The organism is Campylobacter sp. TTU_617 (assembly GCF_016599045.1).
GTDB lineage: Bacteria > Campylobacterota > Campylobacteria > Campylobacterales > Campylobacteraceae > Campylobacter_D.
In genome coordinates this window covers 1-115343 of sequence record NZ_JAENKV010000003.1, presented here as the reverse complement: position 1 = coordinate 115343, position 115343 = coordinate 1, and the positions used below count along the sequence as shown (strand labels likewise).

Annotated in this window: 110 protein-coding genes, 6 tRNA genes, 1 other RNA gene and 4 pseudogenes (1 of these 121 running past the window's edge); 41 read left to right on the top strand and 80 right to left on the bottom strand. The window is 27.6% G+C overall.

Annotated elements, in window-relative coordinates; all coding sequences use genetic code 11:
* Positions 1-903 carry the 3' portion of a hypothetical protein gene (locus GQV94_RS02675; protein WP_200169420.1) on the top strand. The gene continues 42 nt to the left of window position 1, outside the view, so 903 of the gene's 945 nt are visible here — the last part of the coding sequence; its start codon lies beyond the left edge, outside the window; it ends in the stop codon at positions 901-903.
* Here the strand turns inward: GQV94_RS02675 and GQV94_RS02670 are convergent.
* Positions 892-1341 carry a methylated-DNA--[protein]-cysteine S-methyltransferase gene (locus tag GQV94_RS02670; protein ID WP_200169419.1) on the bottom strand — a complete coding sequence of 150 codons (450 nt, stop codon included), beginning with the start codon at positions 1339-1341 and terminating at the stop codon, positions 892-894. The two genes, GQV94_RS02675 and GQV94_RS02670, sit on opposite strands and share 12 nt — an antisense overlap.
* A 116-nt stretch (positions 1342-1457) precedes the next feature.
* On the opposite strand from GQV94_RS02670, the gene GQV94_RS02665 reads away from it, so the two are divergent.
* From GQV94_RS02665 to trmA, 4 genes are read left to right on the top strand one after another with little or no spacing between them, the layout of a single operon-like run.
* Positions 1458-2678, top strand: a complete 1221-nt coding sequence (locus GQV94_RS02665; protein ID WP_200169418.1) for an ankyrin repeat domain-containing protein — start codon at positions 1458-1460, stop codon at positions 2676-2678.
* Positions 2675-3424 carry an SDR family NAD(P)-dependent oxidoreductase gene (locus GQV94_RS02660; RefSeq protein ID WP_200169417.1) on the top strand — a complete coding sequence of 250 codons (750 nt, stop codon included), beginning with the start codon at positions 2675-2677 and terminating at the stop codon, positions 3422-3424. Before GQV94_RS02665 ends, GQV94_RS02660 begins: the two co-directional genes overlap by 4 nt.
* Positions 3421-5142: a Na+/H+ antiporter NhaC family protein gene (locus GQV94_RS02655; protein ID WP_200169416.1), complete on the top strand. Its 1722-nt coding sequence runs from the start codon at positions 3421-3423 to the stop codon at positions 5140-5142. Before GQV94_RS02660 ends, GQV94_RS02655 begins: the two co-directional genes overlap by 4 nt.
* Positions 5139-6215, top strand: a complete 1077-nt coding sequence (gene trmA / locus GQV94_RS02650; protein WP_200169415.1) for a tRNA (uridine(54)-C5)-methyltransferase TrmA — start codon at positions 5139-5141, stop codon at positions 6213-6215. The genes GQV94_RS02655 and trmA overlap by 4 nt, the downstream gene beginning before the upstream one ends.
* Here trmA and GQV94_RS02645 read toward each other — a convergent pair.
* From GQV94_RS02645 to glmU, 8 genes are all read right to left on the bottom strand, one after another.
* Complete coding sequence (locus GQV94_RS02645) at positions 6202-6618, bottom strand: copper resistance protein CopD (protein WP_200169414.1); 417 nt, start codon at positions 6616-6618, stop codon at positions 6202-6204. The two genes, trmA and GQV94_RS02645, sit on opposite strands and share 14 nt — an antisense overlap.
* A 62-nt stretch (positions 6619-6680) precedes the next feature.
* Positions 6681-7403 carry a tRNA pseudouridine(38-40) synthase TruA gene (gene truA, locus GQV94_RS02640; protein ID WP_200169413.1) on the bottom strand — a complete coding sequence of 241 codons (723 nt, stop codon included), beginning with the start codon at positions 7401-7403 and terminating at the stop codon, positions 6681-6683.
* Complete coding sequence (locus tag GQV94_RS02635) at positions 7403-8428, bottom strand: LptF/LptG family permease (RefSeq protein WP_200169412.1); 1026 nt, start codon at positions 8426-8428, stop codon at positions 7403-7405. Before GQV94_RS02635 ends, truA begins: the two co-directional genes overlap by 1 nt.
* Positions 8412-9185, bottom strand: a complete 774-nt coding sequence (locus tag GQV94_RS02630) for a prepilin peptidase (RefSeq protein ID WP_200169411.1) — start codon at positions 9183-9185, stop codon at positions 8412-8414. The genes GQV94_RS02635 and GQV94_RS02630 overlap by 17 nt, the downstream gene beginning before the upstream one ends.
* Entirely contained in the window at positions 9182-9850 is a 669-nt protein-coding gene (uppS, locus tag GQV94_RS02625) for a polyprenyl diphosphate synthase (protein WP_200169410.1), read from the bottom strand. The genes GQV94_RS02630 and uppS overlap by 4 nt, the downstream gene beginning before the upstream one ends.
* Before the next feature lie 2 nt (positions 9851-9852).
* Positions 9853-10467: a hypothetical protein gene (locus tag GQV94_RS02620; RefSeq protein ID WP_200169409.1), complete on the bottom strand. Its 615-nt coding sequence runs from the start codon at positions 10465-10467 to the stop codon at positions 9853-9855.
* Entirely contained in the window at positions 10464-11618 is a 1155-nt protein-coding gene (coaBC, locus tag GQV94_RS02615) for a bifunctional phosphopantothenoylcysteine decarboxylase/phosphopantothenate--cysteine ligase CoaBC (RefSeq protein WP_200169408.1), read from the bottom strand. The genes GQV94_RS02620 and coaBC overlap by 4 nt, the downstream gene beginning before the upstream one ends.
* Positions 11615-12901, bottom strand: a complete 1287-nt coding sequence (gene glmU / locus GQV94_RS02610; protein WP_200169407.1) for a bifunctional UDP-N-acetylglucosamine diphosphorylase/glucosamine-1-phosphate N-acetyltransferase GlmU — start codon at positions 12899-12901, stop codon at positions 11615-11617. The genes coaBC and glmU overlap by 4 nt, the downstream gene beginning before the upstream one ends.
* 154 nt (positions 12902-13055) lie before the next feature.
* On the opposite strand from glmU, the gene fliP reads away from it, so the two are divergent.
* A complete protein-coding gene (gene fliP / locus GQV94_RS02605) occupies positions 13056-13793 on the top strand; it encodes a flagellar type III secretion system pore protein FliP (protein WP_200169406.1) in 738 nt (245 codons plus the stop codon).
* A gap of 280 nt (positions 13794-14073) precedes the next feature.
* On the opposite strand, the gene GQV94_RS02600 is transcribed toward fliP, so the two are convergent.
* The 7 genes from GQV94_RS02600 to omp50 all read right to left on the bottom strand — a co-directional run bounded on the left by GQV94_RS02600 (position 14074) and on the right by omp50 (position 20047).
* Positions 14074-14150, bottom strand: a tRNA-Arg gene (locus GQV94_RS02600).
* Positions 14151-14192: 42 nt separating this feature from the next.
* Complete coding sequence (gene fusA, locus GQV94_RS02595; protein ID WP_200169405.1) at positions 14193-16268, bottom strand: elongation factor G; 2076 nt, start codon at positions 16266-16268, stop codon at positions 14193-14195.
* Between the two features lie 12 nt (positions 16269-16280).
* A complete protein-coding gene (rpsG, locus tag GQV94_RS02590; protein WP_200169404.1) occupies positions 16281-16751 on the bottom strand; it encodes a 30S ribosomal protein S7 in 471 nt (156 codons plus the stop codon).
* Between the two features lie 68 nt (positions 16752-16819).
* On the bottom strand, positions 16820-17206 hold the full coding sequence (gene rpsL / locus GQV94_RS02585; protein WP_002782934.1) for a 30S ribosomal protein S12: 387 nt from the start codon (positions 17204-17206) through the stop codon (positions 16820-16822).
* 429 nt (positions 17207-17635) lie between these two features.
* On the bottom strand, positions 17636-18259 hold the full coding sequence (locus GQV94_RS02580; RefSeq protein WP_200169403.1) for a DedA family protein: 624 nt from the start codon (positions 18257-18259) through the stop codon (positions 17636-17638).
* A 94-nt stretch (positions 18260-18353) separates the two neighbouring features.
* Positions 18354-18590 (bottom strand): hypothetical protein, encoded by a 237-nt coding sequence (locus tag GQV94_RS02575; RefSeq protein ID WP_200169444.1) that lies wholly within the window; start codon positions 18588-18590, stop codon positions 18354-18356.
* A gap of 11 nt (positions 18591-18601) precedes the next feature.
* On the bottom strand, positions 18602-20047 hold the full coding sequence (omp50, locus tag GQV94_RS02570; RefSeq protein ID WP_200169402.1) for an outer membrane tyrosine kinase: 1446 nt from the start codon (positions 20045-20047) through the stop codon (positions 18602-18604).
* Between the two features lie 218 nt (positions 20048-20265).
* Here omp50 and GQV94_RS02565 point away from each other — a divergent pair, with 218 nt between their 5' ends.
* Together GQV94_RS02565 and GQV94_RS02560 are read left to right on the top strand one after the other, a co-directional pair.
* On the top strand, positions 20266-21042 hold the full coding sequence (locus GQV94_RS02565; RefSeq protein ID WP_200169401.1) for a threonine/serine ThrE exporter family protein: 777 nt from the start codon (positions 20266-20268) through the stop codon (positions 21040-21042).
* Positions 21039-21548 (top strand): threonine/serine exporter family protein, encoded by a 510-nt coding sequence (locus GQV94_RS02560; protein ID WP_200169400.1) that lies wholly within the window; start codon positions 21039-21041, stop codon positions 21546-21548. Before GQV94_RS02565 ends, GQV94_RS02560 begins: the two co-directional genes overlap by 4 nt.
* Here GQV94_RS02560 and GQV94_RS02555 read toward each other — a convergent pair whose 3' ends face one another.
* Both GQV94_RS02555 and GQV94_RS02550 read right to left on the bottom strand, forming a co-directional pair.
* Positions 21549-22208 (bottom strand): bacteriohemerythrin, encoded by a 660-nt coding sequence (locus GQV94_RS02555; RefSeq protein WP_200169399.1) that lies wholly within the window; start codon positions 22206-22208, stop codon positions 21549-21551.
* A 36-nt stretch (positions 22209-22244) separates the two neighbouring features.
* A complete protein-coding gene (locus GQV94_RS02550; RefSeq protein ID WP_200169398.1) occupies positions 22245-22829 on the bottom strand; it encodes a bacteriohemerythrin in 585 nt (194 codons plus the stop codon).
* A 187-nt stretch (positions 22830-23016) separates the two neighbouring features.
* On the opposite strand from GQV94_RS02550, the pseudogene GQV94_RS07765 reads away from it, so the two are divergent.
* Positions 23017-23202: pseudogene (locus GQV94_RS07765) on the top strand (zf-TFIIB domain-containing protein).
* A gap of 25 nt (positions 23203-23227) precedes the next feature.
* On the opposite strand, the gene argS reads toward GQV94_RS07765, so the two are convergent.
* The 27 genes from argS to GQV94_RS02415 all read right to left on the bottom strand — a co-directional run bounded on the left by argS (position 23228) and on the right by GQV94_RS02415 (position 48834).
* Positions 23228-24817 (bottom strand): arginine--tRNA ligase, encoded by a 1590-nt coding sequence (gene argS, locus GQV94_RS02545; protein WP_200169397.1) that lies wholly within the window; start codon positions 24815-24817, stop codon positions 23228-23230.
* Between the two features lie 8 nt (positions 24818-24825).
* Positions 24826-25059, bottom strand: a complete 234-nt coding sequence (locus GQV94_RS02540) for a Sec-independent protein translocase subunit TatA/TatB (RefSeq protein ID WP_200169396.1) — start codon at positions 25057-25059, stop codon at positions 24826-24828.
* A 2-nt stretch (positions 25060-25061) separates the two neighbouring features.
* Positions 25062-25679 carry a guanylate kinase gene (gene gmk, locus GQV94_RS02535; RefSeq protein WP_200169395.1) on the bottom strand — a complete coding sequence of 206 codons (618 nt, stop codon included), beginning with the start codon at positions 25677-25679 and terminating at the stop codon, positions 25062-25064.
* Positions 25676-27346, bottom strand: a complete 1671-nt coding sequence (locus tag GQV94_RS02530) for a hypothetical protein (RefSeq protein WP_200169394.1) — start codon at positions 27344-27346, stop codon at positions 25676-25678. Before GQV94_RS02530 ends, gmk begins: the two co-directional genes overlap by 4 nt.
* 55 nt (positions 27347-27401) lie before the next feature.
* Positions 27402-28169, bottom strand: a complete 768-nt coding sequence (fliR, locus tag GQV94_RS02525) for a flagellar biosynthetic protein FliR (RefSeq protein WP_200169393.1) — start codon at positions 28167-28169, stop codon at positions 27402-27404.
* Positions 28156-28791, bottom strand: a complete 636-nt coding sequence (locus GQV94_RS02520; RefSeq protein WP_200169392.1) for an ABC transporter ATP-binding protein — start codon at positions 28789-28791, stop codon at positions 28156-28158. Before GQV94_RS02520 ends, fliR begins: the two co-directional genes overlap by 14 nt.
* Position 28792: 1 nt before the next feature.
* The gene (tsf, locus tag GQV94_RS02515; protein WP_200169391.1) at positions 28793-29872 is read right to left on the bottom strand and encodes a translation elongation factor Ts; all 1080 of its coding nucleotides are present in this window, start codon (positions 29870-29872) and stop codon (positions 28793-28795) included.
* Entirely contained in the window at positions 29872-30660 is a 789-nt protein-coding gene (gene rpsB / locus GQV94_RS02510; protein WP_200169390.1) for a 30S ribosomal protein S2, read from the bottom strand. Before rpsB ends, tsf begins: the two co-directional genes overlap by 1 nt.
* A gap of 116 nt (positions 30661-30776) precedes the next feature.
* On the bottom strand, positions 30777-31937 hold the full coding sequence (locus GQV94_RS02505) for an SAM-dependent methyltransferase (protein WP_200169389.1): 1161 nt from the start codon (positions 31935-31937) through the stop codon (positions 30777-30779).
* Between the two features lie 118 nt (positions 31938-32055).
* A complete protein-coding gene (locus GQV94_RS02500; RefSeq protein ID WP_200169388.1) occupies positions 32056-33180 on the bottom strand; it encodes a c-type cytochrome in 1125 nt (374 codons plus the stop codon).
* The gene (locus GQV94_RS02495) at positions 33180-34427 is read right to left on the bottom strand and encodes a cytochrome b (protein ID WP_200169387.1); all 1248 of its coding nucleotides are present in this window, start codon (positions 34425-34427) and stop codon (positions 33180-33182) included. Before GQV94_RS02495 ends, GQV94_RS02500 begins: the two co-directional genes overlap by 1 nt.
* A 1-nt stretch (position 34428) precedes the next feature.
* Complete coding sequence (petA, locus tag GQV94_RS02490) at positions 34429-34932, bottom strand: ubiquinol-cytochrome c reductase iron-sulfur subunit (RefSeq protein WP_200169386.1); 504 nt, start codon at positions 34930-34932, stop codon at positions 34429-34431.
* A 126-nt stretch (positions 34933-35058) separates the two neighbouring features.
* Positions 35059-39615, bottom strand: coding sequence for a DNA-directed RNA polymerase subunit beta' (rpoC, locus tag GQV94_RS02485; protein WP_200169385.1), 4557 nt, complete (start codon positions 39613-39615; stop codon positions 35059-35061).
* Positions 39608-43735, bottom strand: coding sequence for a DNA-directed RNA polymerase subunit beta (gene rpoB / locus GQV94_RS02480; protein WP_200169384.1), 4128 nt, complete (start codon positions 43733-43735; stop codon positions 39608-39610). The genes rpoC and rpoB overlap by 8 nt, the downstream gene beginning before the upstream one ends.
* A 99-nt stretch (positions 43736-43834) precedes the next feature.
* Positions 43835-44215 carry a 50S ribosomal protein L7/L12 gene (gene rplL / locus GQV94_RS02475; protein WP_200169383.1) on the bottom strand — a complete coding sequence of 127 codons (381 nt, stop codon included), beginning with the start codon at positions 44213-44215 and terminating at the stop codon, positions 43835-43837.
* 10 nt (positions 44216-44225) lie between these two features.
* Entirely contained in the window at positions 44226-44705 is a 480-nt protein-coding gene (rplJ, locus tag GQV94_RS02470; RefSeq protein WP_200169382.1) for a 50S ribosomal protein L10, read from the bottom strand.
* A gap of 151 nt (positions 44706-44856) precedes the next feature.
* Positions 44857-45558: a 50S ribosomal protein L1 gene (gene rplA / locus GQV94_RS02465; protein WP_200169381.1), complete on the bottom strand. Its 702-nt coding sequence runs from the start codon at positions 45556-45558 to the stop codon at positions 44857-44859.
* Between the two features lie 55 nt (positions 45559-45613).
* The gene (gene rplK / locus GQV94_RS02460) at positions 45614-46039 is read right to left on the bottom strand and encodes a 50S ribosomal protein L11 (protein WP_200169380.1); all 426 of its coding nucleotides are present in this window, start codon (positions 46037-46039) and stop codon (positions 45614-45616) included.
* Between the two features lie 35 nt (positions 46040-46074).
* On the bottom strand, positions 46075-46608 hold the full coding sequence (gene nusG / locus GQV94_RS02455; protein WP_200169379.1) for a transcription termination/antitermination protein NusG: 534 nt from the start codon (positions 46606-46608) through the stop codon (positions 46075-46077).
* 9 nt (positions 46609-46617) lie between these two features.
* A complete protein-coding gene (secE, locus tag GQV94_RS02450; protein ID WP_131163603.1) occupies positions 46618-46800 on the bottom strand; it encodes a preprotein translocase subunit SecE in 183 nt (60 codons plus the stop codon).
* Positions 46801-46818: 18 nt separating this feature from the next.
* Positions 46819-46894: transfer RNA gene (locus GQV94_RS02445), tRNA-Trp, on the bottom strand.
* Between the two features lie 16 nt (positions 46895-46910).
* A complete protein-coding gene (gene rpmG / locus GQV94_RS02440) occupies positions 46911-47069 on the bottom strand; it encodes a 50S ribosomal protein L33 (RefSeq protein WP_027306288.1) in 159 nt (52 codons plus the stop codon).
* A gap of 56 nt (positions 47070-47125) precedes the next feature.
* A complete protein-coding gene (tuf, locus tag GQV94_RS02435; RefSeq protein WP_131163605.1) occupies positions 47126-48325 on the bottom strand; it encodes an elongation factor Tu in 1200 nt (399 codons plus the stop codon).
* A gap of 68 nt (positions 48326-48393) precedes the next feature.
* A tRNA-Thr gene (locus GQV94_RS02430) sits at positions 48394-48468 on the bottom strand.
* An 87-nt stretch (positions 48469-48555) separates the two neighbouring features.
* Positions 48556-48632 (bottom strand) — tRNA-Gly (locus tag GQV94_RS02425).
* A gap of 9 nt (positions 48633-48641) precedes the next feature.
* A tRNA-Tyr gene (locus tag GQV94_RS02420) sits at positions 48642-48727 on the bottom strand.
* Between the two features lie 31 nt (positions 48728-48758).
* Positions 48759-48834 (bottom strand) — tRNA-Thr (locus GQV94_RS02415).
* A gap of 1248 nt (positions 48835-50082) precedes the next feature.
* Here GQV94_RS02415 and GQV94_RS07880 point away from each other — a divergent pair.
* The 3 genes from GQV94_RS07880 to GQV94_RS07755 all read left to right on the top strand — a co-directional run bounded on the left by GQV94_RS07880 (position 50083) and on the right by GQV94_RS07755 (position 51157).
* Positions 50083-50211, top strand: a complete 129-nt coding sequence (locus GQV94_RS07880) for a hypothetical protein (protein ID WP_267904822.1) — start codon at positions 50083-50085, stop codon at positions 50209-50211.
* 290 nt (positions 50212-50501) lie between these two features.
* Positions 50502-50801, top strand: a complete 300-nt coding sequence (gene ccsA / locus GQV94_RS07760) for a cytochrome c biogenesis protein CcsA (RefSeq protein ID WP_234126320.1) — start codon at positions 50502-50504, stop codon at positions 50799-50801.
* Positions 50802-50935: 134 nt separating this feature from the next.
* Positions 50936-51157 (top strand): hypothetical protein, encoded by a 222-nt coding sequence (locus tag GQV94_RS07755; RefSeq protein ID WP_325099641.1) that lies wholly within the window; start codon positions 50936-50938, stop codon positions 51155-51157.
* 401 nt (positions 51158-51558) lie between these two features.
* On the opposite strand, the gene GQV94_RS02400 is transcribed toward GQV94_RS07755, so the two are convergent.
* The 4 genes from GQV94_RS02400 to GQV94_RS02385 are packed head-to-tail and all read right to left on the bottom strand — an operon-like array spanning position 51559 to position 54262.
* On the bottom strand, positions 51559-52296 hold the full coding sequence (locus tag GQV94_RS02400) for an amino acid ABC transporter ATP-binding protein (protein WP_200169378.1): 738 nt from the start codon (positions 52294-52296) through the stop codon (positions 51559-51561).
* 1 nt (position 52297) lies between these two features.
* A complete protein-coding gene (locus GQV94_RS02395) occupies positions 52298-52954 on the bottom strand; it encodes an amino acid ABC transporter permease (RefSeq protein ID WP_200169377.1) in 657 nt (218 codons plus the stop codon).
* Positions 52947-53648 carry an amino acid ABC transporter permease gene (locus GQV94_RS02390; RefSeq protein ID WP_200169376.1) on the bottom strand — a complete coding sequence of 234 codons (702 nt, stop codon included), beginning with the start codon at positions 53646-53648 and terminating at the stop codon, positions 52947-52949. Before GQV94_RS02390 ends, GQV94_RS02395 begins: the two co-directional genes overlap by 8 nt.
* Before the next feature lie 11 nt (positions 53649-53659).
* On the bottom strand, positions 53660-54262 hold the full coding sequence (locus GQV94_RS02385; protein ID WP_200169375.1) for a Crp/Fnr family transcriptional regulator: 603 nt from the start codon (positions 54260-54262) through the stop codon (positions 53660-53662).
* An 82-nt stretch (positions 54263-54344) separates the two neighbouring features.
* On the opposite strand from GQV94_RS02385, the gene GQV94_RS02380 reads away from it, so the two are divergent.
* Positions 54345-54719, top strand: a complete 375-nt coding sequence (locus GQV94_RS02380) for a group III truncated hemoglobin (RefSeq protein ID WP_200169374.1) — start codon at positions 54345-54347, stop codon at positions 54717-54719.
* A gap of 49 nt (positions 54720-54768) precedes the next feature.
* On the opposite strand, the gene recG is transcribed toward GQV94_RS02380, so the two are convergent.
* The 3 genes from recG to GQV94_RS02365 are packed head-to-tail and all read right to left on the bottom strand — an operon-like array spanning position 54769 to position 58851.
* Positions 54769-56586: an ATP-dependent DNA helicase RecG gene (recG, locus tag GQV94_RS02375; RefSeq protein WP_200169373.1), complete on the bottom strand. Its 1818-nt coding sequence runs from the start codon at positions 56584-56586 to the stop codon at positions 54769-54771.
* Positions 56576-57802 (bottom strand): M16 family metallopeptidase, encoded by a 1227-nt coding sequence (locus tag GQV94_RS02370; protein WP_200169372.1) that lies wholly within the window; start codon positions 57800-57802, stop codon positions 56576-56578. The genes recG and GQV94_RS02370 overlap by 11 nt, the downstream gene beginning before the upstream one ends.
* Positions 57802-58851: a dehypoxanthine futalosine cyclase gene (locus GQV94_RS02365; protein WP_200169371.1), complete on the bottom strand. Its 1050-nt coding sequence runs from the start codon at positions 58849-58851 to the stop codon at positions 57802-57804. Before GQV94_RS02365 ends, GQV94_RS02370 begins: the two co-directional genes overlap by 1 nt.
* Before the next feature lie 77 nt (positions 58852-58928).
* Here GQV94_RS02365 and GQV94_RS02360 point away from each other — a divergent pair, with 77 nt between their 5' ends.
* Entirely contained in the window at positions 58929-60128 is a 1200-nt protein-coding gene (locus GQV94_RS02360) for an MFS transporter (RefSeq protein ID WP_200169370.1), read from the top strand.
* Here GQV94_RS02360 and GQV94_RS02355 read toward each other — a convergent pair.
* The 3 genes from GQV94_RS02355 to htrA are packed head-to-tail and all read right to left on the bottom strand — an operon-like array spanning position 60125 to position 63509.
* A complete protein-coding gene (locus GQV94_RS02355) occupies positions 60125-61369 on the bottom strand; it encodes an ArsS family sensor histidine kinase (protein WP_200169369.1) in 1245 nt (414 codons plus the stop codon). The genes GQV94_RS02360 and GQV94_RS02355 overlap by 4 nt on opposite strands.
* Positions 61366-62040: a response regulator transcription factor gene (locus GQV94_RS02350; RefSeq protein ID WP_200169368.1), complete on the bottom strand. Its 675-nt coding sequence runs from the start codon at positions 62038-62040 to the stop codon at positions 61366-61368. The genes GQV94_RS02355 and GQV94_RS02350 overlap by 4 nt, the downstream gene beginning before the upstream one ends.
* A 50-nt stretch (positions 62041-62090) precedes the next feature.
* Positions 62091-63509: a serine protease HtrA gene (htrA, locus tag GQV94_RS02345; protein WP_200169367.1), complete on the bottom strand. Its 1419-nt coding sequence runs from the start codon at positions 63507-63509 to the stop codon at positions 62091-62093.
* Between the two features lie 189 nt (positions 63510-63698).
* Here htrA and GQV94_RS02340 point away from each other — a divergent pair, with 189 nt between their 5' ends.
* From GQV94_RS02340 to GQV94_RS02285, 12 genes are read left to right on the top strand one after another with little or no spacing between them, the layout of a single operon-like run.
* Entirely contained in the window at positions 63699-64568 is an 870-nt protein-coding gene (locus GQV94_RS02340) for a DnaJ C-terminal domain-containing protein (protein WP_200169366.1), read from the top strand.
* 1 nt (position 64569) lies between these two features.
* Entirely contained in the window at positions 64570-64941 is a 372-nt protein-coding gene (locus tag GQV94_RS02335) for a heat shock protein transcriptional repressor HspR (protein ID WP_200169365.1), read from the top strand.
* Entirely contained in the window at positions 64941-66566 is a 1626-nt protein-coding gene (locus GQV94_RS02330; protein ID WP_200169364.1) for a cation:proton antiporter domain-containing protein, read from the top strand. The genes GQV94_RS02335 and GQV94_RS02330 overlap by 1 nt, the downstream gene beginning before the upstream one ends.
* A 9-nt stretch (positions 66567-66575) precedes the next feature.
* Positions 66576-66911: a hypothetical protein gene (locus GQV94_RS02325; RefSeq protein ID WP_200169363.1), complete on the top strand. Its 336-nt coding sequence runs from the start codon at positions 66576-66578 to the stop codon at positions 66909-66911.
* A complete protein-coding gene (locus GQV94_RS02320; RefSeq protein WP_200169362.1) occupies positions 66908-67528 on the top strand; it encodes an HAD family hydrolase in 621 nt (206 codons plus the stop codon). Before GQV94_RS02325 ends, GQV94_RS02320 begins: the two co-directional genes overlap by 4 nt.
* 53 nt (positions 67529-67581) lie before the next feature.
* Positions 67582-69579 (top strand): glycine--tRNA ligase subunit beta, encoded by a 1998-nt coding sequence (glyS, locus tag GQV94_RS02315; RefSeq protein WP_200169361.1) that lies wholly within the window; start codon positions 67582-67584, stop codon positions 69577-69579.
* Entirely contained in the window at positions 69576-70409 is an 834-nt protein-coding gene (locus tag GQV94_RS02310; RefSeq protein WP_200169360.1) for a M23 family metallopeptidase, read from the top strand. The genes glyS and GQV94_RS02310 overlap by 4 nt, the downstream gene beginning before the upstream one ends.
* Positions 70396-71349: an SAM-dependent methyltransferase gene (locus GQV94_RS02305; protein ID WP_200169359.1), complete on the top strand. Its 954-nt coding sequence runs from the start codon at positions 70396-70398 to the stop codon at positions 71347-71349. The genes GQV94_RS02310 and GQV94_RS02305 overlap by 14 nt, the downstream gene beginning before the upstream one ends.
* Before the next feature lie 32 nt (positions 71350-71381).
* Complete coding sequence (locus GQV94_RS02300) at positions 71382-72155, top strand: pyridoxine 5'-phosphate synthase (RefSeq protein ID WP_200169358.1); 774 nt, start codon at positions 71382-71384, stop codon at positions 72153-72155.
* Entirely contained in the window at positions 72148-73305 is a 1158-nt protein-coding gene (pdxA, locus tag GQV94_RS02295; RefSeq protein WP_200169357.1) for a 4-hydroxythreonine-4-phosphate dehydrogenase, read from the top strand. The genes GQV94_RS02300 and pdxA overlap by 8 nt, the downstream gene beginning before the upstream one ends.
* Positions 73292-74479 (top strand): MFS transporter, encoded by a 1188-nt coding sequence (locus GQV94_RS02290; protein WP_200169356.1) that lies wholly within the window; start codon positions 73292-73294, stop codon positions 74477-74479. Before pdxA ends, GQV94_RS02290 begins: the two co-directional genes overlap by 14 nt.
* Before the next feature lie 49 nt (positions 74480-74528).
* Positions 74529-74822 (top strand): hypothetical protein, encoded by a 294-nt coding sequence (locus tag GQV94_RS02285; RefSeq protein WP_200169355.1) that lies wholly within the window; start codon positions 74529-74531, stop codon positions 74820-74822.
* An 8-nt stretch (positions 74823-74830) separates the two neighbouring features.
* Here GQV94_RS02285 and nusA read toward each other — a convergent pair whose 3' ends face one another.
* Positions 74831-75913, bottom strand: a complete 1083-nt coding sequence (gene nusA, locus GQV94_RS02280; RefSeq protein ID WP_200169354.1) for a transcription termination factor NusA — start codon at positions 75911-75913, stop codon at positions 74831-74833.
* Positions 75914-76041: 128 nt separating this feature from the next.
* On the opposite strand from nusA, the gene GQV94_RS02275 reads away from it, so the two are divergent.
* Genes GQV94_RS02275 through GQV94_RS02250 form a run of 6 tightly spaced genes read left to right on the top strand, consistent with a single transcriptional unit; the run spans position 76042 to position 80176 of the window.
* Entirely contained in the window at positions 76042-76284 is a 243-nt protein-coding gene (locus GQV94_RS02275; RefSeq protein WP_200169353.1) for an HP0268 family nuclease, read from the top strand.
* Complete coding sequence (gene miaB / locus GQV94_RS02270; RefSeq protein ID WP_200169352.1) at positions 76281-77582, top strand: tRNA (N6-isopentenyl adenosine(37)-C2)-methylthiotransferase MiaB; 1302 nt, start codon at positions 76281-76283, stop codon at positions 77580-77582. Before GQV94_RS02275 ends, miaB begins: the two co-directional genes overlap by 4 nt.
* A complete protein-coding gene (locus GQV94_RS02265; protein WP_200169351.1) occupies positions 77566-78198 on the top strand; it encodes a lysophospholipid acyltransferase family protein in 633 nt (210 codons plus the stop codon). The genes miaB and GQV94_RS02265 overlap by 17 nt, the downstream gene beginning before the upstream one ends.
* Positions 78198-79142 carry a clan AA aspartic protease gene (locus GQV94_RS02260; protein WP_200169350.1) on the top strand — a complete coding sequence of 315 codons (945 nt, stop codon included), beginning with the start codon at positions 78198-78200 and terminating at the stop codon, positions 79140-79142. Before GQV94_RS02265 ends, GQV94_RS02260 begins: the two co-directional genes overlap by 1 nt.
* A complete protein-coding gene (locus tag GQV94_RS02255) occupies positions 79132-79656 on the top strand; it encodes a hypothetical protein (RefSeq protein ID WP_200169349.1) in 525 nt (174 codons plus the stop codon). The genes GQV94_RS02260 and GQV94_RS02255 overlap by 11 nt, the downstream gene beginning before the upstream one ends.
* Positions 79646-80176, top strand: a complete 531-nt coding sequence (locus GQV94_RS02250) for a hypothetical protein (protein WP_200169348.1) — start codon at positions 79646-79648, stop codon at positions 80174-80176. The genes GQV94_RS02255 and GQV94_RS02250 overlap by 11 nt, the downstream gene beginning before the upstream one ends.
* Positions 80177-80444: 268 nt before the next feature.
* On the opposite strand, the gene GQV94_RS02245 is transcribed toward GQV94_RS02250, so the two are convergent.
* Together GQV94_RS02245 and rpe are read right to left on the bottom strand one after the other, a co-directional pair.
* Positions 80445-81233 carry a 3'-5' exonuclease gene (locus GQV94_RS02245; protein WP_200169347.1) on the bottom strand — a complete coding sequence of 263 codons (789 nt, stop codon included), beginning with the start codon at positions 81231-81233 and terminating at the stop codon, positions 80445-80447.
* A complete protein-coding gene (gene rpe / locus GQV94_RS02240) occupies positions 81230-81877 on the bottom strand; it encodes a ribulose-phosphate 3-epimerase (RefSeq protein ID WP_200169346.1) in 648 nt (215 codons plus the stop codon). The genes GQV94_RS02245 and rpe overlap by 4 nt, the downstream gene beginning before the upstream one ends.
* A gap of 167 nt (positions 81878-82044) precedes the next feature.
* On the opposite strand from rpe, the gene rpmB reads away from it, so the two are divergent.
* The 4 genes and pseudogenes from rpmB to GQV94_RS07930 all read left to right on the top strand — a co-directional run bounded on the left by rpmB (position 82045) and on the right by GQV94_RS07930 (position 83703).
* A complete protein-coding gene (gene rpmB, locus GQV94_RS02235; protein WP_200169345.1) occupies positions 82045-82239 on the top strand; it encodes a 50S ribosomal protein L28 in 195 nt (64 codons plus the stop codon).
* Positions 82240-82369: 130 nt separating this feature from the next.
* Positions 82370-82591 (top strand): YdcH family protein, encoded by a 222-nt coding sequence (locus GQV94_RS02230; protein ID WP_200169344.1) that lies wholly within the window; start codon positions 82370-82372, stop codon positions 82589-82591.
* 410 nt (positions 82592-83001) lie between these two features.
* Positions 83002-83268: pseudogene (locus GQV94_RS07935) on the top strand (methyl-accepting chemotaxis protein); the annotation flags it as partial.
* The gene (locus tag GQV94_RS07930; protein ID WP_373563784.1) at positions 83251-83703 is read left to right on the top strand and encodes a CZB domain-containing protein; all 453 of its coding nucleotides are present in this window, start codon (positions 83251-83253) and stop codon (positions 83701-83703) included. The pseudogene GQV94_RS07935 and the gene GQV94_RS07930, both read left to right, overlap by 18 nt.
* A 14-nt stretch (positions 83704-83717) precedes the next feature.
* Here the strand turns inward: GQV94_RS07930 and GQV94_RS02220 are convergent, their stop codons facing one another.
* The 8 genes and pseudogenes from GQV94_RS02220 to gpmI all read right to left on the bottom strand — a co-directional run bounded on the left by GQV94_RS02220 (position 83718) and on the right by gpmI (position 93019).
* Entirely contained in the window at positions 83718-84314 is a 597-nt protein-coding gene (locus GQV94_RS02220; RefSeq protein WP_200169342.1) for an NUDIX hydrolase, read from the bottom strand.
* 81 nt (positions 84315-84395) lie between these two features.
* The gene (locus GQV94_RS02215; protein ID WP_200169341.1) at positions 84396-86474 is read right to left on the bottom strand and encodes a TonB-dependent receptor domain-containing protein; all 2079 of its coding nucleotides are present in this window, start codon (positions 86472-86474) and stop codon (positions 84396-84398) included.
* Between the two features lie 515 nt (positions 86475-86989).
* A complete protein-coding gene (locus GQV94_RS02210) occupies positions 86990-87937 on the bottom strand; it encodes an acetyl-CoA carboxylase carboxyltransferase subunit alpha (protein WP_200169340.1) in 948 nt (315 codons plus the stop codon).
* Between the two features lie 2 nt (positions 87938-87939).
* Complete coding sequence (locus GQV94_RS02205; RefSeq protein ID WP_200169339.1) at positions 87940-89157, bottom strand: beta-ketoacyl-ACP synthase II; 1218 nt, start codon at positions 89155-89157, stop codon at positions 87940-87942.
* Between the two features lie 30 nt (positions 89158-89187).
* Positions 89188-89421 (bottom strand): acyl carrier protein, encoded by a 234-nt coding sequence (acpP, locus tag GQV94_RS02200; RefSeq protein ID WP_131163651.1) that lies wholly within the window; start codon positions 89419-89421, stop codon positions 89188-89190.
* 62 nt (positions 89422-89483) lie between these two features.
* Positions 89484-90732, bottom strand: a pseudogene (locus GQV94_RS02195) (DUF2920 family protein).
* Positions 90732-91475, bottom strand: a complete 744-nt coding sequence (fabG, locus tag GQV94_RS02190; protein ID WP_200169338.1) for a 3-oxoacyl-ACP reductase FabG — start codon at positions 91473-91475, stop codon at positions 90732-90734. The pseudogene GQV94_RS02195 and the gene fabG overlap by 1 nt, the downstream one beginning before the upstream one ends.
* A 65-nt stretch (positions 91476-91540) precedes the next feature.
* The gene (gene gpmI / locus GQV94_RS02185; RefSeq protein ID WP_200169337.1) at positions 91541-93019 is read right to left on the bottom strand and encodes a 2,3-bisphosphoglycerate-independent phosphoglycerate mutase; all 1479 of its coding nucleotides are present in this window, start codon (positions 93017-93019) and stop codon (positions 91541-91543) included.
* Positions 93020-93098: 79 nt separating this feature from the next.
* Between gpmI and mraY the strand changes: the two genes are divergently transcribed.
* A complete protein-coding gene (gene mraY, locus GQV94_RS02180; protein ID WP_200169336.1) occupies positions 93099-94157 on the top strand; it encodes a phospho-N-acetylmuramoyl-pentapeptide-transferase in 1059 nt (352 codons plus the stop codon).
* Positions 94154-95356: a UDP-N-acetylmuramoyl-L-alanine--D-glutamate ligase gene (murD, locus tag GQV94_RS02175; RefSeq protein WP_200169335.1), complete on the top strand. Its 1203-nt coding sequence runs from the start codon at positions 94154-94156 to the stop codon at positions 95354-95356. The genes mraY and murD overlap by 4 nt, the downstream gene beginning before the upstream one ends.
* A 43-nt stretch (positions 95357-95399) precedes the next feature.
* Here the strand turns inward: murD and GQV94_RS02170 are convergent, their stop codons facing one another.
* Both GQV94_RS02170 and ruvB read right to left on the bottom strand, forming a co-directional pair.
* Positions 95400-96443, bottom strand: a complete 1044-nt coding sequence (locus GQV94_RS02170) for an AI-2E family transporter (protein WP_200169334.1) — start codon at positions 96441-96443, stop codon at positions 95400-95402.
* Positions 96444-96449: 6 nt separating this feature from the next.
* The gene (gene ruvB / locus GQV94_RS02165; RefSeq protein WP_200169333.1) at positions 96450-97457 is read right to left on the bottom strand and encodes a Holliday junction branch migration DNA helicase RuvB; all 1008 of its coding nucleotides are present in this window, start codon (positions 97455-97457) and stop codon (positions 96450-96452) included.
* 210 nt (positions 97458-97667) lie between these two features.
* Between ruvB and GQV94_RS02160 the strand changes: the two genes are divergently transcribed.
* Together GQV94_RS02160 and ssrA are read left to right on the top strand one after the other, a co-directional pair.
* Positions 97668-98078 carry a histidine phosphotransferase gene (locus tag GQV94_RS02160; RefSeq protein ID WP_200169332.1) on the top strand — a complete coding sequence of 137 codons (411 nt, stop codon included), beginning with the start codon at positions 97668-97670 and terminating at the stop codon, positions 98076-98078.
* A 1-nt stretch (position 98079) separates the two neighbouring features.
* Positions 98080-98439, top strand: a transfer-messenger RNA (tmRNA) gene (ssrA, locus tag GQV94_RS02155).
* A gap of 149 nt (positions 98440-98588) precedes the next feature.
* Here the strand turns inward: ssrA and GQV94_RS02150 are convergent.
* From GQV94_RS02150 to GQV94_RS02100, 11 genes and pseudogenes are all read right to left on the bottom strand, one after another.
* Positions 98589-100343, bottom strand: a complete 1755-nt coding sequence (locus tag GQV94_RS02150; RefSeq protein WP_200169331.1) for a hypothetical protein — start codon at positions 100341-100343, stop codon at positions 98589-98591.
* A gap of 181 nt (positions 100344-100524) precedes the next feature.
* Positions 100525-102354 (bottom strand): annotated as a pseudogene (locus tag GQV94_RS02145) (autotransporter outer membrane beta-barrel domain-containing protein); the annotation flags it as partial.
* A 1600-nt stretch (positions 102355-103954) separates the two neighbouring features.
* Entirely contained in the window at positions 103955-104125 is a 171-nt protein-coding gene (locus GQV94_RS02140) for a hypothetical protein (RefSeq protein ID WP_200169330.1), read from the bottom strand.
* Between the two features lies 1 nt (position 104126).
* Positions 104127-104462: a chaperone NapD gene (locus GQV94_RS02135; RefSeq protein WP_200169329.1), complete on the bottom strand. Its 336-nt coding sequence runs from the start codon at positions 104460-104462 to the stop codon at positions 104127-104129.
* Positions 104459-105376 (bottom strand): WD40 repeat domain-containing protein, encoded by a 918-nt coding sequence (locus tag GQV94_RS02130; RefSeq protein ID WP_200169328.1) that lies wholly within the window; start codon positions 105374-105376, stop codon positions 104459-104461. Before GQV94_RS02130 ends, GQV94_RS02135 begins: the two co-directional genes overlap by 4 nt.
* Positions 105377-105379: 3 nt before the next feature.
* Complete coding sequence (locus GQV94_RS02125; RefSeq protein ID WP_200169327.1) at positions 105380-105901, bottom strand: nitrate reductase cytochrome c-type subunit; 522 nt, start codon at positions 105899-105901, stop codon at positions 105380-105382.
* Positions 105901-106683: a quinol dehydrogenase ferredoxin subunit NapH gene (gene napH / locus GQV94_RS02120; RefSeq protein WP_200169326.1), complete on the bottom strand. Its 783-nt coding sequence runs from the start codon at positions 106681-106683 to the stop codon at positions 105901-105903. The genes GQV94_RS02125 and napH overlap by 1 nt, the downstream gene beginning before the upstream one ends.
* Positions 106680-107426 carry a ferredoxin-type protein NapG gene (gene napG, locus GQV94_RS02115; RefSeq protein WP_200169325.1) on the bottom strand — a complete coding sequence of 249 codons (747 nt, stop codon included), beginning with the start codon at positions 107424-107426 and terminating at the stop codon, positions 106680-106682. Before napG ends, napH begins: the two co-directional genes overlap by 4 nt.
* Before the next feature lie 5 nt (positions 107427-107431).
* Complete coding sequence (gene napA, locus GQV94_RS02110; RefSeq protein WP_200169324.1) at positions 107432-110200, bottom strand: periplasmic nitrate reductase subunit alpha; 2769 nt, start codon at positions 110198-110200, stop codon at positions 107432-107434.
* Between the two features lie 205 nt (positions 110201-110405).
* Complete coding sequence (gene flgG / locus GQV94_RS02105; RefSeq protein WP_131186330.1) at positions 110406-111197, bottom strand: flagellar basal-body rod protein FlgG; 792 nt, start codon at positions 111195-111197, stop codon at positions 110406-110408.
* Between the two features lie 16 nt (positions 111198-111213).
* Complete coding sequence (locus GQV94_RS02100) at positions 111214-112026, bottom strand: flagellar hook-basal body protein (protein ID WP_200169442.1); 813 nt, start codon at positions 112024-112026, stop codon at positions 111214-111216.
* A gap of 143 nt (positions 112027-112169) precedes the next feature.
* Here GQV94_RS02100 and rpoD point away from each other — a divergent pair, with 143 nt between their 5' ends.
* Entirely contained in the window at positions 112170-114041 is a 1872-nt protein-coding gene (gene rpoD, locus GQV94_RS02095) for an RNA polymerase sigma factor RpoD (RefSeq protein WP_325099554.1), read from the top strand.
* A gap of 80 nt (positions 114042-114121) precedes the next feature.
* On the opposite strand, the gene GQV94_RS02090 is transcribed toward rpoD, so the two are convergent.
* The coding region (locus GQV94_RS02090; RefSeq protein WP_200169322.1) for a DUF2972 domain-containing protein at positions 114122-115343 on the bottom strand (1222 nt) is incomplete at its 5' end.

Here is a 115343-nt window from a genome sequence, read left to right as displayed (position 1 = left end):
ATCAATGAAGGCAAAGTCTTAAGTGTTGAAGGCTTTAGCCTTAGTTTAAATGAAGTAAAATATGCTTATGCTTTTTTTTCAAATGATGAAAATGCAATAGAAGAAGCTATTAAAAAAGGTGCTTTTGTTATTATCTATGAAAAAGAAATTCCTATTCTTGATAAAGAAATTTTCTATTTACAAAGTTCAAATTTAGAAACATCTATTTTTAGACTTTTACGTTTTGTATGTGAAGAAAAAGAATGTGAATTTTTATTATGCAATCCTAATGAAATTCATTTTTCAAAAATATTTCATTTAAAAAATTTACAAGAAAATATCTTTTTAGATTTTAATTCTTTAATCAAAGCTGATAAAAATGAAATTTTTTGTTGTGGTAATGAAAATTATATTTTAAAGCTTTGTGCTAATTTTATAAAACTTCATAAAGCTGATTTTCAATTATTAGAAAGTTCAAGCCCTTTTTATAGCAATTTAATTTGCGAAAATATATATTTTAAAAATTTAAAGCTTCCTTTTATCTATGCACAAACTTTTGCTGATTTTATACTTTTTTTACAGGAAAAAAAACATAATATTCGCTTTAATTTAAATAAACTCGATTTTTTTCAGATTTATTTTATATATCATAATTTTACAATTGCTGAATTTGGAAAAAGTGATAAAGCTCTTATTTTTGTTTTTAATGAAAATGATTTTGAATTTTTTAGAGAAAATTTTAAAAATATTAAAGGTTTTAAATGTGCTTTAAAAAATTCTTTATTTTGTGATTTTTCTTATTCTCATATTTTTGATTTAAAAAATAAAGATTTTAAATATTGTCTTATTTTAGATAAAGATAGAAGGTATATTAAAGATCTTTATTTACAAGATCAAATAGAAGAATCAAATTTATTTAACTGATTTTTCAAGCTCAATTAAAAATTTTTTAATTTCTAAACCACCATTATATCCACCAATCCCATTGCTTGCTACAACTCTATGGCAAGGGATAAAAATAGGAATATCATTTTTAGAATTAGCATTACCCACAGCACGAAAAGCTTTAGGATGAGATATTTTCAAAGCTACATCTTTATAAGTAAGTAAAGTTCCATAAGGAATTTGAAGCAAAGCTTTATAAACCTTTTGCTCAAATTCGCTTCCCGTAAATTTTAAAGGTGTTTTAAAATTTTTTAATTTTCCTAAAAAATAAAGATTTAATTCTTCTTTTGCTTGTTCTAATATCTTACAACTTTTATCTTCAAAATAGTTTTCATAAAAATTAACTTTGGTTAAAAAATTTCCATCACTATGTAGAGATAAGTAACAAAAAGGGGATTTAAAACAAATTTTAAACATTATTTATCCTTAAATAAAGAAAAATATATTATCCTGCTTCACATAATTATTTTAAGTAAAAATTACAAATCAAATGTCGATTTTAAACCTAAATTTTAACACAAAGAAGGACTAAATTGAAATTTTTATTTTTCATTATCTTATCTTTTTCATATATATTGGCTTTTAATTGTAATGATATTTTAAATCAAAAAATTGACTTATCTGATCAAAGTATTGTAGATAAAATTGATAATTGCAAAGAGTCTCTAAAAAATGTAATCTTTACAAAAGATCTTTATAAAATTTCTAATGAAATAAGAGGAAGCAATAGTTCTTGTTCAGGCATATCTTATTTACCTAAACTTACAGAATTTAATCTTTTATTGTTAAAAATTTCACTTGATCCTTTAAACTATCAAAAAGAACTTCAAAAGAAAATAGATCTTGATAAAAAATATCAAGCATTAAATATTTACTTTAAATATTGGGCTTATCAAAGTATAGGAAATTTTAGACTTTATCAATCTTTTTGGCAAAAATATAATGATGGTTTAAAACCTTTAGAAGATTATTATCAAAAAACATTTAATCTAAACAAAGAAATGGCAAATTTTTTAGCAAAACAAGCTCTAAATGAATTTTTAAATTGGGCGGTTGGTGAAACAAGAATTATAAAAAAGATTTCTAAGATATCGCAAATACTTGAAAATAAAAATTGTGATGAAATCTGTTTAAAAGATTTTATTTATGCAAATAACCCTACTAAATCGGAGCTTACTATAGCATTAAGATCTGCATTATTAAATCAAAGAGATATAACAATTATTCAAACTCTTTTAAATTTTGGCGCTGATCTTAATGAGGGATATGAAAGTGCTATTTTCTATGCTTTAGAAAATTATCAAAATACAAAATTTCTAATTGAACAAGGGGCAAATGTAAATCAAGGAAATGCTTTTGGTAAAACTCCTCTTTTTTATGCTATAGAATTCCAAAAAAAAGATATAATTGAACTTTTACTTAATAATAAAGCAGATGTAAATCATAAATATATTAACAATAACGAAAAACTGGCATTAAGTGCTAATATAGAAAGCAATACACCCTATTTTATAACCTTTTGTGCACTTGATCATACTTCTAAAAATGTTTTAATGCACGCTGCAGCATATGCAAATGTAGAAATTTTAAAACTTTTAGTTCAAAAAGGTGCAAAACTTTTTGAGAAAGATGATCTAGGTTTTAATGCTTTAGATTTTGCTCTAGCTGCTAAAAAAGAAGAAAATGCTAAATACTTGCAATCTTTAGGTCTTAAGCCTAATGAAAATTTATTTTATGGGGGCTCTTTAGAATGAAAACAGCTTTAATTACAGGTGCTAGTTCTGGTTTCGGAGAAGCTTGCGTAAAAGCTTTAATTCAAGAAGGTTTTAAAGTTATAGCTATAGCAAGACGCAAAGAAAGACTAGCTCTTTTAAAAGAAGAATTTAAAGACAAACTTTATACCATTGTGCTAGATGTGCGTAATAAAGAGCAAATAAATATAGAACTTAAAAATCTACCTAGAGAATTTAAAAATATTGATGTTTTAATCAATAACGCAGGACTTGCTCTTAATCAAGATAAATTTGATAGTTTAAGTTTAGAAGATATAGATACTATGGTTGATACAAATATTAAAGGTTTTTTATATATTGCAAGAGCAATCATTCCTATACTTAGAAAACAAAAAAATGCTTATATTTTTAACATAGGTTCAGTAGCAGCAACAAATCCTTATTTTGGTGGTAATGTATATTGTGGCACAAAAGCTTTTGTAAGACAATTTTCTTTTGCATTGAGAAATGATTTAAGATCAAGCAATATTAAAGTTACCAATATAGCTCCAGGACTTTGTAAAACAGAATTCTCAGAAATTCGTTTTAAAGGGGATAAAAAAAAGGCAGAACAAATTTATGAAAATACCAAATTTATCAGTGCAAATGATATAGCAAAAGTTATTGTTTCTATTATTAATCTTCCAGAACACATTAATATTAATGAAATAGAACTTATGCCAATTACACAAACTTGGAATGGTTTTCATATAGAGAGGTTCTCATGAGAATTGTATTAATTTTTTTAATGCCCCTTGTATTGTTTGGAAATGCTGATGTTAATGCTAATTTATATGGTTTTTTTACCCTCGTTCCACCTATTATAGCAATTGCTTTAGCTTTTATTACAAAGGATGTTATTTTATCTTTGTTTGCTGGAGTTTTAAGCGGGACTTTTCTTTTAAGTTTATCTTCCAATATTTTTTTAAGCCAAAAAATACAATTTTTAAATATTTACAATGCTCTTTTAGAATCATTTACAAAAATGATTTCTTATATTTTACACTCAACTTCAGATCCTTTAAATGCTGGAATTATTTTACAAATTTTATGTATAGGAGGATTAGTAGCCCTTGTTACCAAAATGGGTGGAGCCAAAGCTATAGCTTTAAATTTTGCAAAAAAAGCTAAATCTACTATAAGTGCTCAAGTAAATACTTGGTTTATAGGTCTTTTAATATTTTTTGATGATTATGCAAACTTATTAATTGTTGGTCCTATTATGCGTCCTTTAGCAGATAAATTTAAAATTTCAAGAGAAAAATTTGCTTTTATTATAGACTCAACTGCTGCTCCAGTTGCTGGGATAGCTATTATTTCTACTTGGATAGGTCTTGAAGTTTCTTTAATTAAAAATGCTTATAAACATATAGGTATAGAAGATATTAGTGCTTTTGGAATTTTTTTAGAAACTATTCCTTATAGATTTTATAATATTTTTATGCTTTTCTTTGTTTTAATGACAGCACTAATGAAAAGAGAATTTGGACCAATGTATCACGCAGAAATAAGAGCTAGAACTACAGGAGAGGTAGCACCAAAAATAAAATCTCAAGCGTTAAATACAGCTGAATTAGAAGATCAATTTTTAGCACCAAAAGAACATATTAATATCAAGGCTTCAAGTGCTATTGTTCCTATTTTTGTTCTAATTTTTCTTTGTATTGTTGGTTTTTATTTTAATGGACTTAGCGTATTAGAAGCAGATGAATTAAAACAAGTTAAAGAAAATCCTTTGTCTTTTTATGCTTTTAGAACAACCTTTGGAAATGCAGATTCTTCCATAGTTTTATTTCAATCAGCTTTATTTTCTGCTATTGTTGCTATTTTTATGGGAGTTAAAAGAAAAATTTTTGATTTAAAAGAAGCAATAGAAACTTGGATTTATGGTTGGAAAACTATGATTTTTACCATAGTTTTACTTTTACTTGCGTGGTCTCTTTCTAGTATAGTTAAAGATCTTGGAACTTCAAAATATATAGTTTCTCTTCTTGTTGGAGAATTACCATCTTTTGTTCTTCCTTCGATTATATTTTTATTTGCTTCTGGAATTTCTTTTGCCATAGGAACTAGCTATGGAACAATGAGTATTTTAATGCCTTTAGCTGTTCCTTTAGCATATGCTATTGCACAACTAAATCAATTTGATCCAAATTCTTTACATCATTATATGGTTATTAATATAAGTTGTGTTTTAACAGGAGCTATTTTTGGAAATCATTGCTCACCTATTTCAGATAATGTTATACTTTCTTCAATGAGTGCTAAATGTGATCATATGGAACACGTTAGAACTCAAATTCCTTATGCTTTATTTATTTGCGCAATCTCTTTAATCACTGGTTACTTGCCTATTTCTTTAGGGCTTAGTGTATGGATTGTCTTACCTTTAAATTTGATACTTATTGTATTTTTACTAAGAATGATTGGAAAAAAAGTTGAATGAAAGATTTTTCTAAATTATGTATTGACAATACCCTAGAAGAAAAAATCAAACAAATTAAAGAACTTTTTAAAGAAAACTATAAAGAAGAATTTCAAATTTTTCCATCTTCTTTTAAGCATTATAGAACAAGAGCTGAACTTTCCTTTTATCACGAAAATAATGATATATTTTATGCTATGTTTGATGAAAAAACTAAGAAAAAATATATTGTTAATACTCTAGATTTTTGCGATAAAAAAATCTGCGATATTATGCCTTTATTGCTCAATTATATAAAAAAAAAATATTTATTAAAAGAAAAACTTTTTGGAGTAGAATTTCTAGCAAGTAAAAAAGAATTAAGTACCACATTACTTTATCATAAAGATATAAATTTAATAGAAAATGAACTTTCTAGTTTAAGTAAAGAATTACAATTAAATCTTATTGCAAGAAGTAAAAAGAAAAAACTAGTTTTTCAAAAAGAAATTCTTACCCAAAATTTAAATATTTTTGATAAAGAATTTATTTATGAATTCGACAATGATTGTTTTATACAACCAAACACCCTAATAAATGAAAAAATGATAGAATGGGTATTAACAATACTCAAACAAGAAAAAACAAAAGATTTATTAGAACTTTATTGTGGTTATGGAAATTTTACAATAGCTTTAGCTTCTTGTTTTAACAAAGTATTAGCTACAGAACTTTCTAAAAAAAATATACAATTTGCATTAAAAAATTGCACATTAAATCAAATTTCTAATATTGATTTTATAAGACTTTCAAGCGAAGAACTTAGCAAAGCCTTTAAAAAAGAGAGGGAATTTAATCGTTTAAAACATATCAATCTTGATGATTTTAACTTTTCTCACGTTTTAGTTGATCCACCAAGATCTGGACTTGATAAAGAAGTTATAAATTTAATAAAAAATTATGACAGTATTATTTATATTTCTTGCAATCCTTTAAGCTTAAAAGAAAATCTAAATTTTCTTTTAAAAACTCATCAAATTATAAAATTTGCACTTTTTGATCAATTCGTTCATACCAAACATTTAGAATGCGGGGTTTTACTCAAAAAGATATAAAAAAATAATTCATCAATTTTGCTAAAATTACAATCATTATAGCTAAGATAAAAACAATAGGATGTATCATCTTACCCAAAGGATTTGATTTTTTAAATATAAAACGACAAGATAAAGAAAATAACACTAAAACAAAAATAACTAAAGCTAAAAAAATTTTTAAAGCAAAATAACCATTTAGTGGTTTAAAATGAAAACTCGCTAACATTCCTCCACTTAAAAATAATATTAAAACTATAAAAGGCATAATTTTAATCGCCGTATTTGATAAAAGTTTAGAATCAAAATTAGCATAATTCTTTTTTATTTTTCTTATAATAAAAATATCAACAAATAAATACCCTACAAAAAATATAGCACAAATTAAATGGATAAGTAAAATATATACATAATATTCGCTCATATTTTCTCCTTTTTTCTTATATTTTATATAAAAAATAAAATAAAAAAATTAATTTATGTTAATTAATAAAAAATTCTATGCAAATAAAGACCATTAGGAGGAGCTAGAACTCTGCAATGCTCTTTTTTTGCCTCAATTTGTTCTTTAAGTTGCTCCTTGCTTAAACGATTTTCCAAGACAGCTAAAACGCTAGCCACGCTTAAACGAATTTGAGCTCTTAAAAAACCATTAGCTCTAAAAGTAAAAATACTTAATCTCTTATAAGTATAAGCCTTGGTAAAATACATTTTTCTTATTGTATTTTTTATAGAGCTTCCTTCTTTTTGAAATAATTTAAAATTATGCTCTCCATTAAATAAAGCAAGAAGTTCACTTGCTTTATCAATGTCGAAGGAGGGGTAAAAATAAACATAACGCGATAAAAAAGGGTTAAATCGATCGTGATTAAATATATAACGATATTCTCTTGCCTTAACATCAAACCTAACTTCAAAATCTTTTTCTACTTTTTGAATTTGTTTTATATGTATGAAAGGATGAGTGTATTTATTGAGTTGATTTTTAAGGTAATTTAAATCTTTAAAATGATTGCCACACTCCACGCAACCTGTGGCGTTATTGGCATGCACTCCCTTATCTGTTCTTGAAGCCATTAAAAAAGGATTGTAAATTCCAAGATGAGAAAGAGCATTTTCAATACTATCTTGAACACTTTTTTTATGAGGTTGTTTTGCAGATCCTAAAAAAGCCGAACCATCATAAGAAAAAATAATCTTTAATTTCATTAATAACGACTTAAAATCATTTTCTTAAAACATATAAATGAAATAAAAAATACACTTAAAAAGATTAAAATACAAGATAAAATTGGCGGCTGATGAAAAATATTTAAAAGTCCAAAATATACACCAATTACCCCAAACATACCAAAATAAATAAAACCTTTCTCATAGCGATAAGTTACTATACCAAAACTTAAAGCAAAAAGAGTGCTTGCCAAAGGAAAAAGAGCGATCGTAGTATATATAACAAATTCCTTTGCTTTTTCTTCATTTGTGGAAATATCACTCCAATATTCATAAAAACTTTTTATTTTAGGATTTAAATTATCTACTTGAGTATTAATTACAAGCTTTTCAAAATCTCCTATAAACATAGTTTGATTATCTTCAAAATTATACATTTTACCAGAGCTTAATTCAAAAGAAAGACCATTTTCTTTTGATAATACTTTGGCTTCTTTGGCAATGATAAATTGCTCTTTATCGGTTTTTAGCTTTTTAGGATGATATAAAATAATATTTTTATATCCATTTGCTTCTTCTTTTTCAATAAAAATCATCCAATCTAAAAATTTCTGACCAAATTCTCCTGTTTTATAGTTAAATTTAACTTGAGTTTTTTTGTAGTTAATAAAATTATCTTGAAGCTCAAAGACAATAGGAAGTACAATCAAAGCCACAACAAGCATTAAAGCACTTACACAACTTGCAATCTGTAGAAAAAATTTAGCTAAATTTAAAGGCGAAAAACCTAATGTAAAAAATACTATACTTTCATTTTCTTTAGAAAGTCTATAAAAAGCCAAAGTTAAAGCTATAAAAAAAGCTATAGGTAAAGTAAAAATCAAAATTCTTGGCAGCATAAAGCCATAAAGTCTTAAAAGATCTAAAAAACTAATCTCTATACTTGAAGTAAATTTAGCAAGTTGTATAAAAAATACCATAGAAACAATACTAAATAAAGTAAAAAAAATTGATAAATTTGTACTTAAAAATTGATTTAAAATATATTTATAACAAAGTTTCATAATTTACCTTAAAAATCCAAACTAAAATAAAAGATATACTCAAAAAAGGTATCATAGCAAGTTCTTTCTCTTTTCTTACTTTAATCATAAAAAAAGGTAAAGTTAAAACACAAGCAATAAATAAAGTGATAAATCCATCCTTAAAACCTAAAATTCCTCCTATACAAGCAATTATAATAATATCTGCATCTCCTAGATTATCAAGTATTTTGTTTTCTCTTTTTAAATTAGTTAAAAAAAGAATAAAACTTTTAAATAAAAATAAAATTCCAGAAAAACTTATAGCATAAAATAAAAATCCTTCTTTTAAACTTTCAAAAACAAAGATATAAAAAATTTCTTCTATTTTAAAAGTATAAAAACCAGCAAGAAAAAAAGCACTCCAAAGTAAAATTTCTGGAACAGCCTTTAATTTTATATCGATTAAAGAAAGTAAAAATAAATTGAAAATAAAAAAAGAAAAAACAATAAAATCATATAAATTTACATTGTAAAAATAAGCAATACAAATTAAAAAAATACCGACTATTTCACTTAAAAATATCTCAAAAGGAATTTTATTTTTACAATATTTACATTTTGCTTTTAAAAAAAGATAAGAAAAAATAGGAACTAATTCTAAAATTCCTAATTTCTTTTTACAATTAAAACAAAAAGATCTAGGAGAAAAAATCTTTTGCTTATAAATAATGCGATCAGCTAAAGCTTTACAAAAAGAACCTAAACTTGCTCCTAAAATCAGCAAAAAAACTATCATAAACCAAAAGTTCTTTCGCGATTTTTAAAATCTTTTATAATCTTTTTAAACTCTCTTTTAGTAAGACTTGGAAATAAAGTTTCACTAAAATATATTTCAGCATAAGCACATTGCCATAATAAAAAGTTAGAAAGTCTTTTAGCATTGCCCACTCTAAGAAGCAAATCTACATCTAAAGGCAAATCTAAATTCTTACTTAAATTTTCCTCATTAAGCTCTAAACCTTTTTCTAATACCCGTTTTGCAGCTCTAACAATTTCATTTTTAGATCCATAAGAAATAGCTAAATTGATATAGAGTAAATTACAATGCTTTGTTCTTTCTTCAACCAAAGCTATTTTTTCTCTTAAATTTTTATCAAGTCTTGATAAATCACCAATTGCTTTTAAGCAAACATTATTTTTTTCAAATTTTTCTAAAGCCTCATCTAAACAGCGATCTAAAAGTTTAAAAATAAATTCAACCTCATCTTTTGGGCGTCCCCAATTTTCAGTACTAAAGGCAAAAAGACTTAAATTTGAAATTCCTTCCTCAACGCAAACTTCCATAATTTTTTGCATTGTTTTAACACCTTGAGAATAGCCTAATTTTGCTAAAACTCCTTTAGCTTTAGCCCAACGTCTATTACCATCCATTACAATGGCAAGGTGTTTTAATTTATTCATTTTCATCCTTTAAAATCAAATAATTTTTTAAATATAAACAAAGGTTTTATATTTACATCCTGTAAAACCTGTAATTTTAAATGCTCACTTAAAAATTTTTGCACTTTTAAAAAAGGTGTTTTAATTAAAATTTCATCTTCTTTAATAAGAATTCTTAAAGGTCCAAAAACACTAAAAAAAAGATAAATTTCTAAAAATTTATCTTTTTTCATTTGCAAAAGAGCGGCTTTATTTTCAAAAACAAAAGGAATATGATATATATTTTCAAAACTTGCAAAAAGCATTTCTTTTAAAATATGATATTTTTGTCTATCTTTACATTCTATAAGATTTTGTAAAATAAATTTTTTAAAATCTATTTCTTCTTCTAAAAGACTTGTTATTAAAGATAAACCTTCCTCAAAAAAAGCTATATTAGGTTTTTTATAAAGGTTTTTAAATTCAATTATTCCACCATTATCATTATAAAGCTCTACTAAATATTGCACCCCAACTTCAAGTTCAATCATACTCTTAGTCTGAACTTTTTTATTGTTAATAAGTAAGGTATAATGCCCATAACCTGATTTAGCAAGAACTTCAATTTGTATAGGTAATATTGGATTAATAATACTCATAACTCTTTACATTTATAAGCAAGTTTATAGGCTAGACTTTTTTTATCTTGCATAGAAAATAATATCTCATCTTTTGCACTAATACACAATAATTCATTTAAATTAGATCCAAAAGAATTTTTTTCTTTTAAAATATTTAAACATATCATATCAAGCTTTTTATCTTTTAATGAATTTTTAGCATTTTTTATAGCATCTTTTTCATCAAGTTCTAATTTAAATCCTATTTTTTTACCTTTAAAATCTAAATTTTTAAGCAAATCTTCATTAGGTAAAAGTTTAAGTTCTAAACCTTTTAAATAATCATTTTTTTTAATCTTTCCTTTATGCACTATGGGGACAAAATCACTGACAGCAGCACTCATTATCAAAAAATCTTCATTTTTATTTTTTATTAAAAGTTCTTTTAAATCTTTCGAACTTTCAAATTTAAAAAGTTTATAAGGAGTTTTAAAGTCTATACTACTTAAAAAAATAACCTTAGCACCTAAAAAATAAAAAGCATCTGCTATGGCTTTAGCCATAAGTCCGCTTGAAAAATTGCTAATACATCTTACCTCATCAATTTTTTCTCTTGTGCCTCCACCAGTTACAACAACGCTTTTATTTATAAAGAATTTTTCTTTTAAAAGCTCTCTTTTAGTAATATTAAAAATATCTAAAACTTCTGCTAATGCACCTATACCCTCATCATTACAAGCAAGTCTTTTGCAAATAGGATCTATTATCAAAACACCTTGCTCTTTTAAAAGCTTTAAAGAATTTTGCACACTAAAATGTAAATACATATTTGTATTTGCTGCTGGAGCGATAATCAAAGGAAGTTTAGCTGCAATTAAAGTTTGTATAAATAAATTATCACAAATTCCTAAAGCAAGTTTATTGATAGAATTAACACTTGCAGGTGCAAAAAGTATAAGATCGCAATCTTTACTGAAAGCTATATGATTATTTGAATTTTTCCAAGTTTCATTCTCTTCATACAAAACCTCATCACAAAGAGCTTCAAAACTCATTTTAGAAGCAAACTTTAAAACCCCATTGCTTAATAAAACTTTAACTTTAAAGCCTTCCTTTTTAAATAAAGATATCAACTCGTAAGCTTTATAAAAAGCTATGCTTCCACTAATTGCTAAAAGTAAAGTTTTCATTGAAATTTTTTATAAAAATAGTCTTTAACTATTTTACTAGTGGCTCTATTAATAAATAAAGCTCCTTTTTCCACTTTTCTATCAACACAACTTCCAGCCGCTATAATCACATCATCTTCTATCTTAACAGGGGCTATAAGTTCTGAATTTGAACCAATAAAAACATTTTTGCCTATAATGCTTTTATGTTTTTTAATACCATCATAATTACAAGTAATAACACCACAACCTATATTAGTGCCTTCATCGATCTCACAATCCCCAAGATAACTTAAATGCCCTGCTTTAATTTTATTTAATTTTGCATTTTTGCATTCTACAAAATTTCCAATATGTGAATTTTTAATTATATTTTTAGGCCTAAGATGAGCCAAAGGTCCTATATCGCTATTAAATACTTCACTATCTTCAATCACACAAGAACTCTTAATAATAGAATTTACAATAAGACTTTTTCCTTCAATACGAACATTTTCATAAATTTCGCATTCGCCCTCAAAACGAACTTCACAATCAATATAAATCGTATGAGGCAAATGAAAAATTACTCCTTGCTTCATCCAATACTTCTTAAGCTCATCTTGCATTAATTCTTCAGCCTTACTCAACTCAAATTTATCATTAACACCCATAAATTCAAATTCATCAACAAAAATAGGAGATATTAAAATACCCTTTTCTCTAGCAAGCTTAATCGCATCGGTTAAATAATATTCCTTAGCTTCATTTTTATTATCAATTAAAGGCAAAACTTGCATTAAAAGTTCTGAATCTATAGCATAAACTCCTGCATTACAAAGAGAAATATTTTTTTCTTCCTCATTTGCATCTTTAAATTCAACAATTTTTTCTAAAGAATTCTCTTTTAAGATTACTCTTCCATAATTTTTAGGATCTTTAGCATTAAAAATTGCAACATTAAAACTATAACTTGTATCAAGAAGCTTTTTTAAACTTTGCTCTTTAATTAAAGGCATATCTCCACATAAAATTAGTGTTTGTTTTGCTTTTGGAGTATAATTTTTTAAAGCTCCTGCCGTTCCAGGAAAATGGTTTAAATCTTGTTCTAAAATTTGCGTTTTTGGAAAATGCTCTAAAATTTCTTTTTCAATTAATTCTTTTTCGTGAGATAAAACTACACTTACATCATCGCTTATCTTAAAAGCTTTCTCAAGTATATGTAAAATCATACTTTTTCCACATATCTTTTGCAAAACTTTTGGCTTGTTGGATTTCATTCTTGTTCCAAGTCCAGCAGCTAAAATTAAAATAGAACTTTGCATTTAAAACCTTATTTGAAATTTTATAAAGTATTTTACCAGCTTAAAGTTAAGCAAAGTTTATCAAAGACCAAAGTTAAACTTGTTTTAAATCATCTAAAGATAAAATTAAAATTATAAATAAACCAAAAAAAAGAAATTCCAAAGGTTAAAAAATTTGAAGCAAATTCTTGTATTATTTTTATTTTCTTTAAGTCTTTTTGCTGCTCCAGAAGCAACAATTCCTACTGTAAATTTAAGCTTAAGCGCTCCTGATACCCCAAATCAGCTTGTAACAACTTTAAATATTATCATTGTTTTAACTATACTTGCTTTAGCTCCAAGTATTATCTTTGTTATGACTTCTTTTTTGCGTTTGATTGTTGTTTTTTCTTTTTTAAGGCAAGCTATGGGAACGCAAAGTATGCCACCTAATACTATTTTAATAACTCTTGCTCTTATTTTAACTTTTTTCATTATGGAACCTGTGGCTACAAAATCATATAACGAAGCAGTTAAACCTTATCTAGAAGAGAAAATAGGCTATGAAGAAGCTTTTACTAAAGGAGTTAAACCTTTTAAAGAATTTATGCTAAAAAATACAAGAGAAAAAGATCTTGCTTTATTTTATAGAATTCGTAACTTACCCAACCCTAAAACCATAGATGATGTTCCTTTAAGTGTTCTTGTGCCAGCTTTTATGATTTCAGAATTAAAAACAGCTTTTGAAATAGGCTTTTTAATTTATCTTCCTTTTTTAGTTATAGATATGGTCGTAAGCTCTGTATTAATGGCAATGGGTATGATGATGCTTCCACCTGTTATGATATCCTTACCTTTTAAGTTGCTTATCTTTGTTTTAGTAGATGGATGGAATTTATTAGTGCAAAGATTAGTAGAAAGTTTTGTAACTTAAATTTAATTAATATTAAAATATTTTTTTGATTTTTAAAAATATAATCTATGAAATATATCTAAAAAATATTTTTTTATTAAAAAATATGCCTTTTTACTTTGTTTAAATTATTATATTAAGTCATTATAATTTATTGTATTTATGCAAAAGCCTAAATTTAACTTTTTTATTTTAAGTGCATAATCTAATAATTTTAAAAAATACAATTATAGTAAATTGGATACATTAAAAAGCTTGAAAATGATATTTATTTGATAGTTTTAGATTAAGAATTATTATATGGTGTCCACGGCGAGATTCGAACTCACGGCCTCAAAATTAGGAATTTTGTGCTCTATCCAGCTGAGCTACGAGGACATTTAGAATTTACCAAAAGGTAAATTCTAATTTTAAAGATAATTATCCATTTCTTTTTTTGATAATTTCTTCAGAAACATTCTTAGGAACTTCATTATAATGATCAAATTCCATAGAATAAGTCGCACGTCCTTGAGTTTGACTTCTAAGATCAGTAGAATAACCAAACATTTCAGCTAAAGGACAAAATGCTGTAATGATTTTATTTCCACCTCTTTCGTCCATAGAATTCACTTGACCACGGCGCTTATTAAGATCTCCAATTACATCTCCCATATACTCTTCAGGAGTTTCAACTTCAACTTTCATCATAGGCTCAAGGATCACAGCTCCTGCTTTTCTTGCACCTTCTTTAAATCCCATAGAAGCAGCAAGTTTAAATGCCATTTCAGAAGAATCTACTTCGTGATAACTTCCATCATAAACAGTTACTTTAACATCTTCAACAGGATAGCCAGCTAAAACACCATTTTGTAAAGCTTCTTGGATACCTTTATCTACAGCTGGAATATATTCTTTAGGAATAACCCCGCCTTTAATATCATTTACAAATTCATATCCACTACCTGGATCAAGTGGCTCAAGACGCAAGAAAACATGTCCATATTGACCACGACCACCTGATTGTTTTGCGTATTTGTATTCTTGTTCTACTACTTTTCTAATAGTTTCACGATAAGCAACTTGAGGCTGACCTACTTCAGCTTCTACCTTAAATTCACGTAGCATTCTATCTACAATAATTTCAAGGTGTAGCTCACCCATACCAGAAATGATAGTTTGACCGCTTTCTTCATCAGTTGAAACTCTAAAGCTTGGATCTTCTTGTGCTAATTTATTTAAAGCTATAGACATTTTTTCTTGATCTGCTTTAGTTTTTGGCTCTACCGCAACAGAAATAACAGGATCTGGAAAATCCATTCTCTCAAGGATTACTTTATCTTTCTCACTTGCCAAAGTATCGCCTGTTAATGTATCTTTAAGTCCTACAACAGCACCGATTTCTCCAGCATAAAGAACTTTGATTTCTTCTCTTTTATTAGAGTGCATTTTTAAAAGACGCCCTATTCTTTCTTTTTTATCTTTAGTTGAATTATAAGCATAAGATCCACTCTCTAAACTTCCACGATAAACACGCACGAAAGTAAGTTGTCCTACAAAAGGGTCTGTCATAATTTTAAATGCAAGTCCCGCAAATTCTCCATCATCGGTTGATTTTACAGAAACTTCTGTGCCATCTTCATATTCTCCTTTGATATTTGCAACTTCATCTGGAGCTGGCAAATATGCAATAACTGCATCAAGTAAAGGTTGGATCCCTTTATTTTTAAAAGCCGTTCCACAAAGCATAGGAATCATAGAAAGATTTAAACATCCTGCTTTAATACCCGCTCTAATTTCTTCTATGCTTAATTCTTCTCCGCCTAAGTATTTTTCCATAAGCTCATCAGAAGTTTCAGAAACAGCCTCTATCATTTTTACACGATATTCTTCTGCTTGTTCTTTAAGTTCAGCTGGAATTTCTCTTTCTACATAATCAGTTGGTTTGTTTTCATCTTCCCAAACTAAAGCTTTCATTGTGATAAGATCAATCACACCTTTAAAATTATCTTCAGCGCCTATTGGAATTTGAAGTGGAACTGGATTAGCTTTTAAGCGTTCGCGAATTTGCTCTTCTACTCTGAAGAAATTTGCACCAATTCTATCCATTTTATTAACAAAAACTATTCTTGGAACACCATATTTATTAGCTTGTCTCCAAACTGTTTCGCTTTGAGGTTGCACACCACCAACAGAACAAAATACTGCAACAGCACCATCTAAAACACGCATAGATCTTTCAACTTCTATGGTAAAATCAACGTGGCCTGGAGTATCAATTAGATTGATTTGATGATCTTTCCAAAAACAAGTTGTTGCAGCAGAAGTAATAGTAATACCTCTTTCCTTTTCTTGTTCCATCCAGTCCATGGTAGCAGCACCATCGTGTACTTCACCTATTTTATGGCTCATACCTGTAAAGAAAAGTATTCTCTCACTTGTTGTCGTTTTTCCTGCATCAATGTGTGCAGCAATTCCTATATTTCTAACTCTTTTTAAAGGAGTACTTCTTGACATTTTTTCCCTTTCTTACCAGCGATAGTGAGCAAATGCTTTATTTGCTTCAGCCATTTTATAAGTATCTTCTTTTTTCTTAAATGAAGCACCTTTACTATTTGCAGCATCCATTAACTCAGCTGCAAGTTTTTCTATCATAGTTCTTTCGCTTCTTTTTCTTGCAAAAGAAATAATCCAACGAATTGCTAAAGCTTGTTGTCTTGCAGGACGCACTTCTACTGGAACTTGATAAGTAGCTCCACCAACACGACGTGATTTAACTTCTAAAATAGGCTTAATATTTTCAATTGCTTCATTAAAAACATCAATACCTTTTTTTTCGCCACTTTTTTTATCGATAGCTTCTAAAGCACCATACAAAATAGTTGTTGCAACACTTTTTTTACCATCATACATTAAAGAATTAATAAATTTTGTAATTACTTTGTTACCATAAATCGGATCAGGCAAGACTTCTCTTACCGGAGATTTTCTTCTTCTCATTTTTTTCCTTCAAATTTTAAATTTTACTCAAACAAAATCAAATCAAACGGATTTGTCTGTCTTTGAATTTACTTAGCAGCACCTGCTTTAGGACGCTTAGCACCATATTTAGAACGAGAAACTGTTCTTTTTGCAACACCAGCAGTATCCAATGCACCACGCACGATATGATACTTAACACCTGGTAAGTCTTTAACCCTTCCACCACGCACTAATACTATGCTGTGCTCTTGAAGGTTATGACCCTCACCACCTATATAACTAATGACTTCAAAGCCACTTGTAAGCCTTACTTTGGCAACTTTTCTTAACGCTGAGTTTGGTTTTTTAGGTGTTGTTGTATAAACCCTAGTACAAACTCCCCTTCTTTGCGGACAATTTTTAAGCGCTGGAGATTTAGATTTTTCTAAAACTTTTTTACGCTCTTTTCTAACCAATTGATTTATGGTAGGCACAATAATTCCTTTCTTTAAAATAAAATAAACTTTGATGATATCTAAAATTTGCTTAGATTTTCTTAAAATAAAGCTTTGCCTAACTTTTAATAATATTTTTATAAACTTAGCTTTAAAAATTTTATTGCAAGAATTTAATATAAAAATAAATTTATAAGTATAAAAAACTGGATAATAATCTTTTGATTTAGAAAATTTTTACATTTTTTACATTAATAAAATAATAAGATAAAAATAAAATTTGATTTAAATAAGTTTTTATAAGCTCTTCATTTTCTCTAAAAATATCCCAAAAATGCAAGTATACTAACTTCCTAAGGCTATGAAGAAAATAAAATTTAAAAGCTTCATTTTAGAAAGTCCTGCCGGCATAGAGATATAAATATCGTATAAAAACTTGCAAATAAAGTTTAATATTTCTTTTTAAATTTAAATTTTAAAAAAATAATTTTTAAAATTTATTTTTTTAATCTTAACTTTTACATAGATAAAAACAACGATAAGACAAAATATTATAATAAAAATTAAAATTTGATTTAAATAAGTTTTTATAAGTTCTTCATTTTCTCCTATAAAATATCCCAAAAATGCAAGTATGCTAACCCAAATAGCACTTCCTAAGGCTGTGAAGAAAATAAAATTTAAAAGCTTCATTTTAGAAAGTCCTGCTGGCATAGAGATATATTGACGGATACCAGGTAAAAGCCTACAAATAAAAGTTGATATTTCTCCATATTTTAAAAAAAATTCTTCGAATTTAGCAAATTTTTTTTCATTGATACCAAAATATTTTCCAAATTTTAAAACAAATTTTTTACCCCATAAAAAACAAATATAATAATTTATCAAAGCACCCAAAACAGAGCCTAAAACCCCGCTAAAGATACAAAGAATGATATCAAACTCACCTTTATGAGCTAAATAACCTGCTGGTATCATTACCACTTCACTTGGAAAAGGTATAAAGCAACTCTCCAAAGTCATTAAAATAATAATGCCCAAATACCCCAAAGAACTAGCACTATCAACTATAAACTGAATGATTTCTTGCATACTGACCTTAATTTGGAAGAAAAATTTTAGAAATTGTAGCTTAAAAAATTAAATGATTAAAAGCGGTATAAAACCGCTTTTTGTTTTTGTTGTTTTATTTACCTGCAACTGAAACTTGATTTGGATTATCAGCAGCACGTGCAATCATACACTCTGAAAGAACAGCAGCATCCTTTGGATCTTTTACTTTTTTATCAATCCATCTTTCAACTTGTTTCATAGTTTTTGACTCAGGCTCTGGAGCTTCATATTTTTTCATCAAAGCATCGCAATCATTAGCGAAAGCAAAGATTGGAAGAGTTAGAAATAAGGCAAAAATTACTTTTTTCATCATTTAGCTCCTTAGAATTTTACATTATACATTAGCATAATATTGTCAGCTCTTGACTTCTCTTTTTTAGCTCCCATTAATGGAATTCCACGATTTCCCCATTTATTTTGGATATTTGTGTAGCTAAGTCTTAAGAATTGATATCTATCAAGTTGATAAATCACATAAACATCGTGAGCTGTTCCTCTTGTCATTCTGATATTTAATGGATCGTTGATACTTGGACGACTCATAGTATACCAGTATCTGCTTCCCCAGAAAAACTCATAACCCACTTTTAAAGCTTGAGTGAAGTCATAGCGTCCACCTACATGCACAGCATAACCATCTTCTTCATTGAATTTTAAACCATTTGCTAATTGAGGCACACTAGGTAACCAAGATGTATTAGCATTGCTTCCATTGTAGTACCCTAAAGAAGTAAACCAGTTAAAATTTGTTCCAAAAGCTTTGTAGTTTTCAAAATGAATATTTGCTATAGTGGCATCACCAAGATTTTTGACACCAGCACCACCAATTAAAGCATTAATTGTTGCTCCACCATCAATAGGAAGTGAAAAATCACTAATGTAAGCTACATTAAGAAGTAATAAGTTATCTCCCATACCCTCTATAGGAAGTTGCCCTTCTACTGCAGCATAGTAAAGATTAGCATCAGCATCTTTTTGATCACTCATCCAGTCTCTTACTTTACCTTCTTCATCCCATTGATAAGTTTTACCATAAGCAGCACGCATAGCTACTTTATAATCTTGTAAGCTTTCTGGCTTATAAGTTAAAACCGCAGCATCACCTAGAGCATTGATAGCTAAAGCTGGATAAGTTGATTGTCTTAAAGCATTGTTTCTTAGGTTACTTCCTGGACCATCTGTCCCTGGTTGGCGTCCTATAGTAGCGATTAAATTCGGAGTGATATAGTAATCTAGATAAGCTCTATCTACATAAAGTATAGCTCCACTTGTTCTAGTGTTTCTTCCTGCATCTAGATCATATGGTAAACCACTCCAGCCCATTTGAGACCAGTTTTTAGCCATAGATAAGCGTCCATAGAATTTAGTTCTATCGTTGATATCAGCATTCATATTTAAATGAAGCTCCATCATCCATTTGTTATTAACGCTATAATCTTTATATCCACTTGTTGCACCTTCTGTATAAGGGATATGATTGAAATTTGTATTTGATACAGCAGTTGAAAATTCAAGACCAAATTTTACTTTACTTAAAGCTGCTTGAAATTCATTTGCATCAGCTCTATCGCTTAAATCATCAAGCTCAGCTCTTACTTCTTCATTTTTTTTAGCCTGAGCTTCTTTTTCTTTTTTTAACTGCTCAATTTCTTTTTGAATTTGTGCAAGTTGTTTTTGAAGTTTTGTGATCTCATCATCAGCTTTTGCATAAAGCAAAGAAGATGAAAGAAGACAAGCACTTAAAATAACCGAAAACTTCGTTTTCATTTAATCTCCTTAAAATTGTTACATTTTTGTAATGTTAAGTATAATTATAGCAAAAAAATTATAAAAAAAATTATTTGTTAATTTTTTTATGATAACGCTTTTTAAATTATAATTCTTAATATAGAATTAAAATATTAAAAATTAATATTAATCTTTAATTTTAAAATTTTTGTTATAATTTAGATTTCAAAAAAAAATAATTTTTTAAAGCAATAAAGATGCAAAAACCAAATATCCAAACCTTAACAAATTTTTTAATTGAGTATGTTGGCATAATGTTAAGCTCTGGAACATATACATCAAGAGTTGCAAAATGCGTTGAGAGAATAACACGTGTTTATGGATATGAAATACATATTAATTTCTTTTTTCACCATTTTACACTTAATATTGTAGATAGAAGTGATAAAGCTTCACAAAGAACTTACGTGGTTCCAACTAAAAGTGAAAATATAAATTTTAAACTTATCTCCGATCTTAGTGCGCTTAGTTGGGCTATTTATGATAAAAGATATCCTTTAGATTATGCACAAGAAACTTTTAAAGAAATAATTTCACAAAAAAAGCATTCTTCTCTTAGTAGAATTTTGTTTATATCCATTGCTAATTCTGCTTTTTGCAGGCTTTTTGGTGGAGATTTTGGTGGCTGTTTATTTGTGCTTGTTGGAACTTTGATAGGACTTTTTTTTAGATATATTTTTACACGATTGAAAATAAATATAAAAATTCAATATATTTTTTGTTCTTTTATCACTTCTTGGATCGTATTTTTAGGTATAAATTTAGATCTTGTTAAAGAATCTAATATTGCTTTAGGATCTAGCATTTTATATCTTACTCCTGGTGTATTTTTTATAAATTCTATCATCGATATACTTAAAGATCACATTCTAATGGGACTTAGTCGTATTATAAGCGTGGTGATTTTGGTTTGTTGTATTAGTATAGGAATTTATATGACTTTAAGCATTTCAAATCTTGGAATTTTAAAATGATTAGTCTTACTTCGATAATTGGGGATATGTTTTTTGCTGCTATAGCTGGACTTGGTTTTGCGTATGCTTGCAACCCTCCTTTAAAAACCCTAATGCTCTCAGCATTGCTTGCTGCTATCGCACACGGATTTCGTTTTGTTTTGATTGAGTATTTGCATTTTCAAACTTTAGCTATAGCAACTTTTTTAGCCTCATTTTTTATAGGATGTTTAAGTATAGCATTGGCTAAAATGTTTAAAACACCTGCTGAAATTATAGTTTTTCCAGCCCTTATACCTATGATACCTGGAATTTATGCTTATAAGGCAATATTAAATCTGATTTCTTTTATAAGAAGCGAAAATATGGAACTAAAAACTACGTATTTAATAAGTTTTTTTGACTATGCTTTTACAACTTTATCTGTTACCTTAGCTTTAGCTATAGGAGTAAGTGTAACTTTACTGATATTTTTTGAACAAAGCTTTATGATGACAAGACACGCAAAAATTCATAGAAGAAAATAATCATTCATCTTGATGATGGAATTTTAAAATCGCTTTGCAAAATTTACATTTAAATTGCGTGGTTCCAGTTTGAACTTTATGATAAATACTTAAAGGGACTTGGTGAATAAAATTTTTACATTTACAAGTGCAATAAACTTGGCATTCTTCAAAGGTTAAATTTTGAATATTATCATCGATAGCACACTCTTCAAAAGTTAAATCATCATCTAAAATTCTATTTTCTATAAAATCTAATCTACTTTTCCATTTTGCAATTTCCATATCTTCATAAATTATATGTTCTATAAATTTATGTTTAATGGCTTTATAAAATTTTTCCTTAAGATCATTTGTAGATTTAATATCTTTAATCATACTTATCATATTGCTTATGGTTTGTTGATGAATTTTGCAATGTTGTTCATAATGAGGATAGTTGATTTCTCTCATATATTGTTCTTCATCTTCGCAATGTTCTTTAATATAATAAAAAAGCTCAATAAGTAATTGTTTAAGTTCTTCTCTTTTAACATAACGATAAAAGGCGGATTCAACATTTTGTGCGAGTTCAAAAAGCTTTTTATGCTGAGAATCAATTATTTTATGACCAATACAATATTTTTTATCCCATCTTGGAATTAGCTTATACTCGTCATCATCTAATAATAATTCGCACATAATTTATCCTAAAATTTACACTTTTAATAAAAACTTTTATTCTTTATCTTGATCGGAAAATTTTAAAATCGCTTTACACTTTTTACATTTAAATTGTGTTGCACCTGATTGAATTTTATAATGGATACTCAAAGGAACTTTATGAATAAAATCTTCACATTCGCAAGTATAATAAGCCAAACACTCTTCAAAAGTTAAATCATCATCTAAAATTCTATTTTCTATAAAATCTAATCTACTTTTCCATTTTGCAATTTCCATATCTTCATAAATTATATGTTCTATAAATTTATGTTTAATGGCTTTATAAAATTTTTCCTTAAGATCATTTGTAGATTTAATATCTTTAATCATACTTATCATATTGCTTATGGTTTGTTGATGAATTTTGCAATGTTGTTCATAATGAGGATAGTTGATTTCTCTCATATATTGTTCTTCATCTTCGCAATGTTCTTTAATATAATAAAAAAGCTCAATAAGTAATTGTTTAAGTTCTTCTCTTTTAACATAACGATAAAAGGCGGATTCAACATTTTGTGCGAGTTCAAAAAGCTTTTTATGCTGAGAATCAATTATTTTATGACCAATACAATATTTTTTATCCCATCTTGGAAGCACTTATTTTAAAACCTTCAATTAAATATTTAATTTTTATTTAGTTTTCTTTATTATATCTTAAAAATAGTATTTTATCAATTTCAAACAAATGATTTAATTTTAGATTATAATTTTTTATTTTTTAAAGAGTGTTAATATTATATCTAGTTTGCAATATAGATTATGATGAGTGAGAAATGAGATTTAAATTGATTATTATCCAAAATGCCGTGAAGCTTAGCTTGATCGAGGAGAACTTGATAAAATAATAGAAAGAAGCACTATAGCTTCTTATAACCAATCTTACAACTCACATTCTCAACATGATCACCACAACAACTATTATAAAAAGAAAAAAAGAGAAAGTTGGCTTGGGGAAATTTTCGACTTTTAAAAACTAATCTGCAATTTTTTGCAGATTATTCCATTTTATCTTTGGCTTCGATTCCCATTAAAAAAAGACCTGTTTTAATACTTAAAGCAACTAAAGCAAAAAGTTTTAATAAAGAATCTTCATTTTTAGCACCAACAACGCGATTTTCATTATAAAATTTATGAAAATTTGATGCTAAATTCTTCAAATAATCAGGAAGTTTTTGCAAAGACCTTGACTCAAAAGCATCATTTAAAATAGATTCTAAATTTAAGCTTTCAAAAACCAAATTAATACCTTCTTGATTCAAAGAAGAAAAATCAGCATTTAAAACATCTTGTGGATTTTTTTTAGCTTTAATAAACACTTGGTGAATTCTTGCGTGAGCGTAATTGATATAAAAAACCGGATTTGAACTATCTTCTTTTTTAAGATCATTAATATCAAATTCTAAATGTGTATCACATTTTTTGCTAAGAAATATAAATCTTAAAGCATCTGTGCCTATCTCATCTAAAACTTCACTCATTAAAATAAAATTTCCAGCTCTTTTGCTCATTTTATAAGGTTCTTTATCCTTAAGCAAGGATACCATTTGAGTAAGAATGATTTCTAATTTATTAGAATCAAAACCTAAAAATTCCATAGCTGCTTTCATTCTTGGAATATAGCCATGATGATCTGCGCCCCATATATTGATACATTTATCATAAGGACGACTCATTTTATCTTTGTGATAAACAATATCTGCTGCAAGATAAGCACCTTTGCCATCTTCTTTTATGATGACACGATCTTTTTCATCTCCTTTTAAAGTAGATGCAAGCCAAATTTTACCTTCTTTTTCATAGATTCCTCCATTCTTTTTTAAAACTTGAAGTGTTTCATCTAAAGCATTATAATAAGAACTTTCGTTAGAATAATGATCTATGTTTACTTTAGCTTTTTGAAGATCTTTTTTGATTAAATCTAACATTTTATCTTTAGCCCACGAAGCTAATACGGGTATATTTTCTTCTTTAAAAAAATTTTTTTCAAAATGAGTAAAAGCTTCTTTAGCCAATTCAGCTATATATTCACCTTTATAATACTCATTAGGATATATAATTTTTTCTTTAAGACATTGCTCTTTTACACTTAAAAGAAGCGATAAACCTAAAAGATAAATTTGATTTCCAGCATCATTAACATAATACTCTGTATCCATTTTATAGCCTAAATGCCTAGCTAATCTTGTTAAAGTGTCTCCAAAAATAGCTCCTCTAGCATGACCTATATGTAAAGGTCCTGTTGGATTTGCACTCACAAATTCAAGCAAGAAACTTTGATTTTTAATTTCTCCCTTGGTAAAATTTTGAGGATCTTTTAAAGCCTTAGTTGCTAAAATATTTAAAAATTCTTTAGAAATTTTAAAATTTAAATATCCATTAAGTGCTTCAACTTTTTCAAAACAAGGATGATTTTCAAATTTAAGTGCTAATTCCGTAGCAATAAGCATAGGATTTTTTTTGAGAGTTTTAGCCAAAGAAAAAGCTAAAGGAGTGGCAAAATGAGCTAAATTCTTATCTTTGGGATTTTCAAGTATAAAATCATACTCTAAAATTTTAGAAATTTCTTCAAAAACAATATTTTTCAAAATAAACCTTAAGCTTTTAATTCATCTTTATTTTGTTTTTCTGATTGCAAAGTATCATTTGATTTTTCTTCAATCTTTTGAGTATTTTTTACTACTGTATCATCATCTGAATTCATCTCATCTTTAAAAGTTTTAATACCTTTTCCTAAACCTTTTGCAAGTTCTGGAATTTTTTTTGCTCCAAAAAGCAATACAACAATTAGTAAAATAATCAACCATTGGGTTCCGCTTGGCATATGCATAATTAATCTCCTTTGTTCCAATTAATTTGAAATTGATTTAAATTTTGATTTTGAACTTTAATTTTTTGAGCTTTTAAAATAGTCCTTAGCTTTTCATAACTATCTTCTAAATCATCATTAACAATTAAATAATCATAATTTTCAATCCATTTCATTTCTTCGCTTGCATTTTCTAATCTTTTTTGCAATACGTTTATTGTATCAGTATTTCGCTTAATAAGTCTTTGTTTTAACTCTTCTTTATTTTTTGTTGTTATAAAAACAGAAACAAGCTTATTGGCTAATTTTTTCTTAACGATACTAAAACCTTGAACATCTATATCAAAAATCACAATTTTGCCATTTTCTAATGCATCAATTGTATTTTTTAAAGAAGTTCCATAGTAGTTTTCATGAACTTTTGCCCATTCTAAAAAATATCCTTCTTTTATACCTTGTTCAAACTCATCTTTAGAAATAAAATAATAATGCTTTGAGTGAATTTCTCCTTCTCTTGGTTTTCTTGTTGTAGAAGAAATGGAAAAATAAAGCTCATCATTAAATTCTTTAAAAAGTTTATTCAAAAGAGTGGATTTACCTGCTCCACTTGGACCTGATATAACTAAAATAAAACCTTTCAACCTTTTGTATCCTCAAAACTTATTTTAATGTTTATATTCATATTCATACCTTTTAATGCTGCTTTTAAGGTATCATCTTTAATACTTGAAGAGATTGTTTGAGCTATACTTTGACTTAATTCATTGACCATTTTTTCTCTATTGCTATCTTGATTATCTGTTTTGTCAGAAATTTGAGAATCTTGTGTAACCTTTTCTCCTAAAGCTTGTTGAATTTCACTTTCTTTTAATTCTTCAAAATCATCATATTGTATCTTTGGAACAACAAGCTCTTCATTATCAAACGCTGGTAAAATTTCATCTCCCAAAATTGATTCTTGTTTGAAATTATCTAATATTTTAGTACTATCATTTTCTTTTATATTGTCATCTAGTTCATCGAGCGCGGCGAGTTCTTCTTTGATTTGATCTTGGGCACTTAAATCAGGATTAATAATATTTTCATCTAAATTCTCTTTTTCTTTTAATTCTTCTTCTACTATAGGTAAAAAATCTTCTGTGTTTTTTTCTTCGTCTTTATTTTGTCCTAAAAATTCAGCATCTTTAGGCAAATCATCAAAATCAATTTCTTTAATTTCTTCTTCTACTATAGGATATTCATCATCTTGATGTGATAATAATTCTTGTTGGTCTGTTTTTGTTTGAGATATATTTTGTTGCTTCTCATTTTCTTTAATGTCATTATTTGTTTCATCATTATGAACTAACTCTAAAACATCACTTAAATCTTTAGTCGTTATTTCTTCTTCATTTGTTATATCAATTGCTTTTTCATCTTGATTTTTTAAATCTGTATGATTATTTGAATTATTTTCTTCATTTATTGCAGTTTCTTCTTGAATACTTAAATTTAAATCTTCATCATTTAAATTTTCATTTTGCTTTTCATCTTTGTTTTCAGTGTCATCATTTGTTTCATCATCGTGGATTAATTCTAAATTATCGCTTTGATCTTTAGCTATTGACTCTTCTTTGCTTATTGTATCCGCTACTTTTTCATCTTGAATTTCATCTTGATTTTTTAAATCTGTATGATTATTTGAATTATTTTCTTCATTTATTGTAGTTTCTTCTTGAATACTTAAATTTAAATCTTCATCATTTAAATTTTCATTTTGCTTTTCATCTTTGTTTTCAGTGTCATCATTTGTTTCATCATTATGAACTAACTCTAAAACATCACTTAAATCTTTAGTTGTTATTTCTTCTTCATTTGTTATATCAATTGCTTTTTCATCTTGAATTCTTTGATTTATCTCATCTTCATCCAAGGTCAAATCATCAATACTTAATTCATTTTCTTCTATACTGTCATTATTTTGCTGTGTTTGTTCTTCATTTTTATCTTCAAGAAAAACCTGAGCAGTATCTAAACTATCATTATTTAAAAGATTTAAAAGATCCGTTGGTAAAAAAGGTTTTTGTAAAATTTTTATATTTTTAATATCAAATTTTTGACTACGCGATGTTAAAACTATGAGTTTAGAACATTTTTGTTTTAACATTTCAATATCTTCTTGTATATCACCATCTATAATTATAATATCATATATTCCCAAATCATCTGCATAAGTATTGGATTCTTCAAAATCATAAGACATCTTTTTTGCACTAAGTCTTACAAGTTTTGATACAACAGGGTTTTCATTTAAAAGTAAAATTTTCATCACTTTATCCTTGAAAAATAATTTTTATTTTATGATAATTTCATTTATTATTACCTTATACAAAAAATAGAGTTTGCATATTTGAAAAAACTTGTATAATTAATTGCTTAAAATATTGCATCATCACAAGTAAAATTGCAATTAATACTATAAAACCTAAAGCTATCTTAATAGGATAACCAATTACTAAAAGATTAAATTGAGGCATAGTTTTCATTAAAAGTCCAAAAATAACATCAGAAAGTAAAGAGATCGCCAAAATAGGAAAAGACATGGTAAATCCTATGATAAAAATATTTAAAATACCTTGATTAAGATATGTTAGTAAATTTTCACTCGGATAAAATCCTCCTAAAGTAATAGATCCTAAAGAATACTTTAAAAATAAAAGCATTAAATGATGGCCATCGAAAGCAAGAAAAAATAATAAAGCAATCAAATGTAAAATTTGAGAAGTTATAGGCATATTAGTTCCAGAAGAAGGATCAATAACACTTGCCATAGTAAAACCCATGGTAAAGGCTATTTGCTCTCCTGCCATCATTATAATGGCAAAAATAATTTGCAACATAAGTCCAGCTATCATTCCAAAGATCACTTCACTTAAAATTTGCAAAATAAAAAAAGAATCTAAATGTAAAGCTTCTAATTTTGCAAAAGGAAATAAAAACATAGTTAAAAATAAAACAATAGTAGTTTTTATGACTGTAGGGATAACATTATGAGAAAAAAAAGGAAAAAAAACTACAAGACCACTTAATCTTGCAAACAAAAGCATAAAAGTAACTACATTTTTATCGCCTAAATAATTAACAAATTCCATAAGAGTTTAAAGTATAAGTTTTATCACAAAATTTAGCCAATTGATTATCATGTGTTACAAAAAATAATGCAGCATTATTTTCCTTTACATAATCAATTAAAATTTCAATTACATTTTTAGCATTATCAAAATCTAAATTCCCTGTTGCCTCATCTGCAAATATGATTTTTGGTTTTTTACAAAGCACTCTTGCAATACTTACTCTTTGTTGTTGTCCTCCGCTTAATTTAGTAATTTTTTGATTTAAAAGTTTTGCAATTCCTAATTTTTCTAGTAAAACTCTATCAAGCTCATAGCCAGATAAAATACTTGCTAATTCTATATTTTCTAAAGTTGAAAAGCCTTTAAAAAGATAGTGAGTTTGAAAAATAATGCCAAATTCATAACGCCTTATTTTTATCTTTTCTTTTTCACTAATGTCATATAAATTTTGATTTTTATAAAAAACACTTCCATAATTTGGTTTTAATAAAGAAGATAAAATATGCAAAAGAGTAGATTTTCCACATCCACTACTTCCTTGTATGGCAATACAATCTTTTGGATAAATATTTAAATCTAAATCTTTAAAGAGCGGATAATCAAAACTATGGGTGATTTTCTCCGCTCTTAAAAGTTCCATATTAACTCATTTGTGCGGCAACTTCTGCAGCAAAATCTTCAGTCTTTTTCTCTAAGCCTTCACCAACTTCAAAGCGAACAAATTTTACAATTTGAATTTTTCCACCAAATTCTTGTTCTTTTTGTGCGATTACTTGTTCAATTGTTTTTTTATCATCCATTACATAAAATTGTCCCATAAAGGTTAATTTACTATCAAGTTGAGAATTCTCAGCTATAAAACTATTAATTTTTCCAGGAATGATATTTGCCCAGATTTTTTCAGGTTTATTTTGTGCTTTAAGTTCTGCTTTAATATCCTCTTCAACTTGTTTTAAAATAGTTTCATTGAGTTGTTTTCTACTTGCAAATTTAGGAATTTTATGCTCTGGCTTATTTGGATCTTTTAAACGACGTCTTTCTTCATTTTCTTTTTCAAGTTCAGCTACCAAAGCTTTATATTCATTTTCAATAAATTCCATATCAAGCTCTTCATAGCTTAAATAGCTAGGTTTCATAGCAGCTATATGCATACAAAGTTGTTTTAAGAAATCTTTTGATTTTTGAGCTACTGCTTCATTTTCACAATTTGCTGCAATGATAACACCAACGCGACCATTGGTATGAATATAACCATTAACTATACCTTTTTGGTCATTTGCTTTAATGGTTTCAAATCTTCTTACAACTAAATTTTCTCCAATAGTAGCAATTTGAGTTCTTAAGTAATCTTCAAAAGAAACTCCGTTAATCTTACTATTTTTAAGTTCTTCGTTATTTTTTAAATCATTAATTTGTATATGTTCAGTTGTTTCTTTTGTTAGAATAATAAATTGATCATTTTTTGCAACAAAATCTGTTTCCGAATTAATCTCACTTAAAGTCGCAGTTTTAAAATCATCACTCACTTTAACACTGATTAAACCTTCAGCTGCCAAACGATCTGCTTTCTTAGCAGCTTTACCAAGTCCTTTTTCTCGTAAAATCTGAACAGCTTTATCAAAATCTCCATTACTTTCTTTTAAAGCGTTTTTACAATCCATCATTCCTGCGCCAGTGCTCTCACGCAGTTCTTTTACCATTTGTGCAGAAATTTCAGCCATTATTCTTGCTCCTTAAAATCTTCTTCACTCATTACTTCATCAATAATTTCTTTTTTTTCACTTTCAGAAATTTCATCTTTTTGTTCTGTTTGCTCTAATCCATCTTGCTCTCTTAAAGCTTTACCTTCATTGATTGCTTCAGCCATTTCTTGACAAAATAGTTGAACAGAACGAATGGCATCATCGTTTCCTGGGATAGGATAGGTAACTAAATCTGGATCACAATTTGTATCAAGAGGAGCTACAACAGGAATTCCAAGTCTATTAGCCTCTGTAACAGCAATTTTTTCTTTTACAGTATCAATAACAAAAATCATATCAGGTTGAGTTTTCATATAACGAATACCGCCTAAATATGCAAGTAATTTTTCTTTTTTTCTTGTAAGCATTAAGGCTTCTTTTTTTGTTAAAAGTTTAATACTTCCATCTTCTTCCATTTTTTCTATAACTTCTAATTTTCTTATTGATTGACGAATAGTACCAAAATTTGTCATCATGCCGCCAAGCCAACGATGATTAACATAAGGCATTCCGCATTTTTCAGCATATTCTTTAATAGCTCCACCTGCTTGTTTTTTGGTTCCAACAAATAATATAGTTTTTCCCTCAGCAGCTGCATCGCGAACTATATTGTAGGTATATCTAAAATATCTTAAAGTTTTTTGCAAATCAATAACATAAATACCTTTTCTTTCACCAAAAATAAATTTTTTCATTTTTGGATTCCATCTTCTTGTTTGATGTCCAAAATGCACACCGCATTCCAACAAATCTCTCATACTAACCATAATTTCTCCTTAAAATTTAGCTTTTATTCCGCCGTATCCTTTTTATTTACAAAGCTAATAAGAATTGATACGTGTGAAATCAAAAATGGTAATTCTATCAAATTTTATTTTAGTTTTTACTTATAAATATATTCTTTAGTTAATGGAATTTCATTATTGATTTCTTTAGTGATTAAAAATTGAAACAAATCTACACTTCCAACTTTAAAAGCCGCAGAACAAGAACGTAAATATAAATTCCACATTCTAATAAATTCTTCATCATATTTTTTACGTACTTGATTAATAACTAAATTAAAATTATAAGCCCAAATATCCAAAGTCTTAGCATAATGTAATCTCAAGCTTTCTGCTAATAAAAGATGAAAATCCCATTCGCTCATTATACTTATAACCTCTCTTAAAGATGGTAAATATCCTCCTGGAAAAATATACTTATCTATCCAAGCATTAGTTTTACCCTCAAACATTGACAAAATAGAATGAAGCAAAAACAAACCTCCTGGTTTTAATACTTGTTTTACTTTTGTAAAATAAAGATCTAAATTTTTTTTACCAACATGTTCAAACATACCAACAGAAACAACTTTATCAAAATAATTATTATATTCTAAATCTTGATAGTTTTGAAGTCTAATCTCTATTTGATTTTCAAGTCCTAATTCTTTAACTCTTTCTTTAGCTTTTTGATATTGCTCTTTAGAAATTGTAATACCTACAACTTCAACATCATATTTTTGTGCTGCAATAATAGAAAGCCATCCCCATCCACAACCTATATCTAAAAGCTTTTCTTTAGGTTTTAAATTAAGCTTTTTTAAGGTATGTTCAATTTTATTAAGCTGTGCTTCATAAAGAGTTTCTTTGGTATTTTTAAAATAAGCACACGAATAACTCATTGTTTCATCAAGCCAAAGTTTATAAAAATCATTTCCTAAATCATAGTGACTTTTAATATTTTCACTTTCTTTTTTTTGAGTTATTTTGCTAGAGATATTTTTATTTTTTAAATATTTTTTATTAGAAAAATAATACAAAACTTTAGCAATCTCATCATAATCACCCTCAATATCCAACTTTCCTTGCATATAATATTGAGCAAAAACTAAACTTATATCTTTAAATAAAACAAAAAAAGGAATTTTTTCTTTTAAAATCAAAGAAAATTTAGGTTGATTATCACCTAAAATTAATTCTTCTTTATCCCAAAAAACAACTTTAAAGTCTCCGTAATTCCACCTCGAAAGGATCAGTTTGATTATTTTTTTCTCTAGCATAAATATACTCCAATAATAAAAAATTAATAAGAGTATAGAATTTAAAAATTAATAAAATTAAAGTATGAGGAAGATAAAATTATTTTTATCACTTTTTTAAAAAAAGTGATAAAAATTTTTAATGAAGTTTAGACCAAATAGTTCGTTTCCACCCTATAGCTAAAATACTTAAAATTACAAAGAAAATCATTATATAAATTCCTAAGCTTTCTCTTTGTTCTTTTTTACTATCTCCTACTTTTTCCAAATAAGAAATAACTTCAGCTTCTGATTTTTCATTTAATCCTACTCTTGGCATTGCAGTTCCTGGAAGAAGTTTTTGAGTATTATTTATAAAATTATGAAGATATTGTTCTCCTCTTGAACGTATCATCATAGATAAATCAGGTGGAATAGAACCAAGATAATTTTTTAAATCATTATGATTTGATGGAGTGAAAAAATTATCATATTTAACATCATGACAACGCCCACAAGCTTCTACAAAAGTTAATCTATCTTGTGCAAAAGCTATATCTTTATTGATTAAAGCTATTTTTTGTTTTTCATCTGTTAAATTCGCATATTTTGCCTCAACTTCTTTTTTGATATTGGCATCTTCTTGTGTTTTAAATTTATTTCCCATTTCTTTAAGATAAGCAATAACATTGGCTATATTTGCATTAACTACCTCTTGACTTTCTCCTGATGTTTCTACATTATAAGCACTCATAATAAAACCGTCTTTAAATTTATGTTCCACTTTTAAAGCAAGTGCTGGTTGCATAATCAAAGCAGCTAAAAATTTCTCATCATATAAATTTGCTGCAGAACTTAAATCAGGAGGAATAACCCCTAAAGAAGAATCTGTAATATTTGCTGGCATATTATCAGCTTTAAGTCCGTGACAAGCAAAACAATTTCCCTCAAAAAATTCTTTTCCTTTTTTAGCATCTGCTTTAGAAAAATCAATTTTATTTACTTCATTCCAAAGTTTTTCATTTTTTACTAAATCTTCTTTTGCAAGTTCAAGATCTTTTTTTGCACTTTGAATTCTTTTTTCATCATTTGACTTTTGTGCTTCATTTAATATAGATTCTTTTGATGCAATAACACTTTTTGCATAATCAATATCTTCAACTTCAAAATTGAAATTTGCAGGAGCTACATGAGGTTTCATAACAGAATGAGCATAAGGTTCAACACCCCAATAAACAAGTCCGGTAAATACTACTACAACTAAAAATATTTTTAGCTCTCTCATTATTTAGCTCCTTTTCTTTCTAAAATAGTGATTATAGGTAAAACTACAATAAGCATTAATAAAAAAATCACAGAAGCATAAAAACCAACCCAAGCATTAACACCTGTTGGAGGAAGCTTACCATAAATAGTTAAAACAATTAAATCAATTAATAAAATCCAAAACCATATAAAAAATAACGGTCTATCGTGAGCAGGTTTTACTACGTCACTTCTATCAAGCCAAGGTAATAAAAAGAAAATAATTTGCGCTATACCAAAAGCAGCTAAACCTATATCAAAAGCTTTAATTCCAGCAATATCAAAGAAAAATCCTCTTAAAACTTCATAAGACCACAAGAAATACCATTCAGGATAAATATGCGCTGGTGTTTTTAGTGCATCAGCAGGATCAAAATTAATAGGATCCATAGCAAAATCAAATTTAAAACAAACTAAGTAAAAAAAGAAAATCATAAATAAGCAAATATACATAAAATCTTTAGATAAAAATCCTGGCCAAAAAGGAATAACTTTAGATCCTCTTGTGTCTCCTGCCATATATTTTTCTGCTTCTAAATCAAAATCTAATTCTTCTGAAATTTCATTATTTACATGAGGAATTCTTAAAGTATAAAAATGCACAACAATAAGAGCAATAATAACTATAGGCAATAAACAAACATGCAACATAAAAAATCTTGTTAAAGTTGGATCTGAAACTGCATAGTCTCCTCTTATCCAGATCACAAGTTCAGGGCCTATAAAAGGAATACCTCCAAAAAGATTTGTAATAACTTGCGCAGCCCAATAGCTCATTTGTCCCCAAGGTAACATATATCCACTAAATGCTTCGGCTGAAAATACTATAAATAAAAGCATTCCGCTAACCCAAATCATTTCACGACCTTTTTTATAAGATCCGTAATAAATTCCTGTTAGCATATGAATATAAATGATTAAAAATACTACAGAAGCTGCAACACCGTGCATATGACGCCAAAGCCATCCATAATCCACTTCTTGCATGATAGTTTTATTTACGCTATCAAAAGCTAAAGCTGTATCTGGCTTATAATACATAACAAGCAATAAACCTGTTATGAAAAGCACCGCAAAAAGAGTAGTTAATATAACACCCATAGCCCATAAAAAGTTAATTTGTTTTGGTATCCAATATTTAACCATTAAAACATCTAATAATTTATAAATTGCAAGTCTTTGATCAAGCCAGTCCATTATGCCATTAGCTTTTCTAATATGTGCCATTTTAAGCCTCCGCCATCATTTTTTTATATTCTGAACCTTCTTCACCTAAAACAAGTTTAGTTCCATCTATTTTAAAAGGAGGAATTTCTAAAGGCTTAGGTGGTGGTCCAAATACATTTTTACCACTTACATCAAATTCTCCACCATGACAAGCACATTTAAATAACTGCTCACTTGGCGCATAAGCTGGTATACATCCTAGATGGGTACACAATCCTATAACAACGGTATATGCTGCATTATCGACCACAACATCACGTTTTTCATCTTTTGGCATACTTTCATCTTTTTTTAGAATAAAGATAGGTTTTTTACGCCATTCTATTGTTCTAAGTTCTCCTGCTTGCATTCCAGATAAATCAACTGTGGTAAAACCAGCAGCTTTTACACTTGGAAGTGGGTCCCAAGTTTTTTTCATTGCAACTAATGAAAAAACGCCGCCCACAGCAGCCACACTTCCAAATGCAAAACCCATAAAGCTTCGTCTACTTTCAGATGTAGCCATATTAAGTTCCTTTCATTTTTTAATATCCAAACTTAGCAGTCTATCGAAAATAAAATTAATTTTTTCTTTAAAATAAAGAAGATAAATAAAATAAAAGTAGATATTTAGAAATATCGAATAGTCAAACTATTCGATATTTTCTCTTAATTTAAAATCTTGCTCATGATACAAACCAGTTCCAACAGGAATCATACGACCTAAAATTACATTTTCTTTTAAATCTTCTAAATAATCGAATTTACCAGCAATACTTGCTTCTGTTAAAACCTTGGTCGTTTCTTGGAATGAAGCAGCGGAGATAACACTATCACTTCCAATAGCTGCTCGCGTAACTCCTAAAAGAACTGGTTCAGCTATGGCTGGTTCTCCACCCATTTTGATAATTCTTTCATTTTCTTGTCTAAATTTACGCCTTGAAACTAAATCTCCTTCAATAAATTTAGTATTACCACTATCAACAATTTTAACTTGTCTTAGCATTTGAGATACAATAACTTCTATATGCTTATCTGAAATTACAACACCTTGTCCGCGATAAACTTGTTGAATTTCAGAAATTAAATAATAATGCAAGGCTTTTTCACCTAAAATTTTAAGAACATCGTGACTAGAAATAACTCCATCAGTAAGCTTCTCACCTGCGTGAATAAATTCTCCATCTCTTACTTGAATATGTTTTGATTTATCAATCAAATATTCTACACTAGTTCCATCTTCAGCTTGTATAATAATTCTTTCCTTAGAACGCAGTGGTTTATCAAATCTCACCACTCCATCAATTTCTGCTATCACAGCACTATTTTTTGGTTTTCTAGCTTCAAAAAGTTCAGAAACCCTTGGAAGACCACCTGTAATATCTTTTGATTTTGCAGCTGCTTTTGGAGTTTTTGCTAAAATATCGGCTTGAGCTACTTTATCACCATCACTAACCAAAATAACTGTTTTTGGTTCAAGTTGGTAACGAACAGATTTATCCCCTTTACCTACTATAATTAAAGTTGGTCTTACTCCGCTTGGTAAATACTCATTAATCACTAAAGATCTTTTTCCTGTAGCTTCATCAATTTGTTCATCCGCACTATAACCTGCTTCAATATCTTCAAATGCAACAACTCCATCAATTTCTGCTATAGTAGTATGATTATAAGCATCCCATTCTGCAATAATATTTTTATCTTTTTTTGTCGAACTTACAATTATAATATTTGGATCCTCTATAAAAGTACTATCATCAAATTCTATTTTTGACTCTCTTGGAATATAATATCTTTTTGCTTCTCTATCATTTTCATCTGCTATTACAACAAAGAAGCCTTTTTCTTTAACTATATCACCTTTTTTAATATTTTTAACTCTATCGAGTCCATCTCCTTTCAAAATATAAAATTTTAAAGTTCCCTTTTCTCTTGCTTTAATATTTTGGACAATAGGATCACCATCTTTTACTAAAATTTCACTTGCAAAAGGAATACGATTTGGGACATTCCATCCTTCTTTGATGACTTCTACTATACTTTCGTCTTCTTCAACTTCACTACCACTTTGATAAGGTAAATAAAATTTACCATCAATATTACCACTTACTCCAGCTAATTCATTTGGTTTTGCTAAATCATATTTTCTTAAAATAAATTTAGCCTCTTGTTTTTTATTTTTAATTGAAACAATAACATCTTCATGAATATTTTCTATATTGATAATTCCTTTAAATGGAGCTTTAATCTTAGGTTCAACAAGTAAAATTGCAGAATTTCTACGATTGGCTACAATACTTTTACCTTCTTTATTTTTATAGGTTTTAAGATTATAAAATCTAATAAAACCTTCTTTTTGTGCACTTACTTGTCTATCTTGCAAATCAGTACTTGCAGTTCCTCCACTATGGAAAGTTCTAAGTGTAAGTTGAGTTCCTGGTTCTCCAATAGATTGAGCCGAAATAATTCCTACAGCTTCACCAGGTCTAACAAGCTTTCCTTCTCCTAAATTTACACCATAACATTTAGCACAAATTCCTTTTTTGGCTTTGCAAGTGATAGGAGTTCTAATATTTACACTTTTAATACCACTTTCTCCTAAAGTTTTAGCTTTTTCCTCATCAATCAAGGTTCCTTCAGCAAAAAGAACTGAATTTGTAATAGGATCAATAACATCTTCAGCTAAAACTCTACCTAAAATTCTTTCTTCTAAAGTCTCTATAATTGAACTATCTGCAGTAATTTCATTGATTTCTATACCTTCATGAGTTCCACAATCTTCAATAGTAATTTTTACATTTTGTGCTACATCAATAAGTTTTCTTGTTAAATAACCAGCATTTGCTGTCTTAAGTGCAGTATCAGCAAGACCTTTTCTAGCTCCGTGTGTAGATATAAAATATTCAAGAACATTTAATCCTTCACGGAAGTTAGAAATAATTGGTGTTTCTATAATAGAACCATCCGGTTTAGTCATAAGTCCTCTCATAGCAGCAAGCTGAGAAATTTGAGCTGCACTACCTCTAGCTCCAGAATCTGCCATCATATAAATAGAATTGAAACCATCTTTATCTTTTTCTACTAAATCCATCATCTCTTTTGAAAGAATATTATTAGTACTTTTCCAAATATCTATAATTTTATTATATCTTTCACCCGAGGTAATAAGTCCAAGATTATAAGAATTTTGAATTTCTCTTACTTGTTTTTTAGCTTCATTGATTGCTTTTTCTTTATTTTTAGGAACAATAATATCTGCAATAGATATAGAAACTCCAGCTTTTGTAGCATATTCAAAACCAAGATTTTTTAATTTATCCAAGAAACTTGCAGTAATTTCTAAACCACCTTGTTTATAAACATAATCTACTAAAGCAGCAATATCTTTTTTCTTTAAAACTTTATTCCAACTATATTCTGGAACAAAATCAGGTAAAATTGATTTAATAATTAAACGCCCTGCCGTTGTTGTAATTTTGCGTCCATCTATAAGAGTTTGGATACTTGCGTGAATATCGAGACTTTTTGATTCTAAAGCCATCATCACTTCATCAATTCCTGTGCAAATTTTATGAGCACCTTTTGCCCCTGCTTTTTCTAAAGAAAGATAATAAATTCCTAAAACCATATCTTGAGAAGGAACAGTAACAGATTTACCACTTGCTGGCAAAAGAATATTCATTGATGAGAGCATAAGAACTTTACATTCTGCAATAGCTTCTTGAGATAAAGGAACATGAACAGCCATTTGATCCCCGTCAAAATCCGCATTAAATGCAGCACAAACTAAAGGATGTAGTTGTATTGCTTTACCTTCAACTAATACAGGATGAAAAGCTTGTATAGAAAGTTTATGTAGAGTTGGAGCACGATTAAGCATAACAGGATGCCCTTCAACAACTTCTTCTAAACACTCCCAAACTTCATTTGTTTTATTTTCTATCATTTTCTTAGCTTGTTTTACTGTTGTAGCATAGCCTTTTTCTTCTAATTTAGCTAAAAGATGTGGTTTAAAAAGTTCTAGAGCCATTTTTTTAGGCAAACCACATTGATCCATTCTTAATTTTGGACCTACAACAATAACACTACGACCAGAAAAATCAACCCTTTTTCCAAGTAAATTTTGTCTAAATCTTCCTTGTTTTCCTTTAATGATTTCACTTAAAGATTTTAAAGGACGTTTATTTGCACCTTTTACAGCATTAGCACGACGTCCATTATCAAAAAGTGCATCTACGGCTTCTTGAAGCATTCTTTTTTCATTTCTTATAATGATCTCTGGTGCATCAAGCTCCATAAGTTTTTTTAAGCGTGTATTTCTGTTAATAACCCTACGATACAAATCATTAACATCAGAAACAGCAAATTTTCCACCATCTAGAGCAACCAAAGGACGTAAATCTGGTGGTAAAACAGGTAGATTTGTAATCATCATCCATTCAGGACGATTTGGTACTGCATCCTCGCTATCTGTATTAGCATTTAGATTTGAATTTAAGAAATTTTCTACTACTTTTAAGCGTTTAATGATAGTCTTTTTCTTTGCTTCTGAATTTGTAGCATTCATTTCTTCTTTTAATTGATTTAAAAGTGAAACAAGATCTAAGTTTGCAAGTAAATCTCTAACAACTTCGCCACCCATTCTTGCTTTAAATCCACTATTTTCATAACGTTGCATTAAATTTTGATATTGCTCTTCATTTAAAACATCGCAAAATTCTACTTTTTTAGTATTTTCATTATCATAATATGCATCGCCAGGATTTTCAACAATATAAGCCTCATAATAAAGCACACGCTCAAGGTCTTTCATCTTAACACCGAGTAAAGTTCCTATACGACTTGGTAAAGAATTTACATACCAAATATGAGCTACTGGAGTTACAAGTTCAATATGCCCCATTCTTGAACGACGCACTTTAGAATTTGCCACCTCTACTCCACATTTTTCGCATTTAACACCTTTAAAACGCATTTTCTTATACTTACCGCAAAGGCATTCATAATCACGTATAGGACCGAAGATTTTAGCACAAAAAAGCCCATCTCTTTCTGGTTTCAAGGTTCTATAATTAATTGTTTCAGGCTTTTTAACCTCTCCGTATGACCAAGATTTAATTTTTTCAGGACTAGCAAGTCTTAATTGAAAAGCTTCAAAATCTCTTGGTCTTGCTTCTTCCTTGATTTCTATAATTTTAAGCTTACTCATTATCTTCTTCCTTATCAAAAATTTCAACATCTAAAGCAAGAGATTTAAGTTCATTAGTTAAAACAAAAAATGTTTCAGGAATTCCTGTTGCTGGAACATTTTCTCCTTTAGTTAAAGCTTTATAAGCGCTAAATCTTCCTTCAACATCATCTGATTTTATTGTGAGCATTTCTCTTAAAGTGTGCGCAGCTCCATAAGCTTCAAGTGCCCAAACTTCCATTTCACCAAATCTTTGACCTCCAAATAATGCTTTTCCTCCGACAGGTTGCTGGGTTACTAAACTATAAGGACCTGTACTTCTTGCATGAACTTTTTCATCAACTAGGTGATGGAGTTTTAACATATACATACATCCTATATGAACACGTTCTGCTATTTTTTCTCCAGTTCTTCCATCATAAAGCTCTGTTTTACCATCCATATCAACTTTAGCAATTTCAAAGAGTTTTTCAAATTCTTCTATATTAACTCCCTCAAAAACTGGAGTAGCAAATTTAACCCCTTTACTCCAATCTCTAGCATAATTTAAAATTTCTTCATCACTTAATTTTTTAATAAAATTTCTCTCATTTTCAAGTCTTGGAATAGAACAAATCTCAAGCATTTTTGCTCTTAATTCTTTAATAAAATCTTTTTGTTTTCTATCAAAAATTTCTTGAATTTGATCTCCTAGTCTTAATCCGACTAACCCTAAATGGCTTTCTAAAATTTGACCTATATTCATACGACTTGGAACACCGAGTGGATTAAGAGCTATATCTACACTTTTACCATTTGGTAAATATGGCATATCTACCTCTGGAACTATGGTAGAAACTATACCCTTATTTCCATGGCGTCCTGCCATCTTATCACCAACCTTGAGTTTTCTTTTTGTAGCAATATAAACTTTAACAAGTTTTACAACTCCACTTGGCAAAATATCATCTTTTTCTAAAATTTCTAATTTCTCATCATGTTCACTCTTAAGTTTTTTCTTTTCATTTTGGAAGTGATTTTTCAAATCATCGTATTCTTTTTGTACTTCTTTAGAATAAGATTTAATCAAAGAAGCAAGAGTGAAGCGATTGATTTTTTCAAGTTCTTTAATATCTACTTTTTGACCCTTCTTATAAGTTTTATTGTTAATTTTTTGCTCACTATTTAAAGGAGAATTAGATAATAAAGCACACACTCTTAGCATCTCTTCTCTATCCATCATCAGAAGTCTATCGTGATGCTCTTTTTCTAAAGTCATTTTTTCTTTATCATAAGATTTTATAGCTCTATCATCTTTATCATAACCTTTTTTAGTAAAAATCTTAACATCAACTACAACACCTTCTAAAGAAGCAGTTGCATATAAAGACTTATTTACAACATGACCTGCTTTTTCTCCAAAAATTGCTCTTAATAATCTTTCTTCCGGAGTAGGTTTTACTTCACCTTTTGGAGAAACTTTACCTACTAAAATCATGCCTGGTTTTATATGTGTTCCTATTTTGGCTATACCACTTTCATCCAAATGAGCAATATCTTCTTCTTTAACATTAGGTATATCTTTAGTAATCTCTTCAACACCATCTTTTAATTCTCTTGCTTCAATTTCTTTTTCATAGATATGCACACTTGTAAAAGTATCTTCACGTATAATTCTTTCACTTACTACTATAGCATCCTCATAGTTATAACCATTCCAAGGCATAAAAGCTATCAGTGCATTTTTTCCTATAGCAAGTTCTCCTTGATCCATACTTGGACCATCAGCTATAATTTGACCTGCTTTTACAATATCACCTTTTTTAACAATAGGGTGTTGAATATAATTTGTATTTTGATTTGTTCTTAAATTCTTTTCCAGGGTGTAATGATCTATAAAAGGGCCTTTATCATCTTCACCTAAAATAAAAATACTTCTATTATCAACTTTTTCTACTACCCCTCCTCGTTTAGCTTTTACAGCTTCCCAAGCATCTCTAGCAATAATTTTTTCCATACCAGTTCCAACGATTGGGGCACTAGAAGTTAAAAGTGGCACAGCTTGACGTTGCATGTTAGAACCCATCAAAGCTCTATTAGCATCATCATGCTCTAAAAAAGGTATCAAAGAAGCAGCTACACCGACAATCATACCTGAACAAAGATCGATAAGTTGCACCTCTTCACGTCTTGCAAGTATAGTTTCACCATCCTGTCTTGCTTCTACAAATTCTTCTATTATATTACCATTTGAATCAATTTTTGTTGAAGCAGGTGCTATAAACATTCCTTCTTCTTGAGTAGCGGTTAAATATACAATTTCATCAGTTACTTTTCCATTAACAACTTTTTTATAAGGAGCTTCTACAAAACCCAATTGATTCACTTTAGCATAGGTTGAAAGTGTATTAATAAGACCTATATTTTGACCTTCTGGAGTTTCAACAGGACAAATTCTACCATAATGAGTAGCATGGACATCACGCACCTCAAATCCTGCTCTTTCTTTAACCAAACCGCCTTCACCTAAAGCCGATAAACGACGTTTATGAGTAATCTCACTTAAAGGATTTGTTTGATCCATAAATTGAGAGAGCTGTCCCCCTGTAAAAAATTCTATAATAGTTGTAGTGATCATTTTAGGATTGATTAAATCATAAGGCATTATTTTATCTATGTCTGTATTTAAAGAAGTAAATTTATCTCTTATTGCCTTTTGCATTTTAGCTAAACCTAAATGTAATTCATTAGCTAAGAGTTCTCCAATAGAGCGAATTCTACGATTACCTAAATGGTCTCTATCATCAATATGACCTTTTCCATTTTTAACTTTAATTAAATATTTTGCTGTTTTTATAATATCTTCATTGGTTAAAATAGTTAAATATTCTGGAACATCAAGTCCTAATTTATGATTCATTTTCATACGACCAACTTTTGTAAGATCATATCTTTCAGGATTGAAAAATAAATCATTAACAAAGGCTTTAGCTGCATCTTTAACTACAGGCTCTCCTGGACGCATTACTTTATAAATTCTAATTGCTGCTAAATCATTTTCATCATCGATATTTTCACTTTGTTTTAATAATTTTAAAGTTTCATTATCTTGCGCAAAAGAATTGATAATTGCAGCATCTACTCCATTGGCTAAGTCATTAGCAATGTCAAAGCTTTTTTGTTCTTTTATTTTTGCCAATTTTGCTTCATCGATCAAAGTTAAAGAGTCAAATAAAATCTCTCCTGTTTCTTTATTGATAATAGGATTTGCTAAATAACGATTTAAAAGAACTTCGATAGGATATTCTATCCATTTTAAGCCATCTTTTAAAAGTTGTTCTGCTTTTTTTCTAGTCAATCTTTTTCCAGCTTGATGAACAATCTTACCTTTTTCGTCTTTAATATCATATTCTATTCTATCCATAAAATCATTTGGATTAAATTCTGTTAAAAATTTATCTTTTTTAACATGGATAGTTTGTATAGGATAAAATAATTTAATAATATCTTGCTTTTTATAACCCAAAGCTCTAAAAAGCATAGTTACTGGAATTTTTCTTCTTTTATTAATCCTTACATAAAGTACATCTTTTGCATCATATTCAAAATAAAGCCAAGAACCACGATCTGGAATTATTTGAGCTGTATAAACCAACTTATTTGCAACTGTAGAGCTTTCTTCTTCTTTAAAAATTACCCCAGGACTTCTATGTAATTGATTTACAACAACTCTCTCAACTCCATTGATAATAAAAGAAACTCTATCAGTCATAAGAGGAATTTCTCTTATAAAAATTTCTTGTTCTTTAATATCTTTTACACCAATTTTCTCACCTGTTTTTTCATCTTTTTCATGCAAGGTAAGACGGATTTTCATTTTTAAATTTACTGAATAAGTTAAACCTCTTTCCATACATTCTCTAATGGTATATTTAGGCTTACCTATTTCACTGCTAACATATTCTAAACTCAATCTATTTTGAGGATCATGTATTGGAAAAATAGATTTAAAAACTTTTTCTATACCACTTTCGTTGTTATTAAGATTTAGAAAATAATCAAAGCTTTTTTTCTGTAATTGTAGAAGATTAGGAATTTCTATTTGTTTTGAAATATTTGAGAAATCTACTCTTAAACGATTTCCTAGTTTATTATTTGACATATTGCATACCTCATATGGTAAATTTAAAAAAGAAGACCTAAATATTAGGTAAAAAATAAAAATAAAGAAGACTTAATAAAAGTCTTCTTAAACATAAAACTATTTAAGTTCTACTTTAGCGCCAGCTTCTTCAAGTTGCTTTTTAGCCGCTTCAGCATCTGCTTTAGCTACACCTTCTTTTAAAGTAGAAGGAGTTTGCTCAACAGCATCTTTTGCTTCTTTAAGTCCAAGACCTGTTAAAGCACGAACAATCTTAATTACTTCAATTTTCTTAGCACCACTATCAGTTAAAATAATATCAAATTCAGTTTTTTCTTCAGCACCTCCAGCAGCACCTCCAGCAGCACCTCCAGCAGCTGCAACCATTACAGGAGCAGCAGAAACACCAAATTTTTCTTCAAATTCTTTTACTAATTCTGATAATTCAAGAACACTCAAATTTGAAATATATTCTAATACATCTTCTTTTGTTATTGCCATTTTTTATCCTTTATTCTGATTCTTTTTTATTTTTTAAAGCATTTAAACCTATCGTAAAGTTGGTAATAGGCGCATTCCAAACCTGCAAAAGCATAGCAAGCAACTCATTACGTGAAGGCATTTTAGCTAAAGCTTTAACTTTAGATACTTCAACAACTTCACCATCCACAAAAGCGCTTTTAATTTTAAAGCATTCGTTATTTTCTTCAAATTTTGCAGCTACTTTTGAAACACTTAACTGATCTTCTCCCCAAAGATAAATATTTGTATCTTTGAGTGTTAAGCCTGTTTTACCGGAATTTGAAAGAGCAATATTAGCTAAAGTATTTTTGATTATTTGAACTTTAACATTATTTTCTCTTGCATTATTTCTAAGCTCTTCAAGTTTCTTAGTTTTTAAACCTTTATAGTCACAAACTATAATAGCTTCACTAGCTTTAAAACCTTCTTCAAGCTTAGCAATAATTTCAACTTTTTCGCTTCTAGTCACATCTTCTCCTTTCCGATTGAGATTTCAAGTAGAGTAGATAAAAATCTAATTAAGTATAAATACCTCGACTATCTTCAATCTAAAATAAATATTTCAAGAAAAAAAATTTCTTCAAATATTTATTTTTAAGTTACCTTTTATTTAAGGCAACTTATTTCATATCTAGCAATTCTTGAACTTCAAGCTTCAACGAAGGACTCATAGTTAAACTCAATGCAGCGCTTTTAATATATCTTCCTTTTGCAGCTGCTGGTTTATGCTTATTAATTGCTTTGACAAAAGTAGTGATATTATCAAATAATTTATCTTTAGAAAAGCTTACTTTTCCTAATCCTGCGTGAATATTTCCTTGTTTATCTACACGGAAATTTACTTGACCACTTTTTGCATTATTAACCGCTTGTGCTACATCCATTGTTACTGTTCCAGTTTTAGGATTTGGCATCAATCCTTTAGGACCCAAAATACGACCAACTTTACCTACTAAACCCATTAAATTTGGTGTTGCGATTAAAACATCGAAATTCATATTACCTTTTTGAATCTCTTCAATCAATTCATCACTGCCAACAATATCAGCTCCAGCATTTTTAGCTTCATCTGCTTTTGCATCTTTTGCAATAACTGCTACACGAACTTTTTTACCTGTTCCAGCCGGAAGAACAACTGAACCACGAACCATTTGATCTGCATGTCTTGGATCTACATTAAGTTTAAGAGCAATTTCAACTGTTTCATCAAATTTAGCTGAAGCTAAAGTTTTAATATTGTCAATTGCTTCATTTAAAACATAGTTCTTTTTTAAATCAACTTTTTGTGATAATTCTTTTAGTCTTTTAGTAATTTTAGCCATTTATTTTCTCCGCATTTTTAAAGTGCTTCCGCCTTTTGGCGGTAAATTTTAAATATTAATCAACTATTTCAACACCCATAGAACGTGCTGAACCTGCAATAATTTTTGCAGCTTGATCTTTATCTTTAGTATTTAAATCAGCAAGTTTTTTATCAACAATTTCTAAAACTTGAGCATGAGTAAGCTTACCTACTTTATTTTTAAGCGGATTATCCGCACCTTTTGAAATTCCCGCAGCCTTTTTAATAAGATCAGTAGCAGGAGGTTGCTTAGTTATAAAAGTAAAACTCTTATCAGCATAAACAGTAATAACAACAGGGATATTAAAACCTGCCATATCTTTTGTTCTTTCATTAAAAGCTTTACAAAATTCCATAATATTTACACCTTGTTGGCCTAAAGCTGGACCAACTGGAGGTGAAGGATTTGCTTTTGTAGCAGCAATTTGTAATTTTATTTCGCCTACAACTTTTTTTGCCATAACCAATATCTCCTTAAAATTAAATACCTAAAGTATTATATTATCTTTTCAACTTGAGAATATAAAATTTCCACTGGTGTTGAACGTCCAAAAATAGAAACATTAAGTTTCAATAACCCTCTAACCATATCATATTCTTCTACTATTCCAGTAAAATTAGCAAAAGGTCCTTCAATAATTCTAACATTTTCGCCTTCATCAAAAGCAATTTTAGGTTTAGGGGCTGCTTTATGATGTACTTTTTCCAAAATTAAATCAATGTCTTTTTCATTTAAAGGAGTTGGTTTTTTAGATTCTCCAATAAAACGACCTACTTTTGGAAGTGATTGAATACGATGCCAAAGCTCTGTATTTAAATCCAAACAAGCAAAAACATATCCTGAATAAAGACTTCTTTCGCTAATTTTTTCTTTTCCATTTTTAAATTCTATAACATCTTCAGTTGGAACAACAATTTCTTTAAGTTGCTCTTCAATTCCATTATCTTTTACTAAATTTTCAATAGCTCTTTTAACTGCCATTTCACTACCAGCATAAGTTTGAATAGCATACCATTTATGATTATTCATTAGTTTCCTTTATTTAATAATTAAAGAAATAACTGATGACATTATCCAATCTACTAATGCCAAAAATAAAGAAACTACTGTTACAACCACAAATACAGTGATATAAGCATTTCTTACTTGTTCTTTTAAAGGAAAAATTACTTTCCTTAATTCTGTCTTCGATAATTTAAAATAAGTGATTAATTTTTCCATTTATATCAACCTTCAATATGGCAGGGCAAGAGGGATTCGAACCCCCAACCATCGGATTTGGAATCCGGCGCTCTACCATTGGAGCTATTGCCCTATAAAAATTAAAAAGATTAACTTTTTAATTTAACTTCTTTATGTAAAGTATGTTTTTTTAGTCTTGGGCAATACTTTTTTAATTCTAATTTTTCAGTGGTATTTTTACTATTTTTATAAGTGCTATAATTTATATCACCACATTCTTCACATTTTAAACCTATTTTAACTCTCATTTTAATTCCTTATAAAAGTCAAGATTTTAAAAACCTTGACTTTAAAAATTTATATATTATTTAAGTATTTTTGTAACAACACCAGAACCAACTGTTTTTCCACCTTCACGGATAGCAAAACGAGTTCCTTCTTCTAATGCAACTGGTGCGATTAAGCTTACAGAAATTCTTACATTTTCACCTGGCATAACCATTTCAACACCTTCAGCTAACTTAATAGATCCAGTTACATCTGTTGTTCTTACGTAAAATTGTGGTCTATAATTATTAAAGAATGGAGTATGTCTACCACCTTCATCTTTATTTAAAATATAAACTTCAGCTTCAAAATCTGTATGAGGTGTTATTGATTTAGGTTTAGCAAGTACCATTCCGCGGATAACATCTTCTTTTTTTGTTCCTCTTAGAAGAACTCCAACGTTATCACCTGCTTCACCTTGATCCATCTCTTTTCTAAACATTTCTACACCAGTAACTGTTGTAGTTTGAGTATCTCTAATACCAACAATTTCAACAGTATCTCCAACTTTAACAATACCCTTTTCAATTCTACCTGTAACAACTGTTCCACGACCGGAAATTGAGAAAACGTCTTCAATTGGCATTAAGAAATCTTTTTCTGTATCACGAGTTGGTGTTGGTATATAACTATCAACTGCAGCCATAAGATCAAGTATTTTTGCCGACCATTCACCATCTTGGCCAGCTTTAGCTTCTTCCAAAGCTTTAAGTGCTGAACCAGAAATAATAGGAGTATCATCTCCAGGAAAATCATAAGAACTTAATAATTCTCTAATTTCCATTTCAACTAACTCTAAAAGCTCAGCATCATCTACCATATCTGCTTTATTCATAAAAACAACAATATAAGGAACTCCAACTTGACGTGAAAGTAATATATGCTCTCTAGTTTGTGGCATTGGACCATCAGCAGCAGAAACAACAAGAATAGCCCCATCCATTTGTGCTGCACCCGTAATCATATTTTTAACATAGTCAGCGTGGCCAGGACAATCAACATGCGCATAGTGACGATTATCTGTTTCGTATTCAATGTGAGAAGTAGCAATTGTAATACCACGTTCTTTTTCTTCTGGAGCATTATCGATATTATCATAATCTTTAAGCTCTGCCAAACCTTTTCTTGATAAAACAGCAGAAATAGCAGCTGTTAAAGTTGTTTTACCATGATCAACGTGACCAATTGTTCCTATATTCACATGTGGCTTATTTCGTGAAAATTTTTCTTTAGCCATTTTTTTCCTCCATAATTAAAGTATAATTAAGCAAAGCAAGTCTATATTGTATAATTTTTTCAAATCAATGGAGCTCATAGCGGGAATTGAACCCGCGACCTCTCCCTTACCAAGGGAGTGCTCTACCTCTGAGCCATACGAGCGCTCAGAAAAATTATGTTTATAGACAACAAAAATCTAGGAGATATACTGTAAGTTTCAAAATAAATACAGCTCCCAGTTTATAATCTTGGAGCGGGAAACGGGACTCGAACCCGCGACCCTCAGCTTGGAAGGCTGATGCTCTAGCCAACTGAGCTACTCCCGCAAGCAATAATGGTGGTGAGTCGTGGATTCGAACCACGGAAGGCGAAAGCCAGCAGATTTACAGTCTGCCCTCGTTGGCCACTTGAGTAACTCACCAAAACGCTTTTTCTGGTCAAACACTGTTAAATGGAGCTGGTTAAGGGACTTGAACCCCCGACCTGCTGCTTACAAGGCAGCTGCTCTACCAACTGAGCTAAACCAGCAAAAATTAGGTTGTTATTTTATCTTAAAAAAAAAGTTTTGTCAAGATAAAATTAAATAATATTTATATTTTTAAACAAAAAATATAGAATAAATTTAAATTTATAATTTTTAAGCTTTATATAGATTTTTATACTATAATTCTTAAAAATTAATATTATATTAAATATATTTTAATGATATCCTATTAATTTTTAAGACTCAAAATATTTAGTATTTTTACCTTGTTATTAAGTATAAATTTTATTTATAACTACTATATATATTTAAATTAATATTGATATTAATTTAAATATATTTTAGGTTTATTTATAATAAATTTAAAATATAAGTTAATAAATAGTTAATAATGTTTATTATTAGTTATTTTTCTTAAATTTCTAAATTATAAAGTATTCTTATGAATAAATTCATATTAGGTATTGCTAATTAACTTTATTTTTAGGAAGCAACCCTTAAATGCAAAACAGAATACAAATGTTTTATTCAAGGATAAACAATGCAAAATAATAATACAGCACCAAGAACATTGAAGGTTATATCCATCAAGAAGATACCTTTTTAAATATTTAAAAGAGAATCATTCTATGTTTAAATACAAAAAAGAAGTCGTATAGTTGGAAAATATACTATAAACGATAGAGAAGAAGAGTAAGTAGAATTTTCAATAGCCCAACATTCGCTGAGCAAAATCATCTTGCTAACACTTCTATAACTTATCATTTAGGAATGAAATTATTTTTAGATACTCCCAATAAATTCGCAGGACTTAAAAATGCGGAGAATATCATCCTGCTCAATATAAAGCTTGAAAAAGATCACGACATGCAAAAACCATTCATTTTTCAGATGAATTTAAAGAAATGAATAATGAACTTAAAAAGCCTATGTATAATTCTCCTTGCATAATCTTACCATTAGGAATCTATCCTGATGATGTTAAATAATTAGTACGTCAAGGACTAAAATATGGCTTTATTGATAAATGGTTGGTACGTGGAACTTATCACGTTAAGAATGGAATTAAGTAATATGACTGGAAAAATAGTAGCTAGAGGGAATCAATTCTTAAGATTATAGAGTGAGTTTTTAACTCCTGAAATAACCAAAAAATACCTAATTTTCATCAGGTTTTCCACTGCTTTAGAAGAATTTGTAGAAAATGACTCAAAAGTATGAGGAATCAATTCTTATGTAGCTAACTATGGAAAAAATATGCTTTTTCAACCGGCAGGTTCATATTGTGAAACGTGTCTGATTTTAAAAGTAAAGAAGAATTTTATAAAGCATTAGGTAATCCACAAAAACTAAGAAAACACACAATCTCTAAAGAAATTTCTTGTGAAGAATGTCGCAAAACAGGCTTTAAATTAATATAAAAAAATTTCAAGAATATTATGGAGTAAATCTTCTACCATCTAATTTAAAAATAAAAACAGAGATTTTTATGAATCATTTTGATTTTTTTAAAAATTTAAGCTATATTTATCTTTGTTTTAGAGTTAGATTATTTATCAATCTTTTATGAAATTTTAAAAAATAAAAATATTTTTAACACACTTAAAAAAATATTGTATTTTTAACATTAATAGCTATTTTAATTCATATTTTGCATTAATCTTAAGATGGTATGTAGGAGAACACGCTCCTTAGAACATCTTATGAAAGTATGATTTATATAGTCTTAATTTGTGCAATTTACAGAATCCTTTTCTATAAAAAATCTTTTTTAACTCTTTGTATTGCAAATATTATGGCTAAAATTTCTTTATTTGCAGCTCATCTTGGCTTTATGGATCCACAAATTACAAATTTAATTCCTGTTTTAAAATCTTATTGGCTCAATATTCACGTTTCTATCATAACCACAAGCTATGGATTAGCTTTTTGTTTTCTTTTGGGAATTTTTAGTTTAATTTTACTTATCCTAAGAAAATTTAAAAAAATCAAATTGATCAAATTATTTTAATATTCATTGTATTAATGAAATGGCTATGATTATAGTACTTGCTTTACTTACCGTAGGAAATTTTAGGTAGAGTTTGGGTAAATGAAAGTTAGGAAAGGTATCTGGGCTAGGACCCAAAAGAAACGTGGGCTTTAATTTCCATTATAATTTATACTATAATTCTTCATTTAAGACTTTTGTCAAAATTTAATTCTCCTTTTATTTTTATAGCTGTAAGTGTTTTAGAATTTTATTCTATTTTAATGACTTATTTTGGAGTTAATTTTTATTTATCAGGTCTTCATTCTCATGTAAACGGAGATCCTATATTTATACCAAAATTTTTATATTTTTTATATTTTTTACTTTTATCTTAATTTTTATAGCCTTTTTTAAAAGAAATTTAAAAAATCCAATTTAATTATCCAAAATAGTTTGCAAGTATTAAATCTATTTTAATAATAAATAGATTTATCTTACTTTTAAAATGAAATAAATATAAAATAATTAATATAACTTTTTTTAAATTTTTATAAAATATTTTAAACTTAATAATATTCTTTTTATAACTTAATTAAAATGATATTTTTATACTTATAAGTTTTATACATTTTTAAATTAGTAATATTTAGATTTTAATAAAATTTAGAAAAACAAATTCTTAAAATTTTAACTTTATTCTCTTTTTGATTAATATAAAAATAAATTAAAATTTTAGCACAAGAGAGATATAAAATCACTCTTGCAAATGATGATTTGATATCAGTATTTTGTTAAATTATTTATTATAGCTAAATAAATTAAGAAATTTTTTAGCTCTTTCTGTGTTAGGATTTTTAAAAAATATTTCAGGAGAATTTTCTTCAACTATAGTGCCATTATCCATAAAAATGATTCTATCAGCTACCCCTTTAGCAAAAGCCATTTCATGAGTTACTATAATCATAGTCATACCCTCTTTTGCAAGATTAAGCATTACCTCTAAAACCTCACGTACTATCTCAGGATCTAAGGCTGCTGTAACCTCATCAAAAAGCATTAATTCAGGATTCATACACAAACTTCTAACTATAGCTATACGCTGTTTTTGGCCACCACTTAATTCTCTAGGATAAGAATCAATTTTATGAGATAAGCCAACTTTATCAAGCCATTTTTTTGCCTCTTCTAAAACTTCTTCTTTATCTCTTTTTTGAACTTTTATAGGTCCTAAAAGTATATTTTCTCTTACACTTAAGTGCTCAAAAAGCTCATAAGATTGAAAAACCATTCCAATCTTTTGACGAATTCTAGTCCAATCTTTAAAATCTTTTGTTATTTTTTCTCCATTGATATAAATACTTCCATCAGCGATTTCTTCAAGCCCATTAATACAACGTAAAAGAGTTGATTTTCCACATCCGCTAGGTCCTAAAATTACAAGAGTTTCTTTTTGTTGCAATTCCAAATTGATATTTTTTAAAGCATGATGATTGCCATAATATTTTTGTAAATTTTCTATTTTTAAGATACTCACATTAGCTCCATTTTTTTTCTAAAATTCGAGAATATAAAGAAAGAGGATAGCAAATTATAAAATATATAATAAAAATTAAACCATAAATAATAAAAGGGGCAAAATCATTTTTATTGTGAAATTCTATAATTTGTTGTCCAACTTTAACAAGTTCAACGCTTCCAATTAAATAAGCAAAAGTAGTGCTTTTTACCATACGTGTTAATAAATTCATACTAACAGGAGTTAATCTTCTAAAAGCTTGAGGTATGATAATATAAATAAAACTTTGTAAAGAATTTAACCCTAAAGAAGCAGCGCTTTCATACTGATGTTTAGGAATACTTTGCAAAGATGAACGCACTAAATCCATCATCTCAAAACTTCCCCAAATACTAAAAACAATAATAGCTGAAGTTTTACTATCTAAATCAATACCAAGCCATCTTGAAAGCCCAAAATAAACGATAAAAAGCCAAACAAGCAATGGCATTACACGTATAAATTCTAAACCAAAACGACAAAATGCATAAATATAAGGATTTTTAAGAACCATTAAAATTCCCAATATAAGACCACCAAATGAAGTTACAATAATACTTATAAAAGAAATTTCAAATGTAACAAAAAGTCCTTGTGCTAATCTTAAAAAAGTATCTTGATTTAAAAGATCAAGCATGTCTTAGCCTTTTTTCAATATAAGATAAAATTAAAGATAAAGGTAAAATAATACACAAATATCCCAAAAATAACATAAATAAAAGTTCATCTGTTTTATAGGTGAGAGAATTTAATCCTTTCATTAAATTTACCAAATCTGGTAAAGCTATAATACTCACAACAGATGTCTCTTTAATTAAAAAAATAATATTTGCACTAATACTTGGCATAGAAATGGCTAAAGCTTGTGGAAAAATAACAAATCTTAAATTCTGAAAAGAAGTAAGTCCTAAAGAAAGCCCTGCTTCAAATTGTTGTTTTTTTATAGCATCAAAACCAGATCTTAAACTCTCAGCCATATAAGCCCCGCCTAAAAAACTAAGTCCAGCTATAGCACAAGCAAAGGCTGGACGCAAGCTTTCATCAACACTAAAACATATTAAATTTAAAATAGGCATTTGCTCTAAATGTATATTTAACTTTGGTAAAGCATAATATAGAAAAAAAAGCTGTATCAGCAAAGGAGTATTTCTTGCAAATTCTATATAAATATTACAGATATATTCAAAAATACGTATTTTAAAATAAGATACTATAACGCAAAATACTCCGATGATTAAAGAAAAAACAATTCCAAAAAAACTTAATTTTATAGTAAGAAAAGCTGCTTTTGCAAAAGCTGGAGTATAATGCAATAAAAAATTAAAATCCATTCGAAGCTTCCTTAAAATAATACGCTAAAATTTTTTATAAGTTTTTCTTTATCTAAAATAATAATTTTACCTTTATTAGTTGTTAATATATTATTGTTTTTAAATTCTTTTAAAACTCTAGATAAAGACTCTACTCTAACATTTAAATCAAGTGCGATTTGTTTTTGAGTGATTATATCTAATTTCTGCTCATTTTCCAAAATATAATAAGCTATTTTCTCTTTTAATTCTAAAGAATTTTGTAAAAGCTTTTTCTCTAGAATTTTAATTTTCTCAAATAATGAAGCAATGAGTAAAAAATTAAATTTTGTATTCTCTAAACATAAATTATAAAATTTTTCAAAATTAATTTCTAAAATCTCACCCTCTTCTTCAAATTCAGCATTAGCTGGATATTTTAATCTTTTAAAAGCAGGCATTTCAGCTATAAAACTTATAGGCAAAAAACGATGCAAAGTCATTTGTTTATCATTTATGCTTTTATAGATGCGCACTTTTCCTTTTAAAAGTATAAAAAAATTTTTAGCTTGTTCTTCTTCATAAAATAAAATATTATTTTTTTTATATTTTTTAATATTTCCTATTTTATATAAAAAATTTAAATAATCTTCCATTTTTCCTCATTTTAACATAAGTTAATGTTTAAATCATTTTAATCTGATATATTAACTATAAAAAATTAATAAAGGAACAAAGATGATCTATGAAACAATTAATCAAGAATCTATTTTAAAACTTATGGATATTTTTTATGATAAAGTTAGAAAAAATGAAAAATTGGGACCTATTTTTAATAATGCCATAGGAGTAGATAATCAAAGTTGGCAAGAACATAAAAAGAAAATAGGAAATTTTTGGATGGGTATGCTTTTGGGAGAAGGAGATTATAAAGGACAACCGCTTAAAGCACATATTGAATTACCACCTTTTCCAAGAGAATTTTTTGAAGTTTGGCTAGAGCTTTTTAGTGAAAGTTTAAAAAATGTTTATACAGATGAAACGGCAAATATTATATTACAAAGAGCTAATATGATATCAAGTCATTTTCAAAATATGCTTTATCATTCCTAATAAATCTTTTAATACAAGAGGTTGTTTTTAAACCTCTTAATATAAAAAATTATACTTTTATCTTTTCTAAGTCTTTTTTTGCTTTTTTTAAAATACTCTCATCATTGAAATTAAAAAATTTAAAATCATTTCCATGTTGAGTAAAACCATCAAGCAAATCACCGCTTAAACGATTTTTAAGATCAAGTTCTGCAATCTCAAATCCATCTAGCGTTTTAGAAAATTCTAGTAATCTTTGAGGAATTTCTTTAAGCTTAGTGTATAAATAACAATAACTTTTAACACCATTTCTACCAACTCTACCACGTAATTGATGCAAAGTTGCAAGTCCTAATCTTTCAGCTCCAACTATAACAATAGTACTAAGTCTTGGTAAAGAAATTCCCACCTCAACAACTGTAGTGCTAAGTAAAATATTGCCTTCATCTTTAAAAGATTGCAATATTTCATCTTTGTTCTTGTCCTTTCCGTGGGTAATAAAAACTTTCTCATAATGAGTTTTCCAATAATCGCTAGCTTGTTCTAAAGAAAGATATGGAATTTTATCACTTGGATTCACTAAAGGATATATAATAATAATTTGATGATTTAATTCAATCTCTTCTTTAATTTTTTTTTCAAGCAAAGCAAAACCTTCACTTTTAATACATAAAGTTTTAATTTCTTTTTTAAAGGGCATTTGTTTTATAAAAGAAAAATTTAAAAGTTCTGATTGTATCATACTAAGAGTTCTAGGGATTGGTGTAGCCGAAAATTGTATAAAATGTGGGCTAAATTCTCCATTTGATAATTCATAAATTTTTTGTCTTTGATTAGATCCAAAACGATGTTGTTCGTCAATCATAATTAAAACTGCCTTAAATTCTTTTAAATATGTAAGAGCGTGTGTTCCTATAATTAAATGAGCTTTTTTAATATTTTCTTCTAAATTTTTATCTTTTTTGCCTCCTCTGACAAATAAAACATTTATAAACTGGGGTAAAAGTTTTAATGCTTCATCATAAAGTTGCCTTGCTAAAATACTAGTTGGTGCCATCAAAATAGCTTGTCTTGGATAAACCATTAAAGCAGCACCTAATAAAACTAAAGTTTTACCACAACCAACATCTCCCATAACTACACGTCTTTTAGCCTCTTTAGATTCTAAATCTTTTTTAATATCTTCTAAAGCTATAAGTTGATCTTTAGTTAATTTAAAGGGTAAATTTTTTATCCACGAATCAATTTTAAAAATTTCAAATTCATAACTTTTATAAGTTTTTCTTTTATTTCTCAATCGTTTTAAAAAATTAAAAATCTCTATATATTTTAAATCTTTTTCAAATTTTGAAAAATTTTGATATAAAATATAGCATTTCTCATCATAGGAATGTAAATTAAGAAGTAGATGAATATATTTTTCTTCAAGCTTGCTTTCTTTTAAGCTTTCAAAACTAAGATAATTTTGTATTAAATTTTGAATTTTTTCATCTCTAATACCAGGAATTTGATACTTTGGTATAAATCCCCCTATTTTATTTATAATTTTAGGATTATTAAATTGCCAGTTTTGATTAAAAAAATTTAATTTTGCACTAAAAATTAAAAAAGCACCTGTTTTTAAAAGCTTTATATGCCAAGTGCTGGGATTAAAAAAAACAAAATGAACATCTATTTTCCATCCCTCACACTCACAAATTCCATAAATTTGATTTCTTCTTAAACTTACACTCTTAATTCTAACTTTTTGAGTACAGATTTCACCTTGTTTTGGAAAAGGGGTAGAGTTTAAATTTTCAATTTTTTTAGGCAATATTAAAGCCAAATCAATAATATTTTTAATCCTTAATTTTTTAAAAAGTTCAAAATCCTTAAGATTAATCTTCATTTTTTAAACTTGCAAAACTAAGTTGTAAAATTTCATTATGCTTTTTAATATAAGCATTAATTTCATTTAAATTAACTTTCTCTATATTTTGAAGTTCATTTTTATAATATCCTAATTCTAAATCTCTATAAAATTCATAAAATGCTATGTTTAATCTTTTGCTTAAACTCTCATATCTTAGAGGAGTATTGCCAAGTAAAAAATTTTTAGCTTGATTTAATTCTTCCTCATTAACTCCTTTTTCAACAAATTCATTAAAAACTTGTTTTATAATCTTTTTAGCTTCTTGTGCATTTTCATTTTTTGTTTGCAAATATCCAAAAATACGATTATATGATAAATTTAAATCAAGCATAGCATATGCTGAATAAGCAAGTCCTCTTTTAACGCGAATTTCTTCCATTATTCTAGAACCAAAACCTGCTTGCCCTAATATAAAGTGGGAAATTTTAGCCATATAAATATCATTATCTTTAATATTTCCATAAAATGGAGAAGCAAAATAAATATAAGCTTGTTCGCTTTCTTTACGCACTAAACTAACATCTTTTATCTTTGAGGTAAGATTAAATTTTTTATCTGGAATTTTTTCTCCTTTAACTAAAGGATTTAAAATAAGTTCTAATAATTTTTGTATATCTTTTTTTACGAAATCTCCACCTAAAGTTATAATAAGATTGCTAAGATTTAAATGTCTTTTAAAAAAGTCTTTTAAATCTTTAAGTGTAATTTGCTTAATACTTTCTTCATTTCCATCATTAGGGCTTTGAAATTCTTTATAATCAAATGTATTAGAATTTAATAAATTCTTTGCCAAATAATCAAAATCACTATTTTTACTTGCTAATTCGCTTAAAGCAAGAAATTTATTTTTCTGTAATATTTTTTCATTAAAACGAGGTTTTTCTAATAAATTAGCTAAAGACTTAAAGGCAAATTCTTTATACTCTTTTAATAAAGAAAGATTAATTTCTAAAGTTTCAAACCCGCTACTAGCTGAGAGATTTATAGCTTTTAATTCTAATTCTTTAAAAAAATTATCATCTACTCCCTCATTTAAAATTCTTACCAACATTCTTGCAGTTCCTGGTATCAAATCAAAACTTCTACCACAATTTTTAAAAATTAATTTTAATACTATAATCGGAAGATCATTATTTTCTTCAAAAATCAAAGGAATTTTTGTATTTTTAAAATTTAAATATTCTAATTTCATTAAAACCTTTCTAAAATTTCATAAGCCGTATTTCTTTTAGCAGCTTTTTCACCTAAGCTTTGGATAAGTCTTATCATTTCATCTTGATTCATTTTATAACTTGCTCCAGCTGCTGAAACAACGTTTTCTTCCATCATAGTAGAGCCTAAATCATTGGCTCCAAATTTTAAAGCAAGTTGTCCTATTAAAGAACCTTGAGTTACCCAAGAACTTTGAATATTTTTAAAATTATCCAAATAAAGTCTTGATAAAGCAAGTAATCTTAAATAACGATTAGAACTTTGTTTTAAAATTTCAGGATGTTTTTTAATTAAAAGAGTATTTTCACTTTGAAAACTCCACAAAATAAAAGCTCTAAAACCATTTGTTTCATCTTGAAGCTCTCTTAAATATTCTAAATGTTCAATAATTTCTTCGTTTGTTTCTACGGTTCCAAACATCATTGTAGCAGTGCTTTTCATGCCAATTTTATGTGCGTTTTTATGAACTTCAAGCCAAGTTTTTACATCACATTTATTTGGAGCTATAATATCTCTTACTCTATCACTTAAAATTTCAGCTCCAGCTCCAGGGATGGAAAAAAGACCCTTGTCTTGAAGTCTTTTTAAAACTTGAATAATAGGAATTTTAGAAGCTTTTGCAATATAAGCAATTTCTACAGCAGAAAAACCATGGATTGTGATATCAGGGTAAGTTTTTTTAATCCAATCTACCAAATCCTCATACCATTCTATCTTAAGTTTTGGATGAACTCCACCTTGAAAAAGAATTTGAGTTCCACCTATAGCTTTAAGCTCTTCAATTTTTTTACCAATTTCTTCATAACTTAAAATATAAGCATCATCTTCTTTATGATGACGATAAAAAGCACAAAATGAACAATCAATACAACAAACATTAGTGTAATTAATATTACGATCTACTACAAAAGTTGTAATTTTTTCAGGGTGTAATTCTAATTTTTTTTTATAGGCCATCTCTCCTAGTTCTATTAAGCTTGCATTTTCAAGTAAATCTAGGGCTTCTTTTTTTTCAAGTCTTTTCTTCAAAACTTATTCCTTAATTTATAATCTCTAATAAATATTATAACATTTAAAAATATAAAATTGTGTTATAATTATAAGTTATGAATTATATAGATTTATTAAAAAATAATAAAAACATACGAATTTTGGCAAGTGTGCAGTTTGTCGTTTATTTTGGAGCTTGGTTTTCTCAAACTGGAGTTTATACTCTTTTAGTAAATTTAAATGCTCCAACTTGGGCTATTTCAATAAGTGCTATGCTTGCTTTTTTACCAGGAGTTTTACTCGCGCCTATTAATGGGGTCATCGTTGAAAGAAATAAACCTAAAAAATTATTATTAACGATGGCAAGTCTTGAACTGATATCTATTTTTATGCTTATTTTTGTTAAAGATCTTAGTATGCTTTGGCTTTTATTTGTTTTAATCTTTTTAAGACTTTGCGTTGCTTCAATTTATTTTCAAACAGAAATGAGTTTGCTTGCTAAAATACTTAATGCTAAGGAATTAAAACTCGTTAATGAAATGCATAGCATTATATGGGCTGTTTCTTATACTGCTGGTATGGCTATGGCTGGAATTTTTATTAATTTTCTTGGAATTCAAAATGCTTTTTTATTTGATGTTTTTCTTATTGGTATTGGTATCTTTTTTCTTACTAAATTAATCATTCCAGATTTTGAACGTAAAAAACAAAATAATTTCATCTTTATGATAAAAGATGGATTCTTATATATCTTTAGAAAAAAAATTATTTTACATCTTATAATGCTTCACGCCTTTGTTGGCATTACTGCATATGATGCTTTAGTGACACTCTTAGCCAAACATCAATATAAAGAAGTATTATCTGCTGCTTTAGTAATAGGCTTTATTAATGCAATTAGAGCTTGTTCTTTAGCTATTGGACCAATTATTTTAAGTCGTTTTATCAATAGCAAAACTCTTGTTTATTTTTATATTGGACAAGGAGTAGGTATCATATTTTGGGCTTTAACTCAATTTAATTTTTATCTTTCCTTTTTAGGTCTAATAGCAGCAGGATTTTTTACCTCATCTCTTTGGGCTTATACTTATACTATGGTGCAAAAAAACTGCGATAAAGAATATTATGGAAGAGTTATAGCTTACACAGATATGGTTTATCTTACTTTTAGTGCTATTGTTTCTATTTTTATAGGTATTTTATTTGATTGGGGTTTAAATCTGCAAATGATTACTTCTTTGCTTGGTATTATTTTTATATTTGCTGCTTTTTATTGGAAATATTTTACAAAAGCTTATTCAAAAGAATTAAACTAATCTTTTATAATAATATTTTCCAAATTTTTAAAATAAAATAAATTTGCTCCATCTTGATAATTGTATTCAAGTTTTATACAATGAGATTCTAAAATAGTATTTACAATATAAAGTCCTAAACCAAAACTATCCTTTTGCTTAGAACCTTGAGTAAAAGCCTGAGTATAATACTCTAAAGAGTTATTTAGTTTATCTCCATAATTTTTAAAACAAATAAAATCTTTTGAAATTTCAATTTGCAAAAAATGCTCCTTAGAATACTTCACTCCATTATCAATCATATTTTTAATTGCTGTTGTAAAAAGTTTAAAATCAACACTAACAAAAAAACTTTCTTTTATAGAAATTTTAATATTTTTATCATCGTTCATTGCTATTTCTTTGGCTTCATCTAAAATATCTAAAATATTATATTTTTTTTTATTGATAAAAGCAGCACCTGAAGTAATTTGCTCAATCGCAGCAAATTCATTAATTAGAATTTCAAGACGATTAAATATTCCCTCTAAGCGACTTTTATATTTATTATCTTCAAGCATTTCTAGTGTAATTAAACCTTTAGTAATTGGAGTTTTAAGCTCATGCATAATATTTCTTAAAAAAAACTGACGCGATTGATTAAGTTTTCTAATTTGCACTATAGCCAAATAAAAAGCATTAGCAACTTGAGAAATTTCATCTTGCCCATTGCTTACATCTTCAATTGTATCAAGCTTATTAAGAGCAAATTTATCAATTTGTTTTTTTAAAGCTTTTAAAGGTTTTAATTTTTTAAAAATAAAAATATAAAGTAAAATCAAGATACATATTACAACTACTGCAATAACTTTTATCGTAAAATATCTATAACTTTGATAATCTTGATCATTATAGAGAAAAATTTTACCATTAAAAATGATATTAAGATAAACTTCTTTGTTATAAGATATTATTTCAATAAGACCATTATTTGTTTGCGCTCTTGCCAATACTTCACCATAAAATAATATTTTTCTGATATTTTTTGGCTCTGTAATTTCATTCATTTTATAATTTTTAGTTTGTTCTTCAAATTCTTTTTCACTAATAATTCCACTAAAATACAATAATCTTGCATTAGCAATTAAAGAATATTTAGCATTAAGTTCATTGGTATAATTTTGCTGATCGTATTCTATCAGCCATAAAAAGGCTAAAATAACACTAACTCCAGCAAAAATAAAAATAAAAGTAATAACATAAAAAATTGATGATTTATTCATTGAGTTAATTTATATCCTATACCTCTTATAGAATGAATATATTTAGGTGTTTTTGGATCATCTCCCATTTTTTGACGAATGCGACTTATAATAACGTCTATGCTTTTATTACTTGAATCCTCACTAATAGAGCTACAATTATAAACAAGTTCTTCGCGGCTTACCACACCACCTTCTTTTTTGATCAAGTAACTTAAAATGTCAAATTCAGCATTTGTAAGATTTAATTCTTGTCCTTTCATTGTAATAGCATGCTTATATTGATCATAAACAAGATCTTTGCTGGCACGAGAAAAGGTATTTTTAGCATTTGAAATACGTCTTAAATGACTTCTAATTCTTGCTTGAAGCTCCTTAGGATTATAAGGCTTTGGCAAATAATCATCTGCTCCAAGCTCTAAAGCATTAACTTTATCACTAATATCATGCCTAGCACTTGAGATAATAATAGGGATATCATATTTTTTACGAATTTCTTCACAAACTTCAAGCCCATCAAGTCCTGGTAAAGTAAGATCTAAAATGACAAGCTCATACTCTTTTAAAGCAAGCTTTGAGAGCCCTATATAAGGCTCATGAGCAATATCAACTTTCATTTCAGATTTTTCCAAATATTCAGCTATAATTTCAGCTAATTCTAAATCATCTTCTATCATAAGAATATGGGTCATAAATATTCCTTAAAAATTTAAATAATAAATTATACTATAAATTAAATTTATTATTTTATAACAAGCAATGTAACAAAACCACTACGATAAACCCAAACTTTAATCCATTCTTTCTTTCCTATTTTTTTAAAAGCTTCGCTTAAATCTTTTAAATTTTTTATTTCAATTTGTTCAACTCCAACTATAATATCTCCTGTTCTAAATCCTGCATCTTTTGCTTTGCTTTTATTTTTAACCTCATCTACTAAAACACCATTAATATCACTTGGAATTTGAAGTTTTGCTTTTAAATTGGCATTAAGTTCTTTTAAATTTAAGCCATCAATAATATTAGTCTGATTTGTTTTAATCTCTTTATCACCTTTTAAAATAAAACTTACCTGTTTAACAACTCCATCTCTTTCATAGGTTATACTTATATTTTGATTAGGCTCTAAAGTTCCAATATAATTTTTAAGATCTGTTGGACTTTTAATAATTTTATCATTTACTTTTATAACTAGATCACCTCTTTTGAGTTTAGCATCATCTGCTGAGGATCCTTTTTGAATATCTGTAATTAAAGCTCCTTCTTGATTTTTGTAAGCTTTTTTAGTATCTCCTTGTAAAGCTGAAATAGTAACACCTAAAATTCCTCTTTCAACCTTACCATTTTGTATTAGTTTTTTTGAAATATCTTTAACCATATTAGAAGGGATAGCAAATCCTATACCATTGTTACCACCTCCTCTTGAGAGAATTGCTGAATTAATTCCCACAAGAAAACCTCTTGTATCCACTAAAGCTCCCCCTGAATTTCCTGGATTTATAGAAGCATCTGTTTGGATAAAATTTTCATATTGATTAAGACCAATATTATCTTTATTAAGAGCAGAAATGATACCACTTGTTACACTAAAACCTACACCAAAAGGATTTCCAAGAGCAAAAACTATATCACCTTCCATTAAATCATCAGAATTCGAAAAAGTTACAGCTTGAAGATTATTTGCTTCTATTTTTATTACAGCTAAATCTGTTTTCGGGTCTTTTCCTATAAGTTTAGCTTTATATTCTGCATCACTTCCTGGTAAATTTACCATAATATTATCTGCATCTTCTACGACATGATTATTTGTAACTATATATCCATCTTTAGAAATTATTACCCCAGATCCTAAAGAATTAACGACTTCTTTATCGCTTTTTCCTCTACGTTTTGGAAAATCAAAATCAAAAAATTGTTTAAAATAAGGATCATTAAAAAACTCTTCTAAAGGATTGGCTCTATCTGAATATTCTATTGTTTTAGAAGTTGAAATATTTACAACAGATTTTTTTACATCTTTAATAGCATCATGATAAGATAAAACTATATTAGAGCCATTAGCAGGATTTACACGATCTGGATTTGAGTTTGCCTCATTAAAAATAATATTTGCACTAAATAAGTAACTGGCCAAAGTAACGCATAAAAATATTTTTTTCATAATTATTTCCTTTCAATAGTAAAATTATTTTTTAATATAATTTGTATAAGTATAAATCTAAAAATTTACAAAATTGTAAATGAAAACTTGAGTATAAAAATTTATAAAACTTGATTGACTAAGACTAAAGTTTATGATATAATCTTAATAAAAAAGTTTATTTTATAGTTTTAAATATTAAGGAAAATTATGAATAGTTTATATGAAACTTTAGGCGTATCAAAAAATGCAAGTAGTGATGAAATAAAAAAAGCTTATCGTCGCTTAGCAAGAAAATACCATCCTGACATAAATAAAGAAAAAGGCGCTGAAGAAAAATTCAAAGAAATTAACGCCGCATATGAAATTCTAAGCGATGACAAAAAAAGAGCACAATATGATCAATATGGAGATAGTATATTTGGCGGACAAAGTTTTCAAGATTTTTCACGTAATAGCAGTGGATTTGATATTAATGATATAATTAATGACCTTTTTGCAAGAAGTCAAGGGGGTGGGTTTAAAGGATTTAACTCACAAGGATTTGGAAGTAATTTTAGTGGATTTGGAGATTTTGAAGAGGATTTAGATGCTAATACCAATATTGAAATTCCATTTGAAATTGGTATTTTAGGGGGTGAATATAGTTTTAACTACAATGGAGAAAATATTAAAATCAAAATTCCCCATGGAATAAAAGATGGAGAAAAATTAAGAGCTAAAGGAAAAGGTAGAAAAAAAGGTTTAAAAGTTGGAGATCTAATTATTAAAGTAAAAATTCAAAAAAGCCCTATTTATGAAAGAGATGACGATGATCTTACAAGAAAATTTGATATTAGCCTTAAAACAGCTTTATTTGGAGGGAAAGTTAGCATACAAACCCCAAAAAAAGAGGTGAATTTTAGTATTCCTCCTAATTCTAAAAATGGTCAAAAAATTCGTCTTAAGGGTTATGGAGTGCAAAATAGAAAAACAAAAATTTATGGAGATATGTATTTAATTTTAAATATTATTTTACCTAACACTGATGATTTAGATCAAAATTTACTTACACTTTTAAAAGAGAAATTAAAGGATTAACATGGAACACAACTATGATGAACCAGTCTATTTAATAAGCGTTGTTGCCAAAGTTCTTAGCATACACCCTCAAACTTTAAGACAATACGAAAGAGAAGGTTTGGTTGAGCCTAGCAGAACAGATGGAAAAATTAGACTTTATTCTCAAAGAGATATTGATCGTATCAAACTCATATTAAGACTCACAAGAGATATGGGCATTAATTTAGCAGGAGTTGATGTTATTTTAAAACTTAAAAATCAAATTCAAGAATTTGAAAGTTTAATCAACGAACTGCGTTTAGAATTAAGCAAAAAAGAAAATGGAGGTAAATCAAAAGCTGTTATAAAACACCAAAGTAGCTTTGATTTGATTTTCTATGAGAAAAAATAATGGAAAATTTTTTACAAATTTTTTTAATTGCTGCTTCTAGTGTCATTGTTTTAAATGTAATTTTCAAAAAATTTGAAATTCCTACAATAATAGCTTATATTGTTACTGGAATAATTATTAGCCAAATTTATCATTTTAATGGAAATCACGAATTAACTGATATTGCTGAATTTGGTATTGTTTTTTTAATGTTCACTATAGGGCTTGAATTTTCTTTTAAACATCTTCTAGCAATGAAACAAGAAGTATTTTTAAATGGTAGTTTGCAAATGCTTACTTGTGGGCTTATTTGTAGTTTTATAGTTATATTACTTTTAGGACTTAAAAATGAAACAGCAATGATTGCAGGCTTTACCCTTGCCCTTTCATCTACGGCTATTGTTTTAAAAATTTTAAATGATAATGCAGACATTAATGAAGCTTATGGAAAAAAAGCACTTGGAATTTTGCTTTTTCAAGATATAGCTGTAATTCCTCTACTTTTAATTGTTGAAATTTTTTCTTCACAAAATACCAATGTATCTCAATTAGTATTAACTATTTTTATTAGTGCTATCATTTTACTTGCCCTACTTTACTTAATAAGTAAATATTTAGTTGATAGAATTTTTCGTTTTGTTATATATACTTCTTCTCAAGAAACTTTTATAGTAACTATACTTTTTATGGTAATTGGAGCAAGTTTTTTAGCGAATAATTTTGGTTTTTCTTATTCACTTGGTGCTTTTATAGCAGGAGTTCTTATAGCAGAAACCAAATACAAACATAAAATTGAAGCAGATTTGATCCCTTTTAGAGATTTGCTCTTAGGGTTATTCTTTATAACAATGGGAATGCAAATTCAATTTAATGTTGTCTTTGAAAACTGGTTTATTATATTATGTCTTACCTTTTTAGTTCTAGCTTTTAAATTTATAATTGTTTTTGGTTTTTTATTTTTATACACCAAAAAAAGTGTAGCCCTAAAAACTGCTTTTAGTATTTGTCAGATAGGAGAATTTGCTTTAGCAATTTTTTCACTTTTACAAGCTAAAGAAATGCTTGATCTTAAAATTGGCCAAATTCTCATTGTAACTTCTATTATAACTATGATACTAACACCTTTTATTTTAAATAATATAAGAAAAATTACAAATATAGTAGAAGATATAACTTTAACTCCTAATTTAAATCACAATATTCAAGATCAAACGATTCTTAAAAACCATTTAGTAATTTTTGGATATGGAAATTTAGGACAAGAAGTTGTGCAAAAAATAAAACGAACCGGTATTCCTTATATAGTTTTAGAAAATGATCTTAATTTAGTAGAACTTGGTCTAAGCCGTGGAGAAAATGTTTATTTTGCAAATGTAGCTCAAAAAGAGACTTTAAAAATTGCCAATATAGAAGAATGTGCTGTTGTAATCATTACTTTTAGTAATGAAAATAAATTAGCTATGCTTTGCCAAATTTTATCAGGTTTTTCAAAACCTATTGATATTATTATTCATATCAATGGAAATTTAGAAAAATTTCTTTTCTCAAATATCGATAAAAACATACACATTGTTAAATCAGAAAAAGTTTTAGCTAGAAATTTAGTTCAACAAGCTGTAGAATGTCGTATTCAAAAAAATATTTAAAGGATAATTTTGACCAAAAATGAAGAAAAAAAAATAAGAATTAAATATATAAGAAATTTAGAAAAATTTTTTAATGAAGCAAGTCTTTCTTTAAAAAAAGAAAATTTTGATTTAGAAAAATTTAGAGAAAAAGTTTTAAAAAATGCCCAAATTCTTAAAAAAGATCCTTTTGTTTTTATTAGTTCAAACTATATTAAGAACTTAGAAAATTTTGCTAACACCTGTTTAAATTTTTCTATGGAACAAAACGATCTTTTAAAACAAGTTCATTTTATAGAAAAACTTAAAAAAAACCAAAATTACAAGAAAGATAAATATAAAAATTATTTAAAGGAGTATATGTGATTAATGTTATTTTTGATATGGATGGAACTTTAATTGATAGTGCAAATGCTATAAGTGCTGCGGTAAATGAAATTAGAAAAGATCTAAATTTAAGTCCTCTTCCTAAAGAAACTATTTATCAAATTATTAATACACCAGGAATTAATTGGAGTAAAGAACTTTATAATATTGATGATGTAAATCATCCTAATTTTAAAGAAGGTTTTGAAAAATATTTTCTAAAACACTATGATCAAAGTGCGAATTTATACGAAGGAGTTTATGAAATTTTAGAATTTTTAAAAAATAAATCTTGTTATTTAGCCATTGCAACAAATGCTCCTCAAGGCTCTTTAGCTGATATTTTAAAAAAACATAATATTATTAATTTCTTTAGTAAAATTTTAGGAGTAAGTGCAGGAATCAGTCCAAAACCAGATCCTATGATGTTAAATCTTATAAAAGCAGAAGCACCTTTTTCAACTAGCATTTTTATAGGTGATAGCTTAAAGGATAAAGAATGTGCCAAAAATGCCAATGTTATTTATTTTAATGCAAAATGGTATGCAAAAGAAATTTTAAAAGATGAATTTAGTAATGCTTTAGAATTAAAAGCTTTATTAGAAAATTATTTATAAGTTTTTCAAATAAAAAAAGATAAAATTAAAATTAAATTTATAAAGAGTTGGCAATGAGTAAAAATTTATTGATAGAAATCGGAGTTGAAGAATTACCCGCTTTACCCTTACTAAAAGAACTTCCAAACATAGAAAAAAAATGGAATGAAGTTTTAAAAAATTATAAATTAGAAAGTGAATTTAAATTTTATTATACCCCAAGAAGATTAGTGTTTTTTCATCAAAATTTCAAAGAAAAACAAGAAAATTCTTTTGTAGAATTTATAGGAGCTCCTAAAAATATAGCTTATAAAGATGGCAAGTTAAGCAATGCTGGACTTAGCTTTTTACAAAAAGCAGGTATAAGTGAAGAAGAACTTGAATTTAAAGAGCTTAAAGGAAAAGAGGTTTTATATTATAAAAAATATATCCAAGGGAAAACAAGTCAAGAAATTTTACCTTTAATGATAGAAAATTTTTTAAAAAGCCTTAATTTTGGCAAAAGTATGAGGTGGGGAGCTCATACTTTTGAATTTATTAGAGCCATAAGATCTATAGCTTGTCTTTTAGATGATGAAGTGCTTGAATTTGAACTTTATGGAGTTAAAAGCTCAAATAAAACTTTTATCCATAGAAGTATTAGTTATGATTTGTTAAGCTTTAACAATATACAAGCTTATTTTCAAATTTTAGAAGAAAATTATATTATTTTAGATCCCAAAAAAAGAAAAGAAAAAATTCTTAATGAATTTAAAGCTTTAGAACAAAAACATTTTATCAATATTACACAAGATGATGAGTTACTTGATGAAATTATTGCTATTACTGAATATCCTAGTGCTTTATTAGGAAACTTTGATAAAAATTATCTTGAAATTCCTAAAGAAGTTATTATCACTTCAATGAGAGAAAATCAACGTTATTTTGCTGTTTTTAAAGATGAAAAACTAAGCAATCATTTTATAGTCGTAAGCAATTCAGTTTGTAAAGACTACACACAAATTATAGAAGGCAATGAAAGAGTTCTGCGTGCAAGATTAAGCGATGCTATGTTCTTTTGGAAAAATGATTTAAAAACTGGTTTAAATCCAGATAAACTCTCGCATATTACTTATCTTGAAAATTTAGGTTCAATGAAAGATAAATGCTTAAGAGAAGAGTATATAGCAGAAATTCTATGTCAAATTTATAATAATTTAAATATTAAAGATATCAAAACAGCTATACAATATTCAAAAGCTGATCTTAATTCGCAAATGGTTTATGAATTTACAAATTTACAGGGCATTATGGGTTCTTATTATGCTAAAGCTATGGGATTTAATGAAGCAATTTGCTTAGCTATCAAAGAACAATATTTACCTGATGGAGAAAATTCTAAACTTCCAAGCAATGAATTTTCTAGTATAGTATCTTTAGCTAATAAACTCGATACACTTTTAGGACTTTTCTCCATAGGAAAACTTCCAAGCGGAAGTAAAGATCCTTATGCATTAAGACGTGCAGCGAGTGGAGTTTTAAAAATTATTTTAAATACAAAAAAAGATTTAGATCTTGATATGCTATTTTCAAAAATTAGCAAAAATTACAAAGAATTTAATATACAAATTTTAAAAGATTTTATTTTTGAAAGACTCTATACTTTTTATGAGGTTAATGCCTCTTTTATTAAAGCAGTATTAAGTTCTAAAAATACTAATATTGTTTATATTAATAATGCTATTAAAGCTTTAATAAAACTTAGTCAAAAAGAAAATTTTAATGAAAACTTTAGCACTTTTAAACGTCTTGCTAATATAGCTTCAAAGCCAAAGTATCCGTTAGAAAAAACACTTTTTACGCAAGAAGAAGAAATGAAGCTTTATGAAGCATTTTTAAATACCTTAAACTTTAATGATATAGAAGAAAAATTGACTAGTTTGTTTGCTTTAAAACCTTTTATTGATAACTTTTTTGATAAAGTAATGATAAATGTTGATGATGAAAAGATAAAAAATAATCGCCAAGCGCTTGTATATCAAATTTATAATGAATTTTTAAAAATTGCAGATATCAAAGAAGTGAGTTTATGAAAAAAATATTTATTTTTTTATTTTTTTTACAATTTCTTTTTGCAGAAGAAAATATTAATCTCATTAAAGGACAAGCTTTATTTTTAGAATTTGATAAAAAAGATTTACAACAAATTACACTAAATGATAAAAAAATTAATTTTTTCATCCATCCAAATGATAAAAATAAAGTTGTGATAATATTTTCACTCCCTTATAAAAATCCAACTAAAAAAAATATTATTAAAGCAATTTATACTAATAAAGAACAAATATACACTATAAATTCTTTAGAGGGTAGTTATAAAAAAGAATTTCTACAAGTTGCACCAAATAAAGTTTTTCCTTCTAAAGAAAAACAAAAACAAATTGCTAATGAATTTAAAGAAGCTTCTTTAATTTATGCTAATTACACTCCAAATACCTTTATAAGTGCAAATTTTCAAAAACCTCTTGATTCTTTTATTACAAGCTCTTTTGGTAAAGCAAGAATTTTTAACGATAAATTAGCCTCTTATCACAGCGGTACTGATTTTAGAGCAAAAATTGGAACACAAATAAAAGCTGCAAATTCAGGTATAGTCAAACTTGCTAAAAACCGCTACTATGCTGGAAATTCTATAATTATTGATCACGGATATGGAATATATTCTCAATATTATCATCTTTCAAAAATTTTAGTGAAAACTGGAGATAAGGTTAAAAAAGGACAAATTATAGGATTAAGTGGAGATAGCGGAAGAGTAAGTGGGCCTCATTTACATTTTGGTATTATTGTTAATCAAAAACAAGTTGATCCTATTGATTTTATTGAAAAATATAACGCTTTATTAAACAATGAAAAAATTTAGTGAATTTTTTGAAAATTGGCTACATCAAAACTACTACAAAAAAGCTACTAAAATAGGCAAAGAGGGAGATTTCTTTACTGCTGTTAGCGTAGGAAATCTTTTTGGGACTTTAATTGCTCAGCATTTTCTAGATTTAATTGATAAAAAAATTTTAACTCCTCCTTTGCAGGTTGTAGAGATAGGAGCAAATGAAGGGTATTTAAGTAAAGATTTTTTAAGCGCCTTACTTGAATTTAGACCAGAGCTTTTTAAAGAAATAGAATTTTATATTGTAGAACCACATTTAAGATTACAAACTTTACAAAAACAAACTTTACAAAATATAGACTTTCATCATAAAAATTCCTTAAAAGAATGTAATTTTGAAAATGCTTTTATTTTTTGCAATGAACTTTTTGATAGTTTCTCTTGTGAATTAATCAATGAAGATAAAATGGCCTTTATTAAGGATTATAAAATTTATTTTTCAAATATAGATAGCTATACCAAATCAAAATGTCAAGAATTGAAACTTTCAAAGGGAGAATTAAGTTTTGCTTTAGAAGACTTTTTTGAAGATTTAAATAAAGCTTGTAAAAAGTTTATTCTTGCTAGCTTTGATTATGGAACATTAAATCCAAATTCTTTAAGTCTAAGAATCTATCAAAATCATAAAATTTTTGATCCTTTTACAAGTAATTTGCAAGATTTTTTTGGCAAAAGCGATCTTACTTATGATGTTAATTTTACTCATTTACAACAACTTTGTAATTTTTATAATTTTAAAATTCTTTCCTTTGAAAAACAAAAAGAAGCTTTATTGCACTTTGGTTTTGAAAAATTATTAAAATACACTCAAAATAAAAGTATTAAAAGTTATGAAAATTTTTTACAACAAGCTAAATACCTTTTTTTCAATTTTAATGATAAATTTCACTTTTTTGAATTTCAAAAAACTTGAATAACAATATAATTAAAAAATGGAGGAATACTATGCTTTTAGGGGTAAATATTGATCATATAGCTGTTTTAAGAGAAGCTAGAAAAGTAAATGATCCAAATCTTTTAGAAGCAGCTTTATTTGCTTGTCATTTTTGCGATCAAATTACTATTCACGTAAGAGAAGATAGACGCCACACTAATGAAAAAGATTTAAAAGATTTAATCAAACATTGTAAAAACCCTATTAATTTAGAATGTGCTTTAAATAATGAAATTCTTGATCTTGCTTGTACTTTAAAACCAAAACGCGTTACCTTAGTTCCAGAAAAAAGAGAAGAACTCACCACAGAAGGTGGGCTTTGTTTGGATCATAAAAATTTAATTTCTAGTATAGAAAAATTAAAACAAGCAGATATTGAAATTTCTTTATTTATAGATCCTAATTTAAAAAATATCCAAAAAGCTTTTTCATTAAAAGTTGATTTTATAGAACTTCACACAGGATTATATGCTAATTTATACAATGCAATTTTTAGCAATATTTTAAAAACTCCATATAAAATTAAAGAACTTGATTTAAACCCTAAAATTTTAGAGCAAAAATTAAAAGAAGAATTAAATGCTATTTCTCTTTGTGCTTTAAAGGCAAAAGAACTAGGCTTAAAAGTTGCTGCAGGGCACGGACTTAATTATAAAAATGTTCAAGAAATAGTAAAAATTAAAGCTATAGACGAATTAAATATAGGTCAAAGTATTATTGCAAGATCTGTTTTTGTAGGTCTTAAAGAAGCTATTTTAGAAATGAAGGCTTTAATGAATGGATAAATTAGCTATAAGCATAGGTGATATTAATGGAATTTCTTGCGAAATTCTAATTAAAGCTCATCCTATCATTTCAAAAATTTGCACACCTTATTATTTTATCCACCCTAATTTACTTTCCCAAGCTTTAAAAATTTTAAATTTAACCCTTGATAATTATAATTTAGTTATTTTTGAAAAAAATGATAAGGAAGATTTTTTTCTTCAAGAAGAAAATAAACATTATAAAATTTTTTGCTTCAAAAGCAAACTTTACACAAAAGTTGATTCAAATTTCGATATTAATATTGGAAAAATTGATGCTAAAAGCGGACTTTACTCTTTTTTAAGTTTTCAAGCAGCTAATAATTTTGTAAAAGCAAAATATGCAAAAGCCTTAATTACCCTTCCTATTCATAAAAAAGCTTGGCAACTTGCACATATACCTTTTAGAGGACATACAGAAGCTTTAAGATCTTTTTATAAAAAAGAAGCTATTATGATGCTTGGATGCTCTAAACTTTTTGTAGGGCTTTTTAGCGATCATATTCCTTTAAAAGAAGTAAGTAGAAAAATTCAATTTATTCCTTTGGTTAAATTTTTTATTAATTTTTATGAGCAAACATATTTTAAAAAAATTGGAGTTTTAGGATTTAATCCACACGCTGGTGATTACGGTGTTATAGGTGGAAAAGAAGAAGAGTTTATCAAAAAAGCTATTGAATTTAGCAATGCCTATTTAAGTTTTTTAAAGACTAATGCTAAACAAAAAAATGCTTTTTTGAAAAAATTTAATATTACAGAAAAAACTCTATTGCAAAATGCTTTAAAAAATAAAGTTTTAAAAGAAGAATTGCTTCAATTTAATACCCATTCTTTTTATCTTCCAGAAGTTTTAGTAGCTGATACAGCTTTTACTAAAAATTCTTTAAAATCTTGCAATAGACTTATAGCTATGTATCACGATTTAGCTCTTGCCCCACTTAAGGCTTTATACTTTGAACAAAGTATTAATATAAGTTTAAATTTGCCTATCATACGCACTAGTGTTGATCACGGCACTGCTTTTGATATAGCTTATAAAAATAAAGCAAAAACTAAAAGTTATGAAGAAGCAATTAAATTTGCTCTATACTTAAATCATATACAAAAAGACAAAAATGCAAAATTATAAGAAAGCTATTTTTGCCCTTGCTTTAAGTGCTTTTTGTATGGGTGTTACTGAATTTGTTATGGCTGGAGTTTTAGTTGATGTTCAAAATTATTTTAATATTGATGCAAAAATTGCGGGCTATCTTACAACGCTTTATGCACTAGGGGTAGTAATTGGTGCTCCTTTAATTAGCATAATTTTGAGTTTTTATAAAAGACATATGCAACTTTTAATTAATATAGCTATTTTTGCTTTTGCTAATTTAATTATTTTCTTTAGTACAAATTTTTATTTGAGTGCCTTTGCGAGATTTATAGCAGGAACTCAACATGGGGTATTTTTTGTTATTGCTACATTAGCTATAAGTGCAATAGCTCCAGAAAATAAAAAAAGCCAAGCTATTGCTATTATGGTTAGCGGATTAACTATAGCTTTAGTAAGCGGGGTTCCACTTGGAACTTTTATTAGTCATTATTTTGGATTTAAATTTATCTTTTTGTTAATTTTTATAATTAGTATTTTAGCATTTATAGGAATTTTACAAATGATGCCTAAAAATCTTAATCCAAACCAAATGAGTTTTAAAAATCTTATCCCCGCTTTTTCTCACGCAAATTTGATAAAAACCTATATTATTACTATTTGCACTTGTGGGGCTCAATTTATTCTTTATACTTACTTACAAAAACTTTTATTAGAAAAAAGTGGTTTTGAAATTCAAGATAGTGCTTATATTTTACTTTTATATGGAATTTGTGCAATTTTAGGAAATTTATGGGGAGGAAAAATAGTTAGTCAAATCGGATCAATTCGCTCTTTAAGAATTATATTAAGCATTCAAATTATTATATTTTTAAGTGTATTTTTTACAATGAATTCTAAAATTTTAATTGTTTTAAATATAGCTTTGATTGGTTTTTTTGCATTCTCAAGTATTAGTGCCTTAAAGATTTTAAGCATTATTAAGGCCAAAAGGCATACCTTTAAAACTATTGATAGCTCAGTAAGTGTTAATGAAGCTGCTTTTAATGTTGGTATTGCTTTAGCATCTTTTATTGGAGGACTTGTTTTAAGCTATCTTGGGATAGAATTTAATGCATTATTTTGTGCTTTATTTGTTTTGCCAGCACTAATTTTAAGTCTTTTTTTTGCTAAAGATAAATTTTCTTTTAACCAAATTAAAAGAAAAAAATAATATGGAATAATATTTGCTTGAATTCTATAAATCAATTAAAGGATAAGTTATGATTATAAATCCAAGCCAAAATAATTCCATATTTTTTAGCAAGGTTAAAGAAAAAAATTTCTCAAGTGACGAATTTCAGGCAAGCATAAATGAAATAAAAAATAAAGAAAAAGATGATGCTAAAGAAGAAAAAGAAGTATTACAAAATCAAGATATTGATCTTTCTAGTGTTAAAAATAACTTCGGTGTTTATGCATGGCAAAAAATGAGAGAAGATCAATACAAAAAGAATGAAGAAACTATTTTAAATAAACTCTTTGCAGCTATTGATCAAGCAAATCAAGCTAAATAATAGCTTGATTATACATTTTTAAATAAATTTTCCAAATTTTTAAATGCTTCTGTTGCGCTTTCATTATTTTTAGAATCAAGAACATTAAGTTCTATCTCACAAGAACTTAACATAGAAACAAGACGAATATTAATTCCATTTCTCCCTATAGCTTTACTTTTTTGATCATTATTTAAACTTACAATAGCTTTTTTATCCTTAATTTTAACAGAGCTAATAATAGCAGGTGCTAAAGCCCTTGCTATTAAAATTTCAATTTCATTTGAAAATTCTACACAATCGATATTTTCATTATGAAGCTCTTTGCTTACCGCATTGATTCTCACACCCTTAACACCAACAGTAGCTCCCACTGGATCAATATTGCTCATATTTGTTGTTAAAACAACTTTTGCTCTCTCTCCTGGAATTCTTGCGCAATTTTGTATACTAACATAACCATCTTTAATCTCTGGAACTTCAGCTTCAAGCAAACGTTCTAAAAATTTAGGACTTGTTCTAGAAAGTTCTATTTTAATACCTTTATCAATATAGACACGGCGAATAACTGCTTTAACAACGTCCCCTATTTTAAATTTTTCTCCTTTGATGCGATTTTTTCTTGGTAAAAAAGCTCTTAATTCATCAATTTCTATATAAGTATTTTCTTCACTATCTATACGCACAACACTACCAAAAACTATTTGACCTACTTTATTTTTATATTTTTCAAAAATAGTTTGTTCTAAAAGTTTTTGGATATGATATTCAAGTTCTTTATGTAAAATATTAACTGCTGTTCTTCCTAAATTTTCTAAAGAGCACTCATAAGTAAGCTCATCTCCAACCTCAACTTCTCCAGCTTCTTTTCTAGCTTTACTTAGAGCAATAAAACTTTCATTATTTTCGCTTAATCTCTCATCATTATCTGCTATAATGGTAATTTTTTGATAAAGTTTTAAACTTTTTTTATCAACAAAAAAATCATATTCTTGACCATAAATTTTTTTAGCTGTGTTAATTAATGCAATAATTACTTTATCTTTAACACTTTCTAAATCTAAATTTTTTTCATTAGCAATAGATTCTATAATATCTGTAATTTTTTCCATTTCTATATTGCCTTTTTTGGGAAATTTTCATTAATTTGCTTAAAGAAGATAAAAATTATATCTTTAATAAGTTTAATTAAAAGTAAAATTGATATAATAATAAATTTAAAAGAAGTTAAGGAAAAACTATGGAAATAAAATTAGCAAGAAATTCAATCAACGAAAAACCAAAAAATATCACTTTAGAAAAAATTGAAGAAGCAGTTATAAAAGAAGGGCAAAAATTTTTTTACTTTGATAAAGATAATTCCCATAAACAGTTAATTTCTCTTGTAGAATATTTTGAAAAAAAGGGTTTTAGTGTTTATCATAGAACCATTAAATACGGACTTGATGAATCAGATTTTATGTATGAGGTGCATATTCTTTGAGTGAAAAAAAATTATTTATCCAAACTTTAGGTTGTGCTATGAATGTAAGAGATTCAGAACATATAATTGCTGAACTCTCTCACAAAGAAAACTATACCTTAACTGAGAATATTGAAGAAGCAGACCTTATACTCATTAATACCTGCTCTGTAAGAGAAAAACCTGTTCATAAGTTGTTTTCTGAAATTGGAGCCTTTGAAAAAGTTAAAAAAAATGGTGCCAAAATAGGCGTTTGTGGTTGCACTGCTTCTCATTTAGGAAATGAAATTTTTAAAAGAGCTCCTTATGTTGATTTTGTTTTAGGGGCAAGAAATATTTCAAAAATCACAAAAGCTATTAAAACTCCTAAATTTATAGGAATAGATATTGATTATGATGAGAGTGAATTTACTTTTGCTGATTTTCGAAATAGTCCTTATAAAACTTATATTAACATTTCCATAGGTTGTGATAAACATTGCACTTATTGTATAGTTCCTTACACACGCGGGGATGAAATTTCAATTCCATTTGATATTATTTTTAAAGAAACTTTAAAAGCGGTTCAAAAAGGAGCAAAAGAAGTATTTTTACTTGGACAAAATGTAAATAATTATGGTAAAAAATTTCGCAATAATCATAAAAAAATGGATTTTTCAGATCTCTTAGAAGAACTTAGTTCTATTGAAGGTTTAGAGCGCATTCGCTTTACTAGCCCTCACCCTTTGCATATGGATGATAAATTTTTACAAGTTTTTGCCAAAAATTCTAAAATTTGCAAGTCTATTCATATGCCATTACAAAGTGGCTCTGATAATGTTTTAAAAGCTATGAAAAGAGGATATAATAAAGAATGGTATTTAAATAGAGCGTTTAAAATTAGAGAACTTTGTCCTGATGTTAGTATATCAACAGATATTATTGTAGCATTTCCAGGTGAAAGTGATAAAGATTTTGAAGAAACTATGGATGTTTTAGAGCAAGTTCGTTTTGAGCAACTTTTTTCTTTTAAATATTCTAAAAGACCTCTTACTAAAGCTGCTTCTATGCCAAATCAAATTCCTGAAGATATTGCCTCTTTAAGACTTACAACTTTGCAAAATAGACACAATGAAATTTTAGATGAAATTGTCCTTAAGCAAAAAGGTAAGCAAATGGAAGTTTTATTTGAAGAATTAAGAACCAACGGAGCTGTTGCTGGTAGAACTGATAATAATTTTTTAGTCCAAATTCAAGGAAGTGAAGAATTTTTAGGAAAATTAAAACGCGTCAAAATTACAGATGCTAAACGTATGGTGCTTTATGGGGAAATTGTTTAAAGATATTTTTTTAACTAGAATAATATTTTTATTGCAATGGTTAATTTTTCTAACTTGCTCCAAAGAATATAAAGGGGAAAAAGTAGATGAAAATCCTTATGTTATTTTATTTTGGCACGGACGCTTAGCATTAATGCCTTTTGCTTTTAGACATTTTAAATTTAAAGATAAAAAAGCTTATGTGATGATTTCTTTGCACAGAGATGGAGAAAAAATTGCAAAAATTATTTCATTTTATGGTCTTCATTCTATAAGAGGTAGCACTTTTAAAGGTGCTAGAACAGCATTAAAATCGGCCTTTAAAGTTTTAGATCAAAAAGACGATATAGTAATTACTCCTGATGGACCAAGAGGGCCTTTTCATAGTATTTCAGATGGAGCTATTTTAATTGCACAGAAAAAAAATGTTAAAATTAGAATTTTAAATTATGAAACAAATCGTTTTTGGAAATTTTCAAGTTGGGATCAAATGATTTTACCAAAACCTTTTAGCAAAATCATTTATAGACTTTCTGATCCTTTAGATATTTCTAATTTATCAAAAAATCAAGCAAAAGATTTTTTAAAAAAAGAATTTGAAAAAATATACAATATGGATAGTTTCAAGGTTAGTTAATGTTTTTTTTAAAAAAATATCTTCCTCAGCTTTTTATCGCTATTCTTTTAAAAGAAGATAAACAAATTTTAAAAGCAAAAATTTATAGAAATAAAAATTTAATTAATACTCAAGAAAAAACTTTTGATGATGAAAAAAAACTTCTAGAATACATCAAAACACTAAGTAAAAAATATTTTATATATTATGTGGGTTTATTTTTAAACAATCAAGAACAAGGATTAATTCCAAGTTTAAATAGTAATCTTGATAAATTTAATGTAGGCAAAATGAGCATAAAATGTCTACCTATGAATAATGCACAAATTTATATTGCTACAGAACATATAGAATATTTTAATGAACTTTTTGAAGAATATAGTGGGATTGATTTTTTGTATTCTCCTTTTGCTTTGTTGTATTATCATATTACAAAAAGGAATTTAAATTTAGAGAAAACAACTTTATATATACATAATTATGATAACTTTTTAACTTTAATGATTTGCAAAGGAAAAGACATTTTGTTTGGAGAATATAAAGTTTTTGAAAAAAGCTTCATTCAAACTAACTTTCAAAATCAATCGAATTCTCTAAATGAAGAATTATTTTCTAAAGACGATCAAGAAATCAACATACAAGAAAAATATGATTCTTTAGAAAATGAAAATAAAGAAGATATACCACAAAATGATCATCTTGATTTTAAAGAATTAAATAATTTTGGTCACGATATGGAAATTTGCAATTATATCTTTTCAAGTATCCAAAAATTTTATAATGATGATAAATATTCCAATAGCTTTATTGATGAGCTTATATTTTTTAGTGATGAAGAATTTTCTCTTACTGCTTTTGAAGTAATAGAAAATGAAATCTTTTTAGAGCCAAAATTTGAAAAAATTAATACCCTAGATTGGATGATAACTTTAATGCAAGAGGAAATAAACTCTTATGAAATATAGTTTTATACAACCAAGAAAGAAACCTATTTGGACGCTTTTTGATAAAACATGGTTTGCTTTATTTATATTTGGAATTTTATTTATTTTATTTATTTATTTTATTTATTTATTTAAAGTAAGTTTTACTTATAGCTCCATAGAAGACAAAAAACAAGAAATGGTATTAAAAGAAAAGCAAATTTCAAAAAATGAAAATTTATATAAAATTTTACTCAATCAAAGTTATATGGCAAATAATTTTTATGCACAAAATCTATATACTAAAGAAAGCCTTAAAAACATTTTAGATATGGTTATTCAAACAAATGCAATTACTTTAGATAGTTTAGAGCAAAATAAATACTCGTTAAAGCTTTCAGGCGTTACTCCGACAAAAGAAATGTTTATTTTACTTTTAGAAACCCCTTTGAAAAGTGTTTTTGATGAAAGTCATACAAATTATTATAAACTTAATAATGGTTGGTATCGTTTTATTAGTATTAATACAAAAATAGGAAATAATAATGAAAGATAAAAGTTTTGAAGAAATAAATATTTTAAAACTTCTTGTCTATTCTCTTAGTTTTATAACAATATGCACTGGATTAATTTTATTTTTACTTTTGCCCATACTTAAAGAATATAAAGAAATTATTATAAAAGAAAGTATTCAAAATTCACAACTTCTCTCAACCAATAAAGAACTTAAAGCAAGCGAAGATAAATTAAATCTTTTGCGCAAAGAAAATCATACAAGCTTAGAACAATTTAAACATCAATTTGATATCCAAAACTTTACAAATTTTGTAAAAAATTATTTTCAAAATGTGGAAATAAAATCTTTAGACATCAATCAATCAACTCCTTACCTAAAAAATTATTTATTAATACAAGCAAATATTAAAAATCCCAGAGTTTTATATAACTTCATTGATAATTTAAAACAATATAAAAATTTAATTCAAATTGATTATCCTCTTATATTAAAAGCAGAAGATAAAGATATAGCAGTAAGTTTTCCTATTAAAATTTATTATATTGATTCTAAAAAATAAATTGATTAAATAATTTTTATATAAAAGTTAAATTCTAATTTGTAAATTCTTAATCTACTATAATTATTTCAAAATAATTTAAAATTTAAACTCAAGATAAAAATAATCTTTATTTTTAAATTTATAATAAAATTTAGACTTTTTATTATATTTTAACTTCAAAATAAATTTTAGAACTTTTTAATATCTTTATTAGTAAAATTTTTTAATTGTTCGCAACAAACGCAAATTCAAACTTTGAAATTCCAAAATTTAATTATTTTAATTCTTATAGGTTTTTATTTTTTATTAGTAAATTTTTGTTTTTTAAACGAGAAGTTCTAATAAAATTTATAAGATCTTCTGTAGTTTTAATATGATAAGGAAGTTTACTAAGGCAATATTTAAAAATTTCAGCTGCAGCTAAAGCATCATTTAAGGCTCTATGATGAATATTTTGTATACCTAAAATCTCTTTAAGAGCTTCAAGTTTATATTTTGGACTTTCAATACAACATTGTGCAAATTCTATAGTGCAAATTCGTCGATTAAGCAAAATTCCAAGATTATGATTATTTAAAGCTTTAGAAATAAAACTATAATCGAAACGAACATTATGTGCTACAAAAATACTATCTTTTAAAAAAGATCTAAATTGTTTTAAAACAATATCAAGATTAGGGGCACTTCTTACCATATCCAAATCAATACCAGTTAATTCAGTGATTTTATCAGGAATTTCATCAACTTTTATCAAAGAACAAAAACGATCAATTTCTTTAAAATTTTGAATCTTAACAGCACCAATTTCTAAAATCTCCCCATTTTTAATACCGCCTGTACTTTCTATATCAACAATACAAAATATTTCTTCTTTAAAATTTCTAATTCTTGAATTTAAAGTAAGCGTATTATCTTTATTTAGGTTAAATGAAATACCCATAAACTCTAAAAGTTTTAAATCTAAATTTAAATGCTTTAACTCATCAATCATAGAAAATTCATTAATAACCCACTCATAAGATTTACTTTGTTTAATAAGTTTATTAATAATTAAATCGATTTGTTGTAAATTCAAAATTCAAGCTTTAATGATTTAATAGCACTTGCATAATCATTAGAAGAAAAAATATGATTTCCTGCAACCAATATATCAGCCCCACAAGCTTCTAAATCACTAGCATTTAAACCATTTATACCTCCATCTACCTCTATAAAAACTTTTGCATTTTTTTTATCAATCATTTCTCTTAATTCTTTAATTTTTTCATATATTAATGGCAAAAATTGTTGTCCTCCAAATCCTGGATTAACACTCATTAAAAGTACTATATCAACAAATTCTAATATGTGTTTGATAGAATCTACGGGTGTATGTGGATTTAAAACAATACCAGGATGAATTCCTTGAGATCTTATATATTCACAAAGTCTCATAGGATGATTTTCTGCTTCAAGGTGAAAAGTAAGAAATTTAGGCTTTAAAGGGATAAAAAGATTTACAAATTTACTTACATCATTTACCATTAAATGGATATCTAAAGGAATTTTCGTAATACTTGAAATCCTTTCTATTACACAAGGGCCAAATGTTAAATTTGGAACAAAATGTCCATCCATTACATCAATATGCAAAAGATCAGCTTCTGCTTTTTCTATTGCCTTAATCTCTTCTTCAAGTTTTAAAAAGTTAGCAGATAATATACTAGGGGCTACATACATTTCTAACCTCATTTTTACATTAATATAAATAATTTAATTTAGAAAAATTTTATCTTTTATAAATTAAAAAAATATAAATAATTTGAATTTTTAAGTTTATTTAGATACAATTTCGTTTTTACTAGAAAAATACAGCTAAAATAAATCTCAAGCTTAAGGAAAAACTAATGTCAAGAATTTGTCAAGTTACGGGTAAAAGACCTATGGTCGGTAATAATGTTAGTCACGCTAATAATAAAACAAAAAGAAGATTTTTACCAAATCTTAGAACAGTTCGTATAACTCTAGAAGATGGTACAACAAAAAGAATAAGAATTGCAGCTTCTACTTTAAGAACTCTTAAAAAACAAAACTCTAAATAATATTAAGGAAACAAATTCCTTAATATCTTCATTTTTATTATAAATAAATTTTATATTTTTTTAAGTCTAAGTCTCCTTTTTATAAGATATAATATTAATTAAGCTTATTTTAGAAAAATAAAGGAAAACCATGCTACATGAATTCAGGGACTTGATATCATCATTAAAAGGTAAAGATGCTCACTTTGATAAACTTTTCGATCAACACAATCAATTAGATGAAAAAATTAAAAATGCTGAGAATGGGACTATTTTTTTAAATGATATGGAAATTTCAAAACTTAAAAAAGAAAAATTAATACTTAAAGATCAGCTCAACGAATATCTTTCAAATTACCAAAAGGAGTTATAATGTTTAGTTCAAAAAATAATCAAAATGATCTCAAATTTCTTGAAGAAGAAGTTAAAATCTATAAAGAAAAAATAAAACATCTAGAAAATGAGAATTTAAATCTTAAGACAAAAGTTAGCTCTCTTGAACAAGAAAGTTTAGAATCAAAACTTAAAACAGATCTTTTGAAAATTTTATTAGAAGGAGTTCTTAAAAATATTAGTATTGTTCAAAATAATATGCTAGATAATGTTAATAAAGCTGAAATTATTTCACAATATTCTCAAAACTCACTTAGCAAAATGGATGAACTTGATCATATTACTCATTCTATAACCTCTTCTTTAGAAGAAATTATAGAATCAGCAAATAAATCTCGCAATACTGCTGGAACTCTTCATAGAAGTGTTGATGAAATTACTAATGTTATCAATTTAATTAAAGATGTTTCAGATCAAACAAACCTTTTGGCATTAAATGCAGCAATAGAAGCTGCACGTGCTGGAGAATATGGACGTGGTTTTGCTGTTGTGGCAGATGAAGTTAGAAAACTTGCCGAAAAAACACAAAAAGCTACTGCTGAAGTTGAAATGAATATAAATTTATTAAAACAAAACGCAAATGAAATGTATTCACAAAGTGAACAAGTAGAAAAAGTTTCCACTGATTCTAATTCTTATATACAAAATTTTTCAAGTAAATTTAGCGAATTAATTCAAGAATCTAATTTAACAAATGCTAATGCAAAAGACATAACTTCTGAAGCTTTTATTTCTTTAGCCAAACTAGATCATGTTGCTTTTAAACTTAATGGTTATAAAGAAATTTTTGAAAAAACAGGAAATCAACTTGCAGATCACACCTCATGTCGCTTAGGAAAATGGTTGGCAAGTACAGGAAAAGAAAGATTTGGTCATAGTAAAATATTCTCAAAAATTAATGAACCTCATCAAAAAGTTCATGAAAATATGAATTCTGCAATCAATATAGCTCACTCTGAAGACTCATCAGCACAGATAGTGCAAAATAGAATTACAGAAAAATGTCAAAATGCAGAAAATGCTTCTTTAGAACTTTTCGATATTTTCGAAGAAATGCTCAAAGAAACAAGCTTATCTTATCAAAAAAATTAATTTAGCTTAAATTTTTAAGCTAAATTATATATTTTAGCTTTTTTCTTCATAAACCAAAAATAAGAATAATCAAGCAAAGAATTACGAATGGTATCTTTCAAAAAATCATCAAAATCTAAAACTTTTACATAAACAGCTTCAATCTCCTCTGCATCTATGCCTCCACCTTGACCTAATTTATCTTTTTGACTCACTTCTGCAAAATAAAGATTTTGCTTACTAACCCCAGATCCAAAGCCTGAATAAAACTCATTAATCTTTTCTAATTTTTTAGGGCAAAAACCAAGCTCTTCTATACATTCTTCTTTAGCAATATCTTCTAAGCTTAAATCTTTATCAACTAATCCAGAGCAAAGTTCTATGGTATATCCTAAATTTTTATTTTCTTTATATTCTTTTGAATTCATTTGATAATACCAAAGCGGAATTCTAAATTGTTTAACAAAAATAAAACTTTGCAAATCTATATGATACAATAAAATAGACACGCTATCCTTAGCACAAATAAAATCCCAAGAATACTTTTTGCCTTTATGTTCATAAGTGTATCTTTTAGGTTTTATATAAGGTGAAGAAATAAATTTTTCTTCTTTAAGTGTTTTTAAATTCATAATATTCCTTTAAAAACTTTTATTAAGCTATGAATTTATAATAAATCATTATAAATTCAAATTATTTAATTTTTTATAAATTTAAAAATCATATTTATAGCTTACCCAAAAACTCCTACCTTCGGTGTAATCTTGATATCGATTTGCATATCCTCCTGGCAATCCACTTGTTGTATAACTTGTAATACCTGGATCAAAAAAGTTTTTATCAAAGAGATTTTGTATAGAAAAATTAAGGATGCTATTTTTATTAACTTTATAATTTAATCCAATATCAACTATATAAAAAGGTTTGTATTTTTTCCAAGGTAAAGGCGTAGTATTTCCTCCTTTTGGTTTGCTAATAGTATCAAGTCTTGCTCTAGTTTTTATATAAGTATTAAATTTATCTTTTTTATAATTTAATTTTATCATAGCTATATGTCTTGGTAAATTCTCTATCCTATCACCGCCATAAATATTTTTTTTACCATCTTTATAACGATTATCCATAAAAGTATAAGTAGAATTAACACTAAAGCCATTATAAGATTTGGTATTAAAAGCAAATTCTATACCTTTTGTTCTAGTTTTTCCTAAATTTATAGGTCTTATACATGTGCCACTACTACAATCTATACCATTTAAAGTTCCATCTAAATATTCATTAGAAATTTGATTTTCAAAGTCTGTTATAAAAGCAGTTATAGAATAATGCGCAAAATTAAACACTCTAAAATCTATACCTAATTCATAGTTTATGCTTTCTTCTGGTTTTAAATTAGGATTTCCAAAAGAAGCAGTTCCATTGCTATAATTATAATATCCATTTGTAAGTTGTTTTGCTGCAGGAGTTTTATAACCTTTTGCCACTCCACCTTTTAAAGTTGTATTGTCATTTAAGTTATAAACTAAATAAATTCTTGGGGTAAATTGCGAATCAAATAAATCACTATAAATATATCTTAATCCTGTTGTAAATATAAGATTATTAGTAATAAAATATTCATTTTCTGCATATAAAGCAGCCAATGTTTGATCTAAATTTTTTCCCTTAATTTCACTTCCAGCAGATGAAGAATCATTTTTAAGCATTTCATAATCTAATCTTGCCCCAAAACTTGTAACAAAATTCCCATATTTGTCAAAATTAAATGGTGCAACCGCTTTACTTTCTCCTACAAAAATTTGACTATGCAAATCTATATCTTTAGTACTTCCATATTGAAAATAAGAATTAGTTGAAAACGAATCATATGTTCCATCATGATTTAAAACTATATTATCTTTAAACAATCTTCTTTCACTTTTTATTGCTCTACCACTTGTTGAATTTACACCTATTTCATTAATATAACGCTCTAAATCTAAATATACATCATTATTATCATTAATGTTTAAATTAAATCTAGTTCCAAAACCTAATGTAGAAAAAGCTCCTGGAGAATGACTAGCAATTTGATAGTTAGATGGTTTTTCAGATGATCCTTGATATACTGGAGTAGGCCATTTTAAATCAGAATCCTTCTTATCATAATACTTTAATCTAGCAGAAACTGAAAATTTATTATCAATAATTGGCGTTGCTACATAAAGATTTAATCCTCCTGCATTGCCGTATTTTTTAGGATGATTTTGTAAAAGCGTATTAAATTCAATAGATGCTTCTGTTTTATCAGGATTTTTTTTAGTGATAATATTTATAACACCTCCAACAGCATCACTTCCATAAAGCGTTGATGCAGGGCCTCTTATAACTTCTATGCGCTCAATCATTGATAAAGGAGGCAAATATCCTGATTCACTCCCTCCAAAACCATTATCATAAAAACCATTTGCAACACTTTGCCTTTTTCCATCAATTAGTACAAGGGTATATGTGGAACCAAAACCACGTATACTAAAATCATAAGTTCCTGTTTTATTCATAGTTACATCAACACCTGGAATATCAGCAATGGCTTCACCTATATCTTTGACAGGTTTTTGATTTAATTCTTCTTTTGTAATTACAGATATAGATGCAGGTGCATCTACTATACTCTGTTCAAATCCACTTGCGCTTATAACAGCTTCATCAAGTCTATATCCTTCTTGTGCAAATACAAAAGAATTTAAAAATAAAGAAAAATATAATAATTTCTTTTTTGTAAATTTTTGATATTTTAATTTCCTGTTCAAAATATTTCCTTTAAAATAAAATTGATATTAAATATCAATTTTGAATTATAGGAGAACTAACTTAAAATTATTTTAATAATAAATAAATATTTAATTTATTTAATAAATAAAATAAAAATTCAAATAAAATTAGATAAAAATAGATTTATGAAGTTATTTTTATAATTGGTAAAATAATAGAGATTTTTGATTTCTCAGCAGCGAGAAAAACTACTCATTTTAATAAAATTATTTTTAAGAAATTTATTTTTTCAAACTAAATAACTTCTTTTTGATGTTATGATAGCAATACCTATTAGATTTAACAATATAAAGTGTGAAGTCCATAGTTTACTTAGCTTAGCAAACTAACTTGACTCCCACACTACAAAGAGAAAAGTAAAAAAAACTTATTTCTTCAAATTCTACAAATGGGCGTTAATAAAAATTTGCTGTATAGAAATTTTTATTTTTAAAAATAGATTAAAAACAAGTATAAATTATTTTATATATTGGCAATATAAAATAATTTAATTCTATATTTTAGAACATTCAGTATAAGAACCACGTTTAAGAATTTTTTGCATACGATTAGAAGCAAGTTCTCTTTTATCAATTTTTTCAAGTTCTTCTAAAGACTTTTTAACATAATTTGCTATAGCAACAGCTGCTGCTTCTTTATTACGATGTGCTCCATTTATTGGTTCTTCTATAACATCATCTATTAAAGATTGAGATTTAAGATCATCTGCTGTTATCTTCATAGCCTTAGCCGCTACTTCATTTTTCAAAGGATCATTCCAAAGTATTGCCGCACACCCTTCTGGAGAAATAACAGAAAAAACTGAATTTTTCATCATAGCAAGTTTATCTGCAACTCCTATAGCTAAAGCTCCCCCGCTGCCACCTTCTCCAATAACAATAGCAATAGTAATAGTCTTAAGATCGCTTAATTCATATAAATTACGTGCTATAGCTTCACTTTGACCTCTTTCTTCAGCTTCAATTCCTGGATATGCTCCTGGAGTGTCAATTAAAAAAAGTATAGGAATTTCAAATTTTTCAGCAAGCTTTGCAACCCTTAAAGCCTTACGATATCCTTCAGGATGAGGCATACCGAAATTTCTTAAAATTTTATCCTTAGTCCCTCTTCCTTTTTGTTCTCCAATAACAATGAGTCTTTTTTGTCCCAAGTAGCCCATAAAACAAACAATAGAAGGATCATCTTTAAAAGACCTATCACCATGAATCTCATGAGCATCATTTAAAATAAGATGAATATAATCTAAAGCATAAGGGCGATCTGGATGTCTAGCAAGTTGCAAACGTCCAAAATCGCTTAAATTTTTATAAGTTTTTTGTATCTCTTTTTCAAGATTTTTTTGCAAAATAGCAACAGCTTCAAAATCACCTTTATTTTTTGCATTAATAATGTCTTGATCAATTTGTTCAATATTTTTTTCAAAATCTAAATATGAAGCCATTATTAATTATCTACTTTTTTAAAAATTACACAACCATTCGTGCCACCAAAACCAAATGAATTACTCATAGCAACCTTTAAATCTGTCTTTCTAGCTTTATTAGGCACATAATCAAGATCGCATTCTTCGTCTTTAACAATTTGATTAATAGTTGGTGGAATAATATTTTGTTCTAATGCCATAATACTAATAACAGCTTCAATAGCTCCAGCAGCTCCTAAGCAATGTCCTGTTTGACCTTTAGTAGAGCTTATTAAAGGAATATCATTTCCAAAAAGCGCTTTAATAGCTGCTGTTTCATTTTTATCATTAACTGGAGTTGAAGTCCCATGTGCATTAATATAATCAATTTTAATATCACCAGCCATTTTTAAAGCTTTTTGCATAGCTCTTAATGGACCATCTAATGTAGGTGAAGTAATATGATGCGCATCAGCACTTTCTCCAAATCCTATAAGTTCAGCATATATATGAGCACCTCTTTTTTTGGCCTCTTCATACTCTTCAAAAACTAAAGCTCCAGCTCCTTCTCCCATAACAAAACCATCTCTTTCTTTATCAAAAGGTCTTGAAGCTCTTAATGGATCATCATTTCTTGTTGATAAAGCTTTCATTGAAGCAAAACCACCTATTCCTACAGGACAAATAGCTGCCTCTGCACCTACAACAAGCATTTTATTAGCCGTTCCTAAAACTATACTTTTATAAGCTTCAGCTATAGCATGAGTTCCTGCTGCACAAGCTGTTACGCAAGAAATATTTGGTCCTTTTAAAGAATACTCTATAGAAATTAAACCACCTAACATATTAACAAGTGCTGATGGGATAAAAAATGGAGAAATTTTACGCGCACCCTTTTCAAAACAAATAATTGAATTTTTCTCTATATTAGGCAAACCACCTATTCCAGCTGCTGAAACAACGCCAAATTCCTCCTCTTGGAATTTTTCATTAAAATTAGCATCTTGCATTGCCTCTTTTGCAGCTTTTATTCCAAGTTGTATAAAACGATCAATTTTCTTTACTTCTTTAGCATCAACAACTTCTAGTGGATTAAAATTTTTTACTTCAGCAGCTATTTTTACAGGAAAATTACTACTATCAAAAAGAGTAATATTTCCAACACCACTTTTACCTTCACAAATTGCCCCAAAAGAGTCATTTTTATTTAGACCAAGAGCATTGATCATTCCAATACCTGTAACCACAACCCTTTTCAAGAATAACTTCCTTATTGTAAGAATTTAAAATTATTTCTTAAGATTATCGATATAATTTACAACATCCTCGATTTTAATAAGCTTTTCAGCATCACTATCAGGGATTTCTATACCAAATTTTTCTTCTAAAGCCATAATAAGTTCAACAACATCTAAGGAATCTGCACCTAAATCTTCAATTATCTTAGAATCCATTTTTACTGCATCTGCATCAATACTTAATTGTTCTACTACAACTGATTTTACATCATCAAAAGTTGCCATTATTTATCTCCTTGAATTTAAAATAAAGCGTATTTTATCCTAAAAAGCTTAAAAATACAATATTACTTTTTCATAATTCTTAAACTTATTTTATTATCATTTTCACTAAAAGTATAAATTAAATCTTCACTCGGATAAGAAATACTTTTATCTTTAAAATCTTTCTTATTTTCTAAAAAAATTTTTTCCAATAGAGGCGGAAGTTCTTTTTTTATTAAAAGTTTTGTAGGTATTCCCATTCCGTGAGTTAAATTTTTTATGAATTTATGATCTATATCTTTTTGATCAATTTCATAAAGTTGAGTATCAAAATTTAAATCTTTAAATTCTTTATATAAAATTCTTTTTTCTTCCAAAGAAAGGTATTCATCTTTTACAGAAAAATAACTAATATATTTTGTATGAGGATATTCACCCTGTATTACTAAATGATCTTTTTCTAAAATGTTTCTTATTTTTCTTCTTGCTGAAGAAAAAAAGTTTTTTGATTCTTTATTACTAGTCCAAAATGTTTTTGTAGAACAATGAGTATTAATATGATGAAAAAAATCAAAAGTCGAAAATTCGGCATATTGCATAAAATCAATCTCTTTGCCAAAACCAACAACCCTCCAAGGAAATTTAGCTCCGCTAGAATTATCAATGACTCCATCTATAAGCCAAGGAGCAATTTTAGCTGCAAGGTGTGATAAATATCCTCCGTGAGAAGTTCCTGTCATTATAACAGGCAAATCCCCCCCCCCCAGAAATTTTAAATGGAGGATTTGTTTTGATAAAAAGCAAAGCATTGATTAAATCTTGTGCTTGCATAATACCAAAATTCTGATATTCATTTTTACTAGGTTGTAAGCTTACATGAAGATTTAAAAAATAGCTAGGATTTAATTTTCCTTCAATTTTTCTTTTAGATAAACTTTGATTGATAAAATGAAATACTTCGCTCATTTTTTCATAAGTATCAATTTCTTGAACTCTTAAAGGAAGTGGCAAATTAATAGCTTTACAACTTTCATTTAAAATAAGCTTATCAATATCATCTAAATAAAAACTAGAACCTGTTTGAGGACGATTTCCTATACAATGATAATTAACCCCCACAATGGCAATATCTAAATTTTTAATCAAATCTCTAGCAATAAAATCTAAATAAGGATCATTACAATCAGTCCCAAGGCCTTGATTAATAAAAACTAAGGCCTTTACTTCTTTGATATCATCAAACCAAAGCTTAAATTCAAGCTTTGATTCCCTTTTTATATTAAGCTCAACATCATCACAAGAAGTGATTTCATAAGTTTTTTGATTTATCATTACATATAAAGCCCGCCGTTAATTTTAAGAGAATCTCCTGTAACATAAGAAGCATAATCACTAAGTAAAAATGCCACACAATAAGCAACCTCGTAAGGCTCAGCAAAACGTTTTAAAGGTATATTATCTTCATAAGATTTTTTAATCTCTTCGCTTAAAACCTCTGTCATATCACTTTTGATAAATCCAGGCGTTACAACATTAAAACGAATATTACGACTTGCTCCTTCTTTTGCAAAAGATTTAGTCATAGCAATCATCCCACCTTTACTAGCAGAATAATTTACTTGTCCAATATTGCCCATTTCACCTACTATAGAAGCTATATTTACAACGGCTCCAAAACGTTTTTTACTCATTATTTTTAATGCTTCTTTACAGCCTAAAAATGCTGAATTTAAATTTGCATTAATCACTTCAGTAAAGTCTTCTAATTTCATTCTTAAAGCTAGTTTATCATTTGTAATTCCTGCATTATTTACTAAATAACTAAGCTCTCCATCGCTTTCTACAATGGTCTTAATAGCAGCTTCAAATTCATCTTCCTTGCTTGCATCAAATTTAATTACAGCTGCTTTACCACCTTTTGATTCAATTTCCTCTTTTAAAGCATCTGCAAGTTTATGATCTCCTCTATAATTAATCCAAACCTTAAGATTAAATTCTGCCAAAACTCTTGCAATATAAGATCCTATACCTTTACTTGATCCTGTAATTAAAACATTTTTTCCACTAAATTTCATTTTTACTCCTTTTAATTTTAAAATTATACAATGCTTTTTTATAATTAAATTAATTTATACCTAAATTAAAATAAAGCTTCATTCATTTCTTCTGGAATACTAAGCCCCATAATCTTTAAAATACTTGCAGCTATATTGCTAAGTCCTTTATTTTCTTTAAGTTTTGTAACATTTTTTGCCTCAATAAAAGCAAAAACATCAAAAGTTGTATGATTGGTAAGTAATTCTCCTTTATTATTTTGCATAGCTTCACAATTACCATGATCGCTTGTAATAACAAAAGCATAATCATGCTCTCTAGCTTTTTTTATAATTTCTCCCAAACAATCATCTACAGCTTCTACTGCCTTAACAGCTGCTTCAAAATCTCCAGTATGTCCTACCATATCACCATTAGCAAAATTAACAACTATAAAATCCTCTTGATTTTTTATACCTTTTAATACCACTTCAAGCACCTCATAGGCACTCATTTGAGGCATTAAATCATAAGTTTTTACTTTAGGACTTGGAATTAAAACCCTCGTTTCATTTTCAAGTAGCTCTTCTTTACCTCCATTAAAAAAGAAAGTTACATGAGCATATTTTTCAGTTTCTGCAGTATGAAGTTGTCTCAAACCAGCTAAAGAAATAATTTCGGCTAAAGTATTATCAATCTTTTCTTTTTTAAATAATACTGGAATATTATACTTATCATCATAAATAGTCATTGTAAGTAAATTTTTAAAAATTTTTTCACGCTTAAATTCTTTAAAATTTTCATCATTTAAAACTTCAATAATCTGTTTCATTCTATCATTTCTAAAATTAATAAAAATAAGCCCATCTTCTTCATCAATTCCATTAAATTTAGGATCAATCGTAGGTTCTAAAAACTCATCAGTAATATTTTTTTCATAAGAATTTTTAATATAATCAACAAAATCATTATTTTTTAATACTTTAGCTAATAAACAATCATAATACTTTTGCGTTCTTTCCCATCTTTTATCCCTATCCATAGCATAAAATCTTCCACATAAGCTTGCAAATTGTATATCTTTTTCTTGACAAAAATTTGTTATATCTTTAATAAAATTTAGACCACTTTTAGGATTTGTATCTCTACCATCGCTTATTATATGAGCACAAACTTCATTCCCTGCCTCTTTGCAAATTTTAAGTAAAGCTTTAAAATGCGTATGACTTGAATGCACTCCTCCATCACTATATAAACCTATAATATGAATTTTTTTACATTTTTTTAAAAGATTTTGAAGATTAGAGTTATCTTTTAAAGTATTATCTTCTATGGCTTTATTGATTCTTACTAAATTTTGATAAATAATGCGCCCACTTCCTATACACATATGCCCTACTTCGCTATTACCCATTTGGCCTTCTGGCAAACCTACTGCTAAACCACTTGTTTTAATAAGAGTATGAGGTACCTCTTTAAAAAGTTTTTCATAATTTGGCTTTTTAGCATGAAAAAAAGCATTAAATTCGCGATCTTGATTGTGTCCTATGCCATCTGTTATAACTAAAATACATTTTTGCTTCATTTTTCTAAACTCTTTATAAGATTATTTTTTGCTTAATTTTACTAAAATTAAACTTTAAAAACAAAAAAAGGCTTTAAATTTGTATTATTTATCTTATTTTAGTGATTATGCTTTTTTTACTTATATTAGTGTGCGTGCAGGATTTGCATTTTTCATTGCTCTTTGCCTTACTTTATTTATTATTCCAAAATTTATAAGATGGGCAAAAACAAAAAATGCTAACCAGCCTATATATGAACACGCTCCACAAAGTCATCAAATAAAGTCAAAAACCCCAACAATGGGCGGAATTATCTTTATATCTTGTGCTGTCATTGCTAGTTTAGCATGTATTAAATTTGATAATCTTTTTGCTATTTTAGCACTTTTATGCCTTATTTTATTTTCTCTTATAGGTTTTATTGATGATTTAGGTAAAATTCTTTATCAAAATAATCATAGTGGTCTTAGCGCGAGAGCTAAACTTATGGCTCAAATCATTGCATCTTTACTTTGTTGTGTACCGCTTTATTTTTATGGATTTAATACAGATTTATATATCCCTTTTTACAAGCATCCTCTTTTTGATTTATCTCTTTTTGCTATAGTTTTTTGGATTTTAGTTCTAATTTCAAGTTCTAATGCGGTAAATTTAACAGATGGGCTTGATGGATTGGCAACGGTTCCTTCCATATTTTCTCTTGCAACTTTAGCAATTTTTATTTATTTAAGTGGAAATCTTAATTATAGCGAGTATCTACTTTTACCTAAAATTCAAGGACTTGGAGAAGTTTCAATTGTTTGTGCAGCTTTAATTGGGGCTTTAATGGGATTTTTATGGTATAACTGCTATCCAGCACAAATTTTTATGGGAGATAGCGGTAGCTTAAGCATAGGAGCTTTTATAGGATTTTTAGCAATTATTAGCAAGAATGAAATTTTACTTTTACTTGTAGGGTTTGTTTTTGTTCTTGAAACTATATCTGTTATCTTACAGGTTGGAAGTTTTAAAATATTTCATAAAAGAGTATTTAAAATGGCTCCTATTCATCATCATTTTGAAAAAGTTGGCTGGGTAGAAAATAAAATTATTGTGCGTTTTTGGATGATAGCTTTACTTACTAACTTAATCGCTCTTGCTTCAATAAAATTAAGATGAAAAAATCTTTATTTGGCTACGGAAAAACTACTAAAGCTATAGCCCAAAAACTAGGTGGTTTTGATATTTATGATGATAATTTTAAAAAACCTTTAAAAGATGAATTTAATAATAATTTATTGCCTATAAATTATTTTAATCCATCTTTAAGCTCTCTTGAAATTGCAAGCCCTGGTTTTCCCAAAGATCATATCCTTGTTAAACAAGCTAGAAATTTAATCAGTGAATATGATTTTTTTTACGATATTATGCCAAGAAGTATCTGGATAAGTGGAACAAATGGAAAAACAACAACAACGCAAATAACCCAACATCTCTTAAAGTCTGTAGGTGCTGTTATGGGTGCAAATATAGGAATACCCCTAGCCGATTTAAACCCTTATGCAAAATTATGGATACTTGAAACTTCATCTTTTACTCTTCATTATACAAAAATAGCAAAACCTGAAATCTATGCTCTTTTACCTATAAGCATAGATCATATCTCTTGGCACGGAAGTTTTAAAACCTATGAGGAAGCAAAGCTTAGCGTTTTAAGTAGAATGCAAAAAAGTGATAAAGTTGTACTTCCTCAAATTTATGCTGATATTCCTACAAAAGCAGATAAAATCACTTACAAGAACGAAGAAGATTTAGCAGAAAAAATGGATATTGACTTAAAAAAAATTAATTTTAAAAAGCCTTTTTTAATCGACGCTCTTATAGCTTGTAGTATAGAAAAAATAATCCTTAAAGACATTAACTATAGACTTTTATCTACTTTTAAAATGGAAGAAAATAAATTAGAAGAATTAAAAGATCATCTAGGAAGAATTTGGATAAATGATACAAAAGCAACTAATGAAAGCGCTACTTTAGAAGCTCTTAAACGTTATAAGGATAAAAAAATTTATCTTATTATAGGTGGTGATGACAAAGGAATGGAATTTAAGAACTTGTTTAATTTTATGAAAAAACTAGATATATCACTATATATCATAGGAGCAAATATACAAAAACTTAATTCTTACGCTCAAGATTATAATATAAAAGCTTATCAATGTCATTTTCTAAAAGAAGCTATAAAAGAAATTTCTAAAAAACTAAAAAAAGATGAAATTGCTTTATTAAGCCCTGCTTGTGCAAGTTTAGATCAATTTAGCTCTTATAAAGAACGTGGAGAAATATTTAAAAAAGAAATCAAACAATTAAATAATTAAAAAGTTTAAAAAATTAATAATTTAAACTTTTTAATTTATTTTTTTAAATTAAATTTTTATCTTTTAAGATTACATAAAGTCTTATAGTTGAAATAAAAAAAGTTAAAATAGCTGGGCCTAAAATAATACCCCAAAATCCAAAACTAGAAATTCCAGCTATCATTGCTAAAAAGATTAAAAATTCATTGATATTAGTAGGAGTTTTAACAAGCTTTTTATTGATCCATTTTATAATTAAAGGTTTAATTAAAGTATCCGCCAAAAAAGATATTACTAAAACAGAATATCCAAAAATCCAAAAGGCAGCTTTTTGATTGTTCATAGCAAATTCATAAAGACTAATAGGTACATAGATTAAAGCACCTCCAATAGCTGGGATCAAAGAACTTATCGAAAAAATAGCACCCATTAAAAATCCATTATAACCAAAAATAGTAGTAATAATGGCAAACAATGCTCCTTGAAAAATAGCAACAATAACCATAGAATAAAGTACTACCGCCATAACATTACTTACTTCACTTAAAACATCTTCTAGTTCTTTTTTTTCAATAGGTACAATAGATTTTATATAAATTACGAGCTCTGTTCCATAAAGATTTGCAAAAAAATAAAATACACAAATTAACACCATATCAATTAAAAACTTAGCACCACTTTTGGTAAAAATTGAAGCATAAGCTAAAAATTGCTTTGAAAAAGTATTAAGATCAATATTACTTAAAAACTCTTTTATTTTTGGCTCTAAAAAACTAAAAGATTCAGGAAGAGAAAACTCATAATTCTTGATATAATCTAAGGTATAAGTAATAGTATTTATATCAAAATTTTTCAAAACTCTAACAAATTCTATCATAGCATAAACAAAAGGAGCAAAGAAAAGGATAACAATACAAGCAGTAGTCATACAAGTAGCTAAAAATTTATGACCCTTAGCTAAATTTAAAAATTTTAAATGCAAATTAGAAGTAGCTACAGCCATTAAAATAGCAATTATTATAACAAGTAAAAAATTTTTAAAAAGATAAAGCAAAAGCACTAAAACAACCAAGATAAAACATATTAAAAATATTTTGCCATTTTTCATATAATTTTAATCCTCAAATAAATTTTTTTGATAATTTAGTTTTAGAATTTTAAAACTCTTTGCACTTGCAATTCTTCCTTTGGCTGTTCTTTCTATATAACCATTAGCAAGTAAATAAGGTTCAATCACATCTTCAATAGTATTTTCATCTTCACTTAATGCAGCAGCAATACTAGCAAGTCCTATAGGTTTTTGCTTTGCAGAAGTTAAAAGTTCTAAATATCTTAAATCCATAGCATCAAAACCAAGCTCATTAACACCTAAAGAATTTAAAGCCTCTTTAGCCCTTTCTTCACTAATATTTTCTTCATCATTTACATCAGCAAAATCTCTGACCCTTTTTAAAAGCCTTAAAGCAATTCTTGGCGTAGAACGTGATCTTTTAGCAATCTCGAGTGCAGCTTTTTTATCGCAATTTTTGCCAAGTTTATTTGCGGCTTTTTGCAAAATAAGAGCTAATTCTTCATTTTTATAAAATTCTAAACGAAATTGCATTCCAAAACGATCTCTTAAAGGATTGCTAAGCATTCCTGCTCTTGTTGTAGCACCGATTAAAGTAAATTTAGGCAAATCAATTTTTATTGTTTGTGCGGCAGGACCACTTCCTATAATAATATCAAGCCTATAATCTTCCATAGCTGGATAAAGCACTTCTTCTATGGCAGGGCTTAAACGATGAATTTCATCGATAAAAAGAATATCACCTTCACTAAGATTTGTCAAAATAGCAGCCAAATCTCCACTTTTTTCTATCATAGGTGCTGCTGTTGTTTTGATATTTGTATTCATTTCATAAGAAATGATATTAGCCAAAGTTGTTTTTCCAAGTCCTGCAGGTCCGCTAAAAAGAATATGATCTAAACATTCTTTACGCTTCTTAGCAGCACTAATAAAAATATGAAGATTTTTTTTAATCTTTTCTTGACCGATATATCCATCAAAATTTGAGGGTCTTAGAGAGGTTTCATAAGTTTCATCTAAAGAAAATTTTTCTATTTCTACTATTCTATCCATTTTAAACTGCTTTGAAAAATTAAATGAAGAATTTTAACAAAGTATAGTTTTAATTTTTATAAAAAGATTATTTATATTTTATAAGAAATTTATCAAAAATAAATTAAAACTTTTTGCCAAAAATTTAAAAATATCTATTAACTTTAAAATTTAGTTTTTAGCTAAAATTCGATAAAATTTAAAGTGAATTTTTAGAATAATGGTTTAAAAATGGGAATTTTAACAAAATTAGAATTAGATTATGAAATTGATGATATAGAGAAATTTTTGCAATTTTTTAGAACCATGTGCGATCGCTTTGAACCATTAATTATAAAATTAGGCACAGATAAACAAAAATATAAAGAAGCCATAAAAGAACTTGAAACTTTAGCACATAATACTGCTTGGGCAGCAAGGCGTTTAGAACTTCAAGAAGTTACAGATTTTTGTGTATTTTGCGAAGAAATGATGGTTCAAGCAAGTCGTTTTGAAGGACCTGCAAGTGAAGAATTTACAGATTGGATGCTTTTAATGAGTGATCAATTTGAAAAATATTGCAGATCTTATGAAAATGATGATTCTGTTTTAGCTATTTTTAATCCTTTAATTGTTAATGTTCCAAATATCATTTCTAAATAATGGGAGCGACTTGGCTTCGACAGGAGTAAGTTTGCAAAGATGGCATACCGCTTTGGGCAAAGCGTTAAAAGCCTAAATAAAATTAAACGCAAACAACGTAAAATTTGCTCCTGCTTACGCTAAAGCTGCGTAAGTTCAGTTGAGCCCGAATTTTAAACGATACTATCTAGTTTAAAATTTGGTCATTACAAGATAGTGTAGTCTTTGATTTGACACATCAAAGATGAAATAAAAGTCTTAGCCAAATCTTAAAGTTTTGGAAGATGAGCTTGATTTGGTGAATTCTTCATCTTTACTAAGTATGTAGAGGTCTTTGTGGAATTATTTTTGGACAGGGGTTCGATTCCCCTCGCTTCCACCAATCTTAAATAAAAATATTTATCTTCACTATTAATTACAACTTTTAATTTCATAAAAATTAAATTTTTATTTTTAATTTATAAAATCACATTTTATAACATCTATTAAGTTATAAAGAAATATAAAATTAAAGCTTATAGAAAACAAGCTTTAATGTAAAATATCTTTAATTAATTTTTGTAAATTTCTTTTTATTTCTTCTTCATCTTTTAAAATAAAACATTTTGCTTTTGGCCAAAAGAAACTTTTAGGATCTTCAAATTTCCCCCAACGCCAATCAAATCTAGGATGCAAAAGAACTATCGTTGGAATATCCATAGCCAAAGTTAAATGAGCAATCGCACTATCAATGCTGATCATACAATCAATATCAGATAGATTATTTAAAGTATCATTCCAATTTTTTATTTTTTTAGTTCTATCCTCTATATTTTTAGGTAAATTTTCGTTTGATTGCATTTGAAAAGAAACAATTTCATAATCTAAATCTTTTAAAACATCAAATAATAATTCAAATTTAAAATTTCTTAACAAATCAGAACCCTCTGCATTAGGAGTAAAATAAAAAATACCTAATTTTTTCTTTTTATTTTGTGGCTTTTTTTGTGCTAATATTGGTGTTTTTAATTGTTTAATTTCGCTTAATTTAATATCAATTAAAAAAGGCAAAGAGCAAATAGGGATAGCATAATCAAATTTTTTAGGTAAATTTTTTAAAACTTTTAAATTATTAAAAATATCATCATTTGAATTTAAAATTTTTATTTGATTTTTAAACATTTCATACATTGCACTTTGAGGAGCAAATAAAACTTTTGATGCAATTTTACAAAGCTTTTCTAAACATCTTGCATACATTATAGTATCCCCAAAACCTTGCTCGCAAAATACTAAAACTTCTTTATCTTTAAAAGCATTGACACCAAATTTATTAAAAGCTTTTACACTTTCATTATAATGATAAGTAGAAAAAGTTTCATTATGCGCATAAAATAATCTACTCTCATAATATTTCTTACCCTCTTCAAAATTATCATCCACTCCCATACGCATTAAAAGATATGCAAGATCAAATTGATAAGTTGCGTGAGTATTTAAACTTAAACACTTTTGATACGCATTATAAGCTCCTTGATAATTAGCACTAAATTCCAATACTTTAGCATAATTTTGCCAAAATTGTGCATGATGCTGATTTGCTTCTTCTAAGGATTGAAAAAGTTTTAAAGAATCACTCACCCTAAAAAGCTTAAAAAGCAAATATGCTTTTTGTGGCAAAATTTGATGAGTTAAAAAATCTTGTATCTTAGAGATAGTAAGATTTTCTTTGGTTTTGCTATGGAGTCTATCTTGAAGATTATTTAAATTAGGACTATAGCGTCCCATAAGGGTTCCATTTTGTAATTTATCTATTAAATTTTGCATAAAATTATATAATTCTTCATGTGCGTTTAATGCTTTGATAAAGTCATTCTTAAAATAAATTTCTGCATAATCTTTCCATAGATCCAGATTATACAAATCTTTTGAAAGAAGTTCTTTAAAAATTCTTTCAGATTCATCAAATTTATTTATAAATTTATAAAGAAAAGCTAATTGTAGATTAATTTCATTTTGCAAATCATCTTTACGATCTAAAAGTTTTTGCAATAGATTTAACGCCTCATCAAATCTTAAATTTTCAATATAGCTTTTAGAAAGCATAAGACCATTAAAACTTGTAGGATTGATAGAAAAAAGCTCTTGAGCATAGTATAAAGCTTTTTTAAAAAGCGAAAGTTTATAAGATGAGAGCATAGCAAATTCTAAAGCAAATTTTGAATTTTCTTTTAAAAATTTCTCACTTAATTCTAAACATTTTTCATAATTAGCATTAAAATAATAATAATAAATTTTATCAAACATAGTTTTCCTATAAAATATTTTATTTTAACTTTATATTATGATATAAATTTGATAAAAAGATAATTATACGTCTTGAAAAAGATAAAATCAATACAACCCCAAACAACTTAAAGTCATTTAGGGTTAAGGAGATTAAACTAGTTATTTATATTTATTCTAATTTAGAATTATTTATATTCTTTTACCACACATAATTAAATTGAGCATATCCTGTATGGGTATTACCATCTTTATCAAACATTCCATTGTAGTTTAAGCTAAAGTAGAATGCTTCATTAAGAGGAATGATAAAAGAGCTTGTGATATATTGTTGAACTCTTGGTAGATCAAATGTATCACTTACTTTAACACTACCAAATCTAGCTTTAGCTTTTACACTAGGATTGATATTAAATTTAGCTCCAAGAGTTAAAGAGGTTTTTAAATTTGGTAACCAATCTCTAAACCATGTAAAGCTTGTTTTAGTAGAGAAGAGATTTAAATAGTTTGCATAGGTTCTCTCTCCTCCATTAACTGTAGCTTGACCTATAGTATCTTTCATAGAAAAAGCTTCTGTATAACCTCCTTCATAGGCTAAACCAACTTCAGGTGAGAATATATCTTTATCTTTAATAAAATTCATACCTAAATTAGCATTAAGTCCATAAGCATAAGAATTAGGTTCAGCTTTAGCTTCATTATTTCCTATTTTTTTAGTTAAATCATTTTTAATTAAAGCTGTTTTACCTTGAGCTTTAATATAAACTTCTTGTCCTTTTTCTGTAGTAAATAAGGTATTAAAGTATTTTAAACCTGCATAATAAGTTCTATTATTGATATTAAAATAAGTTGAACTCATTTTTGTATCTTCATAACCTGCATATACACCATATATTCCACTATCTTTTAAAGTAGAATAACCTATAATAGTTCCTTTAGTATGTCCTTTACTTTCTTCATTTAAAGATAATTCAACATTCTGTGAAGAAGCATAAGGAAGTATAAATAAGGAGTGTTCTTTATTCATTCCATAAGAAGCATTTTTAAAATCACTCTTTATATAATCACTTGCATCAGAGTATAAATTACCTTTTTCTTGCATAGCCATTCTTTGAGCTCTACTTGAAGAGCTTAGATAAAAGCTTTGCATAGAATTACCCATAACATTATCAATAAAGGTTGATCTTCTTGTTGTAGTAGATACTAAAGATCTAAAGGTTGCTCCTGATATAGAGGCATTAAGGTTAAAGCTTTGATAAATCTTTCCTGTTGTAGGATCATAGATTAAGTTTATATCTCCACTACCATTAGTTGTTATGTTGCTTACATTACCTTTATCAATTCCACTGATAACATCACTTATATCATCAAGATTATCTAGATCAAGATTAGCTTCATCTATGGTTATATTATCTGCACTTACATTACCTGAACCATTTCCACCTACAACTATAGTATCTAAGTTACCTGATTCATCTGAAGTTACAAGCCAATCTTCTATGACTATGCTACCAGTAGATTCATTGGTTAAGTTATATCCTTGATCATTTTTATCTATAGTTCCTTGATTATTTACGAAGATAGTTCCGCTACCTTTATTAGTAACACCACTTGTAATGGTTGCACTAGAATCATTTTTTAAGGTTAAATCATTATTTGAACTATTTACAATATTACCATAGATAATTCCATTATCAGTATTTAAAATACCATATCCATTTGTAGAAGTAATAGTTCCACCATTTTCAATGGTGATGCCGTGTGTTTGAACATCTACATCTTTTTGTCCTATGGTTCCTGTATTAATAATACCGCCATTATTACCTTGAATGGTTCCAGATACAGTGATACTTGTATTTACTTGTTTGCCTGCTCCTATATAAATACCAGCATTACCACCTTCTAATCTACCTTTTACGTCTATACCTTCGCCTTCAATGCCATCTTTACTTCCATCAATGTGGATTGCATCATTGCCTGCTTTAATGACGCCATTACTTTCTATAGTGATTTTACCGATATTTGTTGTACCAGTTGCATCATTATAACTATGAAACATTATACCATTTAAACTAGCTTCTATAGTTCCTTTATTGGTAAGAGTTTCTACCTTATTGCCATTTGATATGATAATACCATGTCCCTTGCTTGTTATAACGCCTTCATTATCAAGTTGAGTGATAGTAGAAAAAGCATCACCTTTATTAATAACTCCTACCATAATACCTGCTGATTTAGTGCTATCTTGTATTCCAGTTATAGTTCCTTTGTTGGTAAAATTTTCAATCGTTGAACCATTAAGTAAAACACCGATAAAACCTGATATATTACCACTATTTTGATTTTCAAAGCTTTTTATATGAGTATAAGTCATTCTTAATCCAGAATCTATACGCGTATCACTACCATTTACTTTTGTTCCATCAGTTTTTATAATTCCATTATTGCTAAAATTATCTATGGTAGCACTTCTAATATTTACACCATGGGTATTTGTAGAACTTATAGTTCCAGTATTGCTAAAAGTTTTTATACCGACATTAGTAGTTTTATCATCTCCGATAATATTAACACTTCCACTTTTATACCCTTGACTATTTTGATTTATAATTCCAGTTGAATTTATGATTCCAGTATTTTCAAATTTATCTATAGTAACATTAGCGTTAATATTAACACCTTTATCATTATTTGAATTTATAGTCCCACTATTAGTAAAAGTAGTAATCTCAGTATTACCAAGATAAATAGCCTCACCATTGTTTGAACTTATAGTTCCACTATTGTTAAAATTAGTAATACTAGATTTAGAATCATCTTTTCCCCAAACTACTACTCCAAATTTAGAAGAACCATTTCCTATGATACCTTGATTGTCAAAGGTTTCTATGGTAGCACCACCACTTCTATTTACACCTACTTGAACACCAGAAGTATTGCTTCCACCTATAAGAGTTCCTTCATTTTTAAAAGTGGTAGTTGAAGAATCTTTTTGGAAATCAACAGCTATACTACTAGAACTAGTAACTATAACTGAACCACTATTTGATATAGTAAGAGTATTATTACTTCCAGTTATAGTTTGCGTAGAGTTTTGTGAGTCATTTATCGTAGTATTAGTATTTTGATAAGTAGTTGTTGATTTAGTTTTGCTATCATCATAAGCTTCTACATTAGCTGTAGCATAAGAATAAGAACTTAAAAAAGAGATTGTAACTAAAGAAAGAACTAGTTTTTTAGATGAATGAGAATGGTTTTTTTCAATCCCCCCCCCCCGAAATCTCTTTTAAACTATGTTTTTGATCCATTGTTTAAAACTCCTTTGATTGTTTATTTTAAAAAAGAAAATAAAAAAGTAATAAAATATAAATAATAAACTTTTTTGGAATAATAAAATATTTTTAATTAAAAGTTTATTAATAATAATTTTTAATTGATTATTTTTAGTGATAACTTTTTATATTGTTGTATGAGTGTTTTAAGCATCATTTGATAATTTTTTTATAACTTTAGAAATTACAAAAATAAAATTAAATAATTTTTGAAATAAAAAATTAAGGGATTTAAAAAGTAGATAAAATTTAAATTTTCAAATTTATATTTACTAAAAAATATAAAATTTAAAGATTAAATTAATTTTCAGTATTAAAAAGTTGCTTTAAGTATTCTTGTTTTAAAGAGTTATTTACTTCTGCTTTTATTTCTTTTTGTTCCTTTATGGCTAAATCTTCATCAGAAAAATATAAATAATCAATTCCAAAAATTACAGCAAAAAATATAAGCAAAGGGATTAAAAAAATCATTTTAAGATAATCTCCTAAAAATACTTCCATAATACTCTATATTTTCCGCTTTTTCATTTTTTTCTATAGTTTCTATGGCACCACTATTGATAGCTTTTTGTATATCGTCATCTAAATCTTGATAAGAAAAAACCATACTGATGCTAATTATATTAGAAAGTTTTTCAAGCTTTTTATAAGAATTTAACTCATCTTCTAAATTTTCACTTTCTATAACTACTATAATTTTACCATTTTCACTCATTTCAACTGAACAATTTGGAACTTGATTGATATCTTGTATCAATTTTTCTTGATTTTCTTCTTTTGTTAAAATTAAAACACTAGAAAGATTCATTTTAAACTCCTAAATAAAAGTATATTTGAAAATCCAGAAAGAATAAAATTTTTATTATCTATAAAAATTATATTTTCAACGCTTAAATTTTCATTATCAAAAAAAGTTAGCTGTTTTAAAGTATCTGTGCCAAAGACCTTTGTTTTATTGTCATTATTATCACTAAAAACAGCAATTTTACCATCAGGACTTAAAGAACAAGCATAAATTAAAAAATTTTGTTGTAAAAAATTTTCTTTATTGTTTTTTATAATGCCTATACGTCTATCAGTAGAACAACTTAAGATAATATTTTTTTTAAAATCTATTTGATAGATATTGTCTTTGTGAATTTGTTTATATTTGTACAATACTTTCCATTCTTTTAAATCAAAAAGTTCTATTTCTCCACTTTCAAAACCTAATGCCAAAATACTCTTATCTTCATTAAGTTGCAAATTTCCTAAAGCTGATTGTGAAAATTTAAATTTTTTTAATAAAGTTAAATTTTTTATATCAAAAAGATAAATTTCAGAACTTATTGAAGCTATGAGAATGGTATATTTGTTAATAAAAAAAACTTTTCTTATATCATTTAATTGAATTTTTTGTTTTGTGAGTTGTTTGTCTTTATAAACAAATAAATCTTTTTTTCCATAACTTCCTTCACTTAAAATCAATAAACTGTCTTCTAAAGAATCTATATCATAAATTTGAGAAAAACTTTCATCATAATAAGTTTTGATCTTAGGTAGAATAAAAAGCTTTTTTAATTTATCGTTTTTTAAACCAAAAGAGAAAACTTCGCCTTTGTCGGTTCCAATATATAAAAAATCTCCATTTTTTTTTAGAGAACTTATATTTGAACTTAGTTTTATCTCATAAGAAAAAGAATAAAGTATAAAAAAAGTAAGGATAAAAAATATCCTTACCATATTTTATTTAACTCCTTCATTGATTACATCAATTAGGTTTGATTTTTTAAGTAAATCTTTATTTGTAAAGTCTGCTTTAAAAGTATTTCCCACTATAGGTTTAGCATCACTTTGTGGCACGTGGCATTGAGTACAATTAAATCTTGTATCGCTGATAACATCGCCTGTATTTTTATCGTGTCTAAAATCATAATAGTGAGTTGGAGGGATCGGAGTAGCACCAACATCTGCTGCTATAGCTTTATCATGACAACTTAAACACGAATTGTTATCTTTTGTAATAGGCAATAAATCTTCTACAGAATGCGGGATCAATGGAGGTGCATTCTCATAAGATCTATCATAAACGCTAGCTTCTCCTGGTTGAGCTGCACTATAGTTAATATCTGCTAAAACAACTTTATTTTCATTTTCTAAACTTGCTTTTCTAAGCCCAATTTGCTCTGAACTTATACCGCTATTGATTCCGCAGGCAACCAAAAATAAAGCTGCAGCAGTTGAAACTAAAAATATTTTCTTTTTCATTATTTTTTCCTTAAATCGAATATATTAAAATTTAAAGCATTATCATCGCAAACTTCTATACATCTTGCACATCGTATACACTCTCCTGAAGTTACACTAGAACTTTCTTTTGTTATCATCCATAAAACTTGTTTTTCTGGACATATATTGATACAACGATAACATTTAGTGCAATTATCTACATTATGCTTTATTTTTAAAATCGCAAAACGAGAAATTACAGCATAAAAAGCTCCCAAAGGACAAATATGAGAGCAAATAGCTCTAGGACTTAAGAAAGTGTCTATGCAAAAAATGATAAAAGCAACAAAAATCCAAGAAGTTCCACCAAAAATAATTCCTCTATGTATAATGCCTATATAAGAAAAATTTTCAAATACAGGTAAAGAGAATATAAAAGATAAAATCAATACTAAAACTAAAATAAAATAACGCAAATTTTTATTTAAAATTAAAAATTTACTTGTTTTAAAATTTAATTTTTGACGCATAAAAGCGGAAAAATCTGTAATTAAATTTATAGGGCAAACCCAAGAACAAAACGCTCTACCTAAAAATACTCCATAAAGTATAAAAACCACCAAGGCACCTAAAAGCATAGTTATATCTATACTTAAACTCGCTAAGAAAATTTGTAAAATAGCAAAAGGATCGCTTAAAGGAATAGTTGAAAAAAGAACAGAAGAACTTAAATTTCCATTTAATATAAAATGAGTACTAGTAAAACTAAAAAGAACTAAAATTGCAATCTGAGTAAAACGTCTTAATATTAGATATTTCATAACATTTCCTCATTATTAAGATAATCTTGTGCTTTGTTTTGATCTAATTTTTTTTCCTCATTGCTTTCATTTAAACGTTTTTCATCTTCTTTATCCCAACCTTTAACATAATGAGATCCTGCTTTACCTAAAACAAATTTTCTTGGCAAAACTCTAATGGCTGGTTCTTGTGTAATGCAAGCAAGCTCACAAAGTCCGCAACCTACACAAACTTCATGATCTACGATAGGTAATAAAAAAGCATGTTTTGCTGTGCGTTCATTTCTCTTAAATTCAAGCTTTAAAGCCTTATCAATCAAAGGACAAGCTCTATAACACGCATCACATTGAATCCCCCAATGTGCTACACATGAAGCACTATCGATAATAGCTATACCCATTTTAAGTTCATAAACCCCATCTTTTTTTTCAAGATACTTTTTATCTAAAGCATCTGTAGGGCATTCTCTAATGCAAGGTATATCTTCGCATAAATAGCAAGGAATTTTTCTTGCTTCAAAAAAAGGTGTTCCATTTTGGGGTGCATCAAGTAAAGAAGCAAGTTTTAAGGTATCATAAGGACAAGCATTAACACAAAGTCCGCAACGAATACACTTTGATAAAAATACTTCTTCATCATCTGCACCTGGAGGCCTAAGATAATATCTATCTTTGGCATTTAAAGCTAAAGTAGCTAAAAAACCACCTCCGGCACAAAGGCACAAATTTTTAAAGCTTTTTATGAAAAATTCTCTTCTTTGCATTAAATTTAAGCCTTAGTAATTTTAACCGCACATTTTTTATAATCGGTTTGTTTTGATAATGGACAAGTAGCGTCTAGAGTTACTTTGTTGATATAAACATTCTCATCAAACCAAGGCACATAAACAAGTCCAACAGGTGGTTTATTTCTACCTCTCATATCTATACGTGCTTTTACTTTACCACGACGTGATTCTATCCAAACTAAATCACCTTGATTTAAAGATAAATTTTTTGCATCTATTTCATTGATATAGCAAAGTGCTTCAGGAACAGCTCTATAAAGCTCAGGAACACGCATAGTCATAGTTCCGCTATGCCAATGCTCAAGTACCCTACCCGTTGCAAGCCAGAATGGATACTCTTTGCTTGGTCTTTCAGGAGCTTTCATAAATGGTCTAAAGAAAATTTTTGCTTTATTTTTAATGCTATATTTTTTATCATCTTTTGGAGCGATTAAATCACCCTTAGCAAGCATTTTGTCAAATTCTCCATAGAAAGCAAAATCAGAATTTGGAGCAGCTTTTTTTGCATAATAATCAAATTTAGTATTAAAACGCCATTGTGTTTCTTTTCCATTAACAACTGGCCATCTTAATCCTCTTACTTTATGATAAGTGTCAAATTCTGCCAAATCGTGACCATGACCTAAACCAAATTTGCGGTATTCTTCCCAAAGATATTTTTGAACGAAAAATCCATAACCTTTAAATTCTTTACCATCGCTTCCTATGATATTTCTTTCATCACCTTTTGCATCAGTATTGTCAAATCCTTTGGCTACTTCATCTTCTGTGCTAAAACCTTTAGCTTCAGCATTTGCAAAAAGAACATCATATAAAGTATCTTCTTCGTTATATCCCATATTTTTAGCATCTTCTAAAACACTTGGCAAGGTTAATTTATCATCTACTTTTTGCTCTTTCCATACTTCTTTGAGTTTAAATCTTTTTGCAAATTCCATAATTTGCCAAGTATCACTCATAGCTTCACCTACAGGTAAAACTTGTTGGCGCCAATGCTGTGTTCTTCTTTCGGCATTACCGTAAGCACCCCATTTTTCATATATCATAGCACTTGGTAAAATTAGATCAGCTACTTTTGCTGAAATTCCAGGATAACAATCACTTACTACAATAAAATTATCCATATTTCTTGCTGCATCGATCCAGTGATTTGCATTGGCAGTATTTTGCCAAGGATTATTTACTTGAACCCAAATGAATTTTATTTTTCCATCTTCTAAATTTCTCATTATATCAACAAAAGGAGAACCTGGTTTTGGATTGATAGTTTTTGCAGGAACTTTCCAAATTTTTTCTGAAATTTCTCTATGTTTTGGATTTGCAACAACCATATCTGCTGGCAAACGATGTGCAAAAGTTCCAACTTCTCTAGCTGTTCCACAAGCACTTGGTTGTCCTGTTAAAGAAAATGCTCCGCTTCCAGGTTTTGATTGTTTGCCTAGTAATAAATGCACCATATAAGCTTGCTCATTTACCCAAGATCCACGCGTATGCTGATTAAAGCCCATAGTCCAAAAACTTACTACTTTGCGATTTTTTTCAATATATAAATTTGCTAGTTGTTGAAGTTTTTTCTTGAAATCTTCTAAAGATTCATTATCATCACCTTTTGAAACTTCTGCAACATAATCAAGTGTATAAGGGCTTAAAGCTTTTTTAAATTCTTCAAAGCTAATTTCCCAATTGTCACTAGCTTGAGCTCTATGTTTCATATAGAATTTATCGCCTTTTTTAACACCAAGATAAGCAAGTGAAGTTGCTTCTTCATCATCTAAAGTGATCACATTTTCTTTTTCAACTATATCTTTTTCTGATTCTTTAAATTTTGGATGATTTGGATCATTTCTCATACCATAACCAATATCAGTATATCCTGTAGCAAAAACACAATGTTTATCAATAAATTTCTTATCTATTGCTTCTGGATGATTATATACAATTTCTCTAGCAATAAAATTCCAAATTGCTAAATCTGTATTTGGTTTAAAAATAATTTCAATATCTGCTATATTTGAAGTTCTATTAGAATAAGTGCTTAAATTTACTATTTTTACTTTATCAAGATTACTTAATTTTCTATCACTTACTCTTGACCAAAGAATAGGATGCATTTCAGCCATATTTGCACCCCAAGTTATAATAGTATCTGTTAATTCTATATCATCATAACAACCTGCAGGTTCATCTATACCGAAAGTTTGCATAAATCCAATTACCGCAGACGCCATACAATGTCTTGCATTTGGATCGATATTGTTTGTTCTAAAACCAGCTTTTGCAAGTTTTAATGCAGCATATCCTTCTTGAATAGTATATTGACCACTTCCAAATATACCTATACCACTAACACCTAATTCGTTGTAAGTTTTTTTAAATTGCTTTTCCATTTCATCAAAGGCTCTTTGCCAAGAAACTTGTTTAAATTTACCTTTTTTATCAAATTCGCCTTTTTCATTAACACGTAATAAAGGAGTAACTAATCTATCCTCTCCATACATAATTTTTGCATTAAAATAACCCTTGATACAATTAAGCCCTCTATTAACTGGAGCTGCTGGATCTCCTTTTGTAGCCACTATTTTGCCATCTTTTCTAGCAATCATAATTCCACAGCCTGTTCCACAAAATCTACAAACTGCTTTATCCCATTTCCAATTTTCTTCATTAGAAGCAAAACTAGGAACACTAAGCCCTGCAACACTTGCAGCACTTGCAATAGCGGTGTTCTTAATGAAATCCCTTCTATTCATTATTTCCTCCAAAAAATTTAAAGATAAAAGTTTTATTATAGTTTATGCTTAATAAAAAAAATATTAATTTAGTAACTAAAAGAAATAATTTCAAAATATCTATTTAGGATATTTTGAGTCCTAAATAATTGATTTAAATAATAATATTTAATAAGCAAGAAAATTTCCAAATAATACAAATAACTATTTGGAAATTTTTAAAATATTAACGTTTGAGTTGATTAACAATGCTTAACATATCATCGCTTGTTGTAATAGCCTTTGAACCTGCCTCATAAGCTCTTTGACCTGTGATAAGATCTGTCATTTCTTCAACAAGTTGAACATTGCTAAGTTCAACAAAACCATGTTTAATTTGTCCTAAGCCATCTTGACCAGCAATTCCAGCAACTGGAGCTCCACTTGCACCCGTTTCTAAGTAAAGATTATCACCTATTGAATGAAGTCCTGCAGGATTGATAAATTGCACAAGCTCTACTTGTCCAATTTGGGTTTCTTGTTGCTCTCCTGGAAGCATAACAGAAACTGTTCCATCTGTAGCAACATTGATCGCAATAGCTCCTTCTGGAATAGTCATTTCAGGTAAAAGTCTATATCCATCTGAATTTACTATATTTCCTTCATTGTCTTTAGTAAATTGTCCATTTCTAGTATAACCTATAGTTCCATCAGGAAGTTGCACTTGAAAAAATCCATTTCCCGCAATAGCCATATCTAAGCCATCTGTACTAGTGGCTTTAAAACTTCCTTCTGTAAAAATTTTAGTAATTGCAGTTGGACGCACACCAACGCCCACTTCTATACCAGAAGGAGAAAGAGTAGTAGCAGAAGTTGAAGTTCCTGCATACTTCATAGTTTGATACATAAGATCAGCAAATTCAGCTCTTGATTTTTTAAATCCAACTGTATTAACATTTGCAATATTATTTGAAGTAACATCAATTTGTGTTTGCTGTGCTATCATACCTGTAGCAGCAGTGTGAAGTGATCTCATCATAGTTTTATCCTTTTATTTATTTAACGCTTGCAAGTTTATTGATAGCATCTTGGTTTAAATCATCCATATGCGCTGTCATAACTTTTTGATACATTTCAACCATTCTATTGGCCTCTATAAGACTTACCATTTCGGTTACAGGATTTACATTTGATCCTTGAGAAAAACCTTGTCTTATCGCATTTGAATTATCTAAATCTCTAATTCTTGTTAAATCATCGATTTTATATACATTATCGCCATCTTTTTGTAAAGCTCTTATATCATCTACTTGAGCAATAAACAATCTTGAGTTTTGATTCCCATCAACAGAAATATTTCCATTTTTATCAACATTGATATAATTTGCATTTTCATTTACTTTAATCCACGCATTTTGGGGATTGTTAAAATAATTAGAATTTAAAACTTTATAACCTTGTTTATTTACCAAATAACCCTCATCATCAAGCTGAAAATTTCCATCTTTTGTGAGTCTTACTTCGCCATTATTTGTTTGCACTAAATAAAAAGCATCTTCTCTAGTTATTGCAAGATCTAAAGGATTATTAGTAGTTTTTAAAGAACCCATTGTAAAATCTGTATATTCTTGATCAATTTGAGGAACTCTATCGATCGTAGTATTAGCAAATCTTGAAGCATCTCTTGTATGATTTTGTATAGGCAACTCATCTTGAGTTTCTTTAAAAATCCTTTTAAAATCTGCAATAACAACATCATCTCTTTTATAACCACTTGTATTAATATTAGCAAGATTGTTTGTAATCACATCTAATCTATTAAACTGTGTTACCATACCACCGGTTGCTTGATAATATCCATTTTGCATATTTTCACCTATATTTTTAATTTTCAAAAAATGTTTAAGCAAAGAGTGTTCCAAAAAATTTTTCAAAATTTAAATGATATTAATACAATATAAATTTTTAAGAAATTTTTAGCTAAAATATTAAATTCAATGTAAAAACTGAAATAAGGAAATTAATGAGCGCAAAAACCCAAGAAGCAGAATTAGAAGAGCTATTTAAAGAAAATGAAAAAGATTATATTACTTATGAAAAATTAGTTAAATATCTTTCAAAACAACCTAACGCATCTATAGCCAAAAAAATACAAACTTTGATCAAAAAATATAAAGTTCAACTTTTTTCAGCGGCTGAAATTGCTCAGATTAAAAATATAGAAGATGCTAAAAGATTGCAAGAAGAAAAACAAAAGCTTCAAGATACAAGCTTGGAAAGCGAATTTGATTTAGCAAATGAAAATGATTTATTGGAATGGAGTAGATCAGATTCTCCTGTGCGTATGTACTTAAGGGAAATGGGGCAAATTGCTCTGCTTAGTAAAGATGAAGAAGTAGAAATCTCTAAAAAAATAGAACTAGGCGAAGATATTATAATTGATGCTTTTTGTTCTGTTCCTTATTTGATTGATTTTATCTTAGATTATAAAGAACCTCTTATCAATAGAGAAAGAAGAGTAAAAGAACTTTTTAAAAGTTTTGATGATGATGATAAAAATGATGATAAAAATGATGAGCTTGAAGAAGATGAAGAATTAGAAAATGAAAATGATGACAAAAATAAAAAAAATAAGAAAAAAGAAGATGAAAGAACTTTAAAAGTTATAGAAAAATTCAAAGCCCTAGAAAAAGCAAAAAAAGATTGGCTTAAAGTGAGTAAAACAGACAAGGAAAGCAATAATGATGAATTACTTGATAAATTAAGCATTGCTTTTAAAAAGAATATTCTCAAAGAAAAACTTATGGATTTAGGCCCTACTTCAAAACTTATTTCAGAGATTGTAAAGTCAATGGAAACAGCTCTTAAGAGTGATGAAGAATTTGATAAAGAGCTTAAACGCTTAGAATATCGCTTACCAATGTTTTCAGAAGAACTTAAGACACGTCATGCAAATATTTTAAAAGATATTACAAAATTAAGCAAAGAAGAAATTGCTGAAAAATCACTAGAAACTACCATGGTTAGCACATATATGGAAATAAAAAAACTCTTTCAAACTAAAGAGGCTAGTAAAAAAGGATTTGATCTTGAAAAAAATCATCTTAAAGAAATTTTAGAACAAATTAAACGTGGAAAGAAAATTTCAGACGAGGCTAAAGCAAGAATGGCTAAATCAAATTTACGTTTAGTGGTAAGTATCGCAAAACGCTATACAAATCGAGGATTGCCTTTCTTGGATCTTATACAAGAAGGTAATATAGGTCTTATGAAAGCTGTAGATAAATTTGAATATAAAAGAGGTTATAAATTCTCAACCTATGCTACTTGGTGGATAAGACAAGCTATATCAAGAGCAATTGCCGATCAAGCAAGAACAATTAGAATTCCTATACATATGATAGAAACTATTAATCAAATCAATAAAATCATACGCGAACACTTACAAAAAAATGGCAAAGAACCTGATGTAAGCATCATAGCTAAAGAAGTGGGTTTAAGTGTAGATAAAGTTAAACAAGTAATTAAAATCACAAAAGAACCTATATCATTAGAAGCTCCTATAGGCAATGAAGATGATGGAAAATTTGGAGATTTTGTAGAAGATAGAAATTCACTCTCTCCTATGGATCATATTTTAAAAGATGATTTAAAAGAACAAATTGATGAAGTTTTAGATCAGCTCAATGATAGAGAAAAAGCTGTCATTCGTATGCGTTTTGGCTTAATGGATGATGAGAGCGATAGAACTTTAGAAGAAATTGGTAAAGAACTTAATGTAACTAGGGAAAGAGTGCGTCAAATAGAAAGTTCAGCTATTAAAAAATTAAAACACCCTAAAGTTGGAAGAAAACTTAAAAATTATATAGAAGGATGGAAATAATTTTTTCATCTTTTATTTTTTATCAAACCTTTAAAAGTAATAGGTTTTATTATAGGATAAAAATTTTTACTATTAATTTTTTAACTCCCTCCATCTAATTCTTCACACATTTTTTCAAATTCTTTATAGTATTTCCATTTTTCTATGTATTCTGGATGATTTTCTTTAACATAAGCTAAATTATCATCTATTAAATTTTTTAATCTATTCCTTAAGTCTTTTTGCTCTTTTAAATACTCTAAAATTTGTTCTTCATTGAGAGAATTTTCTATTCTTTGATTTTCATTTAACTCTAAGGCTTGAATATATTGTTTTATTTTATCTCTACAAGTATCTTTTATTTTACTATTTTGTTTTAAAAAATTAAAATCAAAATTATTAACTAAAATTACAATATTATTATAAGTTAAATTCCAATTAATTATATCAAAAGTGATATCTCTTAATTGACTGTATTTAGAATTTGAAATTATTAATTGCTTTGTTGCAACTAAAAAAGTAGTTTTGTGATCTTTATAATCAAAATATAATTCCACTGGTAAAACTATTAAATTTCCGTTATCTCGATCAACTCTATTTTTAAACACAGATTCATCTTTGGGCACTACAAAATTATAATATTTTGATAAATTTAAAAAAGTATTATATGCATTATCAAAACCAATCTGGGAAAATTCTATACATCTAATATTTTTTGTTACTTTTTTAAAAAAATTAATTCTTTTGCTTACTGTAAAATAAAATTCATTATTATTTAAAACTTTATCAAGATCTTTAACATTTGGTTTATTTTCCGAATATGCATAATATAATTTTGGAAAAACATAATTTTTATTTTCATTAAGATTGACATTTTTCATCTCAAAAGAAATGCTATTATAAACTTTGAAATTATGGATATGATTTAAGGCTGTCTTACAAATACTTATAGGATCTCTAACTATAAAAACTATATCTGTATGTTTAAAATATAAATGTAAAAGCTTCTTATTCATATGAAATTGCCCATTATAAAAATTTTGCATTATAGGAGGAACTACAGCTATAGAATACTCCGAATCTCTAATATAATGATACATATCTTTATACATAACTTTTCCAGTTAAAGCTGGATGAGCAAGAGCTTTAATATTACAATACTCAAAAAATTTATACATTGCATTAGAACCACTACAAGAATTAAAAAACCACATAAACTCATAATTATCAGGCAAAGGTAAGTTTAAATCCCAAGCAAGATTAGCATCAATAGTATGATAATTTAATTCTTCATTTATATCTTTTAATTTATTTGAATCAAGT

Bases quoted from the DNA above. Each gene is read 5' to 3' on its own strand.
- omp50 (WP_200169402.1), bottom strand. From the start codon at position 20,047: ATGAAAACGAAGTTTTCGGTTATTTTAAGTGCTTGTCTTCTTTCATCT.
- fusA (WP_200169405.1), bottom strand. From the start codon at position 16,268: ATGTCAAGAAGTACTCCTTTAAAAAGAGTTAGAAATATAGGAATTGCT.
- GQV94_RS02150 (WP_200169331.1), bottom strand. From the start codon at position 100,343: ATGTTTGATAAAATTTATTATTATTATTTTAATGCTAATTATGAAAAA.
- GQV94_RS02335 (WP_200169365.1), top strand. From the start codon at position 64,570: ATGGAACACAACTATGATGAACCAGTCTATTTAATAAGCGTTGTTGCC.
- GQV94_RS02660 (WP_200169417.1), top strand. From the start codon at position 2,675: ATGAAAACAGCTTTAATTACAGGTGCTAGTTCTGGTTTCGGAGAAGCT.
- GQV94_RS02275 (WP_200169353.1), top strand. From the start codon at position 76,042: ATGGAAATAAAATTAGCAAGAAATTCAATCAACGAAAAACCAAAAAAT.
- GQV94_RS02310 (WP_200169360.1), top strand. From the start codon at position 69,576: ATGAAAAAAATATTTATTTTTTTATTTTTTTTACAATTTCTTTTTGCA.
- GQV94_RS02630 (WP_200169411.1), bottom strand. From the start codon at position 9,185: ATGATAGTTTTTTTGCTGATTTTAGGAGCAAGTTTAGGTTCTTTTTGT.
- GQV94_RS02645 (WP_200169414.1), bottom strand. From the start codon at position 6,618: ATGAGCGAATATTATGTATATATTTTACTTATCCATTTAATTTGTGCT.
- GQV94_RS02540 (WP_200169396.1), bottom strand. From the start codon at position 25,059: ATGCATATGCCAAGCGGAACCCAATGGTTGATTATTTTACTAATTGTT.
- murD (WP_200169335.1), top strand. From the start codon at position 94,154: ATGAAAAAATCTTTATTTGGCTACGGAAAAACTACTAAAGCTATAGCC.
- GQV94_RS02395 (WP_200169377.1), bottom strand. From the start codon at position 52,954: ATGCTTGATCTTTTAAATCAAGATACTTTTTTAAGATTAGCACAAGGA.
- napH (WP_200169326.1), bottom strand. From the start codon at position 106,683: ATGAAATATCTAATATTAAGACGTTTTACTCAGATTGCAATTTTAGTT.
- GQV94_RS02530 (WP_200169394.1), bottom strand. From the start codon at position 27,346: ATGAAAATTTTACTTTTAAATGAAAACCCTGTTGTATCAAAACTTGTA.
- GQV94_RS02560 (WP_200169400.1), top strand. From the start codon at position 21,039: ATGATTAGTCTTACTTCGATAATTGGGGATATGTTTTTTGCTGCTATA.
- rpsG (WP_200169404.1), bottom strand. From the start codon at position 16,751: ATGAGAAGAAGAAAATCTCCGGTAAGAGAAGTCTTGCCTGATCCGATT.
- fliR (WP_200169393.1), bottom strand. From the start codon at position 28,169: ATGGAATTTGTTAATTATTTAGGCGATAAAAATGTAGTTACTTTTATG.
- GQV94_RS02580 (WP_200169403.1), bottom strand. From the start codon at position 18,259: ATGCAAGAAATCATTCAGTTTATAGTTGATAGTGCTAGTTCTTTGGGG.
- secE (WP_131163603.1), bottom strand. From the start codon at position 46,800: ATGGAAAAATTAATCACTTATTTTAAATTATCGAAGACAGAATTAAGG.
- GQV94_RS02575 (WP_200169444.1), bottom strand. From the start codon at position 18,590: ATGAAAAAAGTAATTTTTGCCTTATTTCTAACTCTTCCAATCTTTGCT.
- napA (WP_200169324.1), bottom strand. From the start codon at position 110,200: ATGAATAGAAGGGATTTCATTAAGAACACCGCTATTGCAAGTGCTGCA.
- GQV94_RS02565 (WP_200169401.1), top strand. From the start codon at position 20,266: ATGCAAAAACCAAATATCCAAACCTTAACAAATTTTTTAATTGAGTAT.
- rpoC (WP_200169385.1), bottom strand. From the start codon at position 39,615: ATGAGTAAGCTTAAAATTATAGAAATCAAGGAAGAAGCAAGACCAAGA.
- rplA (WP_200169381.1), bottom strand. From the start codon at position 45,558: ATGGCTAAAATTACTAAAAGACTAAAAGAATTATCACAAAAAGTTGAT.
- tuf (WP_131163605.1), bottom strand. From the start codon at position 48,325: ATGGCTAAAGAAAAATTTTCACGAAATAAGCCACATGTGAATATAGGA.
- GQV94_RS02265 (WP_200169351.1), top strand. From the start codon at position 77,566: ATGGGGAAATTGTTTAAAGATATTTTTTTAACTAGAATAATATTTTTA.
- uppS (WP_200169410.1), bottom strand. From the start codon at position 9,850: ATGAATAAATTAAAACACCTTGCCATTGTAATGGATGGTAATAGACGT.
- flgG (WP_131186330.1), bottom strand. From the start codon at position 111,197: ATGATGAGATCACTTCACACTGCTGCTACAGGTATGATAGCACAGCAA.
- htrA (WP_200169367.1), bottom strand. From the start codon at position 63,509: ATGAAAAAAATATTTTTATGCGTTACTTTGGCCAGTTACTTATTTAGT.
- rplL (WP_200169383.1), bottom strand. From the start codon at position 44,215: ATGGCAATAACAAAAGAAGATGTATTAGAATATATTTCAAATTTGAGT.
- pdxA (WP_200169357.1), top strand. From the start codon at position 72,148: ATGGATAAATTAGCTATAAGCATAGGTGATATTAATGGAATTTCTTGC.
- GQV94_RS02620 (WP_200169409.1), bottom strand. From the start codon at position 10,467: ATGAGTATTATTAATCCAATATTACCTATACAAATTGAAGTTCTTGCT.
- GQV94_RS02655 (WP_200169416.1), top strand. From the start codon at position 3,421: ATGAGAATTGTATTAATTTTTTTAATGCCCCTTGTATTGTTTGGAAAT.
- acpP (WP_131163651.1), bottom strand. From the start codon at position 89,421: ATGGCAACTTTTGATGATGTAAAATCAGTTGTAGTAGAACAATTAAGT.
- GQV94_RS02290 (WP_200169356.1), top strand. From the start codon at position 73,292: ATGCAAAATTATAAGAAAGCTATTTTTGCCCTTGCTTTAAGTGCTTTT.
- GQV94_RS02135 (WP_200169329.1), bottom strand. From the start codon at position 104,462: ATGAATCTTTCTAGTGTTTTAATTTTAACAAAAGAAGAAAATCAAGAA.
- GQV94_RS02495 (WP_200169387.1), bottom strand. From the start codon at position 34,427: ATGGCACATATTAGAAAAGCTAATGGCATAATGGACTGGCTTGATCAA.
- GQV94_RS02555 (WP_200169399.1), bottom strand. From the start codon at position 22,208: ATGTGCGAATTATTATTAGATGATGACGAGTATAAGCTAATTCCAAGA.
- rpoB (WP_200169384.1), bottom strand. From the start codon at position 43,735: ATGTCAAATAATAAACTAGGAAATCGTTTAAGAGTAGATTTCTCAAAT.
- fabG (WP_200169338.1), bottom strand. From the start codon at position 91,475: ATGAAATTTAGTGGAAAAAATGTTTTAATTACAGGATCAAGTAAAGGT.
- GQV94_RS02220 (WP_200169342.1), bottom strand. From the start codon at position 84,314: ATGAATTTAAAAACACTTAAAGAAGAAAAATTTATTTCTTCACCTTAT.
- gpmI (WP_200169337.1), bottom strand. From the start codon at position 93,019: ATGAAGCAAAAATGTATTTTAGTTATAACAGATGGCATAGGACACAAT.
- ruvB (WP_200169333.1), bottom strand. From the start codon at position 97,457: ATGGATAGAATAGTAGAAATAGAAAAATTTTCTTTAGATGAAACTTAT.
- GQV94_RS02250 (WP_200169348.1), top strand. From the start codon at position 79,646: ATGAAAGATAAAAGTTTTGAAGAAATAAATATTTTAAAACTTCTTGTC.
- GQV94_RS02340 (WP_200169366.1), top strand. From the start codon at position 63,699: ATGAATAGTTTATATGAAACTTTAGGCGTATCAAAAAATGCAAGTAGT.
- trmA (WP_200169415.1), top strand. From the start codon at position 5,139: ATGAAAGATTTTTCTAAATTATGTATTGACAATACCCTAGAAGAAAAA.
- GQV94_RS02385 (WP_200169375.1), bottom strand. From the start codon at position 54,262: ATGGAAGATTATTTAAATTTTTTATATAAAATAGGAAATATTAAAAAA.
- rpmG (WP_027306288.1), bottom strand. From the start codon at position 47,069: ATGAGAGTTAAAATAGGTTTAAAATGTGAAGAATGTGGTGATATAAAT.
- GQV94_RS02390 (WP_200169376.1), bottom strand. From the start codon at position 53,648: ATGGATTTTAATTTTTTATTGCATTATACTCCAGCTTTTGCAAAAGCA.
- nusA (WP_200169354.1), bottom strand. From the start codon at position 75,913: ATGGAAAAAATTACAGATATTATAGAATCTATTGCTAATGAAAAAAAT.
- GQV94_RS02170 (WP_200169334.1), bottom strand. From the start codon at position 96,443: ATGAAAAATGGCAAAATATTTTTAATATGTTTTATCTTGGTTGTTTTA.
- rpe (WP_200169346.1), bottom strand. From the start codon at position 81,877: ATGTATGTAGCCCCTAGTATATTATCTGCTAACTTTTTAAAACTTGAA.
- glmU (WP_200169407.1), bottom strand. From the start codon at position 12,901: ATGCAAAGTTCTATTTTAATTTTAGCTGCTGGACTTGGAACAAGAATG.
- GQV94_RS02670 (WP_200169419.1), bottom strand. From the start codon at position 1,341: ATGTTTAAAATTTGTTTTAAATCCCCTTTTTGTTACTTATCTCTACAT.
- GQV94_RS02520 (WP_200169392.1), bottom strand. From the start codon at position 28,791: ATGGAACTTTTAAGAGCGGAGAAAATCACCCATAGTTTTGATTATCCG.
- GQV94_RS02380 (WP_200169374.1), top strand. From the start codon at position 54,345: ATGATCTATGAAACAATTAATCAAGAATCTATTTTAAAACTTATGGAT.
- GQV94_RS02360 (WP_200169370.1), top strand. From the start codon at position 58,929: ATGAATTATATAGATTTATTAAAAAATAATAAAAACATACGAATTTTG.
- GQV94_RS02255 (WP_200169349.1), top strand. From the start codon at position 79,132: ATGAAATATAGTTTTATACAACCAAGAAAGAAACCTATTTGGACGCTT.
- GQV94_RS02230 (WP_200169344.1), top strand. From the start codon at position 82,370: ATGCTACATGAATTCAGGGACTTGATATCATCATTAAAAGGTAAAGAT.
- GQV94_RS02350 (WP_200169368.1), bottom strand. From the start codon at position 62,040: ATGACCCATATTCTTATGATAGAAGATGATTTAGAATTAGCTGAAATT.
- GQV94_RS02160 (WP_200169332.1), top strand. From the start codon at position 97,668: ATGGGAATTTTAACAAAATTAGAATTAGATTATGAAATTGATGATATA.
- GQV94_RS02210 (WP_200169340.1), bottom strand. From the start codon at position 87,937: ATGGCTTCATATTTAGATTTTGAAAAAAATATTGAACAAATTGATCAA.
- GQV94_RS02370 (WP_200169372.1), bottom strand. From the start codon at position 57,802: ATGAAATTAGAATATTTAAATTTTAAAAATACAAAAATTCCTTTGATT.
- truA (WP_200169413.1), bottom strand. From the start codon at position 7,403: ATGAAATTAAAGATTATTTTTTCTTATGATGGTTCGGCTTTTTTAGGA.
- GQV94_RS02125 (WP_200169327.1), bottom strand. From the start codon at position 105,901: ATGAAAAAGAAAATATTTTTAGTTTCAACTGCTGCAGCTTTATTTTTG.
- GQV94_RS02140 (WP_200169330.1), bottom strand. From the start codon at position 104,125: ATGATTTTTTTAATCCCTTTGCTTATATTTTTTGCTGTAATTTTTGGA.
- GQV94_RS02130 (WP_200169328.1), bottom strand. From the start codon at position 105,376: ATGGTAAGGATATTTTTTATCCTTACTTTTTTTATACTTTATTCTTTT.
- GQV94_RS02285 (WP_200169355.1), top strand. From the start codon at position 74,529: ATGATTATAAATCCAAGCCAAAATAATTCCATATTTTTTAGCAAGGTT.
- GQV94_RS02505 (WP_200169389.1), bottom strand. From the start codon at position 31,937: ATGCTAGAGAAAAAAATAATCAAACTGATCCTTTCGAGGTGGAATTAC.
- GQV94_RS02635 (WP_200169412.1), bottom strand. From the start codon at position 8,428: ATGAAACTTTGTTATAAATATATTTTAAATCAATTTTTAAGTACAAAT.
- glyS (WP_200169361.1), top strand. From the start codon at position 67,582: ATGAGTAAAAATTTATTGATAGAAATCGGAGTTGAAGAATTACCCGCT.
- GQV94_RS02305 (WP_200169359.1), top strand. From the start codon at position 70,396: ATGAAAAAATTTAGTGAATTTTTTGAAAATTGGCTACATCAAAACTAC.
- GQV94_RS02355 (WP_200169369.1), bottom strand. From the start codon at position 61,369: ATGAATAAATCATCAATTTTTTATGTTATTACTTTTATTTTTATTTTT.
- GQV94_RS02300 (WP_200169358.1), top strand. From the start codon at position 71,382: ATGCTTTTAGGGGTAAATATTGATCATATAGCTGTTTTAAGAGAAGCT.
- GQV94_RS02500 (WP_200169388.1), bottom strand. From the start codon at position 33,180: ATGAGAGAGCTAAAAATATTTTTAGTTGTAGTAGTATTTACCGGACTT.
- napG (WP_200169325.1), bottom strand. From the start codon at position 107,426: ATGCAAAGAAGAGAATTTTTCATAAAAAGCTTTAAAAATTTGTGCCTT.
- nusG (WP_200169379.1), bottom strand. From the start codon at position 46,608: ATGAATAATCATAAATGGTATGCTATTCAAACTTATGCTGGTAGTGAA.
- recG (WP_200169373.1), bottom strand. From the start codon at position 56,586: ATGAAGATTAATCTTAAGGATTTTGAACTTTTTAAAAAATTAAGGATT.
- rpmB (WP_200169345.1), top strand. From the start codon at position 82,045: ATGTCAAGAATTTGTCAAGTTACGGGTAAAAGACCTATGGTCGGTAAT.
- GQV94_RS02330 (WP_200169364.1), top strand. From the start codon at position 64,941: ATGGAAAATTTTTTACAAATTTTTTTAATTGCTGCTTCTAGTGTCATT.
- rplK (WP_200169380.1), bottom strand. From the start codon at position 46,039: ATGGCAAAAAAAGTTGTAGGCGAAATAAAATTACAAATTGCTGCTACA.
- petA (WP_200169386.1), bottom strand. From the start codon at position 34,932: ATGGCTACATCTGAAAGTAGACGAAGCTTTATGGGTTTTGCATTTGGA.
- ccsA (WP_234126320.1), top strand. From the start codon at position 50,502: ATGATTTATATAGTCTTAATTTGTGCAATTTACAGAATCCTTTTCTAT.
- GQV94_RS02100 (WP_200169442.1), bottom strand. From the start codon at position 112,026: ATGCAAAATGGATATTATCAAGCAACCGGTGGTATGGTAACACAGTTT.
- GQV94_RS02260 (WP_200169350.1), top strand. From the start codon at position 78,198: ATGTTTTTTTTAAAAAAATATCTTCCTCAGCTTTTTATCGCTATTCTT.
- tsf (WP_200169391.1), bottom strand. From the start codon at position 29,872: ATGGCTGAAATTTCTGCACAAATGGTAAAAGAACTGCGTGAGAGCACT.
- rpsB (WP_200169390.1), bottom strand. From the start codon at position 30,660: ATGGTTAGTATGAGAGATTTGTTGGAATGCGGTGTGCATTTTGGACAT.
- coaBC (WP_200169408.1), bottom strand. From the start codon at position 11,618: ATGAAAACTTTACTTTTAGCAATTAGTGGAAGCATAGCTTTTTATAAA.